Source organism: Pantoea osteomyelitidis (assembly GCF_044342975.1).
Lineage (GTDB): Bacteria > Pseudomonadota > Gammaproteobacteria > Enterobacterales > Enterobacteriaceae > Pantoea > Pantoea osteomyelitidis.
The window spans coordinates 1-111,865 of record NZ_JBGFSN010000004.1; the positions used below are offsets into that span (position 1 = coordinate 1).

114 protein-coding genes, 3 tRNA genes, 1 rRNA gene and 2 pseudogenes (1 of these 120 cut by a window edge) are annotated in these 111,865 nt (G+C 55.9%); 72 read left to right on the forward strand and 48 right to left on the reverse strand.

Annotated elements, in window-relative coordinates:
- Nucleotides 1-50: 50 nt before the first annotated feature.
- The 3 genes from rrf (at nt 51) to ABU178_RS04855 (ending at nt 1,422) form a co-directional block, all read left to right on the forward strand.
- Nucleotides 51-166, forward strand: a 5S ribosomal RNA gene (rrf, locus tag ABU178_RS04845).
- Between the two features lie 73 nt (nt 167-239).
- Nucleotides 240-316, forward strand: a tRNA-Asp gene (locus ABU178_RS04850).
- A 314-nt stretch (nt 317-630) separates the two neighbouring features.
- Nucleotides 631-1,422, forward strand: coding sequence for an endonuclease/exonuclease/phosphatase family protein (locus ABU178_RS04855; RefSeq protein WP_397212541.1), 792 nt, complete (start codon nt 631-633; stop codon nt 1,420-1,422).
- A 3-nt stretch (nt 1,423-1,425) separates the two neighbouring features.
- Here ABU178_RS04855 and ABU178_RS04860 read toward each other — a convergent pair whose 3' ends face one another.
- The 4 genes from ABU178_RS04860 to gloB form a co-directional block, all read right to left on the reverse strand.
- The gene (locus tag ABU178_RS04860; protein ID WP_397212543.1) at nt 1,426-2,124 is read right to left on the reverse strand and encodes a cyclase family protein; all 699 of its coding nucleotides are present in this window, start codon (nt 2,122-2,124) and stop codon (nt 1,426-1,428) included.
- A 1-nt stretch (nt 2,125) separates the two neighbouring features.
- Nucleotides 2,126-3,460 (reverse strand): MFS transporter, encoded by a 1,335-nt coding sequence (locus ABU178_RS04865; RefSeq protein WP_397212545.1) that lies wholly within the window; start codon nt 3,458-3,460, stop codon nt 2,126-2,128.
- 291 nt (nt 3,461-3,751) lie between these two features.
- Nucleotides 3,752-5,128, reverse strand: a complete 1,377-nt coding sequence (gene mltD, locus ABU178_RS04870) for a murein transglycosylase D (protein ID WP_397215686.1) — start codon at nt 5,126-5,128, stop codon at nt 3,752-3,754.
- Between the two features lie 70 nt (nt 5,129-5,198).
- Complete coding sequence (gene gloB, locus ABU178_RS04875; RefSeq protein ID WP_397212547.1) at nt 5,199-5,954, reverse strand: hydroxyacylglutathione hydrolase; 756 nt, start codon at nt 5,952-5,954, stop codon at nt 5,199-5,201.
- A gap of 42 nt (nt 5,955-5,996) precedes the next feature.
- Here gloB and ABU178_RS04880 point away from each other — a divergent pair, with 42 nt between their 5' ends.
- The gene (locus ABU178_RS04880) at nt 5,997-6,731 is read left to right on the forward strand and encodes a class I SAM-dependent methyltransferase (protein WP_397212549.1); all 735 of its coding nucleotides are present in this window, start codon (nt 5,997-5,999) and stop codon (nt 6,729-6,731) included.
- Here ABU178_RS04880 and rnhA read toward each other — a convergent pair.
- Nucleotides 6,716-7,183: a ribonuclease HI gene (rnhA, locus tag ABU178_RS04885; protein ID WP_397212551.1), complete on the reverse strand. Its 468-nt coding sequence runs from the start codon at nt 7,181-7,183 to the stop codon at nt 6,716-6,718. The genes ABU178_RS04880 and rnhA overlap by 16 nt on opposite strands.
- Nucleotides 7,184-7,236: 53 nt before the next feature.
- Between rnhA and dnaQ the strand changes: the two genes are divergently transcribed.
- Both dnaQ and ABU178_RS04895 read left to right on the forward strand, forming a co-directional pair.
- Nucleotides 7,237-7,968, forward strand: coding sequence for a DNA polymerase III subunit epsilon (gene dnaQ / locus ABU178_RS04890; RefSeq protein ID WP_397212553.1), 732 nt, complete (start codon nt 7,237-7,239; stop codon nt 7,966-7,968).
- A gap of 134 nt (nt 7,969-8,102) precedes the next feature.
- Nucleotides 8,103-8,179 (forward strand) — tRNA-Asp (locus ABU178_RS04895).
- 56 nt (nt 8,180-8,235) lie between these two features.
- Here the strand turns inward: ABU178_RS04895 and ABU178_RS04900 are convergent.
- Nucleotides 8,236-8,856: pseudogene (locus ABU178_RS04900) on the reverse strand (class I fructose-bisphosphate aldolase); the annotation flags it as partial.
- Nucleotides 8,857-9,012: 156 nt separating this feature from the next.
- Nucleotides 9,013-10,509: an NCS1 family nucleobase:cation symporter-1 gene (locus ABU178_RS04905; protein WP_397212555.1), complete on the reverse strand. Its 1,497-nt coding sequence runs from the start codon at nt 10,507-10,509 to the stop codon at nt 9,013-9,015.
- Between the two features lie 144 nt (nt 10,510-10,653).
- Here ABU178_RS04905 and ABU178_RS04910 point away from each other — a divergent pair, with 144 nt between their 5' ends.
- From ABU178_RS04910 to puuE, 3 genes are read left to right on the forward strand one after another with little or no spacing between them, the layout of a single operon-like run.
- The gene (locus ABU178_RS04910) at nt 10,654-11,373 is read left to right on the forward strand and encodes a GntR family transcriptional regulator (protein ID WP_397212557.1); all 720 of its coding nucleotides are present in this window, start codon (nt 10,654-10,656) and stop codon (nt 11,371-11,373) included.
- Nucleotides 11,370-12,101 (forward strand): allantoin racemase, encoded by a 732-nt coding sequence (hpxA, locus tag ABU178_RS04915; protein ID WP_397212559.1) that lies wholly within the window; start codon nt 11,370-11,372, stop codon nt 12,099-12,101. Before ABU178_RS04910 ends, hpxA begins: the two co-directional genes overlap by 4 nt.
- 34 nt (nt 12,102-12,135) lie before the next feature.
- Complete coding sequence (gene puuE / locus ABU178_RS04920; RefSeq protein WP_397212561.1) at nt 12,136-13,092, forward strand: allantoinase PuuE; 957 nt, start codon at nt 12,136-12,138, stop codon at nt 13,090-13,092.
- Nucleotides 13,093-13,132: 40 nt separating this feature from the next.
- Here the strand turns inward: puuE and hpxZ are convergent, their stop codons facing one another.
- The 4 genes from hpxZ to ABU178_RS04940 are packed head-to-tail and all read right to left on the reverse strand — an operon-like array spanning nt 13,133 to nt 16,694.
- Complete coding sequence (gene hpxZ / locus ABU178_RS04925) at nt 13,133-13,516, reverse strand: oxalurate catabolism protein HpxZ (protein ID WP_397212563.1); 384 nt, start codon at nt 13,514-13,516, stop codon at nt 13,133-13,135.
- Complete coding sequence (locus ABU178_RS04930) at nt 13,517-14,914, reverse strand: AtzE family amidohydrolase (protein ID WP_397212565.1); 1,398 nt, start codon at nt 14,912-14,914, stop codon at nt 13,517-13,519.
- On the reverse strand, nt 14,911-15,096 hold the full coding sequence (hpxX, locus tag ABU178_RS04935) for an oxalurate catabolism protein HpxX (protein ID WP_397212567.1): 186 nt from the start codon (nt 15,094-15,096) through the stop codon (nt 14,911-14,913). Before hpxX ends, ABU178_RS04930 begins: the two co-directional genes overlap by 4 nt.
- Before the next feature lie 11 nt (nt 15,097-15,107).
- Complete coding sequence (locus ABU178_RS04940; RefSeq protein ID WP_397212569.1) at nt 15,108-16,694, reverse strand: gamma-glutamyltransferase family protein; 1,587 nt, start codon at nt 16,692-16,694, stop codon at nt 15,108-15,110.
- Between the two features lie 139 nt (nt 16,695-16,833).
- On the opposite strand from ABU178_RS04940, the gene hpxU reads away from it, so the two are divergent.
- From hpxU to uraH, 9 genes are all read left to right on the forward strand, one after another.
- Nucleotides 16,834-17,673, forward strand: a complete 840-nt coding sequence (gene hpxU / locus ABU178_RS04945; protein ID WP_397212571.1) for a MurR/RpiR family transcriptional regulator HpxU — start codon at nt 16,834-16,836, stop codon at nt 17,671-17,673.
- Between the two features lie 192 nt (nt 17,674-17,865).
- A complete protein-coding gene (locus ABU178_RS04950) occupies nt 17,866-18,651 on the forward strand; it encodes a transporter substrate-binding domain-containing protein (protein WP_397212572.1) in 786 nt (261 codons plus the stop codon).
- A 9-nt stretch (nt 18,652-18,660) separates the two neighbouring features.
- Nucleotides 18,661-19,326: an amino acid ABC transporter permease gene (locus ABU178_RS04955; protein ID WP_397212574.1), complete on the forward strand. Its 666-nt coding sequence runs from the start codon at nt 18,661-18,663 to the stop codon at nt 19,324-19,326.
- Entirely contained in the window at nt 19,326-19,982 is a 657-nt protein-coding gene (locus ABU178_RS04960; RefSeq protein ID WP_397215688.1) for an amino acid ABC transporter permease, read from the forward strand. The genes ABU178_RS04955 and ABU178_RS04960 overlap by 1 nt, the downstream gene beginning before the upstream one ends.
- Nucleotides 19,963-20,694, forward strand: a complete 732-nt coding sequence (locus tag ABU178_RS04965) for an amino acid ABC transporter ATP-binding protein (protein ID WP_397212576.1) — start codon at nt 19,963-19,965, stop codon at nt 20,692-20,694. Before ABU178_RS04960 ends, ABU178_RS04965 begins: the two co-directional genes overlap by 20 nt.
- A gap of 23 nt (nt 20,695-20,717) precedes the next feature.
- Entirely contained in the window at nt 20,718-21,959 is a 1,242-nt protein-coding gene (locus ABU178_RS04970) for a pyridoxal-phosphate-dependent aminotransferase family protein (RefSeq protein WP_397212578.1), read from the forward strand.
- Nucleotides 21,956-23,215: an allantoate amidohydrolase gene (hpxK, locus tag ABU178_RS04975; RefSeq protein WP_397212580.1), complete on the forward strand. Its 1,260-nt coding sequence runs from the start codon at nt 21,956-21,958 to the stop codon at nt 23,213-23,215. The genes ABU178_RS04970 and hpxK overlap by 4 nt, the downstream gene beginning before the upstream one ends.
- A 17-nt stretch (nt 23,216-23,232) precedes the next feature.
- Entirely contained in the window at nt 23,233-23,727 is a 495-nt protein-coding gene (uraD, locus tag ABU178_RS04980; RefSeq protein WP_397212582.1) for a 2-oxo-4-hydroxy-4-carboxy-5-ureidoimidazoline decarboxylase, read from the forward strand.
- Nucleotides 23,724-24,059 (forward strand): hydroxyisourate hydrolase, encoded by a 336-nt coding sequence (gene uraH / locus ABU178_RS04985; RefSeq protein ID WP_397212584.1) that lies wholly within the window; start codon nt 23,724-23,726, stop codon nt 24,057-24,059. The genes uraD and uraH overlap by 4 nt, the downstream gene beginning before the upstream one ends.
- A gap of 35 nt (nt 24,060-24,094) precedes the next feature.
- Here uraH and ABU178_RS04990 read toward each other — a convergent pair whose 3' ends face one another.
- Together ABU178_RS04990 and ABU178_RS04995 are read right to left on the reverse strand one after the other, a co-directional pair.
- Nucleotides 24,095-24,862 carry an amidohydrolase gene (locus ABU178_RS04990; protein ID WP_397212586.1) on the reverse strand — a complete coding sequence of 256 codons (768 nt, stop codon included), beginning with the start codon at nt 24,860-24,862 and terminating at the stop codon, nt 24,095-24,097.
- Complete coding sequence (locus ABU178_RS04995) at nt 24,850-26,010, reverse strand: pyridoxal phosphate-dependent aminotransferase (protein ID WP_397212588.1); 1,161 nt, start codon at nt 26,008-26,010, stop codon at nt 24,850-24,852. Before ABU178_RS04995 ends, ABU178_RS04990 begins: the two co-directional genes overlap by 13 nt.
- 133 nt (nt 26,011-26,143) lie before the next feature.
- Between ABU178_RS04995 and ABU178_RS05000 the strand changes: the two genes are divergently transcribed.
- The 4 genes from ABU178_RS05000 (at nt 26,144) to ABU178_RS05015 (ending at nt 28,731) form a co-directional block, all read left to right on the forward strand.
- A complete protein-coding gene (locus ABU178_RS05000) occupies nt 26,144-26,758 on the forward strand; it encodes a methylthioribulose 1-phosphate dehydratase (RefSeq protein ID WP_397212590.1) in 615 nt (204 codons plus the stop codon).
- Nucleotides 26,755-27,438, forward strand: coding sequence for an acireductone synthase (gene mtnC / locus ABU178_RS05005; RefSeq protein ID WP_397212592.1), 684 nt, complete (start codon nt 26,755-26,757; stop codon nt 27,436-27,438). The genes ABU178_RS05000 and mtnC overlap by 4 nt, the downstream gene beginning before the upstream one ends.
- Before the next feature lies 1 nt (nt 27,439).
- Nucleotides 27,440-27,982, forward strand: coding sequence for a 1,2-dihydroxy-3-keto-5-methylthiopentene dioxygenase (locus ABU178_RS05010; RefSeq protein WP_397212594.1), 543 nt, complete (start codon nt 27,440-27,442; stop codon nt 27,980-27,982).
- Between the two features lie 323 nt (nt 27,983-28,305).
- Nucleotides 28,306-28,731: a putative T6SS immunity periplasmic lipoprotein gene (locus ABU178_RS05015; protein ID WP_397212596.1), complete on the forward strand. Its 426-nt coding sequence runs from the start codon at nt 28,306-28,308 to the stop codon at nt 28,729-28,731.
- A gap of 70 nt (nt 28,732-28,801) precedes the next feature.
- Here ABU178_RS05015 and mtnA read toward each other — a convergent pair whose 3' ends face one another.
- Nucleotides 28,802-29,824, reverse strand: coding sequence for an S-methyl-5-thioribose-1-phosphate isomerase (mtnA, locus tag ABU178_RS05020; RefSeq protein ID WP_397212598.1), 1,023 nt, complete (start codon nt 29,822-29,824; stop codon nt 28,802-28,804).
- Nucleotides 29,825-29,930: 106 nt separating this feature from the next.
- Here mtnA and mtnK point away from each other — a divergent pair, with 106 nt between their 5' ends.
- From mtnK to ABU178_RS05060, 8 genes are all read left to right on the forward strand, one after another.
- Nucleotides 29,931-31,130 (forward strand): S-methyl-5-thioribose kinase, encoded by a 1,200-nt coding sequence (mtnK, locus tag ABU178_RS05025; RefSeq protein ID WP_397212600.1) that lies wholly within the window; start codon nt 29,931-29,933, stop codon nt 31,128-31,130.
- 233 nt (nt 31,131-31,363) lie between these two features.
- Nucleotides 31,364-32,500, forward strand: coding sequence for a transporter substrate-binding protein (locus ABU178_RS05030; protein ID WP_397212602.1), 1,137 nt, complete (start codon nt 31,364-31,366; stop codon nt 32,498-32,500).
- Entirely contained in the window at nt 32,497-33,093 is a 597-nt protein-coding gene (locus ABU178_RS05035) for an ANTAR domain-containing response regulator (RefSeq protein WP_397212604.1), read from the forward strand. Before ABU178_RS05030 ends, ABU178_RS05035 begins: the two co-directional genes overlap by 4 nt.
- Nucleotides 33,090-33,938: an ABC transporter permease gene (locus ABU178_RS05040; RefSeq protein ID WP_397212606.1), complete on the forward strand. Its 849-nt coding sequence runs from the start codon at nt 33,090-33,092 to the stop codon at nt 33,936-33,938. The genes ABU178_RS05035 and ABU178_RS05040 overlap by 4 nt, the downstream gene beginning before the upstream one ends.
- A complete protein-coding gene (locus ABU178_RS05045; protein ID WP_397212608.1) occupies nt 33,938-34,858 on the forward strand; it encodes an ABC transporter permease in 921 nt (306 codons plus the stop codon). Before ABU178_RS05040 ends, ABU178_RS05045 begins: the two co-directional genes overlap by 1 nt.
- Before the next feature lie 12 nt (nt 34,859-34,870).
- Entirely contained in the window at nt 34,871-36,478 is a 1,608-nt protein-coding gene (locus ABU178_RS05050; RefSeq protein WP_397212610.1) for an ABC transporter substrate-binding protein, read from the forward strand.
- Between the two features lie 58 nt (nt 36,479-36,536).
- On the forward strand, nt 36,537-37,484 hold the full coding sequence (locus ABU178_RS05055) for an acetamidase/formamidase family protein (protein WP_397212612.1): 948 nt from the start codon (nt 36,537-36,539) through the stop codon (nt 37,482-37,484).
- 8 nt (nt 37,485-37,492) lie between these two features.
- Nucleotides 37,493-39,226: an ABC transporter ATP-binding protein gene (locus ABU178_RS05060; RefSeq protein ID WP_397212614.1), complete on the forward strand. Its 1,734-nt coding sequence runs from the start codon at nt 37,493-37,495 to the stop codon at nt 39,224-39,226.
- A gap of 52 nt (nt 39,227-39,278) precedes the next feature.
- Here ABU178_RS05060 and fadE read toward each other — a convergent pair whose 3' ends face one another.
- From fadE to ABU178_RS05075, 3 genes are all read right to left on the reverse strand, one after another.
- Nucleotides 39,279-41,726, reverse strand: a complete 2,448-nt coding sequence (fadE, locus tag ABU178_RS05065) for an acyl-CoA dehydrogenase FadE (RefSeq protein ID WP_397212616.1) — start codon at nt 41,724-41,726, stop codon at nt 39,279-39,281.
- 289 nt (nt 41,727-42,015) lie between these two features.
- Nucleotides 42,016-43,044 (reverse strand): acyltransferase family protein, encoded by a 1,029-nt coding sequence (locus tag ABU178_RS05070; protein WP_397212618.1) that lies wholly within the window; start codon nt 43,042-43,044, stop codon nt 42,016-42,018.
- 276 nt (nt 43,045-43,320) lie between these two features.
- Nucleotides 43,321-44,454 (reverse strand): EpsG family protein, encoded by a 1,134-nt coding sequence (locus ABU178_RS05075; RefSeq protein WP_397212620.1) that lies wholly within the window; start codon nt 44,452-44,454, stop codon nt 43,321-43,323.
- Between the two features lie 229 nt (nt 44,455-44,683).
- Here ABU178_RS05075 and ABU178_RS05080 point away from each other — a divergent pair, with 229 nt between their 5' ends.
- From ABU178_RS05080 to ABU178_RS05090, 3 genes are all read left to right on the forward strand, one after another.
- Nucleotides 44,684-45,673, forward strand: a complete 990-nt coding sequence (locus ABU178_RS05080; protein WP_397212622.1) for an alpha/beta hydrolase — start codon at nt 44,684-44,686, stop codon at nt 45,671-45,673.
- A 206-nt stretch (nt 45,674-45,879) separates the two neighbouring features.
- Nucleotides 45,880-46,458 carry a D-sedoheptulose 7-phosphate isomerase gene (gene lpcA, locus ABU178_RS05085; protein ID WP_397212624.1) on the forward strand — a complete coding sequence of 193 codons (579 nt, stop codon included), beginning with the start codon at nt 45,880-45,882 and terminating at the stop codon, nt 46,456-46,458.
- 52 nt (nt 46,459-46,510) lie between these two features.
- Nucleotides 46,511-47,278: a class II glutamine amidotransferase gene (locus ABU178_RS05090; protein ID WP_397212626.1), complete on the forward strand. Its 768-nt coding sequence runs from the start codon at nt 46,511-46,513 to the stop codon at nt 47,276-47,278.
- Here the strand turns inward: ABU178_RS05090 and dpaA are convergent.
- Nucleotides 47,249-47,989 carry a peptidoglycan meso-diaminopimelic acid protein amidase gene (gene dpaA, locus ABU178_RS05095; RefSeq protein WP_397212628.1) on the reverse strand — a complete coding sequence of 247 codons (741 nt, stop codon included), beginning with the start codon at nt 47,987-47,989 and terminating at the stop codon, nt 47,249-47,251. The genes ABU178_RS05090 and dpaA overlap by 30 nt on opposite strands.
- Before the next feature lie 247 nt (nt 47,990-48,236).
- Here dpaA and dinB point away from each other — a divergent pair, with 247 nt between their 5' ends.
- Nucleotides 48,237-49,292 (forward strand): DNA polymerase IV, encoded by a 1,056-nt coding sequence (gene dinB / locus ABU178_RS05100; RefSeq protein ID WP_397212630.1) that lies wholly within the window; start codon nt 48,237-48,239, stop codon nt 49,290-49,292.
- 34 nt (nt 49,293-49,326) lie between these two features.
- Here dinB and ABU178_RS05105 read toward each other — a convergent pair whose 3' ends face one another.
- From ABU178_RS05105 to ABU178_RS05115, 3 genes are read right to left on the reverse strand one after another with little or no spacing between them, the layout of a single operon-like run.
- Complete coding sequence (locus ABU178_RS05105; RefSeq protein WP_397212632.1) at nt 49,327-50,397, reverse strand: sugar ABC transporter substrate-binding protein; 1,071 nt, start codon at nt 50,395-50,397, stop codon at nt 49,327-49,329.
- Nucleotides 50,398-50,428: 31 nt separating this feature from the next.
- Nucleotides 50,429-51,427: an ABC transporter permease gene (locus ABU178_RS05110; protein WP_397212634.1), complete on the reverse strand. Its 999-nt coding sequence runs from the start codon at nt 51,425-51,427 to the stop codon at nt 50,429-50,431.
- On the reverse strand, nt 51,424-52,929 hold the full coding sequence (locus tag ABU178_RS05115; protein WP_397212636.1) for a sugar ABC transporter ATP-binding protein: 1,506 nt from the start codon (nt 52,927-52,929) through the stop codon (nt 51,424-51,426). Before ABU178_RS05115 ends, ABU178_RS05110 begins: the two co-directional genes overlap by 4 nt.
- Before the next feature lie 352 nt (nt 52,930-53,281).
- Between ABU178_RS05115 and ABU178_RS05120 the strand changes: the two genes are divergently transcribed.
- Entirely contained in the window at nt 53,282-54,208 is a 927-nt protein-coding gene (locus ABU178_RS05120) for an Rpn family recombination-promoting nuclease/putative transposase (RefSeq protein ID WP_397212638.1), read from the forward strand.
- A gap of 154 nt (nt 54,209-54,362) precedes the next feature.
- Here ABU178_RS05120 and pepD read toward each other — a convergent pair whose 3' ends face one another.
- A complete protein-coding gene (gene pepD, locus ABU178_RS05125) occupies nt 54,363-55,820 on the reverse strand; it encodes a beta-Ala-His dipeptidase (RefSeq protein ID WP_397212640.1) in 1,458 nt (485 codons plus the stop codon).
- A gap of 253 nt (nt 55,821-56,073) precedes the next feature.
- Here pepD and gpt point away from each other — a divergent pair, with 253 nt between their 5' ends.
- From gpt to crl, 3 genes are all read left to right on the forward strand, one after another.
- Nucleotides 56,074-56,532: a xanthine phosphoribosyltransferase gene (gene gpt / locus ABU178_RS05130; protein WP_397212642.1), complete on the forward strand. Its 459-nt coding sequence runs from the start codon at nt 56,074-56,076 to the stop codon at nt 56,530-56,532.
- 117 nt (nt 56,533-56,649) lie between these two features.
- Nucleotides 56,650-57,897 (forward strand): esterase FrsA, encoded by a 1,248-nt coding sequence (gene frsA / locus ABU178_RS05135; RefSeq protein ID WP_397212644.1) that lies wholly within the window; start codon nt 56,650-56,652, stop codon nt 57,895-57,897.
- A gap of 57 nt (nt 57,898-57,954) precedes the next feature.
- Nucleotides 57,955-58,356: a sigma factor-binding protein Crl gene (crl, locus tag ABU178_RS05140; RefSeq protein ID WP_397212646.1), complete on the forward strand. Its 402-nt coding sequence runs from the start codon at nt 57,955-57,957 to the stop codon at nt 58,354-58,356.
- A 145-nt stretch (nt 58,357-58,501) separates the two neighbouring features.
- Here crl and ompC read toward each other — a convergent pair whose 3' ends face one another.
- Nucleotides 58,502-59,614, reverse strand: coding sequence for a porin OmpC (gene ompC, locus ABU178_RS05145; protein WP_397212648.1), 1,113 nt, complete (start codon nt 59,612-59,614; stop codon nt 58,502-58,504).
- Between the two features lie 243 nt (nt 59,615-59,857).
- Between ompC and proB the strand changes: the two genes are divergently transcribed.
- The 10 genes from proB (at nt 59,858) to ABU178_RS05195 (ending at nt 67,557) form a co-directional block, all read left to right on the forward strand.
- Nucleotides 59,858-60,961 (forward strand): glutamate 5-kinase, encoded by a 1,104-nt coding sequence (gene proB / locus ABU178_RS05150; protein WP_397212650.1) that lies wholly within the window; start codon nt 59,858-59,860, stop codon nt 60,959-60,961.
- Nucleotides 60,962-60,971: 10 nt separating this feature from the next.
- Nucleotides 60,972-62,225: a glutamate-5-semialdehyde dehydrogenase gene (gene proA, locus ABU178_RS05155; protein ID WP_397212652.1), complete on the forward strand. Its 1,254-nt coding sequence runs from the start codon at nt 60,972-60,974 to the stop codon at nt 62,223-62,225.
- Nucleotides 62,226-62,586: 361 nt separating this feature from the next.
- Nucleotides 62,587-63,318, forward strand: a complete 732-nt coding sequence (locus ABU178_RS05160; protein ID WP_397212654.1) for a S24 family peptidase — start codon at nt 62,587-62,589, stop codon at nt 63,316-63,318.
- A 426-nt stretch (nt 63,319-63,744) separates the two neighbouring features.
- Nucleotides 63,745-64,023, forward strand: coding sequence for a transcriptional antitermination N peptide (locus ABU178_RS05165; RefSeq protein ID WP_397212656.1), 279 nt, complete (start codon nt 63,745-63,747; stop codon nt 64,021-64,023).
- A gap of 219 nt (nt 64,024-64,242) precedes the next feature.
- Nucleotides 64,243-64,710: a lysozyme gene (locus ABU178_RS05170; protein WP_397212658.1), complete on the forward strand. Its 468-nt coding sequence runs from the start codon at nt 64,243-64,245 to the stop codon at nt 64,708-64,710.
- The gene (locus tag ABU178_RS05175) at nt 64,707-65,051 is read left to right on the forward strand and encodes a DUF7940 domain-containing protein (RefSeq protein WP_397212660.1); all 345 of its coding nucleotides are present in this window, start codon (nt 64,707-64,709) and stop codon (nt 65,049-65,051) included. The genes ABU178_RS05170 and ABU178_RS05175 overlap by 4 nt, the downstream gene beginning before the upstream one ends.
- Nucleotides 65,051-65,344, forward strand: coding sequence for a hypothetical protein (locus tag ABU178_RS05180; RefSeq protein WP_397215690.1), 294 nt, complete (start codon nt 65,051-65,053; stop codon nt 65,342-65,344). The genes ABU178_RS05175 and ABU178_RS05180 overlap by 1 nt, the downstream gene beginning before the upstream one ends.
- A gap of 4 nt (nt 65,345-65,348) precedes the next feature.
- On the forward strand, nt 65,349-65,498 hold the full coding sequence (locus tag ABU178_RS05185) for a hypothetical protein (RefSeq protein ID WP_397212662.1): 150 nt from the start codon (nt 65,349-65,351) through the stop codon (nt 65,496-65,498).
- A gap of 66 nt (nt 65,499-65,564) precedes the next feature.
- Entirely contained in the window at nt 65,565-67,313 is a 1,749-nt protein-coding gene (locus tag ABU178_RS05190) for a glycosyl hydrolase family 28-related protein (RefSeq protein WP_397212664.1), read from the forward strand.
- A gap of 168 nt (nt 67,314-67,481) precedes the next feature.
- Nucleotides 67,482-67,557: transfer RNA gene (locus ABU178_RS05195), tRNA-Thr, on the forward strand.
- A 14-nt stretch (nt 67,558-67,571) separates the two neighbouring features.
- Here ABU178_RS05195 and ABU178_RS05200 read toward each other — a convergent pair.
- Nucleotides 67,572-67,949, reverse strand: a pseudogene (locus ABU178_RS05200) (site-specific integrase); the annotation flags it as partial.
- A gap of 321 nt (nt 67,950-68,270) precedes the next feature.
- Here ABU178_RS05200 and ABU178_RS05205 point away from each other — a divergent pair.
- Nucleotides 68,271-68,735 (forward strand): hypothetical protein, encoded by a 465-nt coding sequence (locus ABU178_RS05205; RefSeq protein WP_397212666.1) that lies wholly within the window; start codon nt 68,271-68,273, stop codon nt 68,733-68,735.
- Nucleotides 68,736-69,280: 545 nt separating this feature from the next.
- Entirely contained in the window at nt 69,281-70,948 is a 1,668-nt protein-coding gene (locus tag ABU178_RS05210; protein ID WP_397212668.1) for a methyl-accepting chemotaxis protein, read from the forward strand.
- 130 nt (nt 70,949-71,078) lie between these two features.
- On the opposite strand, the gene ABU178_RS05215 is transcribed toward ABU178_RS05210, so the two are convergent.
- The 7 genes from ABU178_RS05215 to ABU178_RS05245 form a co-directional block, all read right to left on the reverse strand.
- Entirely contained in the window at nt 71,079-71,228 is a 150-nt protein-coding gene (locus ABU178_RS05215) for a hypothetical protein (protein ID WP_397212671.1), read from the reverse strand.
- 175 nt (nt 71,229-71,403) lie between these two features.
- Nucleotides 71,404-71,712, reverse strand: coding sequence for a hypothetical protein (locus ABU178_RS05220; RefSeq protein ID WP_397212672.1), 309 nt, complete (start codon nt 71,710-71,712; stop codon nt 71,404-71,406).
- Nucleotides 71,713-71,942: 230 nt separating this feature from the next.
- On the reverse strand, nt 71,943-72,191 hold the full coding sequence (ycgZ, locus tag ABU178_RS05225; RefSeq protein WP_397215692.1) for a regulatory protein YcgZ: 249 nt from the start codon (nt 72,189-72,191) through the stop codon (nt 71,943-71,945).
- 272 nt (nt 72,192-72,463) lie between these two features.
- Entirely contained in the window at nt 72,464-73,573 is a 1,110-nt protein-coding gene (locus ABU178_RS05230; RefSeq protein WP_397212674.1) for an AI-2E family transporter, read from the reverse strand.
- Nucleotides 73,574-73,838: 265 nt separating this feature from the next.
- Nucleotides 73,839-74,096, reverse strand: a complete 258-nt coding sequence (locus ABU178_RS05235) for a biofilm/acid-resistance regulator YmgB/AriR (RefSeq protein ID WP_397212676.1) — start codon at nt 74,094-74,096, stop codon at nt 73,839-73,841.
- A gap of 599 nt (nt 74,097-74,695) precedes the next feature.
- A complete protein-coding gene (locus ABU178_RS05240) occupies nt 74,696-76,279 on the reverse strand; it encodes a methyl-accepting chemotaxis protein (protein WP_397212677.1) in 1,584 nt (527 codons plus the stop codon).
- Nucleotides 76,280-76,635: 356 nt separating this feature from the next.
- Nucleotides 76,636-77,853: a diguanylate phosphodiesterase gene (locus ABU178_RS05245; RefSeq protein WP_397212679.1), complete on the reverse strand. Its 1,218-nt coding sequence runs from the start codon at nt 77,851-77,853 to the stop codon at nt 76,636-76,638.
- A 214-nt stretch (nt 77,854-78,067) separates the two neighbouring features.
- Here ABU178_RS05245 and ABU178_RS05250 point away from each other — a divergent pair, with 214 nt between their 5' ends.
- Together ABU178_RS05250 and ABU178_RS05255 are read left to right on the forward strand one after the other, a co-directional pair.
- Nucleotides 78,068-78,994: a FitA-like ribbon-helix-helix domain-containing protein gene (locus ABU178_RS05250; protein ID WP_397212681.1), complete on the forward strand. Its 927-nt coding sequence runs from the start codon at nt 78,068-78,070 to the stop codon at nt 78,992-78,994.
- A 3-nt stretch (nt 78,995-78,997) separates the two neighbouring features.
- On the forward strand, nt 78,998-80,569 hold the full coding sequence (locus ABU178_RS05255) for a diguanylate cyclase (protein ID WP_397212683.1): 1,572 nt from the start codon (nt 78,998-79,000) through the stop codon (nt 80,567-80,569).
- 1 nt (nt 80,570) lies between these two features.
- Here the strand turns inward: ABU178_RS05255 and ABU178_RS05260 are convergent, their stop codons facing one another.
- Nucleotides 80,571-80,828 carry a hypothetical protein gene (locus tag ABU178_RS05260; RefSeq protein WP_397212685.1) on the reverse strand — a complete coding sequence of 86 codons (258 nt, stop codon included), beginning with the start codon at nt 80,826-80,828 and terminating at the stop codon, nt 80,571-80,573.
- Nucleotides 80,829-81,022: 194 nt separating this feature from the next.
- On the opposite strand from ABU178_RS05260, the gene ABU178_RS05265 reads away from it, so the two are divergent.
- A complete protein-coding gene (locus ABU178_RS05265) occupies nt 81,023-81,277 on the forward strand; it encodes an acyl carrier protein (protein ID WP_397212687.1) in 255 nt (84 codons plus the stop codon).
- A 194-nt stretch (nt 81,278-81,471) separates the two neighbouring features.
- Here the strand turns inward: ABU178_RS05265 and ABU178_RS05270 are convergent, their stop codons facing one another.
- Complete coding sequence (locus tag ABU178_RS05270; protein ID WP_397212689.1) at nt 81,472-81,714, reverse strand: hypothetical protein; 243 nt, start codon at nt 81,712-81,714, stop codon at nt 81,472-81,474.
- Between the two features lie 975 nt (nt 81,715-82,689).
- On the opposite strand from ABU178_RS05270, the gene ABU178_RS05275 reads away from it, so the two are divergent.
- A complete protein-coding gene (locus ABU178_RS05275; protein WP_397212691.1) occupies nt 82,690-82,845 on the forward strand; it encodes a hypothetical protein in 156 nt (51 codons plus the stop codon).
- 81 nt (nt 82,846-82,926) lie between these two features.
- Here ABU178_RS05275 and ABU178_RS05280 read toward each other — a convergent pair whose 3' ends face one another.
- From ABU178_RS05280 to ABU178_RS05290, 3 genes are all read right to left on the reverse strand, one after another.
- A complete protein-coding gene (locus tag ABU178_RS05280; protein ID WP_397215694.1) occupies nt 82,927-84,471 on the reverse strand; it encodes a sugar porter family MFS transporter in 1,545 nt (514 codons plus the stop codon).
- 169 nt (nt 84,472-84,640) lie between these two features.
- Entirely contained in the window at nt 84,641-85,606 is a 966-nt protein-coding gene (locus ABU178_RS05285) for a chemotaxis protein (RefSeq protein WP_397212693.1), read from the reverse strand.
- A gap of 279 nt (nt 85,607-85,885) precedes the next feature.
- Entirely contained in the window at nt 85,886-86,086 is a 201-nt protein-coding gene (locus ABU178_RS05290) for a hypothetical protein (protein WP_397212695.1), read from the reverse strand.
- A 192-nt stretch (nt 86,087-86,278) separates the two neighbouring features.
- Here ABU178_RS05290 and ABU178_RS05295 point away from each other — a divergent pair, with 192 nt between their 5' ends.
- Entirely contained in the window at nt 86,279-86,674 is a 396-nt protein-coding gene (locus ABU178_RS05295; RefSeq protein ID WP_397212697.1) for a YgiW/YdeI family stress tolerance OB fold protein, read from the forward strand.
- Nucleotides 86,675-86,730: 56 nt separating this feature from the next.
- On the opposite strand, the gene dbpA is transcribed toward ABU178_RS05295, so the two are convergent.
- From dbpA to ABU178_RS05310, 3 genes are all read right to left on the reverse strand, one after another.
- Nucleotides 86,731-88,110 carry an ATP-dependent RNA helicase DbpA gene (gene dbpA, locus ABU178_RS05300; RefSeq protein ID WP_397212698.1) on the reverse strand — a complete coding sequence of 460 codons (1,380 nt, stop codon included), beginning with the start codon at nt 88,108-88,110 and terminating at the stop codon, nt 86,731-86,733.
- A gap of 101 nt (nt 88,111-88,211) precedes the next feature.
- Nucleotides 88,212-89,474, reverse strand: coding sequence for a Gfo/Idh/MocA family protein (locus ABU178_RS05305; RefSeq protein WP_397212700.1), 1,263 nt, complete (start codon nt 89,472-89,474; stop codon nt 88,212-88,214).
- A gap of 16 nt (nt 89,475-89,490) precedes the next feature.
- Nucleotides 89,491-90,153 carry a DUF1275 family protein gene (locus tag ABU178_RS05310; RefSeq protein WP_397212702.1) on the reverse strand — a complete coding sequence of 221 codons (663 nt, stop codon included), beginning with the start codon at nt 90,151-90,153 and terminating at the stop codon, nt 89,491-89,493.
- A gap of 281 nt (nt 90,154-90,434) precedes the next feature.
- On the opposite strand from ABU178_RS05310, the gene ABU178_RS05315 reads away from it, so the two are divergent.
- Both ABU178_RS05315 and ABU178_RS05320 read left to right on the forward strand, forming a co-directional pair.
- Complete coding sequence (locus ABU178_RS05315; protein ID WP_397212704.1) at nt 90,435-90,611, forward strand: hypothetical protein; 177 nt, start codon at nt 90,435-90,437, stop codon at nt 90,609-90,611.
- A gap of 79 nt (nt 90,612-90,690) precedes the next feature.
- A complete protein-coding gene (locus tag ABU178_RS05320; RefSeq protein ID WP_397212706.1) occupies nt 90,691-91,038 on the forward strand; it encodes a hypothetical protein in 348 nt (115 codons plus the stop codon).
- Between the two features lie 35 nt (nt 91,039-91,073).
- Here the strand turns inward: ABU178_RS05320 and ABU178_RS05325 are convergent, their stop codons facing one another.
- Entirely contained in the window at nt 91,074-91,931 is an 858-nt protein-coding gene (locus tag ABU178_RS05325; protein WP_397212708.1) for a glucose 1-dehydrogenase, read from the reverse strand.
- Nucleotides 91,932-92,333: 402 nt separating this feature from the next.
- On the opposite strand from ABU178_RS05325, the gene ABU178_RS05330 reads away from it, so the two are divergent.
- The 5 genes from ABU178_RS05330 to yniD all read left to right on the forward strand — a co-directional run bounded on the left by ABU178_RS05330 (nt 92,334) and on the right by yniD (nt 95,493).
- On the forward strand, nt 92,334-92,540 hold the full coding sequence (locus tag ABU178_RS05330) for a hypothetical protein (RefSeq protein WP_397212710.1): 207 nt from the start codon (nt 92,334-92,336) through the stop codon (nt 92,538-92,540).
- Between the two features lie 267 nt (nt 92,541-92,807).
- Entirely contained in the window at nt 92,808-93,593 is a 786-nt protein-coding gene (lldR, locus tag ABU178_RS05335) for a transcriptional regulator LldR (protein WP_397212711.1), read from the forward strand.
- Nucleotides 93,593-94,780 (forward strand): FMN-dependent L-lactate dehydrogenase LldD, encoded by a 1,188-nt coding sequence (lldD, locus tag ABU178_RS05340; RefSeq protein WP_397212713.1) that lies wholly within the window; start codon nt 93,593-93,595, stop codon nt 94,778-94,780. Before lldR ends, lldD begins: the two co-directional genes overlap by 1 nt.
- 63 nt (nt 94,781-94,843) lie before the next feature.
- The gene (locus ABU178_RS05345) at nt 94,844-95,272 is read left to right on the forward strand and encodes an OsmC family protein (protein WP_397212715.1); all 429 of its coding nucleotides are present in this window, start codon (nt 94,844-94,846) and stop codon (nt 95,270-95,272) included.
- Nucleotides 95,273-95,385: 113 nt separating this feature from the next.
- Nucleotides 95,386-95,493 (forward strand): small membrane protein YniD, encoded by a 108-nt coding sequence (gene yniD, locus ABU178_RS05350; protein WP_397215696.1) that lies wholly within the window; start codon nt 95,386-95,388, stop codon nt 95,491-95,493.
- Nucleotides 95,494-95,529: 36 nt separating this feature from the next.
- Here the strand turns inward: yniD and ABU178_RS05355 are convergent, their stop codons facing one another.
- Both ABU178_RS05355 and ABU178_RS05360 read right to left on the reverse strand, forming a co-directional pair.
- Nucleotides 95,530-95,760, reverse strand: a complete 231-nt coding sequence (locus tag ABU178_RS05355; protein WP_397212717.1) for a hypothetical protein — start codon at nt 95,758-95,760, stop codon at nt 95,530-95,532.
- Nucleotides 95,761-95,859: 99 nt separating this feature from the next.
- A complete protein-coding gene (locus ABU178_RS05360) occupies nt 95,860-96,030 on the reverse strand; it encodes a hypothetical protein (protein ID WP_397212719.1) in 171 nt (56 codons plus the stop codon).
- A gap of 238 nt (nt 96,031-96,268) precedes the next feature.
- On the opposite strand from ABU178_RS05360, the gene ABU178_RS05365 reads away from it, so the two are divergent.
- Complete coding sequence (locus ABU178_RS05365; protein WP_397212721.1) at nt 96,269-96,463, forward strand: hypothetical protein; 195 nt, start codon at nt 96,269-96,271, stop codon at nt 96,461-96,463.
- A gap of 47 nt (nt 96,464-96,510) precedes the next feature.
- On the opposite strand, the gene ABU178_RS05370 is transcribed toward ABU178_RS05365, so the two are convergent.
- Nucleotides 96,511-97,158 (reverse strand): lysostaphin resistance A-like protein, encoded by a 648-nt coding sequence (locus tag ABU178_RS05370; protein WP_397212722.1) that lies wholly within the window; start codon nt 97,156-97,158, stop codon nt 96,511-96,513.
- Nucleotides 97,159-97,377: 219 nt separating this feature from the next.
- Here ABU178_RS05370 and ABU178_RS05375 point away from each other — a divergent pair, with 219 nt between their 5' ends.
- Nucleotides 97,378-99,966, forward strand: a complete 2,589-nt coding sequence (locus ABU178_RS05375) for a bifunctional diguanylate cyclase/phosphodiesterase (RefSeq protein WP_397212724.1) — start codon at nt 97,378-97,380, stop codon at nt 99,964-99,966.
- Nucleotides 99,967-100,228: 262 nt separating this feature from the next.
- Complete coding sequence (locus ABU178_RS05380) at nt 100,229-100,525, forward strand: I78 family peptidase inhibitor (RefSeq protein ID WP_397212726.1); 297 nt, start codon at nt 100,229-100,231, stop codon at nt 100,523-100,525.
- Between the two features lie 167 nt (nt 100,526-100,692).
- Here ABU178_RS05380 and ABU178_RS05385 read toward each other — a convergent pair whose 3' ends face one another.
- Nucleotides 100,693-100,950 carry a biofilm development regulator YmgB/AriR family protein gene (locus tag ABU178_RS05385; RefSeq protein WP_397212728.1) on the reverse strand — a complete coding sequence of 86 codons (258 nt, stop codon included), beginning with the start codon at nt 100,948-100,950 and terminating at the stop codon, nt 100,693-100,695.
- Between the two features lie 390 nt (nt 100,951-101,340).
- On the opposite strand from ABU178_RS05385, the gene ABU178_RS05390 reads away from it, so the two are divergent.
- On the forward strand, nt 101,341-102,585 hold the full coding sequence (locus ABU178_RS05390; protein WP_397212730.1) for a multidrug efflux MFS transporter: 1,245 nt from the start codon (nt 101,341-101,343) through the stop codon (nt 102,583-102,585).
- Nucleotides 102,586-102,609: 24 nt separating this feature from the next.
- Here ABU178_RS05390 and ABU178_RS05395 read toward each other — a convergent pair whose 3' ends face one another.
- Both ABU178_RS05395 and ABU178_RS05400 read right to left on the reverse strand, forming a co-directional pair.
- Nucleotides 102,610-102,969, reverse strand: a complete 360-nt coding sequence (locus tag ABU178_RS05395) for a hypothetical protein (RefSeq protein WP_397212732.1) — start codon at nt 102,967-102,969, stop codon at nt 102,610-102,612.
- 173 nt (nt 102,970-103,142) lie between these two features.
- Nucleotides 103,143-106,223, reverse strand: coding sequence for a beta-galactosidase (locus ABU178_RS05400; RefSeq protein WP_397212734.1), 3,081 nt, complete (start codon nt 106,221-106,223; stop codon nt 103,143-103,145).
- Nucleotides 106,224-106,484: 261 nt separating this feature from the next.
- Here ABU178_RS05400 and ABU178_RS05405 point away from each other — a divergent pair, with 261 nt between their 5' ends.
- The 3 genes from ABU178_RS05405 (at nt 106,485) to ABU178_RS05415 (ending at nt 108,805) form a co-directional block, all read left to right on the forward strand.
- Nucleotides 106,485-106,631: a hypothetical protein gene (locus ABU178_RS05405; RefSeq protein ID WP_397212736.1), complete on the forward strand. Its 147-nt coding sequence runs from the start codon at nt 106,485-106,487 to the stop codon at nt 106,629-106,631.
- A gap of 205 nt (nt 106,632-106,836) precedes the next feature.
- Nucleotides 106,837-107,091: an anti-adapter protein IraP gene (iraP, locus tag ABU178_RS05410; RefSeq protein WP_397212737.1), complete on the forward strand. Its 255-nt coding sequence runs from the start codon at nt 106,837-106,839 to the stop codon at nt 107,089-107,091.
- A 184-nt stretch (nt 107,092-107,275) separates the two neighbouring features.
- Nucleotides 107,276-108,805 carry an FAD-dependent oxidoreductase gene (locus tag ABU178_RS05415; protein ID WP_397212739.1) on the forward strand — a complete coding sequence of 510 codons (1,530 nt, stop codon included), beginning with the start codon at nt 107,276-107,278 and terminating at the stop codon, nt 108,803-108,805.
- A 32-nt stretch (nt 108,806-108,837) separates the two neighbouring features.
- On the opposite strand, the gene proC is transcribed toward ABU178_RS05415, so the two are convergent.
- On the reverse strand, nt 108,838-109,656 hold the full coding sequence (gene proC / locus ABU178_RS05420) for a pyrroline-5-carboxylate reductase (RefSeq protein ID WP_397212741.1): 819 nt from the start codon (nt 109,654-109,656) through the stop codon (nt 108,838-108,840).
- A gap of 90 nt (nt 109,657-109,746) precedes the next feature.
- On the opposite strand from proC, the gene ABU178_RS05425 reads away from it, so the two are divergent.
- From ABU178_RS05425 to ABU178_RS05435, 3 genes are read left to right on the forward strand one after another with little or no spacing between them, the layout of a single operon-like run.
- Entirely contained in the window at nt 109,747-110,256 is a 510-nt protein-coding gene (locus tag ABU178_RS05425) for a hypothetical protein (protein ID WP_397212743.1), read from the forward strand.
- Nucleotides 110,257-110,265: 9 nt separating this feature from the next.
- Nucleotides 110,266-110,709 (forward strand): DUF421 domain-containing protein, encoded by a 444-nt coding sequence (locus ABU178_RS05430; protein WP_397212745.1) that lies wholly within the window; start codon nt 110,266-110,268, stop codon nt 110,707-110,709.
- Nucleotides 110,710-110,718: 9 nt separating this feature from the next.
- Nucleotides 110,719-111,162, forward strand: coding sequence for a YaiI/YqxD family protein (locus ABU178_RS05435; RefSeq protein WP_397212747.1), 444 nt, complete (start codon nt 110,719-110,721; stop codon nt 111,160-111,162).
- A 43-nt stretch (nt 111,163-111,205) separates the two neighbouring features.
- On the opposite strand, the gene ABU178_RS05440 is transcribed toward ABU178_RS05435, so the two are convergent.
- Nucleotides 111,206-111,865, reverse strand: the 3' portion of a protein-coding gene (locus ABU178_RS05440) for a DUF2076 domain-containing protein (RefSeq protein WP_397212749.1). Its footprint extends 30 nt past the window's final position; 660 of the gene's 690 nt are visible here — the last part of the coding sequence; its start codon lies beyond the right edge, outside the window; its stop codon occupies nt 111,206-111,208.

Genomic DNA, 111,865 nt, shown 5'->3' on the forward strand with positions numbered 1-111,865 from the left:
CGGATAAGTCCGGCGTGGCCTGAAGGGGCGGCGCGGGAAAACAGAATTTGCCTGGCGGCTGTAGCGCGGTGGTCCCACCTGACCCCATGCCGAACTCAGAAGTGAAACGCCGTAGCGCCGATGGTAGTGTGGGGTCTCCCCATGCGAGAGTAGGGAACTGCCAGGCATCAAATTGGGTACTTACCTGAAAAGGTAACACCGGTTATCAGCGAGACCCCGCTGGTAATGCAGTATTCGGTGGTGCGGTAGTTCAGTCGGTTAGAATACCGGCCTGTCACGCCGGGGGTCGCGGGTTCGAGTCCCGTCCGCACCGCCACTCTATTGATAAGCCCTGACAGGAATGTCAGGGCTTTTTCATTTTTCCTCTCCCAATCGCCAGTTTAACAGGACGCTTTTCTTCAAATAAAAGCACTTCCTGCCTGGCGTCTCATTTCCAGCACGCATAGCCTTATCAAAGCTTACCTGAGCGGTCATCGGGAAAGTACGAAACAGACACTGGCCAGCAGGATAACCTTGTGAGTCATAATGTGAATGATGGCAATCAGGAACATCCATTGAAACGGCGTACTACAATCCCTATAACTGAAAGAAGACATGAGCATTTAACAGCAACCAGGATCAGGCGGGAAAGTGCGGAAAAAAACTTTTGCAATGCGGTACGTGGCCGGACAGCCCGTGGAGCGGATTTTCCCTCCCGGAGCGATGCTACATCTTGGACAAGCGCTACCACCCGGCGCGCCATTACCTGCACAGCCTAATCTTAAAGTTTTGGTATGGAACATCTTTAAGCAACAGCGGGCGGACTGGATGTCGGTGCTGCAGGGATTTGGTAAAGATGCTCATCTGGTGCTGCTTCAGGAAGCGCAGACCACACCAGAGCTGATTCAGTTCGCCACCAGTAACTACCTTGCGGCCGATCAGGTGCCGGCTTTTGTGCTGCCACAGCATCCTTCAGGGGTCATGACGCTGGCTTCGGCGCATCCTGTATACTGTTGCCCGCTGCGCGAGCGTGAACCCTTGTTGCGCCTGGCGAAGTCAGCTCTTGTCACAGCTTACCCGCTGCCTACCGGCGATATGCTTATGGTGGTCAACATCCACGCAGTTAACTTCAGCCTTGGGATTGATGTCTACAGTAAACAGCTGGGGCCGATTGGAGAGCAGATCCTTCATCATCGCGGTCCGGTGATCATGGCCGGTGATTTTAACGCCTGGAGTCGACAGCGAATCAATGCACTCTATCGTTTTGCCGAAGAGATGGCGCTGGAAGAGGTAATGTTTACCGACGACCATCGACGTAAAGCCTTTGGCCGTCCGCTCGACTTCGTCTTTTATCGTGATATGAACGTTAGTGAAGCATCGGTGCTGGTCACGCGTGCTTCGGATCATAATCCTCTGTTAGTAGAGTTTGATCCGAAGCGCTGAGTATCAGTGTTTATCTACCAGAGCAATGGCGCGCACCGGTGATGCGGAACCCTGCTCAATGCGTAACGGCAGCGCAATAAAGGTAAACACGGCCGGTAGCTGATGCAGGTTAGCCAGATTTTCAATAATTAAATTATCATTTCCCAGAACAGCCTGATGTGCCGGGTTGCCTTCACTGCGCCATGCATCCAGCGACAGCGCGTCGGTACCAAACACATGCACGCCTTTAGCGATAAGATAGTCAGCAGTCTGTGCTGAAATTCCGGGCCACTCACTGAGAAAATCAGCCTGATTTGGCCGCCGTGCCCATTTTTCATGCCAGCCGGTACGAAATATCACGATGTCGTCAGCTTTAACCGGACCGTTTTGCTTTTCCCAAAGATCGATAGCTTCCCGGCCAACGGCTTCTCCTGGCGGAAAATGTGAAATATCAATCAGGATACCGCGTCCCATCAGCTGCCTGACATCAACCTGATCGATAGTCTTACCCTGCTGAATAAAATGCGAAGGCGAATCCACATGCGTACCGCAATGATCGCCCATAATCAGCTGGCAATTATAGTTACCGTCCCCTCCTTCGTAGCTTTCATTGGCAGCCAGAACAAATTTGGGATGCGTGGGCCAGACCGGCATGTATTCCTGATAAAGATGGTTGAGTTCAACGATCTCGCTGTCGCGCAGCAGGTTCCAGAGTGATTGCATATCAGGCTCGCTTCAGGTTAACAGTTTCTTTGATCAGCCAGAGCGGCAGGCAGGAGAGTAGCAGAACCCCCACAATCACGGCGTAATGTACGCCGAAGCCCCAGCTATGAATAATCCAGCCGCTGATCGGCGCCACCAGGATGCCCGCAATACCCACGGCCAACCCAATCATTAATCCCATACTGGATGCTGCGGAATGGGGTGCTGAGTCAATCAGCAGCGCATAGGCGACCGGGTAAGGGGAGTTGCGAAACAGTCCCCAGAAAATTAGAATCGCCCAGCCGAGCGTGGCGGAATGGATAAATGCACAAAGCGCACTGGCGATAATCCAGCCGATAATAATAAAACCCAGTGAGGATTTACGGCCACGCACGTCGGAAAAGCTGCCCCAGAGGATTTGCCCAATCCAGCCGGTAAGGCCGGATGCGCCAGAAATTATCGCAGCGGTGGAAAGATCAAGACCCGCCTCGCGCGTCAGCTGTAGCGTTAAGAAATTCGCGATACCCATTTCCGCCCAGGTAAAGCCAAACACCAGCGCAATGGCCAGCAGACAATTTCGGTTTTTCAGGCAGCTGAAAGAGGCGGCAAAGCTGGTTTTCTGCGGTTTGGCCTCAATAGGCTGCGTCAAATTATTGGACTTGATCCAGCTAAATACCCGCTGATGATTCTTTTTGGTCCCGATCAGCAGTTGCAGACCCACAATCACCAGACCAATCAGCGGAATAAAAAGAAACGCCTGTCGCCAGTCGCCTACGGCCAGAATGGCGGCGATCAATACCGGGCCGATAAACTGCCCCAGCGGGAAACCCGTATGGTGCACGCCAATGGCAAATCCGCGGTTTTCTTTCTGCCACCATTCGCCCAGTAAGGCCACGTTGATAGGCTCAGAGCCGCCGGTGCCCATACCCATAAATACGCGTAGCGCCTGAAAAGCGCCCAGCGTTTTGCAAAATGCCGTCGCCACGCCGGAAATAATCTCAACCAGCACCGCCAGACACCAGCTGTAACAGCGCCGATAGCCGGTGCCAATATAGTCAGAGAGCAGGCCAAACAGCACCGCGCCTGACAGCGTGCCGAAAAAACTCAGCGAATTGATCCAGCCCGCCTGTACCTCGCTGATATTGAAATCTTTCATAATGGCGGGTAGCAGCGTGGGCAAAATGATGCGATCGATAGAGTTCATCAGGATCGCCAGGGTAGTAATCACCAACATCCACCACGAAATGGGATGGGCGCGGGGCAGAAAAGATCTTTTTTGCGTCACTGTTGCCTGCTCAGACTTTACCTTATCGGCCTCCTCTGAAGGCCTGGAAGGTTGATTCAGCGTATCACTCATGGTTAGTAACCTTGTCGCGGGATCGCTCTGAAGGCGATCTGTTTTGCGCCATGAATTCTCATCGCGCCCCTGTCATCGCTCAGTAAAGCGGCGGAAGTTACATAATATGTACAACCCCATATCCGTTTATTAACCTGGCTGAAGGGTTTCTACCATACAAGTATTAATTGTTTAATAAATGATCGCCGTCACGTTGTTGCTGGGTATCGAAGCAGAAAGGAATAGTGGACATCGGGGAGAGAGGAAAGCAAAAAAAGAAAAAGGCTGATAAATATCAGCCTTTTCGAACGATTAGGTATCTGGCGTTGCGCTATTATTTACAAACAGCGTCAGCTTATCGCCTGGCTGTATGTCTTTAGCGTCGCTCAGCACCGTATTCCAGCGCATAACGTCCTTGATGTTGACGCCATGGCGTCGCGCGATACTGCCAAGAGAATCACCCTTGCGAACACGATAGGTGATGCTGTTGCCGTTATCGGCCAGCTGGCTGCCTTTATCGCCAACGGTCAGCGTTTGACCGGGTTTAATGCTGGCGCCACGCAGGTTGTTAAGCTGTTTCAGGGTACTGATGCTAACGCCCATTTTACTGGCGATACCGGACAGGGTGTCTCCCTGACGCACTTTATAGCTGCCGGAGGCGCTGTTTTTCGCCAGCTGCGTCGGCTGTACCGCCGCGATATCACCGGAAGCCAGCGAGTTGCGCAGCTTTTCGACATGCGACTTCGGCACTAAAATATAGTGCGGTCCGTTCGGCGCTGTCGTCTCACCTTTATACCCGGTATTGAAGCTTTTCAACTTGCTCAAAGACATACCGGCCATTTCGGCAGCCTGCGTCAGTTCCATCTGCTGACCCACTTCTACACGCGCCAGAGCACGGCTTTCGTTTGGCGTCGGCAGCTTGATACCGTAACGCTTGTTGTTCTTGAGGATTTCACTCAAGGCCAACATTTTCGGCACGTAAACCGTGGTTTCGCGTGGCAGCGACAGGTTCCAGAAGTCGGTCGGCTTGCCGCGCGCCTTGTTCTGCTTAATCGCTTTTAATACACGTCCTTCACCGCTGTTATAGGCGGCAACCGTCAACAGCCAGTCACCGTCAAACATCTTGTTCAGACGCTGCATCATATCCAGCGCGACCTTGGTTGAGGCGACGACATCGCGTCGGCCATCGTACCATTGGTTCTGTTTCAAACCATAATTGCGCCCCGTTGTTGACACAATCTGCCAGATGCCTGCGGCATTGGCGGAAGAGGTGGCATGGGGGTCAAAAGCGCTCTCCACTATGGGTAGCAGTACCAGTTCCATCGGCATTTTACGTTTATGTATCTGCTCGACAATCCAGTACATGTACGGCTCTGCCCGTAATGTTACATCGTGGAGATAGCTCTTATTTCTTAAATATTTAGTTTTTTGTTCGCGGATCCGGCTGTTTTCCGGAATCCCCATCTTCAACTCGTCACTGATGAAGTTCCAGAGATCGTTATCTTTTGCGAGGCTTGTTCCATCATCCTGCCAACGCGGCGATAACAATCGCTCTCCGTACTTTTCATTATCACTTTGACCAGCTGAAGACAGGCTCTGTGCATGCTGTTCGGGGATATTGGCGTCATTCCGTGATGCCTGGCATCCCACCAGCAAGACCGAGGCGAGTAGAATCGCTTTAGCCTTCATGTGTGTGTCAATAGTTCGCTTAAAAGACGAGCAATGATACGTGACGCTCTGACACAACACAACCCGTAAATCAAAAACGGTCTTTCTTGTCGCGTAAAACGGCAAAAGTTTCCCATGCATGGGCTGGCGGGATATTGACGCCTACAGCCCTTTGTAAATCAGGCTCTTGCGTTCGCAGAAATAAATTTATTTGCCGTTCACGGGCCAGTTTTGTCGGCAAAGTAATGCCGTTTTTAGCGCGTAAGTCCTTAATTTGCTGATAACAAGCTGTAATCTGCGGGTCATGAGGCAGCACGGCGGCGGCAAACTTCAGATTAGATAACGTATACTCATGCGCGCAGCAAATCAGCGTTTCATCAGGCAGTTGATTAAGCTTTTGAAAAGATTCATACATCTGCTCAGCGGTTCCTTCAAATAGCCGCCCGCATCCGCCAGAAAACATCGTATCTCCGCAAAAAAGGTAAGGCGAACTGTAATATGAGATATGTCCTAAAGTGTGACCTGGCGTAAAAATGACACTAAATTCGCAGTCCAAAATATCAATGCGATCGCCTTCCACGACAATATGCGTCGCCCCCTTATCTTGTGTCTCCTGTGGACCGTAAACCACAAGACCAGGGAAAGTTTCACAGAGTTTTTTTACGCCGCCGACATGATCCGAGTGGTGATGTGTGAGCAGGATCGCCACGGGATGCCAGCCGTTGGCGTACACCTTTTCAATCACCGCTTGCGCTTCGCCCGGATCAACAATCACGCAGTTTCCCTGTTCATCATTCAGGGTCCAGATGTAATTATCCTGAAGGGCAGGAATGCTGGTAAGATTCATAGACACCTCTCGCAGGCCGTAGGAAAAGGACGATGGTAAAGCATGAAGCCAGCTAAGACACGCCAAATTCTGACCGCGCCGCTCTCCTGGCGCGATATGCCGTGGGGAGAATACTTTCGTGACGCCTTAACGCAGCAGCTACAGCCCTGGCTTGGAAAGCTGTATGGCTTTCATATGCTTAAGATTGGCAACCTGAGCGCAGAAATCAATACGCAAAACTGTTCTATTTCGCATCAGGTGAACGTCGGCGCCGAAGGAGATCTGTTGCAGGTGGTGGCGAATCCGGATCAATTGCCCTTTGAATCCAAGTCGGTCGACGCCTGCCTGCTGGCTCACGCGCTGGCCTGGAGCCAGGATCCGCACCGCATCTTGCGCGAAGTGGATCGCGTGCTGATTGACGATGGCTGGATGATCATCAGCGGCTTCAATCCTTTCAGCCTGCTGGGCGTGAGTAAAGGGATTCCGGGACTGCACCGCAAAGCACCGTGGAGCAGCCGTATGTTTAGCCAGGTGCGCCTGCTGGACTGGCTGCACCTGCTTAATTACGAGGTGGTTTTCCGCACGCGCTTTCAGGTAGTGCCCTGGCACCGGCAGGGCGGAAAAGTCATCAGCGCCCATTTGCCCGCGCTGGGCTGTCTTAATATTGTGGTGGCGCGCAAACGCACCTTTCCGCTGACCATGACGCGGGCGAGAAAGGCGCTGGGCAAAACACAGCTGCGTCCGGCAGTAAACGCCACGCGTCAGTTTCGTGATATGAAAGATCAGGATCCCGGCTGATAGCCGATATCTTCAAAAGCCGGATTGGCTGCGGCGCTGCGCGCCAGCTCATCACAGCGCTCATTTTCGGCATGACCGGCATGGCCTTTGACCCATTCCCACTGGATCTGATGGCTGCTGAGCGCAAGATCGAGCCGCTGCCAGAGATCGACATTTTTTACCGGCTTTTTATCAGCGGTTTTCCAGCCGCGTTTTTTCCAGTTATGGATCCAGCTGGTAATGCCCTGACGAACATACTGGCTGTCGGTGCTGAGCGTCACGTCGCAGGGTTGCGTCAACGCTTCCAGCGCCACGATGGCGGCCATCAGTTCCATACGATTATTGGTAGTGAGGTGATAGCCCGCGCTGAACGGCTTTTCATGTCCGCGGTAGCGTAGAATTGCGCCGTAGCCGCCGGGACCCGGGTTGCCGAGGCAGGATCCATCGGTGAATATTTCTACCTGTTTACGCATCTCTGGTAGACTTCCTTCTGAAAAAACGCCAAGTCTGACATAAAACGAGTCCTATGAGCACTGCAAATAACCGCCAGATCGTTCTCGATACTGAAACCACCGGCATGAACATGATCGGTGTCCATTATGAAGGTCACCGCATCATTGAAATCGGTGCGGTGGAAGTGATCAATCGTCGCCTGACCGGCAATAATTTCCATCTCTACCTGAAGCCGGATCGGCTGGTGGATCCGGAAGCTTTCGGCGTTCACGGCATTGCCGATGAGTTTCTGGCAGACAAACCTGTCTTCAGCGATATCGCCGATGAATTCCTTGATTACATTCGCGGCGCAGAGCTGGTGATCCATAACGCCTCGTTCGACATTGGCTTTATGGATTATGAATTTGGCATGTTGAATCGCGGTATCGGCAAAACCGACACCTTCTGCCAAATCACTGACAGCTTGTTAATGGCGCGTAAGATGTTCCCCGGCAAGCGTAACAGCCTGGATGCGCTCTGCTCGCGCTATGAGATCGACAACAGCAAGCGTACGTTGCACGGCGCGCTGCTTGATGCCGAAATCCTGGCTGAAGTTTATCTGGCGATGACCGGCGGCCAGACCTCGCTGTCGTTCTCGCTGGAAAGCGATCGTTCCGCGCAGTCGGAAGGCGAGGGCATTCAGCGCATCGCCCGGCCAGTTTCGGCGCTGCGCGTGGTGCAGGCGAGCGATGAGGAGCTGATGGCGCATGAGTCCCGTCTGGATCTGGTGATGAAGAAAGGCGGCAACTGCCTCTGGCGCGCCTGAATCGGGCCGTTTCGCGCGTAAAATCAACGTTGAGCCGAAAAAAGCAGCAAACGGAATGTTCAGGCAGGAAAAGCATTGACGCCCGCTGCGGCGCCCATTAATATTCGCTCCGTTCCCGACGGGGAACACAGCGCGGTGCGGTAGTTCAGTCGGTTAGAATACCGGCCTGTCACGCCGGGGGTCGCGGGTTCGAGTCCCGTCCGCACCGCCAACTATTCAGAAAAGCCGATTCAGCAATGAATCGGCTTTTTGGTTTTTGGCTTTTATCCGTGCGGCTTCAACAACGCGATGAAACTCTGCCGGATTATCGGTGGGATCGGCTTTGATAATGTCGGCGCCAAGCTCGCGCGCCAGGCGAACCAACGGCACCATTTTCTCCACGTCACCGAGTGAAGCGTAGGCGGCGTCCTGTCCGGCAGGGGCCATCACCAGCGGTTCTATCATCAACGGCATCGCGTAACGCTCGCAGGCATGGCGCAGACGACCAATATTCTCGATGCACATACGAAAAATCGCCGGTTCATCCGGAATGAGGTAGAGATTCACCACCACGGCGGCGGCATCCATCTGCAGAGCGGCCAGCACAGGCTCATCCGGGTTATGCAGCACCGCCCACATTTCGCGATGACGCGCCTGGTTATAAGCGTTGCCCACGTCGGTACGCATCACCAACGCCGGTTTATCTCCCTGATGCTGCTGTAGCAGATCGGCCTGACCATAATTCACCTGAATCGCGTCTGGCCGGGCGACAATCAGGTTTTTCATCACCTCAGCGATATCTTCCAGACCGATTAAAAAATCAGGCTCGTTGGCGATGCCGTGATCGATCGCCACATCCAGACACTTTCCCTGATTAAGCAGGCGATTAAGGCGGACTTTACCAACCATAGAGCGGTTCCTTATGAGGAGTTTATTTCACACAGGAAAGGTATATGAGGCGACAGCCTGATGATCAACAGGGAAAAAAGAGAGAGTTGGTTTTTTGTGATCGGGGTGGGGCGGGGAAGGGGAGAAGCCGCACGCCGGAAAGCGTGCGGCCAGAGCTTACTCTTTCTGTACCGCCACACGGGCGTTATAGCTCGCTGCCGGAACCACCGCGCGCTCATCGCGTGCCAGCCAGCGGTAGCAGCCTGCGCCCAGCGCCGCGCCGATAAACCAGCTGAAGTTAGCCACGGCGTGCAGAGAAGGAATAAAGCTGATGATCAGGCCAATCGCCACAGCGGGAACCAGAGCGGCAATCGCTTTCGGGTTAAAGCCGCCGCGATACCAGTAACGTCCCTGCGGCGTGGCATCGAACAGGTCATCAACAACTATCTGGCTGCGCTTGATCAGATAAAAGTCAGCCAGCAGGATACCAAATAGCGGGCCGATAAAGGCGCCCAGCACATCCAGAGTGTAATGAATCAGCTCCGGCGACTGAAACAGGTTCCACGGCGTTAGCAGCACCGATCCCACTGCCGCGATCATACCGCCGGTGCGGAAACTGATCTTCTGCGGCGAACAGTTAGAGAAGTCAAAGGCGGGAGAAACAAAGTTCGCCACGATATTGATGCCGATGGTGGCGGTAATCATGGTCAACAGGCCGATCGCCACGGCAAAATCGCTGCCCACCATGCTCACGGTTTCAATCGGATCGGTAATCATGCGGCCAAACAGCGACTGGGTGCCGGAGACGATCACTACGGTGACAATGGAGAAGAGCAGAAAGTTAAACGGCAGACCCCAGCGATTGCCGCGACGGATATCGCCCATGCTCTTGCCGTAGCGGGAGAAGTCGCCGAAATTCAGCAGCGGGCCGGAAAAATAGGAAACCACCAGCGCGGTAGCGGTAATCATCTGCCAGGTTTGCTCGCCTGCGCTGAGAGATTTACTCGCCAGGGTAAAGGAAATGCCGTCGAAACCGGTTTTGTATACAATCCAGCCAGCCAGCGCCACCATCACCATATAAACTGCCGGTCCGGCCACATCGATAAAGCGTTTGATGGCGCTCATGCCGTGCCAGAATACCATCGCCTGCAAGAACCACATCACGCCGAAACAGATCCAGCCGAGCTGCGACAGACCGAGCAAGCTGCTTTGCGTCAGTGAAGTGAGAGAGGGGAAGAATTTCAGCAGCACCAGCATCAGCGCATTGGCGGCCAGATAGGTCTGGATGCCGTACCAGGCAAAGGCGATCAGTCCGCGAATCACCGCCGGAATATTGGCGCCGAAAACGCCAAACGCCTGACGGCAGATCACCGCATAAGGCACGCCCGCCATCTGACTCGGTTTCGCCACCAGGTTAGCGCAAATTTGTACGATACAGATACCGACCAGCAGGCAAAGCAGCACCTGCCAGCTCGCCAGGCCCAGAGTAAAAAAGCTGGCGGCCACCACGTAGCCTCCCATGCTGTGCACATCAGACATCCAGAAAGAAAAGATGTTGTACCACGTCCAGTTCTGATCGCGTGTTGGCGCCAGATCGTCATTACAGAGACGCGGACTGTAGTGTGCGTGGGCTTCAGAGGCCGACGCGCTGGTCACGTTTGAATGTTTTGGCATGAAACCTGCTCCTCTTCATAAAAGATGATTAATCACTGCGTGAAACTGCATTGCAGGATTCAGGCCAGAAATGAATTTTTGTATACATAAATAATTAGCCATGTATACGATGTGTTGCGCACAGTAGATTACCGGAGCGGGTAAATGAAGAGTGAAGCAGGCCAGCGAACGGCCTCAGACCTGAATGACAAAGACGAACCTATCTATCAGGCGTTGATGAACGCCATTGTTGAACATCAGCTGCCGCCGGGCAGCAAACTACCCGAAGAGGCGCTTTGCCAGGTGTTTGGCGTCAGCCGCACCGGCATTCGTAAGGTGCTTCAGCGCCTTGCCGCAGTGCAAATGATCACCCTGACGCCCAAACGTGGTGCACAGGTCGCCACGCCGGGAGTAGATGAAGCGAAAGAGATCTTCCGGACACGTGCGCTGCTGGAGGGCGCCAACCTGCCGGCGGTGCTGGCGCATTTACAGACGCCGCATCTGGCGGCGCTGGAGATGCTGATTCAGCAGGAGCAGCAGGCGCATCAACAGCATGATGGTCCGGCGGCGATTCGCCTTTCCGCCGCGTTTCATATCCAGTTGCAGGCGATTTCCGGCAATCAGGTATTAACGGAGATGGTAACGCGCCTGACCCAGCGTTCGTCGTTGGTCATCGCCGCCTGGGGCGCCCCCTGGCAGCGCGGCTGCCGCTGCGACGATCACGATCGGCTGGTGGCGCTGTTGCGCAAAAAAGCGCTGCAGCCGCTCACTGACGCATTACAGCAACATTTCGATCATATTCTGGCCAGTCTGCACTTTGAACGCAGCGGCGAGGTTCTGCCCGATTTTGCCCGGCTGTTTGCCGGTACAGGAGTGGCCCCATGAGCCTGATCCAGGTTATCAACCCCAACACCAGCCAGGCGATGACGGAAACCATTGGCCGCGCTGCACGCGCCGTTGCCGCGCCGGGTACCGAAATCCTCGCGGTATCCCCCTCACAGGGCGTGCCCTCCATCGAAGGCCATTTTGACGAGGCGATTGCCGCCGTCGGCGTGCTTGAGCAGGTCAGGCGGGGACGGGAGCAGGGGGCGAGCGGGCATGTCATCGCCTGCTTCGGCGATCCGGGGCTGCTGGCGGCGCGCGAGATCGCATCGGGGCCGGTGATCGGCATTGCCGAGGCGGCGATGCATACCGCCACCCTGGTCGCCACGCGCTTTTCCATTGTCACCACGCTGCCGCGCACCCTGATCATTGCCCGCCATCTGTTGCAGCAGTATGGCTTTACTCATCACTGCGCGGCTCTGCACGCCATCGATCTGCCGGTGCTGGCGCTGGAGGATGGCAGCGGGCTGGCGCAGGAAAAAGTGCGTGAGCGTTGTATACAGGCGAAGCGTGAAGATGGCAGCGGCGCCATTGTGCTTGGCTGCGGCGGCATGGCGACGCTGGCGCAGGAACTGACGCAAGAGCTGGGGCTACCGGTCATCGATGGCGTCAGCGCGGCGGTAAAAATGGTGGAGTCGCTGATAGCGTTGGGATTTGGCACCAGCAAGCATGGCGATTTGGCTTATCCGCTGCAAAAAACGCTCACGGGCGCCTTTCAGCACCTAAACTAACGGGATATTGAAGCTCGACGACAGGAAATGAAGCATGAATAATGATCAGAAAAAAGAGTACAGCTTCAACAAAAACTATCCGCGCGACATGATTGGCTACGGCGCAAATCCGCCGCATGCCGCCTGGCCCGGCAATGCGCGCATCGCGGTCCAGTTTGTGCTTAATTACGAAGAAGGCGCGGAAAATAACGTGTTGCATGGCGACGCCGGCTCCGAGCAGTTCCTTTCCGATATCATTGGCGCAGCCAGCTATGCCGATCGTCATATGTCGATGGATTCGCTGTATGAATATGGCTCCCGCGCGGGTTTCTGGCGTATTCATAATGAATTTCAGAAACGCGGCCTGCCGCTGACGGTTTTTGGCGTGGCGATGGCGCTGGCGCGTCATCCGGAGATTGTCGAGGCGATCAAAGCAGCCGACTACGACGTGGTCAGCCACGGCTGGCGCTGGATCCACTATCAGGGCCTGGATGCGAAAACCGAGCGACAGCATATGCAGCAGGCGGTAGACGTGCTGATGGATCTGTTCGGCAAAGCGCCGACCGGCTGGTACACCGGGCGCGACAGTCCCAATACGCGCCGTCTGGTGGTTGAGCATGGCGGCTTCGCTTACGACAGCGACTATTACGGCGACGATCTGCCGTTCTGGATGCAGGTCACCTGTCAGGACGGCACGGTTAAGCCGCACCTGATCATTCCCTATACGCTGGAGTGCAATGATATGCGCTTCGCCACGCCGCAGGGCTTCAACACCGCCGAGCAGTTTTTTACCTATCTGCGCGACAGCTTTGATGTGCTGTACGAAGAGGGCGAAACTGCGCCGAAGATGATGTCGATTGGCATGCACTGTCGCCTGTTGGGGCGTCCGGGTCGTTTCCGCGCCCTGCAACGCTTTCTGGATCATATCCAGCAGCATGAGAATGTCTGGATCTGCACGCGGCAGCAGATAGCGGAGCACTGGATAAAAACGCATCCCGCGCCGGATGCGTAAGGGCATTTGTCCTGCCTGAGCAGGACAAAGCCACAGTACGTCAGCTCATTAAACTCACCTGGGCCGCCACGATGCGCCAGCCATCGGGCATCCGTACCCAGGTCTGCTGCTGGCGGCCAATCTTCTCGTTACCCTCACGGGTAAATTCCGTGCTGCACACCGCATAATCCGTGCCGTAAGTGGTGATCACCGTATTGCGCAGGCTGCGCGCCAGCCCCACAGAGGGACGGGCGGCGCGGAAGGCGCGGATCTCATCAATGCCATACAGGTTCTCACCGGCGCCGAGACGCACGGTTCGCGCGTCGTGCCAGAACAGCTCATCCAGCACGGCGATATCGTTACTCACCAGCGCCTGTTCGTAACGGTTAAAGGCGGCGGTTACCTCGGTAACCACCGACGGCAGGTCAATCTCTTCAGGCTTCATTTATGGCTCCATCATGCTGATTTGCGGCATCGTTAGACTCTGCTGCTCCAGCGCCCAGGCGGCACGCAGCGCCAGATCTTCTTTAAACGGCGCGGCAATCAGTTGCAGGCCGATGGGCAGTCCGCCCGCGCTCTTCAGCGGTACGGTACAGACCGGCAGTCCGAGGAAAGAAATCGGCTGCGTCAACATTCCCATGCTGGCGCGGGTCGGCAGATCCTGACCGTTGATGCGGATGGTCTCCTGCCCGATGGGGGTCGCGCTGCACGGCGTCGCCGGGGCGATCAACAGATCGAAGTGGTCGAATAGCGGCAGCACCTGCTGTTGGAAATAACGACGGAAACGCTGCGCCTGTAGATACCAGGGGGAGGGGATCATTGCGCCCGCCAGCAGACGCTCGCGTGACAGCGGCTCGAAGCGCTCCGGCGACTGACGTAGCGCGGGCAGATACTGGTTGCCGCCTTCAGAGGCAGTAAGAATAAAGGCCGCCGAGCGCGCCAGCGCCGCTTCCGGCAGGACCACTTCGTCATCTGCACCAAGCGCACGGGCAACCTGAGCCAGCGCCGCACGGACATCATCATCGCACCAGGTGCTGAAATAGCCGCCCAGCACGCCGCAGCGCAGGCTATCGGCACCCTGTTGCAAAGCGGGCAGCGTTGCGGCAACCGGGCGATCGGCCTGGAATGCATCGCTGGCATCGCGCCCCTGTAAACAGTCATACACCAGCGCCAGATCTTCACTGCGGCGGGCAAAGGGACCGATATGATCGAGGCTGGCGACAAAGGGATGGCTGCCGCTGCGTGACAATCGGCCAAAGGTCGGTTTCAGGCCGAACACGCCGCACAGCGAGGCGGGCACCCGAATCGAGCCGTTGGTATCGGTGCCGAGGGAAAAATGCACCAGACCCGCCGCCACCGCCGCGGCTGAACCACCGGAAGAGCCCCCGGCGATGCGGCTAAGATCGTGCGGATTATGACTTGCGCCGTAGTGGCTGTTTTCCGTGGTAAAACCGTAGGCGTAAGCGTCCATATTCAGCATGCCGGAGAGCAGCGCGCCGGAGCGGCTCAGCTTCTCTACCGCCCAGGCATCCTGACGCGCGGCGGGGTTATCGCTGAACAGGCTGGCGCCAGCCAGCGTGGTGTGGCCCGCCACGTCAAACAGGTTTTTCACCGCATAAGGGATACCCGCCAGCTCCGGCAGGGTTTCGCCACGCTGACGCTGCGCATCCAGCCGATCGGCCTCTTTTAACATGCGCTGGGCCGTCACGTCGGTCCAGGCGTTCAGCGCCGGATTATGTTGTTCAATCGCCTCTAGCGTCTGCTGCGCCACCTCGTGCGCGCTCAGCTCGCCTGCATCCAGCGCCTGTTTCAGCTGGCTGATGCTTAATGCTGACAGGTTCATGGATGATAAACTCCGGCAACTTCCAGACGTTCGTCCAGAGGAAACGCCATCAGCGGCGCGGCCATACCCGCGATGCGGGTAAACTGCGTCAGTAGCTCGGCGCGGCGTGCATCGTCCAGCGTCACGCCCAGCACCAGCTCCATTTGCGCCACGTAAGCGGCCCAGTCACTCTCTTGTTGCATCTTTATCCTCCTTAAAAACCGGCGGCGCTGCCGTTGCTGCGTGGATCGAACGCGCCTTCCAGCATGCCGTTATTGTGTCGGACGATGGCGCCCGCATGACCGACCGCCTCGCTGTAATCCTCCAGGCTCTCCACCTCATGACCGAGCTGGCGCAAACGCTCAAACGTTTCGGGCGCAAAGCGGCTCTCCAGCTTCAGCGTATCGGATGCCTGACCCCAGGTGCGGCCCAGCAGCCAGCGCGGCGCGCTGACCGCCTGCTGCAACGGCAGGCCCTGGGTGACGTGGCGGGTAAAAATCGCCGCCTGGGTCTGCGGCTGACCGTCGCCGCCCATCGAGCCATAAACCATGGTACGGCCATCTTTCAGGCGCGCGGCGGCAGGGTTAAGGGTATGAAAAGGCTGCTTGCCGGGCGCCAGCGCCAGCAGATGATCGGGTTGCAGGCTGAAAGCGGCGCCGCGGTTCTGCCAGGTAATGCCGGTATCGGGCAGCACCACGCCGCTGCCGAATTCATGGTAGATACTCTGGATAAAGGAAACCGCCAGCCCGCTGCTGTCCATCACGCCCATCCAGACGGTATCGCCCGGCCCGCGCCCGGTGCCCCAGGGGGCGGCTTGATCTTCGTTAATCTCACTGGCGAGCATGGCGAGATGTTGCGGCGTCAACAGCTCTTGTAAATCGGTCTCAATATGGCGCGGATCGGTGATGTGGCGATCGCGCAGCGCGAACGCCTTTTTCGTCGCCTCGACAATGCGATGCACGGTCTGCGCCTCATCGGCATTCGCCATATCCAGCTGGTCGGTAATGCCGAGGATCGCCAGCGAGACCAGCCCCTGCGTTGGCGGCGTCATGTTGTAAATGTCACCTTCGCTGTGGGCGACATGCAGCGGCGTACAGCGTCGCGCGCGCTGCTGCTGTAAATCTTCCAGCGTGATCGGCATACCGAGCGCCGACATCTCACGCGCCAGCTTGTGCGCCAGATCGCCACGGTAAAAACTCTCCAGTCCCTGTTCCGTCAGCTGGCTCAGGGTATTGGCCAGCGCCGGTTGAGTGAATCGGCTGCCGGGCTGCGGCACCTCGCCGTCGGGCATAAAGGTGGCGGCAAAACCGGGCCGATCGCGCAGCTCATGCTTTTTGGCGGCGGTGGCGGCGGATTGCGAGGCGGTAACCGGAATGCCGTCGGCCGCATAGCGGATAGCATCGCGCAGCAGACGCGCCAGTGGCAACGCTGTGCCACCCAGTTCCTGCGACAGCCGCAACGCTTCTGCCCAGCCGCTCACGGTGCCCGCGACGGTCAGCGCCGCTTTGGGTCCGCGATGAGGAATATGCGTTTCACCATGATAGAAATCGAAGTGGGCCAGCGAGCCTGCTGCGCCGCTGGCGTCGATGGCGATGGGATCGCCCTGCGGCGGCACCACCAGCCAGAAACCGTCGCCGCCCAGGCCATTCATATGGGGATAGACCACGGCGATAGTGGCAGCGGCGGCGACCATCGCTTCCAGCGCATTGCCGCCTTCACGCAGTACCGCCAGTGCGCTCTCACTGGCCAGATGGTGGGGAGTGACCGCCATGCCCAGCGGCGCCATATTGCTTTGTATCATTCTTCGCTCATTCTTTTCAGGGTATCTGGAGGAAATTAAGCAAGAGCTGTTCCAGTTTTGTCTGTTTAACCCTGGCTGCTGCGCGAACCTGGATCAATTTATGCTAGCTTGTGCTGAAACAAAAGTTACAGGAACCGTGATGAAACAGCTTGATGAAAGGCTCAGAAGCCATTATCCCCAACTCTCGCCTCAGGAGCAGCGCATCGCCGACTTTGTGTTTGATCACTTTGACGACCTTATCAGCTACAACAGCGCCGAGCTGGCACGCCTGAGCGGCGTCTCCAAGGCGACGGTGAGCCGGCTGTTTAAGCGGCTCGGCTATGAAAAATATAAAGATATGCGTGAGGAGCTGCGCACCCTGCGTCAGAGCGGTATGCCGCTCACCGATAACCGCGATGCGGTGCAGGGCAACACGCTGCTTTCAAGGCATTACAAGCAGGAGATGGCGAACCTGACGCAGTGGGTCAACAGCATCGATCCGCAACAGTTCGGCGAGGTGATCCAGGTGCTGTCGCAGGCTAAACGTATCTTTATCATCGGCATGCGTAATTCCTGGCCGGTGGCGCTGCACCTGCGTCAGCAGCTGTTGCAGGTGCGTCAGCAAGTGCACATTCTGCCGCAACCCGGCCAGACGCTGGCAGAAGAGTTGGTGGATATCACCCCGGAAGATATGGTGGTCGTGATCGCTTTTCGCCGCCGTCCGCGCATTATCCGCCCGCTGATGCAGCAGCTACAAAGCGACAATATCCCGCTGTTGACGCTGTGCGAGCCACAGGCGCAGAGCATCATCGCGCTGGCGCGCTGGCAGTTCTGCGCGCCGCTCGACAGCGTTTCAGCCTTCGACAGCTACGCCGGCGCGATGAGCCTGATCAATCTGTTGGCCAATGCGCTGCTGCACGAGATGTTGTCGCAGGGGCGTCAGCGTATCCACCAGATTGCCGATCTTTATCAGCAGTTGGACGAGCTGGAACACCGCTAAGGGGCACCATTTTGGTGCCTTGCCTCGTTTTGGTTCACTCGCGCCTCGCCACATACCGCCGCCGTTTCCCGCTTTTTTCAGATTAACCTGTGCGGCGAAAGGATATTTTTTCTGACGCTGCGATTGGCACATTAGTTGCAGAAAGGGTTGTTAAGAATCTTTCGTTTCACATTAACTTCTCCGGGGTGCAGAATGAAAAAGGTCGTGATGGCAGTGGTGAGTGCAGCACTGATGATGGCGCAGGCGGGCAGTGCGCTGGCGGATCAGCTGCAAGATATTCAGAAGCGTGGCGTGATCCGCGTGGCTGTGCCGCAGGACTTCCCGCCGTTTGGCTCGGTGGGCACTGACCTGCAGCCGCAGGGTTATGATATCGATATGGCGAAATACCTCGCCAAACAGATGAAACTTAAGTTGCAGCTGGTGCCGGTAACCAGTGCCAACCGCGTGCCTTATCTACAAACCGACAAAGTGGATCTGGTGATCTCCAGCATGGGGAAAAACGCCGAGCGTGAAAAAGTGATCGATTTCAGCCGCGCTTACGCGCCTTTCTTTCTTGGCGTGTTCGGTCCAAAAGGCGAGACGCTGAAAGACGCGGCGGCGCTGAGCGGCAAATCGGTCGGCGTGACGCGCGGCGCGGTAGAAGATATGGTGCTGAGCCAGATCGCGCCGAAAGATGCGCAGGTAAAACGTTATGAAGATAACAACACCACGCTCTCCGCTTATCTTTCCGGCCAGGTGGAATATGTCGCCACCGGCAATCTGGTGGTAGCGGCTATCGCGCGCCAGAACCCGCAAAAAGCGCCGGTCGCTCAGTTTATGCTGAAAGATTCTCCCTGCTTTATCGGCCTTAAGAAAAACGAACCGGCGCTGAAAGAGAAAGTGGATGCGCTGATTGAGCAGGGCATCAAAGACGGCACGCTGAACAAACTTTCTGAAGAGTGGCTGAAAGCGCCGTTGCCCGCCAGCCTGGGGGCATAAGGAAGCACGATGATCGGGCAACTTAACTTCCCCGCATTGTGGCCATACTGGCCGGAGCTATTGGCCGGCCTGTGGATCACCGTTCAGCTGACGGTACTGGCTACCGTCGGCGGCGTGAGCCTCGGCATTCTTGGCGCGGCGCTACGCAGCGGCAAACCCGGCTGGGCCAGCCGCCTGTGGGGCTGCTACGTGGAGCTGATCCGCAACACCCCTTTTGTGGTTCAGCTCTTTTTTATCGTCTTCGGCCTGCCGAATCTCGGGCTAAAGCTGACGGCGGGCGAAGCAGCGCTGCTGGCGATGCTGATCAACCTCGGCGCCTACAGCACGGAAATTATCCGCGCCGGTATTCAGGTGACGCCGCGCGGGCAGTGGGAAGCGGGGCGCGTGCTGGGCTTAACCCGCGCGCAGACCTTTCTGCGCGTGGTGCTGCCGCCGTCGCTGCAACGTATTTATCCGGCGCTGGTCAGCCAGTGCATTATCGTGATGCTCGGCTCCTCGGTGGTGTCGCAGGTTTCCTATGAAGAGCTGACCTTCGCCGCCAACCTGATCCAGTCGCGTACCTTTTTGAGTTTTGAAGTCTATCTGGTGACCACGCTGATCTATCTGGCGTTGTCGATCGCCATGCGCCAGCTGCTGCTGGCGATTGGACGTAAATGGTTTGGAGCGCGGGCATGATGACAACCTTTACCGACTGGGACATCCTGCGCAACCTGCTGCTGGCGGCGCGCTGGACCCTTCTGCTGTCGCTGGTGGCCTTTTTTGGCGGCACCCTGGTGACGCTGCCACTGCTGTTTTTGCGCCTGCTGCGTCGTCCGTGGCTGCTGCGCCTGATTCGCGGCTATACCGAGCTGTTTCAGGGGACGCCGCTGCTGATGCAGCTGTTTCTGGCCTTTTTCGGCGTGGCGCTGTTCGGCATCGACGTCGCGCCCTGGACCGCCGCCTCGCTGGCGCTGACGCTCTATACCAGCGCCTTTCTGCTCGATATCTGGTACGGCAGCATTCAGGCGCTGCCGAAAGGGCAATGGGAAGCGGCGCGCTGCGTCGGCCTCAGCTTCGGTCAGACCCTGTACCGCGTGATTGCGCCGCAGGCGATTCGCATCGCCATTGCGCCCACCGTTGGCTTTGCCGTGCAGGTGGTGAAGGGCACCGCGCTGGCGTCCATTATCGGCTTCGTTGAGCTGACCAAGGCCGGTACCATTCTCAATAACGTGACCTATCAGCCCTTTAAAGTGTTCGGGCTGGTAGCGCTCGGTTACTTCCTGATCTGTTTTCCGCTGTCTCGCTACAGCCAGTACCTGGAGAAAAAATTCAATGCCGCTCATCACCATTAATCAGGTGCAGAAATACTACGGCGACAACCACGTGCTGAAGGGCGTGGATCTCGATATCGAAATGGGCGAAGTGATCTCCATTATCGGCCGGAGCGGATCGGGCAAAAGCACCCTGTTGCGTTGCATGAACGGACTGGAAGGCTATCAGGACGGCAGCATCAAGCTCGGCGGCATGACGATTACCGATCGTGAATCGCAGGCGCGGGAGATCAGCCGTTCCGTCGGAATGGTGTTTCAGAGCTTCAACCTGTTCCCCCATATGACCGCGCTGGAAAATGTGATGCTGGCGCCGCGCCGCGTGCTGAAAAAAAGCGAGGCGGAATGCCGCGAACTGGCGGCGCAGATGCTGGAAAAGGTCGGGCTTGGCGAGCGCCTTAACTACTATCCTGCCAATCTCTCCGGTGGACAGCAGCAGCGCGTGGCGATTGCGCGTGCGCTGGCGATGACGCCGAAAGTCTTACTCTGTGACGAGATCACTTCGGCGCTCGACCCGGAGCTGGTGGGCGAGGTGCTGAAAGTGCTGGAGCAGCTGGCGGCGGAAGGCATGACGCTGATCCTCGTGACGCATGAAATGAACTTCGCTCGCGACGTGGGCGATCGGGTGGTGTTTATGCATCAGGGGCGCGTCTGGGAGCAGGGCGACAGCAAAACGCTGTTTGCCAATCCGCAGACCCCCGAGCTGAAGCAGTTCATCTCCACTGTTCGCCTGTAAGCCTGTTAAACAAGGAATTCATCATGGACATTACCCAATACCCGCAAATCAATCCGCCACAGCGTCTGCTGATGGGGCCGGGCCCGATCAACGCCGATCCGCGCGTGCTGCGCGCCATGTCGAGCCAGCTGATTGGCCAGTACGATCCGGCGATGACCCATTACATGAATGAGGTGATGGCGCTTTATCGCGGCGTGTTTCGTACCGCGAACCGCTGGACGATGCTGGTTGACGGCACCTCGCGCGCCGGGATTGAGGCGATCCTGCTGTCGGCGATCCGGCCAGGCGACAGGGTGCTGGTGCCGGTATTCGGACGCTTTGGTCATCTGCTGTGTGAAATCGCCCGTCGCTGCCGCGCGGAAGTGCATACCATCGAGGTGCCCTGGGGCGAGGTGTTTACGCCGGATCAGGTGGAAGATGCGATCAAAAAAGTGAAGCCGCGTCTGCTGCTCACGGTGCAGGGCGATACCTCGACCACCATGTTGCAGCCGCTGGCGGAGCTGGGCGCCATCTGTAAACAGCATGGCGTGCTGTTTTACACCGACGCAACCGCGTCGCTGGGCGGCAACGCGCTGGAAACCGACGCCTGGGGGCTGGATGCGGTCTCCGCCGGGATGCAGAAATGCCTGGGTGGCCCGTCCGGTACCTCGCCGATTACCCTGAGTCCGCAAATGGAAGCGGTGATCCGCAAACGCAAATGCGTGGAGGAGGGGATTCGCACCGCCGAGCATCAGGATGGCGACGATGAGATGATCTACTCCAACTATTTCGACCTCGGCATGGTAATGGATTACTGGGGGCCGGAGCGCCTCAATCACCATACCGAAGCGACCACGGCGCTGTTCGGCGCCCGCGAGTGCGCGCGCCTGATCCTGCAGGAAGGGCTGGATAACGGCATCGCCCGCCATCAGCTGCACGGCGAGGCGCTGCTGAAAGGCATTCAGGGCATGGGACTGGAGACCTTCGGCGACCTGAAACACAAAATGAACAACGTGCTGGGTGTGATAATCCCGCAGGGCGTGAACGGCGACCAGGTGCGCAAACTGATGCTGGAAGATTTTGGCATCGAGATCGGTACCTCCTTTGGCCCGCTGCACGGCAAGGTATGGCGCATCGGCACCATGGGCTACAACGCGCGTAAAGATTGCGTGCTGCAAACCCTGGCGGCGCTGGAGGCGGTGCTCAATCACGTCGGCTTCCGCTCCACGCAGGGCGCGGCGATGCAGGCGGCCTGGGACCATTACGCCAATGGGAGTCGCGCATGAATGAAAGCCTGATGACCCTCAGCGAGGCTCAGGCGGCTGCCGCACGCGTGATGACGCGTTGCGATGCGCTGGCGGAGATCAGCGAAACCCCTGACGGGCTGATGCGCGTCTATCTGTCGCCGGAACAGATGCGCGCCAACGCGCTGGTGGGCGAGTGGATGGCCGCCGCCGGCATGCGCGTCTGGCAGGATGCAGTCGGCAACATCTGTGGACGCTATGAAGGGCGTGAAGCCAACGCCCCGGCGCTGCTGCTCGGCTCCCATCTCGACACCGTACGCAACGCCGGACGCTATGACGGCATGCTGGGCGTGCTGAGCGCCATCGAAACCGTACAGTGGCTGCATCAGCACGATCTGCGCCTGCCGCTGGCGGTGGAGATTGTCGGCTTTGGCGATGAGGAGGGTACGCGCTTCGGCATCACGCTGCTTGGCAGCCGCGGCATTACCGGCAGCTGGCCGCAGAGCTGGATCACCCATCCCGACGGCAACGGCATTACCGTGGCGCAGGCGATGGCGGACGTCGGCCTCGACGCAACCAAAATCGCCACGGCGGCGCGTCAGGTAAGCGATATCGTCGCCTATCTGGAACTGCATATCGAACAGGGACCCTGCCTGGAACAGGAAGATCTGGCGCTGGGCGTGGTGACGGCGATCAACGGCGCGCGTCGGCTTGACTGCTGCTTCAGCGGCGAAGCGGGCCACGCCGGTACGGTGCCGATGACGCATCGAAAAGATGCGCTGGCCGCCGCCGCCGAGTGGATGGTGTTTGTTGAGCAGACCACACGTGAGCATGGTCCGCAGCTGGTGGCTACCGTCGGCACGCTGCACTGCGCGCCGGGCGCGGTGAATGTGATCCCCGGCGAGGTAAAATTCAGCCTGGACGTGCGTAGCCCTGAAGATGCGCCGCTGGAGGCGTTGCTCTCAACCCTGCTTACCCAGGCGGAGGCGATCGCGCTGCGTCGTGGTCTGCGCTTTCAGGCTGAAGAGTATTACCGCATCAATGCGACCGCCTGCGACGCCAGTTTGCAGCAGGCGCTGTCGGCGGCGGTGGAAAATGTGCAGGGGCGCAGCCTGGCATTGCCGAGCGGCGCCGGTCACGACGCCATCGCCATCGCCGAACGCTGGCCGGTCGGCATGCTGTTTGTGCGCTGCGATCGCGGCATCAGCCATCATCCGGCGGAGTCTGTGATGGAAGCGGACGTGGCGAAAGGGGTACAGGCGTATCTGCAGGCGGTTTGCGATATCGCACAACGGTAACAGCAGGGAGTTTGCGTATGGATATCGATGGTTTTAATCAGCTCTCCGTTGACGAGGCGGAAGCCGTGATTGCTCACTGCGTAGCGATAGCGGACTGGCGGCGTGGGCTGATACAGGCGCGCCCGTTTGCTTCCACCGCCGCGCTGCTGGCGGAGGCGGATCGGCTGGCGCAGGGGTGGCAGGCGGCAGAGCTTAATCAGGCGCTGGCGGCGCATCCGCGCATTGGCGAGAGGGCCAGCGGCGCGGATAAAGAGGCCAGGCTGTCGCGCAATGAGCAGTCCGCCATGCAGCAGGCGGACAGCGCGCTGAAACAGGCGATGTTGCAGGGCAACCATGAGTATGAGCAGCGTTTTGGCCGCGTGTTCCTGATTCGCGCTAAAGGGCGCAGCGGCGAAGAGATGCTGGCGGAATTGCGGCGTCGGCTTAACAATGATGAACAGAGTGAGCAGCAGGAGGCGCTGAGCCAGCTGCGGGAAATTACTTTGCTACGCCTGAAGGAGACGATGGAATGAGCACGATTACGACGCATATTCTCGATACCGCGCTGGGCAAGCCCGCCACTGGCGTGGCGGTGTCGCTGGAGCAGAACAGCACCGAGGGCTGGCTGCCGGTGGCGGTGGGCAAGACGGACCTGGAGGGACGAGTGAAAGAGCTGACGCCGGAGCCGTTAACCCCGGGCCATTACCGGCTGGTGGCGGAGATTGGCGATTACTTTGCCGCCGCCGGGCGCGATGCGCTTTACGTCAGCGCCCAGATCGATTTTGTCATTGCCGAAGCGGGCAGCCATTATCATCTGCCGTTTCTGATCTCTCCCTGGTCGTGGTCAACCTATCGCGGAAGCTGAAAAAAACAGGCCACCCGTGTGGCCTTTTTCATGGTTCAGAATGAAAACTCATCCGCATCGCGCCAGGCCGGGAATCTTTCCCGGTACGCGTTCAGTTCATCCAGCGAAAGCTCCGCATCCAGCCGTGCTGGCTGAAACGGCTCGGCTTGGCTCAGGATCTCGCCCTGCGGGCTGATAATCCGGCTGTCGCCGCTGTAGCGGTGCTGATTGCCATCTTCACCGACGCGGTTGCAGCCCGCCACGTAGACCTGATTTTCGATGGCGCGCGCCATCAGCAACGCCTGCCAGTGATGCGCGCGCGGCGCGGGCCAGTTAGCCACATAGAGCGCCAGATCGTAATCGTTGCGGTTGCGGGCGAACACCGGAAAACGCAGGTCATAACAGATCTGCGGCAGAATGCGCCAGCCGCGCCAGCTGAACACCGCGCGCTGCTCGCCCGGCAGATAGTGATGATGCTCATCGGCCATGCGGAACAGGTGACGTTTATCGTACTGATGCAGCGTGCCGTCCGGCTCTACCAGCAGGAAACGGTTTACCGCGCCTTTTTCCGTCTGGATCGCCGCGCTGCCGCCTACCAGCGCATCAAGGGCACGGGCATGGCCGTGCAGCCACTCCACTACCTGCGCCTGCGGCAGCGAACTTTTGGCCGCCTCCATGGCGAAGCCGGTGGTAAACATCTCCGGCAACAGAATCAGATCGCGTCCGTGCAGATCGGCCAGCACCTGATCAAAGTGGCGCAGGTTCGCTTCGCCATCCATCCAGCTCAGGGTTTCCTGCAAAACGGTAATTTTCAAAGTTGACATAAGCGCTCCGCAGCGGCGTCCAGCGTCGCTTCCTGTTTGGCAAAGCAGAGGCGAATCAGCTTATGCGGGAAAGGATCGGCGCAGAACACCGACAGCGGAATCGCCGCCACGCCCACCTCTTTGGTCAGCCACTGGCAGAAGCTGACATCATCCAGATCGGAGATGGCGCTGTAGTCCGCCAGCAGAAAATAGGTGCCTTCACAGGGCAGCACCCTGAAACGGCTTTTCGCCAGCGCCTGCACTAAACGGTCACGGCGTGCGCGATAGAAATCGGGCAGCTCGCGGTAATGCTCCGGCTCGGCGCGCAGCATATCGGCAATCGCCAGCTGGGCCGGGGTGTTGACTGAAAAGGTCAGATACTGATGCACCTTGCGGATTTCCGCGCTGATGGCGGCGGGCGCCACGCAATAACCCACTTTCCAGCCGGTCATATGGAAAGTTTTACCGAAGGAAGAGACGGCGATAGCGCGCTCGCGCAGCAGTGGGTGAGCCAATACGCTGGCATGGCCTTCTTCAGCAAAACAGATGTGCTCGTACACCTCATCGCTCAGCACATAGATTTCCTGTTCAGCGATCGCCTGCCAGAGTTCGGCATAGTCGCTTTTGCGCCAGACGGTGGCGGAGGGATTATGTGGCGTATTGAGGATCACCAGACGGGTTTTATCCGACAGCAGGCGGCGAAACGCCGTCCAGTCAACGCGAAAGCCCGGCGGCTGCAGGGCGATGCGTTTCAGCACGCCGCCCGCCAGTTCTACCGCCGGGGCGTAGCTGTCATAGCTGGGATCGAAACAGATCACCTCATCGCCGCTGCGCACCAGGGCGGTGATCGCGGCATAGAGTGCTTCTGTTGCCCCGGCGGTGACGGTGATGTCGCTGTTGACGTCCGGCGTATGGTGATAAAGCTCGGCGGTTTTGGCGGCGATCGCTTCACGCAGCGCCAGCGCGCCGGTCATCGGCGCATACTGATTAGCGCCCTGGCTGACGTGATACGCCAGGCGCTCCTGCAAATAGCGCGGACCGTCAAAGTCGGGAAAGCCCTGGGAAAGGTTAATGGCGTTATGCTGCTGCGCCAGAGCGCTCATCTGAGTAAAAATGGTGGTGCCGAGCGCAGGCAATTTGCTCTCGGGAATCAGGTTGTGCTGCGTCATGGACCTCTGACCTTAAGCGCGAATGTTGGCGCATGTTTAACCCTTTGTTGCTGCCACTATAAACAGGATGTTAATATTTGGCAATCGAGACGCTTAGACGTCTAAACCCTACAGTGCGGGATATCAACACGCTATGATTGATTTTCTTCCTCTTGACCAGCTGGTGGCGGCCTGCCACTGGATTGGTGCCAAAGGCTGGGCGCCTGCCACCGGCGGGAATATGTCGGTGCGCCAGGATGCGCGCTACTGCCTGCTCAGCGAATCGGGCAAGGATAAAGGCAGCCTGACGCGCGATGACTTTATTCAGGTGGAAATCGCCACCAGTCATGTGCCTTCCGGAAGAAAACCTTCTGCGGAAACCGGCCTGCATACCCTGATTTATCGCCTGTTTCCGGAAGCGGGCGCGGTGTTGCACACCCATACGGTAAACTCAACCGTGCTGTCGCGCGTGGAGAAAGGGAACGCGCTGCTGCTTAGCGGTTATGAGATGCAGAAAACGCTCGCCGGTCAGCAGACGCACATCAATACTGTGCCGATCGCGCTGTTTGAAAACCATCAGGATATCGCCGCGCTGGTGAGTCGTATCGAAAGCTATGCGCGTGAACAGCCGCTGAACTACGGCTTTCTGCTGCGCGGCCACGGGCTGACCTGCTGGGGCCGCGATGTTAGCGAAGCGCGCCGCCATCTGGAAGGGCTGGAATTTCTTTTTGAGTGTGAACTGCAACGTCGCCTGCTGGAGGCAAAATGATCCGCGCCATTGTTACCGATATTGAAGGCACGACCAGCGACATTCGCTTTGTGCATAACGTGCTGTTTCCCTATGCGCGCGAACATCTGACCCATTTTATTGAACGCGAACAGGCCGATCCCATGGTCGCATCGGCGCTGGCGGCGGTGCGCGCTGAGGCCGAACGACCCGACGCCGATCTCAACGATCTGGTTGAGATCCTCTATAGCTATATGGATCAGGACCGCAAATCCACCGGCCTGAAGGCATTGCAGGGGATGATCTGGCGCGACGGCTATCTGAACGGCAGCTTTAAAGGGCACCTCTATCCCGATGTGTTGCCGACATTGCAGCAGTGGCAACAGCAGGGTATCGGGCTGTTTGTTTATTCATCTGGCTCTGTTGCCGCGCAAAAACTATTATTTGGTTACAGCGAAGCAGGAGATATCACCGGACTGTTCAGCGGGTATTTCGATACCCATGTGGGCGCGAAGCGTGAAGTGAGTTCCTATCGCAACATTGCCGACCAGATTGGCCTGCCTGCGGATGCGTTACTGTTCCTCTCCGATATTCATCAGGAGCTGGATGCGGCGGCGGAAGCGGGTTGGCATACCGTGCAGTTGATTCGAGGCGAAGCGGATACGGAAAGCCGACATCGTCAGGTTACCCATTTTGCCCAGATTAACCCGGAGACCATTTAGGATGAGTGAGCTGACTATTTTTACCGACACCGAAGCGAGTCAGCCGGTGTGGCACAGTACCGATGCAGAGGCGATCCAGAAGCGGTTGAACGCCAAGAACGTACGCTTTGAACGCTGGGAAGCGGATCGCGATTTGGGCGAGAGTCCTGATGCTGAAACGGTGATTCATGCGTACCAGCACGCGATCGATCGTCTGGTGGCGGAGAAGGGCTATCAGAGCTGGGATGTGATCAGCATGCGTGGCGATAATCCGCAGAAAGAGGTGCTGCGCGAGAAGTTTCTTTCCGAGCATACCCACGGCGAAGATGAAGTGCGTTTCTTTGTGGAAGGCGCGGGGCTTTTTTGCCTGCATCTCGACGGACAGGTTTATCAAATTTTGTGTGAGAAGAACGATCTGATTTCCGTGCCTGCCGGTACGCCGCACTGGTTTGATATGGGATCGTCACCGCACTTTACCGCTATCCGTATTTTCGATAATCAGGAAGGGTGGGTGGCGAAATTTACCGGCGATAAGATCGCCGATGCCTATCCGCGTTTGCCCTGAGAAAATAGATTATTTCCGGGCGGCTGCGCGCCGCCCATTTTCTCTTTTCCGGCCAGCCTTCGCGGCCACTTCGCACCAGCGATAAAATCACCGCTTTATATTATGTAAATAACTATTCAGTATAATAGCTTTCCGCCTGTGGCGGCGTTTTTTATGTGCGCTCCGGTAAAAAACAGATTGCCTCTTGTTACGTTCTCTTTGATATATTATATCGCTGAGCCAGAAATAAGAATATTTATTACGGAACATTGTAATAATGAGATGGTTTATGGCGAAGGCATTATCAGACCATCTTATGAATATACCTTAAAGGATTTCCCTTAATGAAACCTTTAAAATTCAATACTGTTTTTTCCCTTTTATCTGTTCTGCTAGTGGCGGGCTGTCCTTATGGAGATCGCCTGACACCACCAGAAAACGCCAGCGTCAGTGCAACACCAAACGGCGTTTGCTTCCAGGTTAAGGATGCCAAAGATTATCAGCTGGTTATTATCAGTATCGCCCCCAAAGGCGCAGCGGAAGAACAGCGGTGGTACAAAGACAAACCCGATCTGGATAGTAAAAATGGGGAGCTATGTATTCCCTCTGCGTTTTATCCTTTTACTGAGCACAAAGAATTTGTGGTGGATTACGTATTAGCGCCAAAACAGAGAAAACCAAATCAATTGAATACGCGGCGGATAATTATTGGTTTTCAAATTATTAGTGGAAATGCTTATCGTATTCCGCTGAAGCCGTTTGAACAGTAATTTTTGTCGGTTATTCAATGTTATTATGGCTCTATTGCGGGAAGCCCGTATCCGACTTCCCGCCACCCCTTTACCTTGGTTGAAATACCCCGGCCTTTACCCGTTCAGGCGTCACCACCCCGGTATCCAGCACCCAGGCGCTGATCAGCGCGGTGGGCGTGACGTCGAACGCCGGGTTATAAACCTGCGCATCTGTCGGCGCCCACTGCACGCTGCCGAAGCTGCCCGCTACGCCGGTGACTTCGCTGGCGGCGCGCTGCTCAATTGGAATCGCATCGCCGTTGGGGCAGTGCGCATCCAGCGTAGTGTGCGGGGCAGCAACATAAAAAGGAATGTCGTGATAGTGCGCCAGCACCGCCAGGCTGTAGGTGCCGATCTTATTCGCCACGTCGCCGTTGGCGGCAATGCGGTCCGCGCCGGCCCAAATGGCATCCACCTGTTTACGCGCCATTAAACTGGCGGCCATGGAGTCGGTGATCAGCTGATAAGGAACGCCCAGCTCGCCCAGCTCCCAGGCGGTAAGACGACCGCCCTGCAACAGCGGACGCGTCTCATCCACCCAGACATTTTTCACCTTGCCCTGCCGATAAGCATGCGCAATCACGCCGAGCGCGGTGCCGACGCCTGCGGTCGCCAGCCCGCCGGTGTTGCAGTGCGTCAGAATCTGGCTGCCCGGCGTCACCAGCGCGCTGCCCGCCGTGGCGATGCTGTCGCACAGCTTTTTATCTTCTTCCACCAGACGCAGCGCTTCACAACTCAGCGCAGTAACAAACTGCGCCTGCGCCAGCGCCTGCTTCATCCTGTCAAGATTATTCATCAGGTTCACCGCCGTGGGACGCGCGGCGCGCAGGGTTTCCAGCGCTTCTGCCAGTTCATGCTGCGGCATGCCGCTCTCCGCCAGCAGCGCCAGCAGCAGGCTGGCGGAAAGGCCAATCAGCGGCGCGCCACGCACGCGTAACGCATGAATATGATCCACCAGCGCCGCCACGCTGTGCGCAGGCAGCCAATTTTTCTGCTGGGGCAGCGCCTGCTGATCAAGGATCCAGAGCTGATTGTCACGAACCTGTAAGCTGGTAGTGCGGAGTGTTTGCATGTGGCTGAAATCCATGTTGCGTTAATAGCGGTTATTGTGCCAACATGCGAAGCGGAAGTATAGACGTCTGAACGGCTTATTACTGAAGATTCACGAGGAACAGGCAATGTCGCAATACCGTACGTTCACCGCTGCCGATGCTGTGGAATATGCAAAACGTTTTGGCGGCGTGGGCGATCCGTCTGCGCTGGTCAGCGCCGAAGAGATTGGTGATGGCAACCTTAACCTGGTGTTTAAAATTTTCGATAACCGGGGCCAGAGCCGCGTTATCGTCAAGCAGGCGCTGCCTTATGTGCGCTGCGTGGGCGAATCCTGGCCGCTGACGCTGGATCGCGCCCGCCTTGAGGCAGAGGTGCTGGTCGAGCATTACAAATATTGTCCGCAGCATACGGTGAAGATTACGCATTACGACGCGGAGCTGGCGGTGATGGTGATGGAAGATCTCTCCAGCCACCGCATCTGGCGCGGCGAACTGGTGAAAGGCGCATATTATCCGCAGGCGGCGCGTCAGCTGGGCGAATATCTGGCGCAGACGCTGTTTCACACCTCCGATTTTTGTCTGCATCCGCACCGCAAAAAAGCGGAAGTCGCGCGCTTTATCAATCCTGAATTGTGTGAAATCACTGAAGATCTCTTCTTTAACGATCCCTACATCGAGCATGAACGCAACAGCTATCCGGCGGCGCTGGAGGATCTGGTGGTGGGCCTGCGCCACGATCACCCGCTGAAAATTGCCGTGGCGGGTTTAAAACATCGCTTCTTCGCCGATGCGGAAGCGCTGCTGCATGGCGATATCCATAGCGGCTCGATTTTCGTCGCGGATGGCAGCCTGAAAGCGATTGATGCCGAATTCGGCTACTTCGGCCCGATCGGTTTTGACGTCGGTACCGCGCTGGGCAATCTGCTGATCAACTACTGCGCGCTGCCTGGTTTGCTGGCCCCGCGCGAAGCGGCAGAGGGACGTGAACTGCGTCTGAACGATGTGCGAGAAGTCTGGAACACTTTTGCCGCGCGCTTTCTTGCCCTTGCCGCAGAGAAAACCACTGACGTGGCGCTGGCTTATCCGGGGTATGCACAGACATTTCTGCGCAAGGTATGGATCGACAGCGTGGGCTACTGCGGCACCGAGCTGATTCGCCGTACCGTTGGCATGTCGCACGTCGCGGATATGAAGAATATTTCTGATGAAGCGATGCGCACCGAATGCATTCGCAGCGCGATTACGCTCGGCAAAACTCTGATCATTGCCGCACCGTATATTGATGATATCGACGCGCTCATCGCGCGTATTCGTCAGAACGGTTAAAAATCCTGCACCTTATCGGGGCGCGCTGCATCAAGTTAGTGCAGCGCCTCTGTACGCCACAGCCTAACCTGCTGATTTAACAAATCTGTAAAGATGGCATGAATTTTTCATGTCTGTTACCTACAAGCCGGGGTAACCCTTAAGACTTGATCCAATTTGATATCGACAGGTAACGAAGCCTGATTGTCCTGCTAAGGACGATCGGGCTTTTTTTATGCGGAGAGAAAACGCACGTGCAAGTTATTGATATTGGTATTCTGCTTTCAACGGAAGGGACCTATAGCCATATGGCGAAAAGCGCGCTGGCAGGCGCGTGCCATGCGCTGGCGGAAATCAATGCCGATCCCGCTTATCCGTTTCAGCTCCAGGCCCGTCATATCAATCCGGCGGGCGACCTGGCGGCCTACAGCGAGGCAGTGAGTACCTTTATCGATCAGGGCATCCGCCATATTTTCGGCACCATTACTTCCGCCAGCCGTAAAGAAATTATCCCGGACCTGGAGCAGCATAACCTGCTGCTCTGGTACGGCTGCCCCTACGAGGGATTCGAGAGCAGCGAGCAGGTGGTTTATCTCGGCGGCTGCCCCAATCAGACCCTGCTGCCCTTACTGCGGCTGGCGCTCGATACGTTTGGACAGCGTGCCTGGCTGACCGGCTCTAACTATGTCTGGGGCTGGGAGAGCAACCGCATCGCCCGCGAGGTGGTGGAGGCTTCCGGCGGCAGGGTGGTGGGGGAGAAATATCTGCACCTGCGCAACAGCGCCGTGACGGAGTTGGTAGAAGCGATTCTCAGCGCAGAGCCAGACTTCGTGCTTAACAACCTGGTGGGTGAAACTTCGTATGCCTTTCTGCGCGCGCTGGATGGCGCCTGTATGCGCCTGGGGCGGACGCTGGCGGTGCTCAGCTGTAACTTTACCGAGGCGGAAGTAGCCGAGGTCGCGCCGTTACGGGCGGTGCGTCTGCTCTCCTGCGGCCCGTTTTTTGAAAGCGTCGATCCCGATTTCTGCGCGCAGCAGCGCCGTCTGCATGGCGCGCAGCGCATCTCGCATTACTACATTGGCGCCTGGCGGGCGGTCAGGCTGTTCGCCGACAGTCTGCGCCAGGCGAGCAACAGCCAGCCGGAAGCGGTGCTGACGGCATTGCATCGTCAGTATGACGCGCACTCGCCGGGCGCGCGCTCAGTTCTGGCGCAAAACAACCACGCCTGTTTGCCCTGCTATATCGCCGAGCTGGAGCAAGAGTGCTTTCAGCTGCTGCATAGCGAGCCGCAGCCGGTCATGCCCGATCCTTATCTTTCTGCAACCGATCTGCGTCAAAGCCAGACGGTTGTGATGAATTCTGCCAGAGCTGTCCTGAGGGTTGTGAAATGAAAACGCTACTGTCCCCGGATTTTGATGCTCAGCCGCTCCTGCTGGTGGATTGCGAAGCGAGGAGCCGTGAAGCGCTGGAAAAAAACCTGACGCGCATGGGTATTCGCTGGCATCACCTGACGGCGGATGAGGCCATACCCTTGCTTACGCCCTGCGCGGTACTGGTGGAGCTGGAGGCGTTCGCCAGCCCGCTGACGCTGCAACGGGTCAATATGGCGGGGATACCGGTGATCGCACTCACCTCTCATGAAGGGCTTTCACAGGTGCAGCGCGCGCTGACATTGGGGGCCACGGCCATCCTCTCCAAACCCATTACGCAGCGGGCGATCTATACCACGCTGATGATGGCGGTGGGACTGCGTCAGCAGCTGCATGAGAGCCAGCAGCAGCAGGAACTGCTGCGCCAGCGTCTGGCGGCGACGCCGCAGATTACCCGAGCGCTGGCTGCGCTGATGCTGGCGGAAAACATTGACGAGCAACAGGCCTGGGTGCGGCTGCGCACTGAGTCGATGCGCACTAACCAGCCTGTGGCGCAGGTCGCAGAGCAGTGGTTGCGACAGAGTGCGCCCGACGCACAAGGACGATCGTTATGAGCTGGATATTTTATTTACTCCGGCGGCCTGCGCTGCTGGTCTCGCTGCTGTTTATCCTGCTGGTGGTGCTGGCCGCGCTGCTCGCGCCCTGGGTCACGCCTTTTGATCCCAACGAACAGTTTGTCGAGGGGCTGAGCCTGGAGGGTGCGCCGCTCGCGCCCAACGCCACTTACTGGCTGGGAACCGATCTGCTGGGGCGCGATCTCTTCTCCCGGCTGGTTTACGGCGCGCGCACCTCGCTGCTGATTGGCGTGGTCGCCAACGGCATTGCGGTGCTGACGGGCGTGGTGGTGGGGCTAAGCGCCGGTTATCTGCAGGGACGTATCGGTGGTCTGCTGATGCGTTTTACCGATTTGATGATGGCGTTTCCGGCGCTGCTGCTGGCGATTACGCTGGCGGCGATTTTCCAGCCCAGCGTCTGGATCGTGGCGATGGTGATCGCCATGGTGAACTGGGTGCAGATTGCCAGAGTGATCTACGCCGAAACCAGCGCGCTCAGCGCGCGCGACTTTATCGCCGTAGAGCGCACTCTGGGAGCCGGAACCTTGCGCATCCTCGGCGTGCATCTCATTCCGCATCTGATGCCCACGGTGCTGGTCTGGGCCACGCTGGGGATCTCCACCACGGTTTTGCTGGAGGCAACTCTCTCGTTTCTTGGAGTAGGGGTTCAGCCGCCAACGCCAAGCTGGGGCAACATTATCTTTGAAAGCCAGACCTATTTTACCTCGGCGCCCTGGCTGGTGTTCTTTCCCGGCGCGGCCATCGTGCTGCTGTCGCTCTCGTTCAATATCGCTGGCGATGCCCTGCGCGACGCCCTCGACCCTGGCTTAAAGCGGAGAAGCTGATGCTGTTTCTGGGAAAACGTCTGTTACATGCAGTGCTGATCCTGCTCGGCGTCACGCTGATCTGTTATCTGCTGCTGTTTATGCTGCCCGCCGATCCGGCGCGACAAATCGCCGGACGCAGCGCCACGCCGGAAGTGGTGGAAAGCATCCGCCATCAGCTGGGGCTGGATCTGCCGTTTTATCAGCAATATTACCGCTACCTGGTGGGGCTGCTGCATGGCGATCTCGGGCGCTCTTTTATTCAGCGCAGCGAAGTGAGCGAGCTGGTTTCCGCCCGTATCGGGCCGTCGCTGCAGCTGATGGCGGCGGGCATTCTCTGCGAGCTGGTGCTGGGCATTACCCTCGGTACCCTGGCGGCGCTGAAACGTGGCGGGCTGGCGGATCGGCTGCTGATGGCGCTCTCTTTTATCGGCGTCTCGGCACCGCAGTTTATCGCCGCAATGCTGTTTCTCTATCTGTTCGCCGTGGTGCTCAACTGGTTTCCGATGGGCGGTTACGGCGGCTTCAGCCATCTGGCGCTACCGGCGTTAACCCTTGGCCTGCTCGGCAGCGGCTGGTATTCGCGGATGTTGCGCTCGTCGATGATTGAGGTGCTGCACCAGGATTTTATCCGCACCGCGCGGGCGAAAGGATTGGGACGGACGCGTGTGCTGCTGCGTCATGTGCTGCCAAATGCCGTGCTGCCGCTGATCCCCATGATAGGCATTGATATCGGTATTTTTATGGGCGGGCTGGTGGTGGTCGAGTCGGTGTTTGGCTGGCCGGGCATCGGACAGCTGGCCTGGCAGGCGATTCAACAGGTGGATATCCCGGTGATTGTCGGGGTAACCACGGTGTCAGCGGTTGCCATTGTTGGCGGCAATCTTATTGCGGATCTGGTGCTGCCGTGGGTCGATCCGCGCATTGATGTCAAAAAGTAGCAGGGGAAAATGATGAAAAAAGCGTTACTGACGCTGGCGGTGGCCACGGCCTGTTTCTCTTATGGCGCGCAGGCTGACGAGACGAAAACCGGCGGCGATATTGTTGTGACCTATCAGAACGACGTGGCGACGCTGGATCCGGCGATTGGTTATGACTGGCAAAACTGGTCGATGATCAAAAGTCTGTTTGATGGCCTGATGGATTACCGTCCCGGCACTACCGAACTGGTGAACGATCTGGCGGAAAGCTACACCATTTCCGCTGACGGCAAGGTCTACACCTTTGTGTTGCGCAAAGGGGTAAAATTTCACAATGGCCGTGAGGTTACGGCGGCAGACGTGAAATATTCCCTGGAGCGCACGGTAAATCCAAAAACCCAAAGTCCGGGCGCCGGATTCTTCAGCGCCATCGCCGGTTATGACGATGAGGCGAGCGGCAAAGCCACCACGCTGAGCGGCATCGAGGTGGTGGACGATCATACCGTGAAGATCACCCTGAACGCCCCGAACGCCACTTTCCTGCACGTGCTGGCGCTGAACTTCGCCTCCGTGGTTCCCCGCGAGGCGGTAGAGAAGTGGGGCGCTGACTTTGGCAAACATCCGGTTGGCAGCGGCGCCTTTGAGTTGCAGGAGTGGAAGCTGGGACAGACGATCGTCTTTCGCAAGAACCCGAATTACTTCAGGGCAGGCGTGCCGCGGCTGGATCACGTTACCTTTGAAATTGGTCAGGATCCTTCGGTCGCGCTGCTGCGGCTGGAGAAAGGCGAGGTGGATATCGCCGGTGACGGCGTGCCGCCCGCGCAGTTCCTGCCGTTTAAAAACAATCCGACCTATAAAGGCCTGCTGGTCACCGGGGAGCAGTTGCAGACCGGCTATGTCACGATGAAAACCACGCTGCCTCCCTTTGATAATCTCAAGGTGCGCCAGGCGGTAAACATGGCGGTGAACAAAGATCGCATCGTGCGCATTATCAACGGACGCGCGGCCCCCGCCAACCAGCCGCTGCCGCCCGCGATGCCCGGCTATGACAAGGCTTATCAGGGCTTCAGCTACGATCCGGCAAAAGCCAAACAGCTACTCAGCGAGGCGGGTTTTCCCAACGGCTTCCAGACCGAACTCTACGTGATGAATACCGATCCGCAGCCGCGTATCGCTCAGTCTATCCAGCAGGATCTGGCCAAAGTGGGCATTCGCGCCAGCATTAAATCGCTGGCGCAGGCGAGCGTGATTGCCGCAGGCGGCTCCGCCAGCCAGGCGCCGATGGTCTGGTCCGGCGGCATGGCGTGGATCGCCGATTTCCCGGATCCTTCCAACTTCTATGGTCCGATTCTGGGCTGCGCGGGGGCGACAGAGGGCGGCTGGAACTGGGCGCGCTACTGCAACAAGACGCTGGACGCCCAGGCGGCGGAAGCGGACAGCATGGTGAAGCCTGAGCAGCAGACCGCGCGTATCGAGGCCTGGCGCAAAATCTTTACCACCGCGATGAATGACGCACCTTGGGTGCCGGTTTTCAACGAGAAGCGTTACACCGTGCACTCCGCGCGCATGGGCGGCGCGGACGCGCTTTATGTGGATCCGGTGCATGTGCCGGTCAACTACGACTATATCGGGCTGAAATAATCTGACGGCATCGCGTCGCGTTCGCCGGGGCGATGCCGCTGCTTAAGGGGTAAAAAAGATGTGTCAAAATTGTCTGGTTAAAACCATTCATCATGCGCAGCACCATTTCGGCTGGGATAACAGCATTACCCCGGCGGCGCGCGTTGCCTCTGGCAGTCAGCTGGAGTTTCACTGTCTGGATGCGTCCAACGGCTGGTTTAGCGCCAGCTCCACGGCGGCGGATGTCCATACGCTGCCTTTTGATAAGCTGAACCCGGTAAGCGGCCCGGTTTATGTGGAAGGCGCGCAGCCGGGCGATACGCTGAAAGTGACCCTGGAGTCCTTCCGTCCCAGCGGCTTTGGCTGGACCGCCAGCATTCCCGGCTTCGGCCTGCTGGCCGATCAGTTTCCCGATCCGGCGCTGACGCTCTGGCAGTATGACAGCCAGACCCTGGCTCCCTGCGCCTTTGGACGCTATGGTCGCGTGCCGCTGAAGCCCTTTGCCGGCACCATTGGCGTCGCGCCCGCCGCCGCAGGCCATCATTCGGTGGTGCCGCCGCGTCGGGTGGGCGGCAATCTGGATATTCGCGATCTGGCCGCTGGCTGTACTCTCTGGCTGCCGGTAGAAGTGGAGGGGGCGCTGTTTTCAATCGGCGATACCCACGCCGCGCAGGGCGATGGCGAAGTCTGCGGTACGGCGATTGAAAGCGCGATGGATGTGGTGGTGAAGCTGGAAGTGGTGAAGGATATGCCGCTGAAAACCCCCCGTTTCGCCACCCCCGGCCCGGTCACCCGTCATCTGGATCAGCAGGGCTACAACGCCTTTACCGGCATTGGCCCCAATCTGATGACTGCCGCCCGCGATGCGGTGAGCTATACCATCGATGCGCTGTGCCGCGAGCAGGGCATGTCGGCAGAAGAGGCCTATATGCTCTGCTCGGTGTGCGGCGATCTGCGCATCAGTGAAATTGTCGATCAGCCCAACTGGGTGGTCTCCTTCTACTTCCCCAACAGCGTGTTTAACTAGGGAGCCTTATGTCAGCAGCAACGCTTCCAGCGCCGCTCCTCTCGGTTGAGCGCCTGTCGGTTGAGTTTGGCGCGCAGCGGGTAGTGGACGACGTCAGCTTTGCGCTCTGGCCGGGAAAAACCCTCTGTATCGCCGGCGAGTCGGGCAGCGGCAAGTCACTGACCTCGCTGGCGATCATGGGGCTGCTTCCTGCGGAGGCGCATATCCCAAACGGCGCCATCGTTTTTGATAACCAGGATCTGCTCAGCCTGCCGGAGCGGCAGATGCAGCTGCTGCGCGGAAAGTCGGTCGCGATGATTTTTCAGGAGCCGATGACCTCGCTCAACCCGCTGATGACGGTGGGACAGCAGCTGGAAGAGACCCTGCAACGTCACGAGGCGCTGGATCGCCGTGAGCGGCGCAGCCGGGTCCGGACGATGCTGGACGCGGTAAAAATCAGCCAGGTGGAGAAGCGGCTGCAACAGTATCCTCACGAGCTTTCCGGCGGCATGCGCCAGCGGGTGATGATTGCCATGGCGATGCTGTGTCAGCCGCAGGTGTTGATCGCCGATGAGCCGACCACTGCGCTGGATGTCACTATCCAGGCGCAGATCCTTGATTTGATGCGTGAGCTGCAACAGACGTTCTCCACCAGCCTGCTGCTGATCACCCATGATATGGGGGTAGTGGCGGAAATGGCAGATGACGTGATGGTGATGAACCACGGCAAAATTATGGAACATGCTCCGGTAAAAACATTGTTTACCGCGCCGCAGGCTTCTTATACCCGTAAGCTGTTGCAGGCGGTGCCGGTGCTGGGACAGGCGCCCGCGCTGATGCCGGTTACGGCGACGCAGCCGCTGCTCTGCGTCCGCGATCTCAGCGTGCGTTTTCCGGTGCGCGGCGATGGTCTGCGCGTGCGCCGTGAGATCCATGCGGTGGAGCGCGTCAGCTTTGATCTTTTTCCCGGCGAAACGCTGGGTATCGTTGGCGAAAGCGGCTGCGGCAAATCCACTACGGCGAAGGCGCTGATGAATATGGTCTCTTTTAGCGGCAGCGCGCAGCTTAGCGGGCAGGAGCTGCGTGGGCTACAGGGCGAGGCGCTGCGGGCGGTACGGCGCGATTTACAGATGGTGTTCCAGGATCCCTGGGCGGCGTTGAATCCGCGCAAAACCATTTTCGATCTGGTAGGCGAGCCGCTGCTGATTCATGAGAAGATGCCGGGCGCACAGCGCGCGGAGCGGGTCGCGCAGCTGTTGCTGCAGGTGGGCTTGCCGGCAGAAGCGATGCGGCGTTATCCACACCAGTTTTCCGGCGGCCAGCGTCAGCGTATCTGTATTGCGCGCGCGCTGGCGCTGAATCCCAAAGTGATTATCGCTGATGAATCGGTTTCGGCGCTGGATGTTTCAGTGCAGGCGCAGGTGCTGACGCTGCTGGAGGATTTGCGCCAGCAGTACCAGCTTAGCTACCTGTTTATTTCTCATGATATGGCGGTAGTGGAGCGCATTTGCCATCGGGTGGCAGTGATGTTTGGCGGACAGATCGTGGAGATCGGCCCGCGCGACCGGGTACTGCACCATCCGCAGCATCCCTATACGCGGCATCTGCTCAGCGCCGTGCCCATGCCGGACGTTGAGCGTAAGCGGGAACCCCGCAACGTTAGCGCGCTGCCGGAGCGTCCTGATCCGATTAAACCCCTTGGCTGGCAGAGCGTGCAGCAGCACTTTACCGATTTTGGCGGCGGTCATCTGGCCGCCTGCTGATTGAAGCGAGAAGCAATAAAACCGGCGGATTTTTCCGCCGGTTCTCTTTCTGTCAGGCCGCCTCGGTGCGCTGCGGCATCAGCGACGTGGTATCCGGCGGGCTGACCGCCAGCGCTTCCGGCTCAAATTCATCCACGTTAATCGCGCGCAGACGGCTCACCTCGGCGCGCGTCAGGATTTTCGCCTCTTCCTGATTAATCAGGTTCTCTTTCAGCGCGCGCTCCGCCAGGGCATCCAGCCGGGTGAACAGCAAAGGCTTGTTCAGCTGTTTGCAGAGACGATGATGAATGGTTTCTGCCGCCATCACATCCTGTAGCGCCTGCTCCAGCTGACCGGCAGGATTATTTTCTCCCGGCGTCAGGTATTGACCACGCCCCAGACGCGTGCGGGTTGCTGACGGAAGCTGCAGCAGCTTCGCAAGCTGGTGATCGAGACGATCGGAAGGCGGGGCGCAGCGTTTGCCTCCGGCAAAAATCGTCACGCGCAGCAGCCCGGCCACCAGGCGGTTCGGGAAGTTACGCAGCAGCTCCTCCATCGCCACTTCCGCCTGATGCAGCGCGTCCTGCACGCCCCAATGCAGCAGCGGCAGATCCGCCTCGTTGCGCCCCTCATCGTCATAACGCTTCAGCGCGGCGGAGGCGAGATAAAGCTGGCTCAGCACGTCGCCCAGGCGTGCCGACATGCGTTCGCGACGCTTCAGGCTGCCGCCCAGCACCGTCATCGAAACATCCGCCAGCAGCGCGAGGTTGGCGCTGATGCGGTTGAGCTGCTGATAGTAACGATGCGTGGCGTCGCGCATCGGTGAAGCGCTGGTGCGGCCATTGGTCAGCCCAAGCCAGAAGCTGCGCACCGCATTGCTGCCGACGTGGCCGATATGGCTGAACAGGGCGCGATCAAAAGCAGTGAGATCGTTGCTCTGCGCCGCCGCCATCTCCGTCAGCACATAGGGATGACAACGAATCGCCCCCTGACCAAAGATAATCATGCTGCGCGTCAGGATGTTGGCACCTTCAACCGTGATGGCGATAGGCGCGCCCTGATAGGCACGGGCCAGAAAGTTATTTTTACCCAGCATAATGCCTTTGCCGCCAGCAATATCCATCGCATCGATAATGGCGCGCTGACCGCGGTGGGTGCAGTGATATTTCACGATCGCCGAGAGCACCGCAGGTTTTTCTCCCTGCATAATGCCGGTGGTAATTAAGGTCGCCGCCGCGTCCATCACATAGGTGTTGCCCGCAATGCGCGCCAGCGGCTCTTCGATTCCCTCCATCTTGCCGATGGAAACTTTGAACTGGCGGCGGATATGGGCATAAGCGCCAATCGCCAGCGCCAGCGATTTCAGGCTGCCGGTGGAATTCGAGGGCAGGGTAATGCCGCGACCTACAGAAAGGCACTCCACCAGCATACGCCAGCCCTGACCCGCCATCTGCGGACCGCCGATAATGTAATCGATGGGAACAAAGATATCCTTGCCGCGCGTCGGACCGTTCTGGAAGGGCACGTTAAGCGGGAAGTGGCGTTTGCCAATCTCCACGCCTGGCGTGCTGGTAGGGATCAGGGCGCAGGTAATCCCTAACTCCTCCACTTCGCCCAACAGGTGGTCGGGATCGGAAAGTTTGAACGCCAGGCCAAGCACCGTCGCGACAGGGGCCAGCGTGATGTAGCGTTTATTCCAGCTCAGGCGCATACCGAGCACCTGCTGCCCCTGCCAGTCGCCCATGCAGACCACGCCGGTATCAGGAATCGCACCGGCATCGGAACCCGCTTCCGGGCTGGTCAGGGCGAAGCAGGGGATCTCCTCGCCGCGCGCCAGGCGCGGCAGGTAGCGATCTTTCTGTTCAGTGGTACCGTAATGTTGCAGCAGCTCCCCAGGCCCGAGTGAGTTCGGCACGCCAACGGTGATCGCCAGAATGCCGGATACGCCAGCCAGTTTTTGCAGCACCCGCGCCTGCGCATAAGCGGAGAATTCCAGGCCGCCATACTCTTTTTTGATGATCAAGGCGAAGAAACGCTGCTCTTTTAGATAAGCCCAAAGCTCCGGCGGCAGGTCGGCTAACTCATGAGTGATCTGAAAATCATTCGCCATGCGGCAGGCTTCTTCAACCGGTCCGTCGAGAAAAGCTTGTTCATCGGGGGTCAGATGCGGCTGCGGATAGTTATGCAGTTTTGCCCAGTCCGGCTTGCCGCGAAACAGATCGCCTTCCCACCAGGTCGTGCCGGCATCGATCGCCTCTTTCTCGGTGCGTGACATCGGCGGCATCACTTTTTGAAAAGTATGCAGCATCGACTTCGAGACCAGGCTTTGACGTATAGTCGGCAGGTTGAACGGCAGCAGGATAATCGCCAGCGGCAGCAGCAGCCACGGTGTCCAGAGATGGGCCAGCGACAGCGCTGCGGTCCAGAGCAGCAAAATAATCGTGCTCAGAACGAGCGAGACGCGGTGATAGAAAAGCGCGCCGATCAGCACAATCGTCGCGATGATACTGAGAACCATCATAATGAACTGCTCCGTAGTTGTAAGAGGTCTGACCTGTTGCTACAGAGAGGTTTAGAGCAGAACGTATGAGTTAGCAATCTGTTTACATGGTAATTACAACCTGACTCACAAAATCACTGCGCGATCCTGAACGGAGAGAGATGAACAGCGGTCATCTCATTTTTATCTGACGGCAACGCGTTGTTATTTTGCACTGCGGCAGAAAAGGCGGGTTAAGCAAAAACAACAGCACAACGGGTTTTGTTGTTTAAATGAAAAGCTGCCGGTTAAGGCAGCTTTCAGAATAAACTCAGACGATAGTGGGTTTGATTGTAATGCTGGGTTGGCTTTTTCTTTTCAGGAATCGGCTCTCCAGCAGGTTCCAGGATATTACCGCCAGCAACAAGGTAATCATAATGGTGAGCGCAACGCCGAGCAGCGGGTTGGCCTCATAAACACCAAAATGGATCAGCAGCTGGATAATCGGCCAGTGATATAAATAAAGACCATAGGAGAAATCGCCATATTTCCCGATCGGCACCTCTTTAAACATGCTGGTGCAGAAAAGCAATACCACTGAAGAGAAAGCAATCGGCTCGATAAAGATACTCAGCTGGGTATCTTTTGTTAAAAACCAGGCAGGCAGGGAGACGATAGCGATCTCTTTTAACTTATCGAAGCTTGCCTGATGAACGGCTAGCAGCGTGCCGAAAAAGAAATATCCCGACAGACCAACAAACTGTTTTGCCAGGGTATCGGCTCTGGCACCAGTATAGACGTGGACAAAAAACCAGAACCACAGGCAAGAGATCAGATAAATGAATAAATAGCTGGTCAGCGGTTTTCTTTTCATAAAAAACAGCGCAAAAGGCAGCAGGGCATAAAGCGTGATTTCAGCTTTTATCGTCCACAAAGAACCGTCCATTGGCTGGTTGGGATTGCTGGTAAACACCCCAGGCAATGAAGGCTGAATGAAGTTCATGAAGCTAAAGTTAGCCGCCATGTACTTCAGCGTCTGGCTATCCATGAGAAAATGCGATACGGGGAGTGAAGTGACGCATATACCGATGCACAGGCACATGATAATCGTGAAAATATAAGCCGGCAGAATACGCTTGGCTCTCTTCAGGGCATAATCAGAAAGCGATTTGCTGCGCATGTAGCTTTTCGCTATCAGGAAACCACTAATAGCGAAGAAGCCTTTTACCGCGAAGTCACTGTTAAGAAAGTGCGCCAGAAATTTGATATCAGCACTTCGGGATACTTCAGCCGAGTGAACGAGTAATACTGTAAATGCCAGTATTAATCTCACGATGTCAAAGTTGTTTTTTTCTTTCATAGCCAGCTTTGTCTTTTAAAAGCAATGCGCGCCCTGGTAAAGCCGGACGCAGCAATTGAGTGAATTTCAGGGTAATCTACACCAGGGAATTTAACTAAAGCAACGCTTAGTTACCAGGAAATAACTGATAAAATCGACCTTTCAGCGTTATCAACGACTTTTAGCGCTATATTAGGATTATTCTCAGCTAATGTATGGGGAGTAAATATTACCTGGTAATATTTTCAGATCCATTAATTACAGAAGCAGGGCCGCCTGATATGCGGCCCTGTTTGTTTATTTGAAAAGCTGGAAAGATTGCGAAACGGTATAACCGGTAATCGACTGTTTGCTGGATATGGTGTTGTAATACAAATAGTAAACAACCATTAGCATAGTGACTCCGACGGCAGCTAACTTCAGTACTTTTCTTGTCTGATATATGCAGGCCGCGATAAGCACAGGTTCGATCTGCAACAAATAATTGGCAAGTCGTCCGCCGGAAGCATAATCCTGCAGGGCTAAACGCAAGCCGCTGCCAATAGCAAAGGCCAGGACCATAATATAGAAGAAATTAAACTTCTCGGGAGAGATGTTCCTGATTTTGTCATTTAATAACAGGGCGCTGAATATAAATACAAACATGATATTTTTCAGGTTAGAAAGCGTAAAAATACCCTGTTCCTGCGTTGAATCCTGGTTGGCATAGCCCATCGCCCTTTCGCCCAGCGCGCCAATGTGGCTGGAAAGCAGCGCGATGAGAGCGTGACTGCCGATAAACGCCATGGGGATACTCGCCAAAACGATGATGGCGGGAATATATTTGTTCTTCTTAACAATCAATGCCAGCGGTATCAGTATGGCGACAATTGCTGTAGCGTGGCTGATAAATGAGAGTATGAACAACCTGATCATACCCGCTCTGTTCTTGTGCGTTAAGTGATAAAGAAAACCCAGGAAAAAGGCGGAGCTTAACCCGAACCTGATCTGGTTCATATCTTTGTTGATAAACAGGTGGGCGGAATAAAGAGCAAGAGAAACTAATGGTAATGGCGAAAGTTTTTTGAAATACCAGGCGTTCACGCTGACGGCAATCATGCAAAAAACATACATGAAGATATCGGCGTTTTTGGTAAAAATCCTTACGGCACCAGCGATGATATAAATCATCGGTTCATAACGGAAATCTTCCAGGGTTTTTACGAAACCTTCGATGGGAATTTTCGCCATAAAGAGATTATAAAAATCCCGGTACTGAGAATCATCTAATCCTGTGCCTAACCCGCGAATGCCGCCAAAGGTAAAGAGGATAACGACCGCTACCCAGAACAGGTATAGTCTAATCTCTTTGGTTCTCTCCTGGTCTGAGATAATGATCTCAACAAGCGCCAGAGCAGATATAAAAATGCTGATATACCAGTATATTGCCATTTTTTATTCGTTGTTGGATTCGAAAGGGATACTTATACCATGATGTTTCGGTCCGGTAAATATGAGAAAAATCTAGTTTTTCATGGGTTGTCTGAATCCCGACTATGATTATCATACGGGGTTTTGTCTCTGTGGTTTATATTGTTTTTTCAGGCTGAGGTTGTTACTGTTCTTTTCTCCTGAAAATGGATTTTTAAACATTATTCTCAATTGCGATGTCAGGTGGGATATGTATTTTTTTAATGTGCGACGTGAGCGATTATTAACTGGAAAAACAATTAAGCGTTCCTTGCTGAATAGCCCTGTATTTGTTTTTCTTATCGGTTTTTTCTTATTTTTTCCGGCATTTTTCGTATCGGCTACGCCGTATCAGGAAATACCATTAAGAGCGGATTCAGACGGGAAGCGCTATGACTATATGAATTTCAGCAAGCAGCCCGGCGTGCTGAACAGAGCGGTTAATAAGGTTTATTCACCGGCAATGGTTTATGTGCCGCCAACAGGAAAAAGCAATCATACCGCAGTTTTAATTATTCCGGGCGGCGGATTCAGTTATATTATGCTGGATTACGAAGGCATTAATGTGGCGCAGGCGCTGAGTAAAAAAGGTTATTCTTCTTTTATCCTGGCCTACAGAATGCCGCGCAAAGGCGATGCGACGCTCAGAGATGAAAGCTTTTCCGACGTGCAAAGAGCGTTGAGGCTCATCCGGTCACGCGCGAAAGAGTTTTCACTGAACAGTAACAGTATCGGCGTAATGGGCTTCTCCGCTGGCGGCTATTTAGCGGCAAACCTGAGCAACAGATTTGCCGACAGCTACGGCGAGGCATCTGATGCGGTGGATAAAATCAGCGCAAGGCCAGATTTCTCCGCCTTGATTTATCCGGTTGTTTCTCTTGAGAAAAATTATACCCATTCCGGTACCAAAACAGCTCTGTTAGGAAGTTCAAACGATCAGGCGCTTATCCAGCGTTATTCTCAGGAATATTTAATCACACAAGAGACGCCTCCGACTTTTATCGTGCATGCGCTGGACGATCGCGTCGCCTCGCCACAAAATTCAATACGCTATTTTGAATCTCTTAATAAAAATAAAGTGAAAGCTGAGCTGCATCTGTTTCAGGCGGGCGGGCACGGTTTTTCAGTAAATAAAAAAGATAACATTCCCTCCGACAGCTGGGTTAATCTTTTTACGCTCTGGCAGCACGCGTTGAAATAACGCCTTTTCATGGTGCCGGCGCAGTTTTTGGTGTCCGGCTTCTTTATTAAGTGGGATCAACCGCCGTTTATCTCTTCATACCTTCTGGCCGTCGCGCCGTATCCCTTTTGCTCAACTCACTCCGGGATATCCTGCAGGACGCTTTTCGCTGAACGGGCATTCCGTTAAACTTGGCAAGGTCAATCTTTCCTCTAAAGGACACCCCTATGTACCAGGATATTATTCGTTCAGAACTCAACGAAGCAGCGGATACGCTTAATAAATTCCTGAGCGATGAGGCGAACATCCACGCCATCCAGCGTGCCGCCGTGCTGCTGGCAGATAGCTTCAAGGCGGGCGGCAAGGTGCTCTCCTGCGGCAACGGCGGCTCGCATTGCGACGCGATGCATTTTGCCGAGGAGCTGACCGGTCGCTACCGCGAAAACCGTCCCGGCTATCCGGCGATAGCCATCTCAGACGTCAGCCATCTCTCCTGCGTAAGTAACGATTTCGGCTACGACTATGTGTTTTCACGCTATGTCGAAGCGGTTGGCCGTCCGGGCGATGTGCTGCTGGGCCTTTCCACTTCCGGCAACTCCGCCAATATCATCAAAGCAATCGAGGCGGCGCGCGCGCAGGGCATGAAAGTGATCGCCCTGACCGGCAAAGATGGCGGCAAAATGGCGGGCACGGCAGACATTGAAATCCGTGTGCCGCATTTCGGCTACGCAGACCGCATTCAGGAAGTGCATATCAAAGTGATCCACATTCTGATGCTGCTGATTGAGAAAGAGATGGTTAAGTAACGGGCTGTTTCTCCCGCAGCGCGCGGGAGATATCTCAACTAAGGCGGTAGCTATGTGCGAATTGCTCGGGATGAGCGCCAATGTCCCTACAGATATCTGTTTCAGCTTTACCGGTCTGGTGCAGCGCGGCGGGGGAACCGGGCCGCACAAAGATGGCTGGGGCATTACCTTTTACGAAGATAAGGGGTGCCGCACTTTTAAAGATCCGCTGCCGAGCTATAGCTCGCCCATTGCCCGCCTGGTTCAGGAGTATCCCATCAAATCTCATTCGGTGGTGGCGCATATTCGTCAGGCGAATCGCGGTAAGGTATCGCTGGAAAATACCCACCCCTTTACCCGTGAGCTTTGGGGCCGCAACTGGACCTACGCGCATAACGGGCAGCTTAGCGGTTATCAAAGGCTGGAGACAGGCCATTTCCGACCGGTAGGGGAAACCGACAGTGAAAAAGCGTTCTGCTGGATCCTGCATCAGCTCGCCACGCGCTATCCCCGTACGCCGGGCAACTGGCCTGCGGTGTTTCGCTATATCGCCGAGCTGGCGACGGCGCTGCGGCAGAAGGGTGTATTTAACATGCTGCTGTCGGACGGGCGCTATCTGATGGCGTTCTGCTCCACCAATCTGTTCTGGATCACGCGCCGCGCGCCTTTTGGCAAAGCCACGCTGCTGGATCAGGATGTGGAGATCGATTTTCAGCAGCAGACCACGCCGCAGGATGTGGTGACGGTGATTGCGACGCAGCCGCTGACGGGCAATGAAACCTGGCACAAGATTGCGCCAGGCGAGTGGGCGTTATTCTGCCTTGGTGAGCGCCAGGAATGATTTTGAGGCGGCTTCGGGGTTGGTCACCACCGGGCTGCTGTTCATGACATACTTCCCGGCGTTGACGCTGACGCCAGGCGGCTGATGATACTTAAGGAAATAAGCATAGCCGGGCTGCAGCTCGCGCCAGAAGCTGGCGTAGGCAGAGTAACGGTGACGCTGCAAATTGCTGTCGGTCATGCGGAACGGATAGATAGCGATATCCACCTGCGGCTGGCCGTTGCGCAGCGCGGCGTTCACATAGCTGAAGATCTCATCCATATAGGCGTTGGTCATGGCGTAGCAGCCAATAGAGACACAGTTGCCGTGGATCATCAGATAATTGCCGCTGTAGCCCTGTTCGCGATCGTACTGGTTAGGAAAACCAATATTGATGGCGCGATAAAAGCGGCTGTCGGGCTTCAGCTGGTTTAGCCTGACGCTGTAAAATCCTTCCGGGCTTTTGAAATCGCCTTCACGGCGTTTCGGGCCAAGACCACCGGAAAAATTACAGATGCGATAGCTGTCCAGTAAACGATATTCATTACCGATTTTGCCGTAAAGCTCCAGGGTGCGCTCTTCTTTGAAGATCTGGAGAAACACGGGGGTGCCCAGGAGTTGTTTCTTTAACTCTTTACTGACCGGCGCCAGGGGTTCGACTGGCTCAGGGGTAATAGCCATGCTGATGGCTGGCATAAGAATCATCGCAAACAAAAGTGCGATTCTGCCCATTCTGTGTGTACCTTGGATTGAGAGAGAACAATGACGCGCTGACGGCGTCTCTGCTTGCATTATCGGAAATATCCGCTACCGCTGCGCAACAGTAACATTGTCTGTTTTTTTATCAAGACGCCGCCGGATAAAATGGCGCTTTCCTGAAGAGAATACGACCGGAATTTTGTAAACTTTCCTCCCCTGTGCCGCAACGATTGCAGTTCGTCGACCGGACTGTATACTTGTCCAGTGCCGGAGGAAGGGTATGCGCAAAATCATTCACGTCGATATGGACTGCTTCTACGCCGCGGTGGAGATGCGCGACGATCCCTCATTACGCGATATTCCCATTGCTATTGGCGGCAGCCGCGAACGGCGCGGCGTTATCAGTACCGCCAACTATCCGGCGCGTGAATTTGGCGTGCGCAGCGCTATGCCGACCGCCATGGCGTTAAAGCTCTGCCCGCATCTGCGGCTGCTGCCGGGCCGCTTCGACGCCTATAAAGACGCCTCGCGGCAGATTCGTGAGATTTTTACCCGCTACACCCCGTTAATCGAACCGCTTTCCCTTGATGAAGCCTATCTGGACGTGACCGACAGCGAGCACTGTCAGGGTTCGGCAACGCTGATGGCGCAGGCGATCCGCGCGGATATCCTGCGGGAAACCGGGCTGACCGCGTCGGCGGGCATTGCGCCGATCAAGTTCGTCGCCAAAATCGCCTCCGATATGAACAAGCCCAACGGGCAATATGTGATCACGCCGCAGGCGTTGCCCGACTTTATCGTGTCGCTGCCGCTGGCGAAAATTCCGGGGGTGGGCAAGGTATCGGCAAAGAAGCTGGAGGAAATGGGCCTTTACACCTGCGGCGACGTGCAGAAAACCGATCTGGCAAAGCTGCTTAAACGCTTCGGAAAATTTGGCCGCGTGCTGTGGGAGCGCAGCAACGGCATTGACGAGCGCGGCGTGATAGTGGAGCGCGAACGCAAGTCGCTCGGCGTGGAGCGCACGCTGGCGGAAGATATTCACAGCTGGGAGCAGTGCCTGGAGATTATCGACTTTCTCTACGCTGAGCTGGAGCGGCGGCTAAGTCAGATTCGTCCGGACAAACAGATCGCCCGCCAGGGAGTAAAGCTGAAGTTCAACGATTTCCAGCTCACCACTCAGGAGCATCTCTGGCCGGTGCTGAATAAACAGGACATGATCGCGGTCGCGAAGAAAACCTGGGATGAGCGGCGCGCTGGCCGTGGCGTAAGGCTGGTGGGTCTGCATGTGACGATGGTGGATCCCCAGCTGGAGCGACAGCTGCTGCTGGGGTTGTGATGCTCCTCTCCCGTGGGCGGAAGAGGAGAGGCGCTTACTTCTTGCCGTACTTCGCTTCCAGGGTCGCAAACCAGGGCGCGACAAAATCTTTGTTCTCGCCCCAGCCGGGCACGATTTTGTTCAGCGAGGCGACGTTGATCGCGCCCTGCTGACTGTTCAACTGCTGCTGAGAGATAGCGGCAGCGGCGAACTGATAAGTGGCCGGCGTCGCTTCGCCCGCGATTTTGTTGGCTACCAGGCGCATATTCACCGCGCCGATGGTTTTGGGATCCACCGCAACCGTCTGTACCCACGGGCTGCCGTTCTCGCGCATCAACTGCAAATCCTGGTTAGAGACGTCGATGCTGTAGAGTTTGATCTCGGTACGACCGTTCTCCTGCAACGCTTTATACGCGCCCTGGCTGAAGGCGTCCCAGGCGCCCCAGATCGCATCGATTTTTCCTTTCGGATATTTCGCCAGAATCGCGCCGATCTTGTTCGCCGTGTCGCCCTGCACATCAGATGAAACTGCACCAATCGACTCCAGCTGATGAATGCCCGGATTCGCTTTCAGCACGCTTTCATAGACCACCTGACGACGCTCCATCGGCGGGAATCCGGCCACCCACAGCTTCACGATGTTCGCTTTGCCGTTGAAATCTTTCAGCAGCTGATTCAGCGAGAGCTGCGCCAGCGAGGCGTCATCCTGGGCAGTTACGGTCACGCCGCTCACCGGCGTGTCGACCGGCGTATCAAACACCGACAGCTTGATACCGGCATCGGCAATGCGTTTCACCAGCGCGGTAGCGTAGGGCGCTTTGCCGTGCGAAAGAATGATGCCGTCATATTTCTGGCTGATCGCCTGGTTAACGAAATCCTGGAAGCGCGCGTCGTCGCCATTGCTGAGAAAGGTGCTGACCTTAAAGCCGAGCTGACGGCCCTGTTGAATGGCCCCGGCGACAAACTGCGTGGTGTTGTCATCCGATCCCAGATTGCGGATCACCGCAATGCGCACCGGCCCGCTGTGGTTGGCGATGGCGGCAGGCACCGGCGTCACCGTGTCGGCGAAGGCGACGCTGGCGTTCAGCAGGCTGAGGGCCAGCAGAGAAAGCGTAATTTTTTTCATTATTTATCTCATCCCGAAAAGTGTCAGCGCCTCAGCGGCGCTGGATGTAGGTCATTGCCAGTGCTAATGCCAGCACCAGGCCTTTAATAATGTCCATGGCGTAGTAAGGCACCGAGAGCATCACCAGCCCGTTTTGCAGCACGCCGAGGATCACCGCGCCCACCAGCGTGCCGAGGGCGTTGGGCTTGCCGGAACCGGCCAGCGAGAAACCGATCCAGGCGGCCGCCACCGCATCCATCAGGTAGCCGCTGCCGGCATTCACCTGTGAGGAGCCGATGCGCGACGCAAGCAGAATCCCGCCCAACCCGGCCAGCAGTGAGGCGATCACATAGGCCAGCACACGATAGCGCGTGGTGCGAATGCCGGAAAGACGCGCCGCCTCCGGGTTGCCGCCCAGCGCATACATGCGACGACCCTGTTTGGTCAGCGAGAGACCGAGCTGCGCCAGTACCGTCACCACCAGCATGATAATCACGATGGTCGGCACCTGGCCGAGCAGGGCAAAGCCAGCCGGAATGGCACCTTCCGCCATATCACCGCTCGGCATCACCATATTTTCAGTAATCGATCCGCCGAAGCTGTACGTCATCGCCACGCCCTGAATCACAAACAGCGTGGCGAGGGTCGCCAGCATGTCCGGGATGCGCAGGATCACAATCAGAAAGGCGTTGAACAGACCCACCAGCGTACAGAGCAGCAGGGTAATCACAATCGCCTCGGTAGTGCCGAAGCCGTACCAGACGAACAGCGAAATCACCAGCGCGTTCGCCAGCGAGGCGGTGGAGCCGACCGAAAGATCGAAGCCGCCCACGGTAAGCGAAATTGAGACGCCGATGGCAATCACCGTGACGATGGCGATAGAACGCAGAATATTGATGATGTTGTTGGGATCGAGAAAGCTGTCCGACGCCAGGCCAAACGCGGCGATCAGGATCACCACCGTCAGCAGCATGCCCCATTTATAGAGGAAATCGAACAGCTGGTGGCGCAGCGCAGGCTGCGGATTCAGGGGTAATTCTTTGCTGCTCACGCAGGGGTTCCTCCGGTGGAATAAAGCAGAAGCGTCTCTTCTGTGGCTTCTTTCGCCTCCATTTCTGCTACGATGCGCCCGTCCCAGAGCACACAGATGCGATCGCACAGGCCTACCAGCTCGGAGAATTCCCCCGAGGCATAGATGATGCCTTTGCCGTCGCGCGCCAGGCTGTCGATCAGGCTGAACAGGTCAGTTTTCGCCTTGATATCGACTCCTTTGGTCGGTTCGTCAAAAATCAGCACGTCGGCGTTGTTGCGCAGCCACTTACCGATCGCCACTTTCTGCTGGTTGCCGCCCGAAAGGCGACGCAGCATTTGTGCCGGGCCGGTGGTGCGCACGTTCAGCTTTTGAATCACCTGTTCGGCCCAGCGCCACGCCTGACGATGACCAAACAGGCTCCAGCGCGAAAAGCTGTCATCGGCGCTGACGCTCAGGTTCATCGCCACCGACTCATCGATAAAAATACCTTCCTTGCGCCGCTCTTCCGGCACCAGCGCCATGCGCTGACTCACAGAGTCATGCGGCGAACGGGGACGCCAGGCTTTCCCGTGCAGCTCGCCGCGCGTGACGCGACTACGGCTTGCGCCAAACAGCGCCTTGCACAGCTCGGTTTTACCGGCTCCGGCCAGCCCGGCGATGCCGAGAATCTCCCCTTTATGCAGGCGCAGCGAGATATCCTGCAGCAGCCGATCGTCATGTAATCCTTCCACCGCCAGCAGCAGCGGCTGCGGCTGGCGTTCGCGGCGCGGCGGATAGATGTCGGTGAGTACATGGCCCAGCATCTTCTCCACGATCTGCTCGCCGCTCAGCGCCGCCATCGGTCCGCTCTCAATCAGACGACCATCGCGCAGCACCGTGAGCCGATCGCAGATCGCTTTCAGCTCATGAATGCGGTGCGAGATAAACACCACGCCGATGCCGCTCGCCTGCAGGCGACGCACTACCTTAAACAGACGTTCGCTCTCGTGCCGATCGAGCGGCGCGGTGGGCTCATCAAGAATCAAAAAGCGGCAGTGGTGGGAAAGCGCGCGTGCCAGCAGGATTTGCTGCTTTTCCGCCAGTGTGCAGCGCTCTGCCAGTTGGTTAACGTCGATCTGCACATCCAGCTGCGCCAGCAGTTCCCGCGCCTGGCGACGAATTTCACCCCAGCGGTAGCCACAGCCCGGCTCCGCCAGCCGATCCAACAGAATGTTTTCCGCCACGCTCAGCTGCGGCACCAGCGCCACATCCACCTCCTGCTGCACCAGATGAATGCCGAGGCGTTTGGCGTCGCGCGGCGTACGGATAACCACCGGCTCGCCATCCAGCAGGATGTCGCCGCTGTAATCGCTGTGCGCGCCCGACAGCACCGCCATCAGCGTCGATTTCCCGGCGCCGTTGGCGCCGGTCAGGGCGTGTACCGAGTGGCCTTCAGCCGTGAAATCCACCTGAGTTAATGCGGCAAACCCGCCAAAGGCGATAGAGATGTTGCGCATGTCGAGGCGATTTAACGCGCTCATAGGGCGAGGTCTCCGCGATATAAAATAAGTTGTGGCCGCATTTTTTCCTGAACCCTCAGGGCGGGCAACGAACGAAAGCGCATAAGCTAGCACAGAATCTTATTAGCCATCCAGACATCCAGACATAACGGTGTCTAAAGCTGGCGGCGGCAAAGAAGGCAGTGAAATACATTGAACGGGAAAGGAAAGGCAGTGGGTTATGCTGGAGGGGCGGGCAGAAAAAAAACGGGCGTAGCCAGAGATCGTCAGGTGAAATTGCGCCGTTTTAGCGCAACAGGTAATGGGATTGACTAATTTTTTTGCGATTTTAATGTGTTAAGGTGTGCCGAAATCATATTCATCAGGGAAGACGATGACCATGCATACCACATCCGTTCCCCACGACGGGCTGTTTAAAACGTTTCTTGCCCATCCGGAAACCGCACGGGATTTCCTGACTTTTCATCTTCCGCCAGCGCTGCTGAAAATCTGCAACCTTGATACGCTGACGCTGGAGTCAGGCTCTTTTCTGGAAGAAGATTTGCGTCCTTATTTTGCCGACGTGCTTTATTCCCTGAAAACTGCGCGGGGAGACGGCTATGTCTATACGCTGATTGAGCACCAAAGCAGCCCGGACAAGCATATGGCCTTCCGGCTGATGCGTTACGCTATCGCCGCGATGCAGCGACATCTCGATGCCGGTCATTCGCATCTGCCGTTGGTGATCCCGCTGTTGTTTTGCCATGGACGCGCCTCGCCCTGGTCCTCGCCGATGAACTGGCTGGACCTTTTCAGCGAACCTGAGGTAGCGCGGCAGCTCTACGGTAATGCTTTTCCGCTGATCGACGTTAGTGCGATGGCGGACGATGAAATCATGCAGCATCGGGCAATGGCGGTGCTGGAACTGCTGCTCAAACATATCCGCCGACGTGATCTGACCGAATTGCTGGACCAACTGGTCACATTGATTCAGGCCGGATACACTACTGAACAGCAGTTAACGGTACTGATGTACTGGATGGTGCAGAACGGCGATAGCGCTCAGCCGAAAGCGTTGCTGAAGACGCTGGCGCAGCGTTTGCCGCATGAGGAGGAGAAGTTGATGACTATCGCGCAGAAATTGTTTCAGGAAGGGAAACTAGAAGGAAAACTGGAAGGGAAACTGGAAGGCATCAAAGAAGGTGAAAAGATTGCTTGTCTGAGGATTGTACAGACGATGCTCAGAGAAGGCGCCGATCCGCTTTCCGTTATGAAAACCACCGGGCTGACAGAAAAAGAGCTGGCGATGATTAAGCACTGATGCGGTTTGCTCAGGCCGACGTAGTTGATCATCGTGTCAGTAGAGTAGAGATGCAACGCCTGCATCAGTAAAAAAGGGTTCATGTTAAACATGAACCCTTTTCGCATTCGCCTTTTACCTCAGCCGAGGCTGAAACGCCCGGCATCGGCTGAGCTTACTTCTCCGGCACCACGTTCAGCAGCGCGGTAAGCAGCTTCCAGTAAAGACCCACGCTTTCGATATGCACCTGCTCATCCGGCGAGTGAGGGCCGGTGATAGTGGGTCCGATAGAGACCATATCCATGTTCGGATAGGGCTTCTTGAACAGACCGCACTCCAGGCCCGCATGGATAATCTGAATGTTCGGCGTTTTATCAAACAGCGCGATATAGGTTTTACGCGTCAGCGCCATGATCGGCGAGTCCGCGTCCGGCTGCCAGCCCGGATAGCCGCCTTTCGGCTCGGTCTTCGCGCCAGCCAGCTGTCCCAGCGAGGTCAGCATCTCCACCACGTAATCTTTACCGGTATCGATCAGCGAACGGATCAGACAAATGATCTCCGCCTGCTGCTCATCCATTGTCACTACGCCGACGTTCAGGGAGGTTTCCACCACGCCTTTCGCCACGTCAGAGTTGCGGATCACGCCGTTAGGGGTGCTGTTCAGCAGATTAAGAAAGCGGTCGCGGCTGTCAACGGTCAGCGCCTGGCCCTGATGCGCCAGCGGCTCGGTAACCAGCGCGATGTGCTTCTCTCGCAGGCCCAGCTCGTTTTGCAGCGTGGCAAGGAAATGGGCTGCGGCAGATTTCAGCGCATCTTCTTTATTACGCGCCACGGCGAGGGTAGCGAACGCTTCACGCGGAATGGCGTTACGCAGCGTGCCGCCGTTGAATTCGATCAGACGCAGATCGAGATCCTGCGCATGGGCGGCGAGAAAACGCGCCAGCAGCTTATTGGCGTTGCCGAGGCCGAGGTGAATTTCCGCCCCCGAGTGGCCGCCTTTCAAACCCTTCAGCGTCAGACGCAGGGTTTCATATTCAGCCGGCACCGCTTCGCGCGTCAGCGGCAGCGTGGTGATAAAGTCGATACCGCCCGCGCAGCCCATGTAGATCTCACCTTCCTCTTCGGAATCGGTGTTGATCAGGATTTCAGCCTGCAGCCAGTTGGGTTGCAGACCAAAAGCGCCGTCCATGCCCGACTCTTCAGTCATGGTCAGCAGCACTTCCAGCGGACCGTGCGTCAGGCTGCTGTCGGCCAGCACCGCCAGCGCGGAGGCCATGCCGATGCCATTGTCCGCGCCCAGCGTGGTGCCGCGCGCCTTAACCCATTCGCCGTCGATATAAGGCTGAATCGGATCTTTGGTGAAGTCGTGTACGGTGTCGTTGTTTTTCTGCGGCACCATATCGAGGTGCGCCTGCAGCGCTACCGGCGTACGGTTTTCCATGCCCGGCGTCGCCGGTTTGCGGATCAGAATGTTGCCTGCCTGGTCGCGCTCGCACCAGAAGCCTTTTTCTTTGGCCCAGCCGACAATATGTTCCGCCAGCGCTTCTTCATGATAAGAAGGATGCGGAATGGCGCAGATGTTGGCAAAGATATCCCACAGCGGTTGGGGAGAGAGTTGAGACAATTCAGACACGACAAGTCTCCTGTGTCAGTGAACCGGACCGGCCGGCCGCACGCTAGTTTCCAGTGTAAGATCGCCGTCAGGAAATCTGACGTGATGGGCCTGAGAATATCACTGTTTATCGCCGGGTGCGTACCCGGACGCGCTAAAAACCTGCAACCGGTGCGACTGATGCTGGTTTTTAACGCGACAGATCCTTATAATCTCGCGCAACCTTTTCCCATTGCACATTTTTAAGCCAATTCAGTTGGCCGGGATTCCTTTTATGAGCGAAAAATACGTCGTAACCTGGGACATGCTGCAGATTCATGCCCGTAAACTGGCCCAGCGCCTGCTTCCTGTGGAACAGTGGAAAGGTATCATCGCGGTGAGTCGCGGTGGTCTGGTTCCGGCATCGCTGCTGGCGCGTGAACTGGGTATCCGCTATGTCGATACCGTCTGCATCTCCAGCTACGATCACGATCATCAGCGCGAAATGAAAGTGCTCAAGCGCGCCGAAGGCGATGGCGAAGGTTTTGTGGTGATTGACGATCTGGTGGATACCGGCGGCACCGCGCAGGCGATCCGCGACATGTACCCGAAAGCGCGTTTCGTTACCATTTTTGCCAAACCGGCTGGCCGTTCGCTGGTGGACGACTATGTGGTCGACATTCCGCAAAACACCTGGATTGAACAGCCGTGGGATATGGGCGTGGTTTATATTCCGCCTATTGTGAAAAGCTGATTGATGTATCGCAAACAACGCCCGGTTATCCGGGCGTTGTGCTTTCTGCGTCTCGCGCACTCTTCTGCTGTAGAGTAAACTTAGCCATCGCCAGGTCTGCCGCAGGAGAACCCAAATATGCCGAGCAAAAACCTCAGCGAAGAGTTGTTTAAACCGCGCTTCAAGCATCCTGAAACCTCCACCCTGGTTCGACGTCGCCACTATGCCACGCCGCCGGTACACTCGGCGCTTGACGGCGAAAGCCAGCGCGGCTGGTATCGGATGATCAATAAACTGATGTGGAGCTGGCGCGGCCTGTCGCCGCAGGAGATTAGCGAAGTGCTGGCGCGAATCGCCATCAGTCGTGAAACCCATACCAATGACGCGCTGCTTGATACGGTGGTTGGCTATCGCGGTGGCAACTGGATCTTCGAATGGTCGAAGCAGGCGGCGCACTGGCAGCAGCAGGCCATGGAGGCGGAGGCGGATCAGCAAGCGGGCGAGTACTGGCTGCACGCGGCAAACCTCTTCAGCCTGGCGGCGTATCCGCATATCAAAGGCGACGAGCTGGCTGAGCAGGCGCAAACCCTGGCGAATCGCGCTTATGAAGAGGCGACGCAGCGACTATCAGGCGAGCTGAAAGCATTAACATTCCCCATCCCCGACGGCAGCCCGGTGACAGGATTTCTGCATATGCCGGCGGGCGTCGAAGCGCCTTATCCCACCGTGTTGCTTTGCGGCGGTCTCGACGGCTTGCAAACCGACCATTATCGCCTGTTCCACGACTTTCTTGCGCCGCGCGGCATCGCCATGCTGACGCTGGATATGCCGTCGGTGGGTTTTAGTAGTAAATGGAAGCTGACCCAGGATTCCAGTTTTCTGCATCAGCAGGTGCTGCGCGGCCTGGAAAATGTGCCCTGGATCGATCATCGCCGGGTCGCGGCGCTGGGTTACCGTTTCGGCGCTAACGTGGCGGTGCGACTCGCTTACCTTGAAGTGTCGCGCCTGCGTGCGGTGGCTTGTCTGGGGCCGATTGTGCATGGCCTGCTGATCGATGAACAGTTGCAGCGCAGCGTGCCGGATATGTATATGGATGTGCTGGCCAGCCGCCTCGGCATGGCCACCGCCAGCGACAGCGCCCTGCGCATCGAGCTGAACCGCTATTCGCTGAAGGTGCAGGGGTTGCTCGGTCGCCGCACCCCCACGCCGATGCTTTCCGGTTACTGGCCGAACGATCTTTTCAGCCCGGAAGAGGAGTCCCGTCTGATCGCCAGCTCCTCCTCTGACGGCAAGGCGCTGGCGATACCCGCCTCGCCGGTGATGAAAAGTTTAGACAACGCGTTAAATGAAATTTGCGACTGGTTACTGAAGCGGTTAAAAAGATAGGTTGCGAACTTTCCCCTGTTTGCTACAACTTAACGGTCAAACTTATGGAGATTTAGCATGACGTTACCAAGTGGTCATCCTCGTAGCCGCCTGATCAAGCGCTTCACTGAGCTGGGGCCTTACATCCGTGAAGGAAAATGTGAGGAAACGCGTTTCTTTTTTGACTGTCTGGCCGTCTGCGTCAACGTAAAACCAGCGCCGGAAAGTCGTGAATTTTGGGGCTGGTGGATGGAGCTGGAAGCGCAAAGCGACCACTTCACCTACGAATACTATTTCGGTCTGTTCGATAAAGAGGGCAACTGGAAGCCGTCCGCCATCAAGGGCAAAGAGAATCATGACAAAGTGGAAGATACGCTGCGTAACTTTCATGAGCGCCTGAAAGCGAAGCTGGCGGAGCTGAATCTGGATCTGAAACCGGCGCAGGATTTTATTGAGGAGCCGGTAAAGCTCACCGTCTGATAAACAGATAAAGAAAAAAGGGCGGATGAGGAGTCCGCCCTTGCGTTGTTAGACACATTGTTGAGGGTGCTGCGTCAGACCCGGCAGCAACCGTTGCGCAGCAATCAGGGGGTTGCAGCGGTTGTCGCGGGTGACGCAGCGAGTATCAGAACTGGTAGGTCATACCTACCGCGACAACGTCATCGTTGTTAAGCGACAGCTTGTTGTCGTCATCCAGCTGATTGATTTTGTAATCTACGAAGGCGGACATGTTTTTGTTGAAGTAGTAAGTCGCGCCCACATCGATATATTTCACCAGATCTTCATCGCCGATACCGTTTTCAATATCTTTGCCTTTGGTCTGGACGTAGCCCAGAGACGGACGCAGGCCGAAATCAAACTGATATTGCGCTACCAGTTCAATATTCTGCGCTTTGTTCGCTGCACCGCTCACGGATGTGCCGGTAATGCGGTTGGTGCCGCTAACCGGCGTCATGTTGCGTGTTTCGGTGTAGATCGCCGCCAGGTAGACGCTGTTCGCATCATATTTAACGCCTGCGCCCCAGGAGCTGGCTTTGTCGCCGTTGCCGTAGGCGGCAGCTTGCTGGTTATTGGTACGGTCTGAGGAGGTAATGGCGCTCATTACGCTGATACCGGTGTCGCCCAGCGTGTAGCCCAGCGATGCGCCGTAACCATCGCCGTTCTGTTTGGTGATATCGGTACGGGAGTTGCCGTTGTCGGAGCTGTTTTTACCCTGATACTGCAGGGCGAAACGCAGGCCATCTACCAGACCAAAGAAATTGTTGTTGCGGTAAGTCGCTACGCCGGTGGTGCGCTGCGTCATGAAGTTATCTGAACGCGCGGTGCCGTCGCCGCCGAATTCCGGGAATACGTCGGTCCAGGCTTCCACGTCATACAGCACGCCATAGTTACGGCCATAGTCGATAGAGCCGTAATCGCCGAATTTCAGGCCAGCAAAGCCGAGACGGGTTTTGTTGCCGTTGTTGGCATCGCTGCCTTCAGAGTTTTTCAGGTTGTACTGATATTCCCATTGACCGTAGCCGGTCATCAGATCGTTGATCTGCGTCTGACCTTTGAAGCCGATACGAACATAAGACTGGTCGCCATCAACCCCGTCATTGTCGCTGAGATAGTGCATGGCTTTCAGTTTGCCGTAGAAGTCCAGTTTATTGCCATTCTTGTTATAAACTTCTGCCGCATGTGCTGTGGTAGTCAGTGCCAATGCCGATACCAACAGTGCCAGTGTGTTCTTCTTCATTTGCAATCATTCCCAATGAGTAAAATTTTGTTCGCTTGTGAAAGCTGTTGTAAAAACACGGACTTTTTACCTGTTGGCGATGACAGTTTTATGACATTTTTTCCGGTTTCTTGTTAATCCTGAACTTTTAGTCTACCCGCTTGTCGGCCCATTTTTGCGCTTTTCCCCTGCTGGCAGTTGGCTTCCGCCCTGACTCCTGATAAAACGTCCGTTCGCAGAAATTTTTTAATACGGCAGGAAAGCATGAGTGGCAGTCAGACCCTTGTGGTCAAATTGGGAACCAGCGTCCTCACCGGTGGATCGCGTCGGCTGAACCGCGCGCATATGGTGGAACTGGTGCGCCAGTGTGCTCAGCAGCACGCGGCGGGCCATCGTATCGTTATCGTCACATCGGGGGCGATGGCCGCCGGACGCGAACATCTCGGTTATCCTGAACTGCCGCCTACCATCGCCTCAAAGCAGCTGCTAGCTGCGGTGGGGCAAAGCCGTCTGATTCAACTCTGGGAACAGCTGTTCTCGATCTACGGTATCCATATTGGTCAGATGCTGCTGACCCGCGCCGACATGGAAGATCGCGAGCGCTTTTTAAACGCGCGCGACACGCTGCGCGCGCTGCTGGACAACCATATCGTGCCGGTGATCAATGAGAACGACGCCGTGGCGACCGCTGAAATCAAAGTAGGCGATAACGACAACCTGTCGGCGCTGGCTGCGATGCTGGCGGGGGCCGACAAGCTGCTGCTGCTGACCGATCAGCAGGGGCTGTTTACCGCCGATCCGCGCACAAATCCGCAGGCCTCGCTTATCAGCGACGTGCATGAGATTGACGACGCGCTGCGCACCCTGGCGGGCGACAGCGTTTCCGGCCTGGGCACCGGCGGCATGGCGACCAAACTGCAGGCGGCTGACGTGGCCTGCCGCGCCGGCATTGACGTGATCATCGCGGCGGGCAGCCGCAGCGGCGTGATTGACGATGTGATTAGCGGCAAACCGGTCGGCACGCGCTTTCACGCGCTGCAAACGCCGCTGGAGAATCGCAAGCGCTGGATCTTCGGCGCGCCGCCAGCGGGCGAGCTTACCGTGGATGACGGGGCGCTGGCCGCCATTCTGGAGCGCGGCAGCTCGCTACTGCCAAAAGGCATTCGAGATATCCAGGGCAACTTCTCCCGCGGCGAGGTGATCCGCATTCGCAGCCTGAGCGGGCGCGATATTGCCCACGGCGTTTCACGTTACAACAGCGACGCGATGCGCATGATCGCCGGTCATCATAGCCAGCAGATCAGCGACATTCTCGGTTATGAGTATGGTCCGGTGGCGGTTCACCGCGACGATATGATCGTCAGTTAAGGAGCGAGCAATGCTTGAGCAAATGGGAAAAGCGGCACGCGCCGCGTCATATCAACTGGCTGAACTGACCAGCGCCGAAAAAAATCAGGTGCTGCTGACGATTGCCGATCGGCTGGAGGCGGAGAGCGCTGACATCCTCGCGGCAAACGAACAGGATCTGGCGGATGCCCGGCAGAACGGTTTAAGCGCCGCGCTGCTGGATCGCCTGATGCTTGATGCGCCGCGCCTGAAGGCGATCGCCGACGATGTGCGCCAGGTCTGCCGTCTGGCCGATCCGGTGGGGCAGCTGATCGATGGCGGCCAGCTCGACAGCGGACTACGCATCGAACGTCGTCGTGTGCCGCTGGGCGTGGTGGGAGTGATTTACGAAGCGCGCCCTAACGTGACGGTGGATGTGGCGTCGCTCTGCCTGAAAACCGGCAATGCGGCGATCCTGCGCGGCGGCAAAGAGACCTGGCGCACCAACGGCGCCACGGTGCGGGTGATCCAGAATGCCCTGCAGCAGCATGGCCTGCCGACGGCGGCGGTGCAGGCGATCGAAAATCCCGATCGCGAGCTGGTGAATCAGCTGCTGAAGCTGGATCGCTATGTCGATATGCTGATCCCGCGCGGCGGCGCCGGGCTGCATAAGCTGTGTCGGGAAAATTCCACCATTCCGGTGATCACCGGCGGCATTGGCGTCTGCCATATTTTTGTTGATGAGACGATGGAAACCGACGCGGCGCTGGAGGTGATCGTCAACGCCAAGAAGCAGCGGCCCAGCGCCTGTAATTCTCTGGAAACGCTGCTGGTGCATCAGGCGATCGCCGAACGCTTTCTGCCCGCCTTCAGCGCCCGCATGGCGCAGGAAAATATTCCGCTGCATGCGGCAGAAAGTGCGCTGCCGCTGCTGCAACAGGGACCGGCCAGCGTGGTGGCACTGGAACAGGGCGACTACGACGATGAGTGGCTGTCGCTCGATCTCAACGTGCGACTGGTGGCGGATATGGATGAGGCGATCGCCCATATTCGTCAGCACGGCACGCAGCACTCGGATGCCATTCTGACACGCAGCATTCAGCATGCTAACCGCTTTGTTAATCAGGTGGACTCGGCGGCGGTTTACGTCAATGCCAGCACTCGCTTCACCGACGGCGGCCAGTTTGGCCTTGGCGCCGAAGTGGCGGTCAGCACCCAGAAGCTGCATGCGCGCGGTCCGATGGGGCTGGAAGCGCTGACGACCTATAAATGGATTGCCTGGGGCGACGATACGCTGAGGGCATAATTTCCCTTCTGCTTAATAAACGGGTGTCCAGACGGACGCCCGTTTTTTTATATGCCTGTTTTTCAGATCCAGTTATTTTTAGAATTTTTTACCCCGAGTTTATTTTTTCTTCTTTTGCGGCTGCAGAGTACGAACGCATTGATCATTTTTTGTACGCTGGCTGACAGAACAATCCTGGAAAGCGTTATCTGTTCTCCGTTTCTGACGATCTTGTCTGGTCTGTCCACCTCTGGCGCGGATAATTAACAGCAGTAATGCTTTACTAAAGCTGTTGGGTGGTAAACAGACGGTAATATAAAATGAACTGGTAGCAAAAATGAAAATAACATTCAGTACCTTTCCTATGGCAGATTATTAACTAATGGTTAAAAAAGAGAGTACGAGACAAGCTTTTACTGCCAGGCTGATTGCCGCTTGCGATAGCGCGGGAATTGTCGGACATGGACGAAACAAACAGGTTGCGAAGGCGTTGCAGCAGTTGGGGTGTCAGATCTCAACGCCCGGCGTATGGAAATGGTTTAATGCCCAGTCCATCCCGGATAACGCCAACCTTCTGGCGCTGAGCCAGCTTTTGGGGGTACGGGTCGAGTGGCTACAGTACGGTATGGAGAAGCCCGCTGAACCGGTTGCGCTGCATCCGCTGCCGGGAAAAAACGGCGCTTACCGTGTTGAAAGTCTCGATATCGGCCAAAAAACCGCGCAGGGCATCCACGCTCGCGACGAATTTATCGAGACGATTCAGGCTATTGAATATGGCGTTGACGAAGCGCGCGTGCTGTTCAATGGCCGACCAGCAGAAAATATTCGTCTGATTGCCATCAACAGCGACTCGATGGCCGGCACCTTTGCGCCGCGCGATCAAATCTTTGTCGATATCAGCGTGCGCATGTTTGACGGCGACGGCATCTACATTTTTACCCTTGATAATCAGCTCTATCTGAAGCGGCTCCAGCTACAGCACAGGAAAATCGCTGTGATTTCAGATAACAAACGCTACGAAACCTGGTACCTCTCCACGGAGGAGGCGGCCTGTTTACAGGTACACGCCAAAGTCATCATGAGCCAGACGCGCGACTACCAGATTTTGGGCTAGCTCGCCTCTGATACCCGTTTTCTCACTCCGATCGAAAAAAATAAAACGGCAGAAATTCAAAAATTTAACTAACAGTAAATAAAAAATTAACTGACAGTGTTTGATAAAGCATAAGAACCTGTTAATAATTTGAACATGGATGAGACATCACGACTCTTCATGGATGAACCGCTCTTGAACAATTGAGGCGCTGCACAAGCGCGACACGAACCACTCAAAAGTCAGTAGGCTTTGGGATGGGGTGGATGCGCAAATTGCAGCGTCGTCAGATGACTGCCCGTTCTCCGATCTTTAATCCACACCTGGCTGTTTTTACAGCCGGGCGGATTGAGCGTGATTGCGGGCTGGAAATATCCGGGGCTCTTCGGTTAACCGAAAGCACGTGCATGCCACCCCATCGCCAAAGACTCATTCACAGGAGGAGTTATGGCGATCATTCACTATGGCAAGACAGTGTTTGTTGGTAATGCACGCACCCGTCGCCACCGGCGGCGACAGGCCCTCAGTGGTCTCAAGCTCAGTATCGATCAGGCCTTTGGCGTCGAGCAGGAGAACATTACGTTGCGCACGGCGGAACGAATCTGCCAGCGGCCCATTGTTCCCCGCGTCGATCGCGCCGTGAAGGCAACCCCTCAACGTATCACCGATAAACCCAGTCCCGATAACTGCTGTTTGCCGCATGTGCATCTCTATGCCGTGCGCTAAAAGCTGGCCTTAACCGACGCCGTCCGGCGTTCTTTTTCTGACTGATTCCAGCTACTGCTGGAACGCATCCTTACGGCTTACTGTTCAGCCTGACTGCATCGTCAGGGCGCGCGGTGCATCCAGTTTCCACCGGAACTGAACAGTGAGATTTATGAATTCGGATTTTCGCCACGTTGCGCAGTGTGGCTGATTGACTGTGCCCTGAAAAGAGGAATCGCTATGAGCCAGATTATTGCCATGTTGAATTTTGAGGAAGGTTATGTGGAAGCCCCCTATCTCGATACGCAGGGCTTCCCGACGGTGGCCGGGGGGATCCGCATCGGTCCCAAAGGCGCGTCGTTAAGTAACTACGCGTTTCGAGTCCCGCGCGTGGTGGGGGATACCTGGAAGCAGTGCATCCTGGAAGGAAAAGCGCGGGAGATGCAGACCCGACCCGCCATCAGCCAGGCGCTGGCAAAGTGCAACGGCGCGCGCAGCGACGTGCTCTACAGCATGGCCTACCAGCTTGGCGTGGACGGTCTGGCGCAGTTCAAAGACGCGCTGAGCATGATCGCCCGTGAGGACTTCAACGCTGCGGCAGACAGCATGCTCAACAGCCTCTGGGCGCGCCAGACTCCAGGGCGGGCGCGCCGTCATGCGGAAGTGATGCGCACCGGCACTTATGACGTTTACCGGGGGCTGCTATGAACTGGACACAATTTCTCATCCTGGTGCTGGTGGTCATCATTATCCTGCTGCTGCTGCAACGCTTCACCACCCTGCAATTTGTTTCTCATGCCCGGCTACTGTTTAAGACCTGGTCGGTATGGCTGGCGTCGCTGGGTTCGGCGCTCAGCGCCTGGGTGCAGTCGTTTCCCGGCGAGGCGCTGAATGCCTGGAGCGGGCTGCCGGAAGATGTGAAATCTTACATTCCCCATAATTACCTCGGCATGATCGGCGCCTTTATGGTGGCGATGGGCGTGATTGCGCAGTTTGTCCGCCAGAAAAATCTGCTGAAGGAGAAACAGAATCTGGAGCGCAGCCAATGATAACGCTTCTCAGCACTCTGTTTGCCGGTGGTTGGCACTGGCTGGCGGCGCTCGGCGCGGTGATTGTAGCGCTCGGCGCCAGCTATTTTGGCGGCAAGAAAATCGGCAAGGTTCAGCAGCAGGCGAAGGCCGATAGCGCGAACGCGCAAAAGCAGGCGGCGCAAGTAGCCGCTGTGGCGCAACAACAACAGCAACACCGTGAGGAGGCGAAACGTGTGGAAGCGGACAATAGCAATCTTGATGATGCTGCCGCTCGTGACAAGCTGCAGCAGTCGAAATATAACCAGCCCTGAGCCGGTGGCTATCACCGATTCAGCCTGTGTGCTTTTTTCTCCGATTTATACCCATGCCAATGACGCGCAGGTGATGGATATCCGCACCGTACGCGCCATTAACACCCACAACCAAATGTGGGATCTGCTTTGTGGCCGGTCGGCCAAATCCTGAGCTTTATCCAACCCTTAGCTCTGCTTCACAGAGCGAAATCATTCTGATATTCCTGAGGAGGAATTTATGATCGAAGTGAACTCTTTTGCTGAACTGCGCACCACCACACCAAGCAAGTCGGGCGACATCGCTGTCCTGAAGCGTTACTATGACAAAGACTCCAGCTTCCGCGGGGGCGGTGATTTTGTCGGTTTCCTCAGCACCACGGTGTTGACGGACGACGGTGGTACGGTTGCTATCGGTAACGGCTTCTACTGGAAGCGCACCATTAACGATCCCACCGAGGTAAATATTCTGCACTTCGGTGCCAAAGGCGATGGTACAACGGATGATACTGACGCTTTTAACCGTATGCTCAGCTGGACGCAAAGCTATAACACCAGCGTGACTGATTTGCCGGTGCGCTTTCCCGGCGGGAAATTTCTGATTAAGCCCATCGACCTTAGCGCCTCGGAAATCGCCTTCTTCGGCCTGATGGGCGACGATCAGGAGCTGGGCTCACTGCCGCGTACCACCATCATCTCTGACAAAAGCGCCAGCCCGGTATTCAAGGTCGATGCGCGCCGCACGGCAATCAAAGGTATTTCGTGGAACGGCCAGGCGACAGCGGATACCGCCACCAATACCGGCACCATCACCGCCGCGATGGTCAGCAATACGCAGCCATTCTTTGAGAACACCTGTACCGAAGGCGAGACGGTGAACATCAACTGCTTCCGCGCGCAGAAAACCGGCGGCACCGTCTTTAAACTGCTCGACACCCTCGACAGTAAATTTGACCAGATCTACACCCTGAATACCTACTCGCGCGTCTTTGACGTGGGCTATTCAAGCTCGCCGAACGGCAACTGGGACCACTCCACGGCGATCGAGATCTCTAACTGTAACTTTCAAACCGGTTACGGCGACGCCACGCTCTATATGCCGCGTGTGACGCAGGGTATAATGCGTAACGTCTGGATTGAACATACGCGCAATCCGGGCGATCTTTCCGATGGCGGCTGGACCATTGATACGCTGAACATTGAGGATTGTGGTTCAGCCTTTAATCTGAATAACGCCCGCGTCATTATGCGCCAGATTAACCTGCAATCCGGCGCGAAAATTTCCAACGACCTGGTTTCAGGCAAATGGCTCTCCACCTTTGAGTATGGTTATCGTCGGGAAGAGAGCTACGGCACGGTGATTACCGGCTCTCTGGCGGCGGGTTACTACAGCGGCTTTAAGATCACCAACAATACCGCCACGGATAACTGGTATCGCGTCGGGCAGTTCTTCTTCCCGAATGCGAACCAGCAGTGGGTAATGGAGATGATCGGCAAGGCAGATCTCACCGCGCCGTCCGGCACCGCAGGCAGCCCGGTTACCTCGGCGGCCTCGGGTAAAACCATTGTCAATATGCAGCGTCTCGACACGGTATGGGTGGATGCGCACCACGAGGGCACGCCTGCGGTAGCGGATATGCGTTACAACCGGGTAGGGACGACCTACGTGGTAATTTGGGTGAAACTCAAGGCCAACAGCGGCGACACCATGTTCAACCTGAAAACCACCGGTCCGACGCGTTTCGATACCGGTTCCTGCTCGCTGTTCCAGTCCGACCTTTCTGTGGTAACCGATACCACCACTCTGGGCACGCTGAAGCCGCAGCTGCGTTTTGGCCTGCATAACGGCACGGCGGGGATTGGCGCTAATGAAAAAGGAGTCTTGACGATAGCTACTGCGGCAGGAACGCCGACCAATAAAACCACGCCGACAGGCTTTGTGCTGGTCAATATCAATGGCGTGGATCACAAAATCCCCTATTACGATTGATGATCGGCACGTTTTGGCGAGGCTACGGCCTCGCCTTTTTTGTTTGCAGGGCAGGGGAAAAAGCCGTTCCCTGTGCAAATTGCTGGCAAAATCAGCAATCGCATGGCTTGCCCCTTGACTCACCTCGCGCTTTTTTCTAGTTTAGTGCCCCGTAGTTCCCGCCGATATGCCGGTGTAGCTCAGTTGGTAGAGCAGCGCATTCGTAATGCGAAGGTCGCAGGTTCGACTCCTGTTTCCGGCACCAGTTAAATTAATGGTTTAGCCATCATTCATACCTTCCACTTTTAGCATGTGGGACAGGTTTGGAACAGAAGCCCCCATAATTGCGTCAATTTGCTTCGCATGCTCAGTGAGGTGATTTGGAGCCAGGTGTGCATACCGGCGAACCATCTCGATATTTTCCCATCCACCCATTTCCTGCTGAACGGACAGTGGCACCCCAGCCTGAACTAACCAACTCGCCCAAGTGTGTCGCAGGTCATGAAAACGGAAATCCTCTATGCCTGCCCGTCGAAGTGCAGCTTTCCATGATTTGTTCGCGTCGTAGCGCATTTTTCTTACTACCGGCGTTTTGGTGCCATCCGAAGGTGTGCTGCTCTCACGATATACGAACACCCATTGTTGATGGTTGCCTAAGGACGCAATGGCGGTTACTGACATTCTGTTGATGGCGCAGTTTCTTATTCCGGCCCGTACTCATCCTGACATGAGCCGGGAAGAGGCTGAGCAACGACGGAATTTCAGATGCTGCTGACGGACAGGTATCCGGAGCAAAAGGGTCTCACCAAAGAAGAGCACGACGCTGTTGCTGATGAATATTTGGCGGTTAGTACCCCATCACAGCGTTTTGTCGTCCTATGTCCAGCAAAATTAATGCATTGAGAATTTACTTTTTCTTACGATTCATAGATTATTTTTTTTCCATAAGAATACTCTTTTAAATTTTCAGGGATCACGATGAAAAGAATTTTAGCGATAGTGGCTTTGTCATTAATGCTGGTTGGATGCGCGCGTCAGGCTATGCCTAATTACTATCAAGGCGCTTACTATATGGCAGGGGATGATAATTGCAGATCAATGCGATTGGTTGAACCTGGCACAATCATGTGTATGGATGCAGACGGCAACAACACAGGCTACAGACAGGCAATGACGCAAGGTGACATGCAGATGTACCAAATGCAGCAAATGAATCAGCAAATGCAGATGGCACAACTAAATCAGCAGTTACAACAAACCGGACAATCATTCCAGAACGCAGGACAACAAATGTTGCAGCAAAGCCAGTCTTATTCTGCGCCGCAACCTCAATCTTATTCTTATGGTTCAGGGACAACATCTTACAGCCAGGTTGGCAGCAGTTTAGTTGGCTCAGATGGTAGTTCTTGTCAGTATGTAGGCTCTACGATCATTTGTAGATGAATCTTAATGGCTTGGTCCTGCTCCGCAGTGGGCGGAGCACTTGATTGGGTTTCTTTACGAGAAAACCTCATGCAAGATGACTTACACGAAATTGAGACAGAAGAAAAAAGAAGTCCTTCTTATCTTGACCCATGAAGCATGTGTGATTGCCAAATATGGATCGTATGTTTGGCGCAGGGTTAAAGCATCACCTGCATCCGTAAAAAAATCACGTGGAGTGTGTTCGTTTTTTCCTTGCTTATCAGGTTAATCCCTGTTTTTTACAGAACTCTTTTCTGAATAGCGTAAAATTTAACTTGTTGTTTTGCCTTGTATAGCGCTTGTCTCTGAATATGCAGAGGCATGTTTAACCTGTTTTAGTTACATTTTGTGACTAATTATTTCCATTTGTCATGTAAACCTCACGGGCAACGCACCGATACCTGATTAGACAGAAGATGATCTGTCTCGTCACTGGTTGTGGCCTGCGGCTGAAAGTACCGTATGTTTCCACCAGATGTTTATATCTATCAGCTTCATTTCTATGAAGCGCTGGTGAAGAAAAAATGAAATTTAAGAACTTGAGCGTAGGTAAACGTCTGGGGGCAGGATTCTCGCTTGTGCTTATTCTGGTCATTATCATGTCTGTGGCCGGGGTCAGCTATCTGCGTGGAATAACGCAGGCCATGGATACGGTGACAAGCGATTATCTTGTCCGGGAGCGACTCTCTACCGAATGGTTATCTATTATCGAGACCAATGGCGCGCTTGGACTGGTAGTCATGACTACGCCGGATGCCGGAATAAAACAGTATGCGATCGGCGAAATGAAAAAGAACTCTGAACGCGCCAGCGTAGTTCAGAAAAGTCTTGAGAGCAGGGTTACCACGGAGCGTGGCAAGGCGCTGATGAAAGCCGTCAGCGAGATACGTAAGACATATTCAGACACGCGTAAAGAGGTGCTGAAAGTCAGCGCGCAGGGCGATAATGCCGTAACCAGTGAATTGATTCGCACCCGTCTGCTTCCGGCAATGCAAGAGTATTCAGCCGCGGTCAAAGCCGTGGTCAATCACCAGCAGACGCTGATTGATAAAGTCGGGGTTGAAGTTCAATCTTCAGGTTCTGTGGCGATATGGACGCTGATGACGTTAGGGATTTTCGCATTAATAGTGGGTGCGCTGCTGGCATTATTTATTACCCGCAGCATCACCCGTCCGTTGTTGTCTGCCGTGAAAGTGGCGCGTGAAGTCGCCTCCGGTAACCTTTTGGTGGATGTAAAGGTAGAGTCGCGTGACCAGCTCGGCCAGTTGATGCAGGCGCTGCGGGATATGGCCGACAGTTTGCGCAATACCGTGCGCAAGGTGCGTGAAGGCTCTGACAATATCGCCTCCGCCGCCAGTGAAATCGCTGCCGGCAACCATGATCTTTCCGCCCGTACCGAAGCACAGTCAGCAAGTGTGGAAGAGACCGCTGCAACGCTGGAAGAGCTTACCGCCACCATCAATAATACTGCCGGTAACACCGCTCAGGCCTCTCAGTTTGTGACCGAAACCACCACTATCGTAAAAGAAAACGGCGCGGTCATGAACGATGTCTCCATCCGGATACAGGAGATTTATGACTCCTCCTCGCGCATGGCAGACATTATTCAGGTGATTGACGGCATCGCCTTCCAGACCAACATCCTGGCGCTTAACGCTGCCGTAGAAGCGGCACGTGCCGGGGAGTCTGGACGCGGTTTCGCCGTGGTGGCGGGTGAAGTGCGCACTTTGGCACAACGCACAACTTCCGCCGCACGGGAAATTAAAGCGTTGATTGACGACTCTGTTTCTCGTATCTCCGCAGGCCGCACGCTGGTGGAGAAAGCCGATAAAGGCATGATCTCTGTTGTTAGCAACGTACAGAATATGGCACAACTGATTAATGAAATTGCCCGCGCGAGTCAGGAGCAGAGCGACGGCATTGCGCAGATCAATATCGCGATGGGCCAGATTGATGCCACCACTCAGCAAAACGCTGCGCTGGTGGAAGAGTCTGCCGCTGCCGCCGCTTCGATGCAGGATCAGTCACAAGGTTTGCAGGAAATTGTCAGCGTGTTTCGCTTGAATGAAGGCGCGGGTACCGGGAGCGCGGATCCGACAAAGCATGCCAGCGGCAGCCTGGTGCCAAAACCGCAACCGGCTCGTAAACCGTCGGCGCTGCCCGCATCTGCCGATAACTGGGTGACGTTCTGACTCTCCTGCCAGGAGAGCGATAACAGCCGTTCAAAGCAGAAACATGCTTCCGTCAGCCAATAAAAACAACAACGGCGAGCCTGTTAGCTCGCCGTATTAGCACAGCGATGATTTCTGCTGTCCGGACACTCTAGTCGTCATTAAGCTCCTGGACGGTTTCCAGCTTTTCCAGCAGCAGGTCAATCTGGGTTTTCAGGCTGGCATGTTCTGCCGTAGCGGCTTCTGTATAGCCGTCATTATTGTTATGGCTCAGGGATGATTTTTTCTCTGGGTGCTTCATTATTCACTATCTCGTAAAAAGCTTTAAATCTGTACGTTCAGGCGTTGCCCGGATTGGGCGGAGGGGTATTTTGCAGATATTCTGAGGGTGTGTAAACGCTGGCGGATGAATCGGTGGGCCGGAATAAACCGGCAGGTTGCCACTGTCGGGCATAATCCTGCCGGTCGGTAAGTCATCAGTAACTGTCGTCGTCTCCGATCGGCGTTCTTCTGAAACCGGAACGGTTAGGCGGCATCCTGACGATTTTTGCGTCAGCGCTGCTGGCGTCTGTGGGACGCTGTCCTGGGGCTGACTGCGGAATGTGCCTGAATAAACTTTTTGCCTTCCACCAGGATATCGCTTTAGCGGCATCCGTCTCTGTTTCAGCAAGCTGATCTAATCTTTCCAGAATAGCATGATTATTCAGGACACCCTGACTCTCCAGCAGGGACATGACCGCTTCTCCCAGGGCTGTGTGTATGTTCTTTAATTCTTCGTTATCCAAATCCTCTCCTGTGCTGGTGTTGACGATAGCTGATTATTACCGGGCTATGGCGGCGTACCAGAAGGAGGAAAACGCTGCCATAAAAAGGAGTAACCAGGCGTTTTCAGGTTCGCGCTGTTTTCTGCAAAAACAGGCAAGCCGAAATCAGGAGAGCTTTGCTGAGATTGTGCATAAACAAAATTAAAACAGGCTTAATAAGGCTGGCCGCAGCCAGCACATGATATTAATCGTTATTCGCGTCCCAAAACCAGAGCGAGCAGGTCATGGTAATGCTTTTCCATTTCCGCATCGGAGACCTGTTCAAGCCTTACCAGCAGTTTTGAACAAATTGATTTCCGATCCACTGATTTACCTGAACGAAGAATTTCAGTGACGATCTGTCCCAATGTTTCCTGCTGAGTGGGAATGGCGTTGTTTGTCATGTCAAAATAGTGCGCCATTTCATGCCCGGCTTCAGGTGTCCTTCGTTGCTGGTGCATCATCGGCGCCCTCATGGTCAGGTTAAAAAACAGGCGGTGCGTTATTGGCGGTTAAGTTATACAAAATAGAAAAAAGTGTACAGTTATTTTTTCAATTAAATTAATAATATGTTACCGGGATTATTAAGTAACTTGTTGATATAAATGTAATTAAAGGGGAAAGTGCAAGGTGAAATATTTGATATTTTTTGAACGGACACAACAGGGAGTTGTACAGCTTTTGCAATAAAGTAAAGCGGGTAAAGAGCGGACGCATCCGCTCATGAGTGCCATTATAAATCAGGAAAATTTCTTCCCTCTTCGATAAATTCTTCATCAATTTCATCCGCATTTCCTGGATGATCGCGACCGGATAGCAGGTTCCAGCAGGCGATAAACAGCGCGGCGATAAGCGGACCGATTACAAAGCCATTGATACCGTAAATTTCCATGCCGCCGAGGGTGGAGATAAGGATCAGGTAATCCGGCATTTTGGTGTCTTTACCCACCAGCAGCGGACGAAGAAAATTGTCCACCAGGCCAACAATCACCACGAAAAACCCCACCAGGAAAAGTCCCTTCCACAACATACCTGAAGCAAATAAGTAAACAGCGGCAGGCACCCAGATAATCGCCGACCCCACCGCAGGAATAAGCGAGAGAAAAGCCATTAGCGCGCCCCACAACAGGCTGCCGCCGATGCCCGTCAGCCAAAAGGCGAGGCCGCCAAGCGTGCCCTGCGCCAGAGCGACCACGATGGTGCCTTTCACTGTGGCTCGCGACACGGCGACAAACTTCATAAACAGATGGTGCTTAACATATTTTGATAATGGCAGCGCCTCAAGAATCAGGTTTACCAGATGTGCGCCATCCTTAAGCAGGAAAAACAGCAGATAAAGCATGATGCCGAAGCCCACGGCGAAGCTGAACGTGCTGCGGCCAATCAGAAAAGCGCTGCCAGCAAGATACTGCCCGGTCTGTAACGCAACGCCGGAAAGCTTTTGCTGGATATCAGCCGCATTATCGAAATCGTGCTGCGCCAGAAAATTCCGCGCCCAGTCTGGAAGATGTTGCAGGATATCAGCGAGGATGACCGGCAGCGGCGTGTTGGCGTGTTGCAGGTTGTTGTAAACCACGTTGAACTCAACGGCCAGCGATGAGGCGACGATAGCCAGCGGTGTGAAAACGATCAGGCAGATAACCAGCACGGTTAACAGCGAGGCGAGGCCGTTTCTTTCACCCAGCCACATTCTGAAGCGGTTTTTCATTGGATGGAAAATCACGGCGAGGATGGCGGACCACAACACCGCTGAGTAATAAGGCCCGAGAATATTAAAAAAAGCCCATGTGACAATAAACAGTATCAGGATGAAAAATCCCTTTGTAAGACCTTTGAATCGCATACCACTTCCTCTGAAACCCGGTCGGATATCGAAATATAGAAGGTAGCGCGGCGTTTACAACTGGGTAAGCGGAAGAGCAGGGTTGGACACAGAGTAATGCGCTAAAAAATGCGCAGTTGCGCGCTGAGATAGCTCAGATGGGCGTTAGCAGGATCGGGCGCGGAAGGGTTCAGAAGAAAAGCCCTTGCGCTAAAAAGAGAGAAATCCACCGCGCAACAGGGAGCAGAGAAAATTATCGGGCTGAATAATTCTTTTTGTGAGGCGATCAAAAGACCACATCGTCAGGGGTACGCTGCACAACGATTTCCAGCGCCTTACGGTAAATATCCAGCTTTACCATATCCGACTCAGTTTCCAGCTTTTTCAACAGGCTCAGAATAATGTCTTTATTACTGACCTGGCTTTGCGCGCCGGAAAGTTCGTTAAATAAAGAAAAAATAACATCCTTCTCATCATGAAACTGTGGGCCGGCGTGCTTCAGATAGTCGGAGAGGTGAGACTCTTCAGTAACAAGGAAGTGCATAGGTAAGCCTCATGAAATTCAACGCACAGAATCGGGCACGGCCGGAAAAGGAGCGCTGCGGTGCCGCTACGCAATAATGCTTCGGTAAAAATAACCTCTGAAAGTGGAAATCCACATCACCTTCAGAGGCGATGCAAAGCACCATTCGTTACGATGTGGCTGAACGCCACCGGGCAAATCTATATAATAAATGGGAAGTTGCAAAACTTTTTCTTGAGCAATTAGTGTGGTCGTAGGTGTATTAAAAATACATTTTATATTATTTGTAGGAGGGGACGATATTAAAGCAGGCGAAAATAGCTTATCGCAGCAGTGATATTTTACGAAATTTATTATTAAATGGACCGATAAGCCTGATAATAGTGTTGAATTATTAATAACGTTGTAAAAATATATATGTTGCGGACAAGGAGCGTCACACGTTAAAAATGCGCGCCTCCGTGAGCGTTTTCCTGGTAGGATCCCTGTGTTGGCTGAACCATACTAACGGCCGACTATAGCGCGGTGAATCGTCGCCCTCTTCTCCGGGCAGCCTGACGCGAGGTTAATCAATCATCAGGGTGGGGCAGAAAACTCCGGCCGGTGGGCCGGAGTGAAGATCAGGCTATCGCCTGCTCTGACTGATGAACGGTTTCGTTCACTTTAAACACACGCATGGCCTGCGAGAGCTGTTCCGCCTGCTCCTGCATGGACTGCGCGGCTGCCGCAGACTGGTTAACCAGGGCCGCGTTTTGCTGAGTCACCTGATCCATCTGAGTGATGGCGGTATTGATTTCGTCAATACCGGTGCTCTGCTCAGAACTGGCGATGGAGATCTCGCCCATAATTTCCGTTACGCTTTTCACGCTGGCAAGCACTTCTTCCATGGTGGAGCCGGCGTTGGCAACCTGTTTACCGCCTTCATCGACTTTAGCAACCGAGTCCTCAATCAGCTGCGCGATCTCTTTGGCGGCGGAGGCAGAACGCTGCGCCAGGCTGCGTACTTCAGAAGCCACAACCGCAAAACCGCGTCCCTGTTCGCCGGCACGGGCCGCTTCTACTGCCGCGTTCAGCGCCAGAATATTGGTCTGGAAGGCGATGCCATCAATCACGCTGATGATATCGACAATCTTTTTCGAGGAGGTATTGATCATCTCCATGGTGCTGACCACCTGTTTCACCGCGTCGCCGCTCTGAACCGCCACGTTGGATGCCAGCGCCGCCAGCTGATTGGCCTGACGCGCGTTGTCCGCGTTCTGCTTCACGGTTGAGGTCATCTGCTCCATCGCGGAGGCGGTCTCTTCCAGCGAGCTTGCCTGCTGCTCGGTGCGTGAAGAGAGATCCATATTGCCCGCCGAAATCTCACTGGAAGCGGTGGCGATCAGGTCGGTGCCCGTGCGCACTTCCGTGACGATTTTAAGTAGATTGTCATTCATGTTTTTCAGCGCATGCATCAGTTGCCCGGTTTCGTCAGAGGAGGTAACGCGGATCAGGGTGCGCAGATCGCCCGACGCGACGTTTTCGGCAATGCTGACCGCTTCACGCAGCGGACGAACAATCGAGCGGGTCAGGAAGAGGCCAAGAATAATGGCGGCAATCACGGCCAGACCGGAAAAAATAAAGGTAATGTTGATGGCGGTGGTGCCATCCTTAAGCGCTTGCGCGCCTTCAGCCTGTAACTGCTGCGACTGCGAATCAGCAAACTTCACCACGGAATCCAGAAAGGCGTTTTGCGCCGGGGTGATTTTTCTCAGCGCGTACTCTGCCGCGGCGTCGCTATTACCGGAACGAATCAGAGCGATCAGTTCCTGTTTGGCGTTTTCAAATGCCTGGGCAACATCTTTCACTGCCTGGATTTTTTTCTGCCCGACCGGCGTCACCTGCAGCTGTGATATTTTTTCAATCGCTTCATTGGTTTTTTTGGTTGCGTCATCAAGCTGACCAAAACGTTTTGCATTGAACTGTGGTCTTGGGGTGTCGATGACCATACCACGCAGATATTTGATCTGATCATTGACGCCATCGCGCACGTCAAACGCCAGCCTAACTTTGATGTAACGATCGTTGATGATGCTATCAACAGCCGTGTTAATGCGCCCCGTTTTCATGATTGCCGTTGCGCTCACAATAATCAAAAGCAGGATGACTAAGCTGAACGCTGCGCCGAGACGGACGCCCACTTTCATATTTTTCACAAATGCCATTACATGTATCCCTCAGACAAGAATGCAGCAACGCGGATTGGTAAAATTCCATTTATTCCGCGAAGTTTCGCTGTGTTAAATGTTTACTTTCCAACTGGTTGTCGCGAGCGTTGAGTTATATTCACATTAAGCAGGCGCATTTAAGTGAAACGACCCGGCTCGATGAATACAAAACGCATGGTTTCCGCTCGTCGAGGCTCACTAAATCGGCAGCCGCCGGGAAAACTTGATATAAATCTGTGACGCAGGTTGCATTTTTACGGAGAAAAACCGTGGCGGGTAAGGATATTTAACAGATGATTCAGGCTGTCAGAGAAGACGAACACAAGGGCAGCAGAGGCTGCCTCGCATCAACATCATGACCGGGATTTTCTGGGCCAGGAGACGGGTGAAACGCCATTCAGCTCGGGCCGGGCAAACAGGTATCCCTGAAAATGACGGATGCCTGCCGCTTCTAACCAGCACCACTCTTCGGGTTTTTCTACCCCTTCGGCCACCACCGATATCTCCAGCGAAGAGCAGCATTTTACAATCGCCTGAACGATCGCCTGCCTGACCCCGCTTTTATGCACATCGGTAATAATCTGCCGATCGATTTTGATTTTATCTGGCTGAAAGCGGGAAAGCAGTGAAAGACCGGCAAACCCGGAGCCGAAGTCATCAATCGCCAGGCTGATGCCCGCCGATCGCAACTGGCGGATAGCCGTTTCAAACTCGTCATAACGTGAGATAACTTCGTCTTCCGTGACTTCCACAATCACCTGTTCCGGCACCAGACCGTTACGGGCAATCTGTGCAAGCAGCATCTCTACCGCTCCCGGCACCATCACCAAAGACATCGGCAGTAAATTGATAGAAATCATGTGGTTGCCAAGTCCAATTTTTTGCGCCAGCGAAAGCGCATAGGCTTTTGACTGCAGATCCGCCTCGTAGATTTTATCTTTCGCGATAGTGGAAAAATATTCCGCCGGCGCGCCGCCGCCAGGGCTGCGTATCAGCGCCTCCAGTGAACTGATGCGGTATTGCAAAGGCTCTACGATGGGTTGCAGCGCAAACTCACAGGGCTGACCGCGGGATATGGCATCGGTGACCGGAAGGAAAGGCGAATTTTCTGCGATAAACTGCCAGTCCGGCGCTTCGCTGACGTCCTGAACCTGATCCCGCCAGCGGCCTTCGACAAAGGTACGGATAAATTTAAATGCCCTGTCGTCATAGGTCAGATTATATTTTGACGTCCCCTTCGCCAGCACGGCATCTAATACAAATTCCTGTTTGTAATGTCGTAAGTCAAATAACTCCATGCCCAGATTACCGAAGCGGCGCATGGGAGCATAATCACGCATTAATTCAACAATGTTGTTATGTCTGGGGTCCTGACAAATGGCCTGATATAAAGCATTTACCTCAGTATAAGGACCTTCCAGAATCTGAAAAAAATAGTCGCCGTCAAAGAGCAGGATGCCCGTAACCGCAATTTTTTCGTTATTTCGTTGAGCATTAAAAACAATTTGATCCAGATCGCCTGAATCAATCTCGGGATTCAGGCGGCTCCGGTAAATCAGCGTCGACAGCATGGTATATAAGCCTGGTTCTGCAAAAGGGGACATTCAATACATTATCATACGATCGAAATAATCAGGTTGGCGTTTCAGGAAATAAACTGCAATAAAAGGCGTAACCAGAGTGCGATTGTCGCGGTTTTACAACGCGCCCACGGCGGCTGTGAATGAATCAGATAAAATTTGCCATACTGAAGAATAATCATCCGCTAAGGGAGAGTGATTTTTCATGGCCCGAATTACCATTCGCAACTTGTCCGATCCTGTTCATCAGCTGCTTGCCGACGCTGCCGTGCAACATCACCGTTCAACGGAGGCGGAGATCCGTTTTGCTCTGCAGCAGTATGCTGCTTCGCTGCAGCAACCTTTAACCACTGCCGCGCCGGAATCGACTCGTCAGCGCTGGCAGCGGCAAACGGGACAGCGCATCGCCCAGCTTTTTGTTCGCCTGCGTCAGGACGAGGTGTTCGCGCAGGGCGGACGCCATGACGTTCCCCATCTGGCGCGGGCTATCGGCGAAGATTCGCCTGCTAATCTGCTCGACTGCATCGATGGTCGCGCAGCCGCCTCGTTCGATCTGCTGCGGCGTATCTCCCTGCGCTTTAACTGTTCAGAAAGCTGGCTGCTGAGCGGGGCGGGCACGATGTTTCCCTGGGAAGCCCTGGAAGGGCGCTATCACGCCTTTTTCCTTGGTGAGCGGGATAATGAACACGCTGTGTTTCGCCTGATCCGCATCAGCGGCGGCCGTCTTGATGGCACGCTGCTTTGTATCCGTTACGACAATGAACACCAGCACTTCAGCTGCGGCTATATCCGCCAGCAGTTTCAATTGCGCGCAGCGCTGAATGCAGAAGAAGCCGAACACCTCAGTCGCTTTATCCGGTTTTTGAAAACCGAGTGCGCAAACTGCCAGATTGAAGCCTATGACTTTACGGCCACAGAAAATCTGATCGATGTGGGAGAACATCATCCGCTCTGGTTTATGGCGCAAACGCGCTCGGAGCCAGCGGAGTGGCTGAGGGGATTGCTGCGGGGAGACGATAAATCGGGCTGGCTCAGCGCTTTTCCTGACTGTTTGCAAGCGATCGGTGCGCTACCGTTCGGCAATGATGAGCAAACTGAATCTGAAGATAACACCTGGTCTGCGATAGATTAGCCCATGAAGATTCGTGAAAAACTTTCTGCAAACTTTGCGCTTCACTCATCGCTTGGCAGAAGCATGACGCGTTATCTGCTGTTCCTTCTGATTGCCGTGCTGTTTTTCAGTCTCTGGACCCTGAATCGCTCCTGGCAGCAGGTTATTTATGATGCGCAGAACCTGGCGGTTAACCTCTCGATTTCCCAGACGCGTCAGGCAGAAGATACTTTTCTGCAAACCGAAATCACGCTGCGCATGGTGAAAAACGCCATCCCTGATGGCAATCCAGCCAGCATCAATACGGCTCAGCTCGATCCCATTCTGGCGGAGATGAAAAGCAGGCTGCCTCAGCTGCACGGACTGTTTGTTTATGATGCCCAGGGCAAATGGATTGCGACCTCGGGGTTAAAAATTCATACCAACATCAATAACGCAGATAGAGAATATTTCCACTATCACCGCAACAATCCGCAGGGCAGCATACATATCGGGCACGTTATTCACAGTCGGAATACCGGCGATCTGGTGATTCCGGTATCGCTGCGCCTGAGCGATTCGGCGGGCGGGTTTAGCGGTGTTGTGCTGGCCACCGTACGCGTGGACTATTTCCATCACTTTTACAGCTTCTTTGAGCTGGGAGAGAGGGATCTGCTGGCACTGATCCTGGATGACGGCACGGCGCTCTATGTGCGTCCTTTTTCCGAGTCGTTCGTTAACCGCAACATCTCAGCCAGTCCGCTTTTCACCACTCAGTTAATGCAGGCGAACCGGGGCAAAGGCACCTGGCGTTCCGCACTGGACGGTATCCCGCGTATTTTCGGTTACGCCCGTTCCGAACACTATCCAATAATCGTGGCGGCGGGTTTTGACCGACCGGCGCTCTGGAAGCGCTGGTTAAACAACAGCCTGCCCGACGTGGTGCTTAACGGCGCGCTGTTTATCATCATTCTGATCATGAGCGTGATGGTGCTCAGGCAGGTCAGAACCAATGTGAAAAATCAGATCGAACTTACCGATTTGAAAGATGAACTCACCCTGATCAACCAGACCTTGCAAGCCATGGCGCTGCTGGACGGACTGACCGGTCTGGCGAACCGCAGACAGTTTGATCTTTTCCTGACGCAAAATCTGAAACGGTCAGCTTTTACCGGTAAGCCTGTGTCGCTGGTGATGATCGATATTGATTACTTCAAGCACTATAACGACACTTACGGTCACGTCGCGGGCGATCGCTGCCTGATGCAGGTCGGCGCGGTGCTGAAAGAGATCTCGCATCGCAAAACCGATCTGGTGGCGCGCTACGGCGGAGAAGAGTTTGCTATCGTCCTGCCTGATACGGAACGGCAGGATGCGCTGAATCTCGCCTGGCGCGCCGTCAACACGGTGTATAACGCGGCGATTCCCCATCAAAGCAGCGCGCTGGCGGAGAAAAGGGTAACGATCAGCGCTGGCTGTTATGCGATGCAGGGTCGTGAAAAGGAGTCAGATGCGTTGCAGATCAAAGAGGGCGCTGACGCGGCGCTTTATCAGGCCAAGCGCGGCGGGCGCAACCGGGCGGCAATCAGGGATGAAGCTATTACCGAATCGGGCTGAATTACTCACTGGATCGGCGCCAGAGCCAACCCCATTGCGCTTCAATCCTGCTGGTGGCGTAATCCTGCGGCTTGCGCTGCAAGGCGGTACCGGCATAGGCGCGCAATACGCTTTGCAGCGACACTTCCGTGCGTCCCGTCTCGGTCACGCGGCTTTCAAGTATGCCCGCCTCAATCGCCAGGCGCAGCTGCGCCTGCGTGCGCCAGGTCATTTTTTCTATTTCATCCAGGCCGAACCACATACCCACCTCAAAAAACATCTTTTAACCATCAGTGATTTTCGGCATGGCGGGCGAAAGCTTCAGGCAACCCGATGTAAAAAATGCGTAAAGCGCTGCGTCGGGCAGCGGATCGTCCGGGCATCTGTTGTGCTGGTTCGCCTGCTGAATGCAATGCTTTGCTATACCTGGATCTCTGACAACCTTTATTCACTCTTCCCGAGGAGGCATAGCCTATGACTGATGCAAAAAAAGCGATCTTCGCACAGCTTCACAGCATTGTTGCTGGCGAAACAGCAAGCGAGCCTGACACGATTCGCGCTGAAAGTTACATCAAAAAAGATCTCGGTCTGGATGATTTGGCCCTGACCAGCATCATCGCTGAGATTGAAACGCGTTATAACGTCACGCTTGAGCGGGATGAGTGGCAGGAAGATGTAACCCTGGACTTTTTAGCGGAGGAGGTGAAAGCGCAGCTGGATGCGCTGTAGGTTCGTGACGCGCCGTAACGCCAGGGGAGACCTGCGGATCCTGCTCTGTCCTGTTATCAGCATTACTGATAACAGGACAGGCAACGCTTTGCTAAAGCAGAGATTGCGCTCCCCTGACGTTTTAAGGATCAGGCTAATGGAAAGGCGGCTTAAAAGGCGCAGACAGGCTGAAAGAGAGGGCAGAGCAGGGCAGGCTAACGGCTTTGCGCTGATGTCGAGGCATAGAGCTGGCGGATACGTGAATTCTGCGCTGCGGGATGTAGCCGTCGCCGTGCCTGCCACAGCGCCAGCAAACGCGTATCGTCGCTCTCATGCTCCGCCTGCCAGACCAGGTGCGCCAGAAGGGCATTTTTATCCGGCAAATGCTGCTCATCAATAAGTTGTAAAACGCTCTCACCAATCACAATATTGGCATTAACGGTAATGTTATCTGTCATCAGATGACTCCTCCGTCATGAGTAAAATCAGGTGCGGGATCGTTTTCACCGTACCCACTAAGTATAGTGACAAAACGCATAACCGCTGCGGCGCCTTCCTGTTTCAGGTATCGGCAGGACCGATGGAATGGATCCCGCACCCTCTGAAATACTTTGCGTTTTATTACGTTTTTTTGATTTTCATCAGGATGAAATTCGGTGAAAATAAAATGTTGTGCGCCATTTATTGTAATTACGACAAACAGTAACGTTAAGCCATAATAAAATAGCGGCGGCTGTCAGTAGTGAAAATTGATTATCTTTGCAAATGTTTTGATGATAAAATGCTCATGTTCAGGCAATGGATTCGCTATATCATCAGCAGCGACAGATTTGAGTTCAGATTAAAATTATTTTTTTACGCCAACACCAGGGCACTATTCTCAACAAGTAAACGTGTTTATAGAAATAAACATCTGATAAGTGTGAAACACCTGATTAATATAACACAGGTGTTTCACTCCCCTCTCAGACTGCCAGACCCTGTGTCGCCGCAAAGCACCACAGGGAACGCGGCGGCTTAACCTGATTGCAGGTCGAGTCTGCCGCGTCTGGCCCCTTCTGCAACCTTGCAATCGGGGTTTTCATGATTTTTCTCTTTTACCTTTGCCTGAATCCCGTGACAGGCGTCTCAGTGGTTTATAATCCCTTTGAGACTCTTGGTTTGAGAACATATGAAGCCGTTGGCAGGAAAGACGATGAGATTTATTTTTATATTGGTAGCATGCCTTTATCTTACCGGGTGCGTATCGCAAATTTTTTCTGTGCTGCCGAAAGACACTGATGTTTGTCCTCAGGGGCAAGATGCCGTTACCGGGCAGTGTCACTAACCCGCTTTCAGAGATAACGCAGGGCGTTTTTGTCTCTGACAACAACATTGGCGTCGGAACCTTCAGCTACACTTCATAAGCCCATGTTGGGCTTCGGGAGGATATGATGTCTGAGCGCCCTGATTACGATGAACCCTTACCGGACGACGCGGAAGGCGAAGCGATGCCTGACGAGGACGATGAGGATGACATCGAAGACGATGATGAAGAGTACATCGAAGATGATGATGAGCTGGTTCCCGATCCCAGCGAAGAGCCTTAACAGCGTAACGACAAACCGCCTTCATCAAGGCGGTTTTTTTATACACCGGCAGGCCGTAACGGCGGTCTGCCGGTTGATTGATTAACCTTGCGCCGTTTCAGCTTTCGCTTCTGTTTCAGTCTCGCCATACTTCTCGCGCATCATGATTTCGATCTCTTCTAGCGACTTGCCTTTGGTCTCCGGCAGCATGAAAAACACGAACAGCAGAGAGAGAATGTTAATCGCCACGAAGATGAAAAAGGTATAAGTCCCGATCATGCTCAGAGTAAGCGGGAACAAAAAGGCGACGGTGGCGTTACAGATCCATTGAAAAGCCACCGCTGTGCCGGTCAGCACGCCGCGAATTTGCATCGGGAAAAGTTCCGACATCAGCAGCCAGTAAATCGGTGAAACAAACATCTGCATGAAAAACAGGAACACCAGAATGCAGGCCAGAGCAAGATAGCTTTGCGTCAGGTTCTGCGGCAGCAGGGTCAGCACCGTACCCAGCGACAGCTGGGCCAGAATCACAAAGATCAGCCCGGTTATCAGTAAGTGACGACGGCCGAAGCGGCTGACTGCCCAGATACCGGCAAAGGTCGCCAGCACTGACACAACGCCGTTACCGATGGTCGCTGCGATAGCGGCGTTGGTGCCCATGCCGGTGGTTTTCAGAATGATCGGCGTATAGTACATAAAGGCATTCACGCCGGTAAACTGCGCGACAAAACCGAGTCCCATACCGGTCAGCAGCAATCTTATTACCCACTTTTCACGCAGCAGCTCTTTTACCGGCGGCCCCTGACGCGAGGCTTTCTCCTGTTTTTTCATCTCCGCCAGCTCTTTGCGCACCTCGCGCGGTGTCTCCCTGAGCGTCTTCAAAATCCTTTTTGCTTCGTTAATGCGGCCTTCAGACACCAGCCAGTGAGGAGAAGCCGGGACAAAGAAAGTGCCGATAAACAGCAGCAGGCCGGGCACTGTTGCCAGCGCCAGCATATAACGCCAGATATGTGGATCGTGCAGCAGATAGCTGATCAAGGTGCTGGCGACATAGGCGACAAGCTGGCCCGACACGATCATCAGCTCATTGCGGCTGACCAGCGGCGCGCGACGCTTAGGACCGGCGATCTCAGCGATAAACACCGGTACCGTCGAGGAGCCGCCGCCCACGGCGATGCCGAGTAAAAAACGCATCGCCACCATCACCGGCACGCTCGGCGCCAGAGCGGTGCCCAGCGCGCCAGCGACAAACAGCACAGAGAGACTGCGTAAGGTCAGGCGTCGGCCGAAACGGTCAGAAAAATAACCGCTCAGGAAAGAGCCGAGCGCCGCACCAAAAATCAGGGCGGAAGAGACCAGACCTTCAGTAAAAGAAGTTAGCCCAAGCCCGCCTTCTGCAGGCGAGGCGGACATATAAGGCAGCGCCCCGGAAATCACGCCAGTATCGTAGCCAAAGGCCAGCGCACCCATTGTGGCGACCAGCACGACAAAAAATATGCGCTGTCTTACCATCTCCCGGGTATTGGGTTCTTCTGTAATAACGGTTTCATTTGTATTTTCTGCCATATAAATCCCTGAAAAATGCTCATCATGCGCCGGCGTGATACATGCTCTCTGTTCCCGGAGCTGAAACGAACCGGCAAAAATTTATTAGTAAGTTTAGGTGATGATTGCGGAATATTCCTGAGATGTGATGAAAATCACTCATCAATATCGGGAAAACGTAAAGGATGGCATTGAAATTGCCGCAGGTCAGACGAAGCGGGGAGCGGGAAAAAGCGTCAGGACAACGGGCGTTGTCCTGACGTCAGGCGATTTAAGAGGCGGCGTGCTCCAGCACGCTGTGAATCACAGACGACAGCTCGTTGATTTCAAACTTGGCGACATAGCCATCCGCGCCAACCTTGCGCACATGATCTTCGTTGGCGCTGCCGGAAAGCGATGAGTGGATCACCACCGGAATCTTTTTCAGCTTGTCGTCACGCTTGATGTTACGCGTCAGGGTAAAGCCATCCATCTCTGGCATTTCCAGATCGGTCAACACCAGCGCGATTTTATCGGTAATCGATTTGCCTTCATTCTGCGCCTCCTGCGCCATTTTTTTGATGTGATCCCAGGCTTCCAGGCCGGTAGTAAACATCAAGGCCGGGATCCCCATGCTTTTCAGCCCTTGCTCAAGCAGCGAACGGGCAACGCGGGAATCTTCCGCCACGATCGCCACGGTGCCGGGCTTGAGGTTGAAGCTTTTCTCTTTAACCGCGTCAGGTTCCACGCCGCGCACGGAAGGAATGATGTCATATAAAATCTGCTCGACATCCAGTACCAGCGCCAGTTCGTTGTCCTGCTGATCGCTGTCAAGACGGGCGATACTGGTAATGTTGCGGCTGCTGATGCCCGCTTCTGCGGTATGCACCTGGCTCCAGTCGAGGCGTACGATGTTTTCAACCGATTCCACGGCAAAAGCCTGAGTGCTGCGCGCATATTCCGTTACTAACAGCAGGTTCAGGCCGGTGGTCGGCGTACAGCCTGTTACCGCCGGCAGATCGATCACCGGAATAAACTGCCCGCGAATACTGGCCATACCCAGCAGCGGCGAGCGCATACCGGCTGCGCGCGTAATGGGCGGCATCGGAACGATTTCACGCAGCTTAAAGACGTTAATGCCATACAGCTCCGACTTGCCTTTGTCCTGATCGGATCCCAGCCGGAACAGCAAAAGCTCAAACTTATTTGATAAAGCGAGATTAGCTCTCTCATCAATCTCTTTTTGAAAGTTATCCATGTTTGCCTCTAAGTGTTGAGCCGGGCAGCGGGTGATCGGTTTCAGGACAGGACGTGAGAAACGTTAGCCGTCTCGCGCTTTGCCATGCGTATCTGTTTTCTCGTTGAGTGGTTATCGGCAACAAAAAACAAAAATGGAGATTTTTATAGCAGGGCAGGAGGAAGTTTTTTCATCGCCGCAGAGTGCGGCAGGGCAAGCAGGCATTGTTATCGCAGAACTCAGGCCCGTTTCATGGGCCTGAGCGAAAAAGGATCGCGCCGTATTGCCGCTGTGACAGGATTATTTGGCCTGCCAGGGATCCTTTTCATCATCTTCACTGTCATCCCGTTTTCTGGGAATTTCCCCTTCGCCATTACCCATATCGCCTGCGCCCAAATCATCCTCTTCATAAGGATTTGGCGCGTTGGGCGCATCTTCCGGTAATCCGTGCTTTTCGTTGTCGTCCGGGTAGGGCTTGTTGTGATCTGGACGTTCAGACATCGTTTTCTCCCTCTTTTCCACAATGATTCATTAAGTGTAGAAGAGCCAGCCATATCAGGCGGCAGGAATGTTACCTGGTCCGAATTGAAACAAGCGCTAAGCGAATCCTCTCCTGTTTTTTCCGTCATGTGCCAGGATTACAGGTGTGGATTACAGATTGGATAGCATCTTCAGTTATAAGGAGCCTTATCAATGAAGAAAGTCACGCTACTTGCACTCTCAGCCCTGTTAAGCTTCAGCGCCCTTGCCGCCGATGAAGGCGGATTTAAAGCGGGAGAGGCGCCGCCGCCGCCAGCGAAACAGGACGCCGGTTATAAAGGATCGGAGGATACCGGCCAGTCAACCATTGCTGGTATTCGGGATAGCCGGGAAAATGCCTGGGTGACGCTGGAAGGCAACATCATTAAGAAAGAGAGCGGAGATCGTTACCAGTTCCGCGATAAAACCGGCACCATTATCATCATGGCGCCGAAAGCGGTGTTCGACGGCAAAGAATATGATGCGCAGGATCTGGTGCGCCTGAGCGGCAACGTCAGCGGTAAAGGCGACAACACGATGCTTCACGTAAAACGCATGGAAGAGCCCTAACCGACCCGCGAGGCATCTCCTGATGCCTCGCCATCATTATCCCTCCGCTCATCCTGTTACTTCAGCAATATCGCCCGGCAGCTTTTGCCTTTGATTTTTCCCTGCTTCAGCTTAATCAGCGCGGCCTTCGCCTGGCTGGCGGCAATCGCCACATAGGCGTGCGTCGGCGTCAGATCGATCTTGCCGATCTGTTCAGCGCTGAAGCCCGCCTCGCCGGTCAGGGCGCCGAGAATATCGCCGGGACGTATTTTTGCCTTGCGCCCGCCATCAATACACAACGTCATCATCGCGGCAGGCAATGCCTTCTGCGCCTGCTTTTTCAGCGTGTCGCTGGCTTGCCATGGCAGCGGCTTCTGCAAATAGTCTTCCAGCGCGTGGGCGCGCGCCATCTCATCCGGCGCAACAAAGCTGACGGCGGTGCCCTGTTCACCGGCGCGCGCGGTGCGTCCGATGCGATGCACGTGCACTTCCGGATCGTACGAAAGCTGAAAGTTGACCACCATCGCCAGCGCCTTGATATCCAGCCCGCGCGCGGCAACGTCAGTCGCCACCAGCACGCGGCAGCTGCCGTTGGCAAAGCGGATCAGCACGCGGTCGCGGTCGCGCTGTTCCAGATCGCCATGCAGCGGCAGCGCGCTGATCTGGCTCTCCTCCAGCGCGGCGGCAATATCATCGCACTCGCGTTTGGTATTGCAGAACACCACGCAGGAGGCAGGCTGACGCTGGCTGAGCAGGGCCATCAGCAGCGGCAGCTTTTCGCGGCTGGAGGCTTCAAAGAAATGCTGCTCAATGGACGGCAGTTCCGTGACCTCTTCGGTGGTGATGGCGCAGGCGTCGCGCTGGAAACGCTCGCTGATAGCGATAATGCCCTGCGGCCAGGTGGCGGAGAAGAGCAGCGTCTGGCGGCTCTCCGGCGTATAGCCGACAATGGTTTCTATATCGTCACGGAATCCCATCTCCAGCATGCGGTCCGCCTCATCCAGCACCAGCGTCCGCAGCCCGGAAAGATCCAGCGATTCGCGCTTCAGGTGATCGAGAATACGACCCGGCGTGCCAACCACAATCTGCGGCGCATGCACCAGCGAGTCGCGTTGCGCGGAGATCGGCTGGCCGCCGCACAGCGTAAGAATTTTAATATTGCGCGTAAAACGCGCCAGACGACGCAGTTCGTTGCTGACCTGATCGGCCAGCTCACGCGTGGGACAAAGCACCAGCGCCTGAGTTTGATAAAGCGCATTGTCGATCTGCTGCAGCACACCAAGTCCAAATGCGGCCGTTTTCCCGCTGCCGGTTTTCGCCTGGGCGCGAACGTCGCGGCCTGCAAGAATCGTGGGTAATGCCGCAGCCTGAATCGGCGTCATGGCATCGAAGCCCATTTCGCGCAGGTTATCGAGCTGGCTGGCAGGGAGTTGCGTCAAGGTAGAAAAAGCGGTCACGGGAAAATTCTCTAATCAGGCGGGTTTGCGGCGCATAGTCTAGCAGAATGTCGGCATTACGGCACTGGCCTGCGCCCGCGCCGTAATATCGTTTAGGTTCGCTACGATTGACGCGCCGCTGCCGACACTGGCGGATGAGCAGAAACCAGATCGATCTTCACCGGCATTCCTTCGCGCGCCGAGCGGTAAATCGCCTCCATCAGCAGATGATCCTGTAAACCCTCCTCACCAGGCGTGTGGGGCGTTTCATCTTTCAGCACGCACTGTGCGAAATGGTCAATCTCCAAAGTAAATTGATTTTTCGGCGACAGCCGCACTTCGTTGACCTCTTCGCCCTCGCCGTGACGCTGGGCGATACGCAGACGCTGCCCCTGATAGGCGAAAGCGTTCTCCAGTGCAATCCAGCCTTTCTCCAGACGAATCTGCATATCTTTGCATTCATGCGCGCCGTAGCTGCTGACACAGTTGGCGATGGTGCCGGAAGCAAAGCGCAGGCTGAAAGAGATGGTCTCTTCCACCTCGCGATAGCGCGGATCGTTGTCGGGATTGATAATCTGCGCGTAAACCTCAATCGGTTCTTCGCCGAGCAGGGTACGCACGCCGTTCAGGCAGTAGAGACCGATATCAGGCAGGGCGCCGCCGCCAGAGAGCGCCGCGCGCATGCGCCATTGGTCGCCCGGTCCCTGCACCTGGGTGTTGGTCGCTTCGATGATGCGCGCCTGACCCAGCTCGCCAGACTGGGTCAGGCGTGCAACCTCCAGATTGAACAACTCATACTGGCAGCGGTAGGCGATCATCAGCTTTACCTTTGCCGCTTTGCAGGCCGCGATCATTTCGCGCGCTTCATCGGCGGTGTTAGCCATCGGCTTTTCACACAGCACATGTTTGCCCGCCTTCGCCGCCGCGACGACGTGATCGCGGTGCATGCCGTTTGGCGTCACAATATAGACGGCATCGATGGTCGGATTTTCCGCCATGCGCGCCATCTCGTCATAGCGATAGATCGCCGAGGGATCGATGCCGTACTGCTGCGCCACCGCCTGCGCTTTTTCCGGCCGGTCAGAAACCAGCGCCACCGGGCGCGCCAGCTTGCTCTGGCTAAACGCGGGCAGAATCTGATTCAGTGCCAGACGGCCCAGCCCAACGATGGCAATGCCGAGACGCTTTTCCGGCGCGAGCGGGGCGGGCGGCGACGGCTCAGGTCGATCGGCTGCGCCTTTCCAGTTCTCAAAATCAACCTTGCCCTGCGACACGCTGCCGAGATCGATATCGTGCGGCGCTTCGCGTTTTGCGCCAACCGGCAACAGCGGGCCTGCGGGCGTGCCGGGGCCGCGGCAGGAAAAGGTCGGTTTTTCATCAGACATGATAGCTTCCTTGTGGTTAATGTTGAGAGGGCGCAAAAGCACGGAATTTACGTAGCAGCAAATGCGATCCCGCGAGCAGCAGACACCAGAGCGCAATGAAAAGCAGCAGGTGTTGCGGATAGCGATGATCCAGCAGGGCACCGATAAAAGCAGCGATCAGCCAGACCAGCCAGCGCAGCGCCAGCGGCAGGGCGAGACTGAACTCGCCGCTGGCGAGCTGGCGTCCCAGCTTTACCAGCGTGCCCGTGATAAAGGTGACGCCCGGCTCGCTGGCGCTGATCTGATTCAGCGTGCCCATACCCAACGCAATAGCAACTACCATCCCCAGCGGATATTCAGCGTCGCTGGCAGGCCAGGCGATGCCGAGTAAACCGGCCACCAGCAACAGCAGCACCGGCGCGCGCCAGCGGCCCAGCCGATTGCCGAGCCAGGCGGCAAAAGTGGTGCTGGCGAGAAAAGCGAGGATCAGCGTCAGCAACGGCAGCACTTTTTGCACGTTTCCCTGCTGGATAAACTGCGCCAGCTTGCTGGTATTGCCGGTCATATAGACCGCCAGCAGCTCTTTGCTGTGCAGATAGAGCGCGGCATCCGCGAGCCCCGCAACGGAAACCAGCAGCAAAACAAACGTGGTCGTGAATTCGGGATGGTCGCTCTGCTGCTCTCGGTCAGGTTGTGTCATAGCGCTCCCGAAAAGGTGAGGTGGTCTGTGTTGTTATTAACTGGGTATAGAGAAAACTCATCGATTCTGCCAGTTCGCAGAGAGAAGCAATAAGGCTCTCAGCTACCTAATAATCGCTAAATCAGCCAGTAACCCAGCGGGAAAAAATTTGCCCGATCGCCGAAGCGCAGCGGGAAACAATAGTTTTCCGACGGGATGGTTTTGTTATGAAATAAGGTAGAGGCGAAAAATTCTGTCTATTCTGAACAAGGTAAAAAGACTTTTTTATTCAGGAGGAAGAGATGAAGTTTTTCTATTTCGTTTCACTGATCGCTTCTGCCGGTTATTTACTGGCGTTTCTGCCGAAGCTCAGAACGCAGCGCGAACCGGTGGCCTATTGGGGATGCTGGGCTTATTTAGCGGCCAACGCCATCTTCTGGGTGATTTACGGCATGCGCCACTACCTGCACTGGTTTTAAAGCCTGACTCTTCATCTCCGAAACGCCGCGCGTTATGCGGCATTATTTCACTTTTCATTAATCGCACCCTGGAGGAACCATGTCAGAAAACAACCGGGATCTGATGCCCTATAACCTGTTCTATTGTGATGAACGCCTGCTGGTGCAGAACATTGACGGCCATCTTGTGGATATTGGTGGCGCCACGCAGCAGCAAGGGAAATATCACTGGCAGCTGGACGGCAACGATGAGCAGGGCGACGTGAGCGAATCGGCACAGGCGATGCTGCAGGATGTAGAGAAACATCTCTCTTTTCTGTTCCTCGACGGTCAATTTACCAGCCTGCCGGATCTCAGTAAGCAGTATGGCGATCGGCTCGACAGCGCGCCCGCGCGTGAAATTTTGTTGCATGAGCTGAACGATGACGATGAGCAGGACATTCGCTGAATAAAAACGGCGCCGGAGGTCGACGCCGTCTGTGGTCAGATAAAGGCGACGCCGCCGGTGACTGCCAGGGTAGAGCCGGACATATAGCTGCCTTCATCGCTGGCAAGCAACACATAAGCCGGAGCCAGTTCAGCCGGTTGGCCTACGCGCTGAATCGGCACTTCGCTGCCGAGGTTTTTAACCTGTTCGGCGGGCATGGTGGCCGGGATCAGCGGCGTCCAGATCGGGCCAGGGGCGACCACATTGGAACGGATGCCTTTTTCCGCCAGTAACGCCGCCAGGCTGCCGGAGAAATTAATAATCGCCGCTTTGGTGGCGGAGTAGGCGAGCAGCTTAGGCTTGGGCTGATCGGCGTTGATCGAGGCGGTGCTGATAATCGCCCCGCCGGCCGGCATATGCGGCACCGCCGCTTTGCAGATATGGAACATCGCATAGATATTGGTTTTCATCGTGCGGTCGAACTCTTCGTCGCTGATTTCATCCAGCGACTCGCGCACCATCTGAAAGGCAGCATTGTTCACCACGATATCGATTTGACCAAAGGCATCTACCGCCTGCTGCACAATATCCCGACAGTGCGCGGCATCAGTAATATCGCCCTCAACCAGCAACGCTTTCTGTCCCGCTTTTTCGACCAGGCGCGCAGTATCTTTCGCATCTTCATGCTCGTTCAGGTAGGAAATCAGCACATCTGCGCCTTCACGAGCGTAGGCGATCGCCACCGCACGGCCAATACCGGAATCGCCTCCGGTAATAATCGCCTTTTTACCCTGCAGGCGACCGGAGCCTTTATAGCTGTTTTCGCCATGGTCGGGCACCGGATCCATATCAAAAAACGAGCCGGGCGGCGTCTGCTGCTGTTCTGGCTGCGGCGGAGTGGGGCGTGAAGTCATAGCGGTTCTCCTGATATGAGGCTGGCGTCAACGCCAGCGTAAAAATAACGGTCCGTTGCGTCTGTTTCCCTTAATTCAATGCGATTTGAGTATAGTTGAGGATGTTCGCGCAGGCTGAAAAGGCGTAAAAGACCTTCCTGTCACGGTACGCAGAATAAAAAGCGCGCCGGGTGTCATGCTGAATGAAAATGGACTCAAAACGAAAATGAGGTTACTTTCGTCAGGCAATTTCGGTTAAAATTTGATCGCTTGGGTGATGAGCAAATTCTGAAACCGAAGCGAGATGGCGTACCTGAAACCGCAAACCAAGCTATGCCATGACAAGGTAAAATTTGAGTTAGTTTTGCTTTATATTGTTCGTGCCAGTTATGCACCAGAACTACCCGCCCAGAGGTAAATTATTTGAGTACTATTAACCAGGGATCAAATGAAGACGTACTGAAAATCGTAGGCCGTGCCGTGTTGACCTTGCATGTTCACGGCGAGACGTTAACTGCGGATAAAGTTGTCTCTATGATTAGATGTTATGCAGAAAAAGAACCTTCCAGTGACGAGACCCAGCGGCTTTACGCGCTGGCGATTGAAATGATGTCTTCTGATATCGCGTAATCGATACGGGGTGATAGCACGGCCGATGCCGACCCTGATAACACGCCACGAAAGCCTCCTTCCGGAGGCTTTTTTGATCGCGACGACACCCTAAGGCGCAGATTTTGGTCCTACCAATTGCGCGTAAATTTATCCCTCAATCACATAACACAAATTATCCCGACTGCTCTGTTGCAATGAGTTAACAACAGATTAACTATCTGATGCCATAAGGTCCGGCGCCCGAAATTTGGTAGGACCAATCAGCAAGGGCATCCGGGTGATTTCATGACAGAACCGCATTACCGTCTCGCCGATCGTCTGGCTGTACGGCTGAAAGCTTTTATCAACGAGCAAAAACTGGAAGCGGGCATGCGTCTGCCTGCTGAACGGCAGCTGGCCGCAGAGCTGGGTGTGTCGCGCTCCTCGCTGCGTGAAGCGCTACAGCAGCTGATCAGCGCGGGCGTGCTGGTGAGCCGACGCGGCGGGGGAACCTGGGTGCGTCAGCAGATTGAACCCTGGTCGGAGCAGCGCATCGTGCAGCCGCTCCGCCTGCTGCTGGCGGAGGATCCCGATTATCGCTACGACATACTGGAAGCGCGCCATGCCATTGAAGCCAGCACCGCATGGTATGCCGCGCTGCGCGCCACCGAAGCGGATAAAGAGAAGCTGCAATACGCCTTCGACGCCACGCTAAAGCTTAAAGAGAGCGACGATCCCGATCTTGCCGCGCAGGCGGACGTGCGCTTTCACCTCGCCATTGCTGAAGCCTCGCACAATCTGGTGCTGCTGCAAACCATGCGCGGCTTTTTCGATCTGCTGCAATCGTCCGTGATGCAGAGCCGTCAGCGTATGTATATCAGGCCGGTGATTTTCGCCCGACTGACGGAGCAACATCACATACTGCTACAGGCGATACTGACAGGGGAGGCCGCGCAGGCGCGCGCTGCGGCGATGGACCATTTGGGGTTTGTGCACGCCACGATGAAAACCCTGCATGAAGATGAAGCGCGGCAGGCGCGCATCACACGCCTGCCGGGTAATGATTCCGATAACAGCAAGGATAACCATTGATGATCATTTCAGCCGCAAGCGACTACCGCGCCGCAGCACAGCGCATTCTGCCGCCGTTCCTGTTTCACTATATCGACGGCGGCGCCTACGCCGAATATACGCTAAAGCGTAACGTGGAAGATCTTTCTCAGGTAGCGCTGCGTCAGCGTGTGCTGAAGAACATGTCTGATTTGAGTCTGGAAACCAAACTGTTTAATGAAACCCTCGCTATGCCGGTGGCGCTGGCGCCGGTGGGTCTGTGCGGCATGTATGCCCGTCGCGGGGAAGTGCAGGCGGCGCGGGCGGCGGCATTGAAGGGCATTCCTTTTACGCTCTCCACGGTGTCGGTTTGTCCGATTGAGGAAGTGGCCCCGGCCATCAATCGTCCGATGTGGTTTCAGCTCTATGTATTGCGCGATCGCGGTTTTATGCGTAACGCGCTGGAACGCGCCAAAGCGGCAGGCTGCTCGACGCTGGTTTTTACCGTGGATATGCCCACACCCGGGGCGCGTTATCGCGACGCGCACTCCGGTATGAGCGGTGCCAACGCCGCGATGCGTCGTTACTTACAGGCGATTACCCATCCGCAATGGGCGTGGGATGTCGGGCTGCATGGCCGACCGCACGATCTGGGCAATATTTCCACCTATCTTGGCAAACCCACCGGGCTGGAAGATTACATCGGCTGGCTGGCGAACAACTTCGATCCCTCCATATCCTGGAAAGATCTGGAGTGGATCCGCGAGTTCTGGGATGGCCCGATGGTAATCAAAGGCATTCTTGACGCGGAAGATGCGCGCGACGCGGTGCGTTTTGGTGCTGACGGCATTGTGGTGTCCAACCACGGCGGGCGTCAGCTGGATGGCGTGCTCTCTTCAGCGCGCGTGCTGCCAGCGATTGCCGACGCGGTGAAGGGCGAGATCGCCATTCTGGCGGATAGCGGTATCCGCAACGGCCTTGACGTGGTGCGCATGATTGCGCTGGGTGCCGATACCGTCCTGCTGGGACGCGCCTTTCTCTATGCGTTGGCGACGCACGGGCAGCGCGGCGTGGAAAACCTGCTGAGCCTGATTGAAAAAGAGATGCGGGTGGCGATGACCCTGACCGGCGCCAGAACCATTGCCGATATCACGCCCGATCTGCTGGTGCAGACGGCCACCGCGTTACAGGAGGCGCAACAGCCGTTGCGCCCGCGTGCGGTAAGCTGAGCGCCTTCTTTCGCTGACGTTGTCTATACTTATCCTCTCTCTTTGACATGCAGGAGGTATTAAATGACCATTCATAAGAAAGGCTCGGCACATTGGGAAGGCGATATTAAAGGTAAAGGCACCGTCAGCACCGAAAGCGGCGTGTTGAACCAGCAGCCGTACGGTTTTAATACGCGTTTCGAAGGGGAAAAAGGTACAAATCCCGAGGAGCTGATCGGCGCGGCGCATGCGGCCTGCTTCTCGATGGCGCTGTCGCTGATGCTGGGTCAGGAAGGCTTCAAGGCCAACAGCATAGATACCACGGCGGACGTGTCGCTGGATAAAAAAGGCGAAGGTTTTGCCATTACCAAAGTGGCGCTGACCAGCACCGTCAACGTATCTGATATCGACACCATGACCTTTGATGAGATCATCAACAAGGCGAAAGCGGGCTGTCCGGTTTCTCAGCTGCTCAACGCTGAGATTACCCTGGATTACAAACTGGAAAGCTGATATCGACGCGTGGGGCGATGCGTCCCGACGCGACAAGCCGGTCAGGCTCGCTGCCTGCCTGGTATCCGATGCGCCGCCAGGCGCATCTTTTCGTTGGTGCGGAGAGCAATGCCGTGGCGAGATATCGGGCTGCAAGAAATACCTGGAAGATGATACTGGTATTCCTCGGTATCTGCGGCGCGTTGCTGCTGATTCGCTGGGCCGCCATGATTTGGGCCTGAAAGTCAGTTAGCCCTGTTTAACTTTTTCCGGGTCGCTCAGGCGTATTCATTTTCACGCGCGCGTGCGCGTACATCGCTACGCGCAATGCGATACGCTTTGCCAGGATCGCCCGCGACGAATTCAAACGTCGGCGAATAGTAGAAAGGCAGCCAGCCGCCGTAGCCGCTTTCCCACTCCCAGCGCACCGGGCAGGGCCAGAGGATGCCGTCATACAAAATGTAATAGACCCAGCGTCCGTGAGGGCGACGAGGTTTTGATGTTTTCATGGGATTCACAACGATGAACGTGAAAAACAGCTTATATTTTGAACGTTATGACGCCAGGTTGCAACTTTATGACCGCTTTTTCTGCGCCGGGCAGGCGAATCAACGATGTACTTCACCACAAATCAGCACCACGTTCGGGCGCACCTTGTAAATGCGATCGGCCATGGTTTCGCAGGCCGCTTTTGTCGGATATATCTTCTCTGATACCGGAAGGGCATCGCAGGCATCGTGACCGCACGCGCTCACTAATAACACAAAACCTATCAGCATTTTTTGGCTCCTGTCCACGCTCTCGGGCTGGCGGACTTTCCTGCTTTCGCGTCCTTCTTTAAGACCAATTATAGTCAAACGAAACGGAATGGGGTTATCAGCCTGAGCTTTGTGCGGCGAAGAGGCGCGGGACCGCGTTTTTTATCACGCTGCGCATAACGCGACGGGAAAGATAAACTTCTCGCGCCCGCCAGGCTAAACTTGTTAACCTTTGTTTTATTTGATGAGTGAAATGTCTATGTCGAACGAAATTGCCCATCCTTCAAGCAGCCCGAAACAGGCAGCCCTTCAGCTGGTTATTGAGCTGGTCCGCGCCGGTAAGCTCAGCCCGCTACAGGGTGACGCTGCCAATATGATCTCTATCTACGAGCAGTTCAAAAACCATTTCGAAGCGGAAAAGCAGAAAAAGTCCACCGACTCGGTTATCTCCTGACCGATTCAGCATAACGGGACCATTGCTGTCCCGTTATTGCTTCACCTTCAGGCGTAATACCAGGCGGGCAGCAGCGCGATCAGGTTATTCAGCGTATGCAGGAACACCGGCAGCGCCAGGCCGTTGCTTTTCAGACGGGCATAGCAGAGCAGCAGAGAAAAGAGCGTCAGCGCGATGATGGTTTGCCAGTGCACATATTGCGTATGCATCACGGCAAACAGCAGCGAGGTCAGCAGCATGCAGGCGAAGCGGCTGTTCGGCGCCCAGAGCAGAAAACCCTGTAGCAAAAATCCACGAAACAACACCTCTTCAAACACCGGTGCCAGCAGCACCGCTGTCAACAACAGTATCAGCATTGAGGCGCGTCCCTGCTGCGCCTGTTCAACCAGCCAGCCTTCCGGCTGCGAAAACTGCGTCTGCGCCGCCATCAGAATAAACAGCGCGCCGATAAACAGCAGGGTCTGACCGGGACGCAGTATGTTGAGAGGAATATCGTTACGACGCTGGCAGTAGAAGCGGTAGAGCGGATAGATCACCGCGAATTCAAACAGGCAGAGCACCGGCACCAGCAGACCGTCGTTACGCAGCACGCCGTAGTTGGGAAACAGCGTAATCAGCATGGTCACAAGGTAATAAACCACAAAGCTGCCGACATAAAACAGCGTCAACGTCACTCTGTCGGAATTGGTGTTCATAGTCGGCTCAGCCAGCGAAGGTTAGCGCATAGTAGCAACGGCAATTATCGCTGTCGAGTGAGCTGACAAGACATTTCTTTACGTTCAGAAAGCGATCAGCACTAAATACACGCAGCGGCGCGCCGATAACACTGAAAACGATTTCAGGGTGAAGCTCTGCCGCTTGCGGCATGGATTATCGCCCGACGCGTCAGTGTGATTTGCAGATGAGCTAAGCCGATGAATTCTCCTCCCGAAACCCGCTTTGTTTTCCCCGCCGCCGCGGAGGCCCAGACCGTACGTATTACGCAACGCAGCCTGCGCACCCTTTCGTTGCTGCTGTTCGGGGTACTGCTGCTGATGCTGGTGATCGTGATCGTGGTTGCGCAGCAGCAGAACCATAAATCGGTCAGGCATGACGTCATGCTGATGCGCCACGCCTGGCAGGCGCGCCAGCAGGCGATGCTGACCGATATTCGCGACTACGCCTTTTGGGGGGAGGCCTGGAATAACCTGCATGTCACAGTGAATAAAAACTGGGCTTTTACCGAAGAGAATTTTGGACCGGGTCTCTACAGCGAATATCACTACGAAGGGGTTTTCGTGGTGGATGGCGCAGGCCATACCCGCTATGCGGTGCTTAACGGCACGCTTTCCGATCTGCCGCTGGAATCCTGGCTCGGCAAGCAGAGCCGATCGCTGTTAGCGGCGGCGCGCGCCCATCATCAGGATGCGGTAGCGCGCAACATGCTGGTTAATAATCTGCCGGCGATTGTGGTTGCGGCGCCCATTACCCCCGGCAGCGTGCCCGATCTGCCAAAGGTTGCGGGTCCGCCTTCGGTCATGGTGTTTATTAACCTGTTTACCCCCGCCAAGCTCAGCGCGCTGGGCAAAGAGCTGGATGTGCGCGAGCCGCGTTCGCCGCTGAATGCGCAGGATGCAGAAGCATCGCCGCGCTTAAGGATCGTGAACGGCGCTGGCGAACCGATCGTGATCCGCTGGCTGGCGAAGCAGCCGGGCAGGCACCTGATCTTTTTTCTGCTGCCGCTGCTGATGGTGACGGCGATCATTATCACGCTGGTGACGCGGCGCGTAATCCGTCACGCCATGCACAATGCGGTGCTTTCCGATCGCCGCTTCGACCTGCTGATGTACAGCCAGAGCGAGCTGGTGGACAGTGAAAATCGCTTTCGCGATGTGGCGGAGGCGGCCTCAGACTGGATTTGGGAAACCGACGCGCAGGGCAGGATCAGCTATCTGTCGGTGCGCTTTAACGACGTCACCGGCTATGACGGAAAACAGTGGCTGGGTCGCCATCTCGATCATCTGCTGAGCCACAACGCGCATTCGGTGGTGGAGTGGTTGACGCACCACGGCAAAGAGGAGCACCGCTCGCCGCTGCGCTGTCAGTTCACGTCGGCGCAGGGCGAACGGCGTATCTGTCGTCTGGCGGCGAAGGCGGTATGGCGCAGTGGCCAGCTGGAGGGTTTTCGCGGCACCGTGACGGATATCACTCAGGAAGTTGAAGCCCAGGCGCGCATTCAGTTTCTCTCGCGGCACGATATGCTGACAGGCTTGCCCAACCGCATGCGGCTGCAGGAGTTTCTTGCCGGACGTCTGGAACATCTTTGTCCCGAGGATCCGCTGGTGATGATCAGCCTCGATCTCGATCAGTTTAAACCGATCAACGATACCTGGGGTCATGCGGCGGGCGATGCGGTGCTGAATTTGATCTCGCAGCGTTTGCAGCACTGCGTGCGGGATCATGAGCTGGTAGCGCGCGTCGGCGGCGACGAGTTTATCCTGATCCTTAGCGAGCCGGATTGCGCAGGCGTTGAACGACGCTGCGCGCAGCTGCTGCGCGAAGTGCGGCAGCCAATCGTGGTGGGATCGCAGCAGCTGTTTGTCGGCGCCAGTATGGGCATCGCCTGCGCGCCGCAGGACGGTACGCAGCCGGATGAGCTGCTCTGTCTGGCGGACATCGCGCTCTATAAAGCCAAACAGGCGGGGCGCAATCAGTGGATCTGTTATTCCAATGAGATGTCAAATCAGCTTGAAGATAAGCGCAACATGGCGCAGCGCATTGAGCAGGCGTTAAAAAACGAGGAGTTTCGCCTGCACTATCAGCCGCGCTATCAGTTGCAGAGCGGGCAGCTGGCCGGAGCGGAAGCGCTGATCCGCTGGCAGCCCGCGCCGGAGGCCTGGATCACCCCCGATCGTTTTATCCCGCTGGCGGAGGAGAACGGTTTGATTACGCTCATCAGCGACTGGGTGCTGATGCGCGCCTGCGGCGATGCGCTCGCCTGGGGCGACGATCTCTATGTCTCCGTGAATATCTCGCCGGTGGAGTTTCGCTCGCTGGATCTGGTGCAGCGCGTCTCCGTGGCGCTGGAGAAAACCGGTTTGCCAGCCACGCGGCTTGAGCTGGAGATCACGGAAAACGTCACCTTTGAGAATCCGCAGCGGGCGCTGATGATTATGCAGGGGCTGCGCGCGCTCGGCGTGCGCTTGACGGTGGATGATTTTGGCACCGGCTATGCCGCGCTGGGGTATTTGAAAATTTTCCCGTTTAACGGCCTGAAGATCGATCGCTCATGGATGAAAGATTTTCCTGAATCGCAGCAGGCGCAGTCGGTGGTGGCGGGGATTATCGGGCTGGCGCGCGCCTTCGCGTTAACCGTGACGGCGGAAGGCATCGAAACAGAAGCGCAGCTGGATCAGTTAAAGCGACTCTCCTGCGAAGAAGGACAAGGCTACTTTCTCGGGCGGCCGATACCCTTAACCGAGTTCAGTGCGCTTCTGGATACATGCAACAAGGATCGGGCTTAGCGGATTTTAACGGCCACGAAGGTCATCAGCACGGCAAAGCCGATAAAAATTACCAGTTCCATCATGATTACCTCAGATTAATCTAAAATAATTTTAACTTATCGCTGAATGCTCACTGCACAAATCGTGTGGTTTATCTGACAAAGTGTGATCGGGATCGCTGCTTAACCCTTAGCGATCGTAACCCGACGGAGAGAAAAAATCTTATCCTGCGGGCACACTTTGCTACTCTCAGGCTTTATCTGTACGAGAGGAGAACAATGTGAAACCTTATGGATATCTGCTGCTGATTGCGGGCTTTTTTACCTTAACGGCTTGTCAATCCGCCAGTAAACCGGCCCCGGACACCACGACGCAGGATTCCGCTGCGGATACCTGCGGTGCGTCTCAATATCAGAACTATGTCGGCAAACCGCTCTCTTCCCTGGGCAGCCAGCGCTTTGCCACCCCGGTGCGCGCCATTCCCTGGAACGCGGCGGTCACCATGGATTTCAATTTGCATCGTCTGAATTTCCTTGCCGACAAGAGCGGCAGTATCAGCAAAGTCTATTGCGGATAAATCGCGAAAATCACACGAGATTGTCATAGGGCTGTCATGGCCGGAGGCGAGGATAGCCAGGCATTACGGTGATTTCCTCGTCACTCTCAAATATGCAATGCTCGTCTTGTTTATTCCCGCTGCGGCGGGAATTTTTTTAACGCGGGCGACGGTGAAAAAACAGCGGTTTATTTTTCATCCTGAGGACGGGCTTCGATCAATTGCGCCAGCAGGTTGCGATAACTTTGCAGACGCTTCTCGTCGCCTTCCATTTCCAGCTGCTCTATGACGCGGGCGACAATCGCTTTATTGGTGGTTGGCTGACCGGATGCCATCAGTTCACGCATAATCGCCGCCAGCAGATCGGACTCCTGCGGCGCGCTCCAGGCCGGACTATTGAAATAGTCAGTAATCGCCCGACTGGCACTGTTGGTTTGCGCTCTCATGGTTTTCCTCCGCAAAAACGTCTGCGCTCGCATTTCGAACGGTCCGCAGCAACACGATAAAGAGTGATGGTTAATGGCTCAGGCCAGGACGGCCGGATTGTAATCAGCAGGTGCTGGTTGTTTTTTAAACATAGATCTCCGTTGAAAAAAAGTCAGTAACAGAATGACATCTTTTTTGCAGCTATCACTTATTTAGCAATAGTGACGCGGAAAAGCGGTTGTTTCTCGACATAAAGCCACTACAAAAGCGGCACGCGCTGCTATTTGTTCCATCCTGAAAGAGGATTCGCAGCGGAAAAGTGTGTTTTGATCGCCGTGCCATGTTTTGCCGTCCAGGGATGTTAAGGGATGGTTAGACTGGCCTCTCGATGAACTACCTTCCTGTTATCCATGCCGCGCAACCTCGAATCCTGGAAAATAAACCTGATTTCGGTCTGGTTTGGCTGTTTTTTCACTGGCCTGGCGATCAGCCAGATCATTCCTTTTCTCCCGCTTTACGTGGAGTCGCTTGGCGTAAAAGGCGCCGAGGCACTGAGCCTGTGGTCAGGGCTGATTTTCAGCGTCACCTTTGTGGTTTCAGCTGCGGTAGCGCCGCTTTGGGGCAGTCTGGCGGATCGCAAAGGACGCAAGCTGATGCTGTTGCGTGCCTCTTTTGGCATGGGCGCGGTGATTCTGATGCAAGCTTTTGTCACCGAGGCGTGGCAACTGCTGCTGCTGCGCGCTCTGATGGGGCTGACGTCGGGCTACATTCCCAACGCGATGGCGCTGGTGGCGGCGCAGGTGCCGCGCGAACGCAGCGGCTGGGCGCTGAGCTGCGTCTCTACCGGGCAGATCAGCGGCGTGATCCTCGGCCCGATGCTCGGGGGTCTGCTGGCGGACTGGCTGGGCCTGCGGCTGGTATTTATCGTCACGGCCGCGCTGCTGCTGATCAGCTTTCTGGTGACGCTGTTCCTGATCAAAGAGAGCGGCTACAAAGCGGTAAGCAAACAGCAGAGGCTGAGCGGGCGCGAGGTGTTCCGTTCGCTGGATAATCCCAGGCTGATGCTCTGTCTGTTTATCACCACGCTGGTGATTCAAATGTGCAACGGCTCGGTTAACCCGATTCTGACGCTCTTTGTGCGCGAACTGGCGCCTAACGCGGAAAATCTCGCGTTCCTCAGCGGCTTTATCGCGGCGCTGCCGGGCATTTCCGCGCTGATTGCCGCGCCCCGGCTGGGACGTTTAGGCGATCGTATCGGCACCCAGCGTATTTTGCTGGCGACGATGGTGGTTTCGGTGGTGCTGTTTATCGCCATGTCCTTTGTCACCAGCGCCACGCAGCTGGGCGTTTTACGCTTTCTGCTGGGCTTTGCCGATGGCGCCATGATGCCTGCGGTACAGACCTTGCTGGTGCGCCATTCCGCGGATAATATTACCGGTCGGATTTTCGGCTACAACCAATCCTTTATGTACCTGGGCAACGTCACCGGCCCGCTGCTGGGCGCGGCGGTGGCGACGCTGGCGGGCTATCGCTGGGTCTTTTTCGCCACCGCGCTGGTGGTGCTGTTCAACGTGCTGTTGCTGCGACGGTTTTATCGTCGGCCAAAAATCGCCCTGGCGCAGCCGCTGCATGTGGAGCAGGACAAGCAGGAGTAGCGCGCCATCGCCCCGCTTCACCCGCTAGAGCTTCACCGCATCGCCGACGCAGCGCACCGATGTCCAGCAGCTGTGAACATAGTCCGTCAGGGCATTTTTCTGACAGACATTGTTCACCACACTGTCTGCCCCGGCCAGCGCCGCACGGATTTTCACGCCCTGCAACGCCTCATCGCTGTTTACTTCCGGTTCCTGATACTTATTGCGGTTACAGCTTAATCCCGATACCGTGGCGATGACTTTGGCCTGAGGCCAGGGATTGGTTTCATGCACTGACATGCTGGCGACTTTGGCGCGCTGTTGTGACGAAAGGGTATCAACCGAGGGGTTCAGGCTACAGGCCGCGAGGCTAAGTATGCCGAGAGCGAGGATAAGCGTCTTCATGGTGAGCACCATTTCCAGACAGAGTGTTCATTCATTCTGGAAAGCAACCGCTGGAACGGCAACGTTGTCTGCTTATCAAAGGGATCTGCGTCATGGTTTTCTGACTTTTTTCTCTGCCGCCGCCGCAGAAAGAGCAAAGCGCAGGGCGACGCGGGGCCGCCCTGATGAGAGGTTTACTGACGCAGTTTCAGCGCATAGTGCCAGCGCCGTTGCGTCAGCAGGAATTCCGGACTGACGCTCGGACTCCAGGAATCGTCGCCGCCGATGCCCATATGAAAGGCATCGAGATGCAGCCAGCAGCCTGACTCTGGCTGTAACAGATGACGATGGGACGTCTCACGCAACTGCTCCAGCCCGAAGCGGCTAACGGAAAAGCAGAAATCTCCGGCGATCTGCCAGCTGCCGCACTCAAGCTGGCGCGTGCCGCCGCGCAGGCCGTTTTCCCCCGGAAAAACATAGGGCGTATACAGCGCGTCGAACGGGCGCAGCCAGCGGGAAAACTGCGCGGCAAGCTCACGGTCAGGGTAGTTCTCATGCGGTCCCAGTCCGAGCCAGCCGACGCTTTCCGGCTGTTGCGCCAGCTGGCAGCGCAGACCAATACGCGCTGGCGGCGGCAAACCAGCCGCTTGCTCAATCTCAACCCACAGGCTCAGCTCTCCGTGCCGATCGATCTGATAACGTTTGCGGCTGAGAAACAACGTGTTGCCATCGACTTGCCAGGCATGCAGCGTCTCGATCTGCACCTTCTCTTTCAGCGCGTCGACCTGCACTTCCAACGTGCGCGCCTCCAGCCTGTTGTACCCGGCACGCTTCCAGCGCTCGACCCAGGCATTGGGATCCACGCGATCTGCTTCGCTGGTGCCGATGTCGTTATCAATGGGCGCGCGGATAAAGCAATCCTGCAACGGCGTCAACAGCGTCTCCTGCCCATCGACAAACCACTGCACCAGCTCGCCGCTGCGCCGTGAAAAGTGCCAGCGCTGCTGCTGATGCTCAACGGCGATCAGATCATGATTAAAGCTCACGTCCGGGGCAAAACCGGCGTCGTCGTCAACACACGGCAACGCCAGCGCCGACGGCAGCGGCCATTGATCCCAGGCGACGCGCCAGTCCGCTGCGGACCAGGCGGTTTCACGCACCTGATGCACGGCGACGTTAAGCCAGCAGTGGCCGGTTAACGCTTCCGGCGGCGCGAGCGTTACGCGTTGCGTACCCTGCGGCGCCAGCATCAGTTTAATTTCGCCCTGCGCCACCGGCAAGCCATCCTGCTCTATGCGCCAGCGCAGCACTTCATTATCGCTGTGGCGGAACAGGTATTCACTGCTGACGGTAAAGGCGAAGGGATCATCGGCATCGGCGACAAACTGGAAAAATTGCTGCGCGCGCTGCGCTTCATACAGGGCAGGGTGCGGCGTGCGGTCAGCAAACACCAGACCGTTCATACAGAACTGGCGGTCGTTTGGCTTGTCGCCAAAGTCGCCGCCGTAGGCCTGCCACGGCTGGCCCGCCTCATCATAGCGCGTCAGGCTCTGATCCACCCAGTCCCAGACGAAACCGCCCTGCAGGCGTGGAAACTGGCGAAACGCCTGCCAGTATTTGGCAAAGCCGCCGAAGCTGTTGCCCATGGCATGGGCGTATTCACACAGGATCAGCGGGCGCGCCTCGCCCGGCAGACCGATCCACTTTTTGATTGCCCATTTCGGCACGGCGGGGAAGCATTGATCCTGATCGACGCGCGCATACATCGGACAAATAATATCGGTCGCCGCGCTGTCGCCGCCTCCGCCCTCATACTGCACCGGGCGCGTGGGATCGGCGCTTTTCACCCAGCGATACAGCGCGTCATGGCTGCTGCCATGACCCGATTCATTGCCCAGCGACCAGATGATAATGCAGGGATGGTTGCGATCGCGCTGCACCATACGCGTGACGCGCTCGCTCCAGGCGGCGAACCAGCGTGGATCATCAGAGAGACGATTCATCGGCTGCATGCCGTGCGTTTCAATATTGGCTTCATCCACCACGTAGAGACCGTAGCGATCGCAGAGTCGATACCAGAGCGGATGGTTGGGATAATGGGAGCAGCGCACGGCATTGAAGTTATATTGCTTCATCAGTTCAATATCGCGGCGCATTGTCGCCTCATCCATTACCTGGCCCTGCTCCGGATGATGCTCATGGCGGTTAACGCCCCGGATCAGCAATGGCTGGCCGTTCAGACAGAGCTGCCCCTGTTGGATTTCGACCCGGCGAAAGCCCACATCGTAAGCTTCCACTTCCAGAATTTCGCCTTCGCTGTCAGTCAGCGCGATCGTTGCGCGATAAAGATGCGGGGTTTCCGCGCTCCAGAGCTGTGGCGCATCCACCGCCAGCCGCAGCAGGGCGCGCTCGGGATAGTGGCCGCGCTCGTCAATAATCTCGCTGCCGGGCGACTGCTCACAAACGCCGATCGCCTGCTCGCCTTGCCAGAGCGTCAGGCGCAGCCGGTAGGCCTCCGGTTGCGCCTGACCGGGGGCGACGCGCACCCTGACCTGTAGCTCGGCGCTGCGATACTCCGGGCTGAGTTCGGTGGCGATCTGTACGTCAGCCAGATGCGCCGCAGGCTTATGCAGCAGCGTTACGTCACGGAAAATGCCGCTCATGCGCCACATATCCTGATCTTCCAGATAGCTGCCGTCGCACCAGCGCAGCACCATCACCGCCAGCCGGTTCTGCCCCGGACGCAGCGCGGCGCTGAGATCAAATTCCGCCGGTAAACGGCTGTCCTGCGAATAACCAATCCAGGTTCCGTTACACCAGAGGTGAAACGCGGAATTCACCCCGTCGAAAATGATGCGCGTGTGTCCTTCGTCAAGCCAGCCAGCATCGACAGAAAATGTGAGCGAGTAACATCCGGTGGGATTTTCCTGCGGCACAAAAGGCGGATTAACCGGAATCGGGTATTGCACGTTGGTATAAATCGGCGCGTCAAAACCATGTAGCTGCCAGTTAGCGGGAACCGGCAGGCTATGCACATCAGGAAGATCCTGCAGCAACCAGCTGTGCGGCACGGCTTCCGGCCGGGTAAAATAGCTAAAGCCCCACCGGCCATTCAGGCTGTGCAGCCGCTCTGAAGGGCGATCCGCCCTGGCTGCTTGCTCATTGCGCCAGCTGGCGAAGGGCGGATGCGCATCGAGGCGGTAGAGCGAGGTGATGGCCGGGTTTTCCCAGTCGCGCCGCGCCACTATTTCACACAAGCTACCCGTTTGGTTCATGTTTTTGTCCCGGTTATGTTTTGCGCTCACAATGCGATAAATCGCGCAACGTGTAAAGAGCGAACGAGGCGGCTATTGCCCGATTGTCGCTTGTCGCCAGGGGCAAAACCACGCTGACGCCTGTTTTTTGTCGGTGAAGTGGCAGGGAATTGTTAAGCGTAGTGAGAAAAAGTGAATAGCGCCGGGTTACGGAACATTCTGTCTTGTGGCGCAACAGGGCCGCTCATACACTCAGCCCGTTTTCACCACATTGAGGTTGCTATGGTACGTATTGTGAAGCTGGCTACAGTTGTTGCGTTAGTTACCGCGTTGAGCGGATGTCTTTTTCCGCCGCCGGGCGGTGGTCATGGCGGCGGTGGCGGCTGGGGTGGTCATGGCGGTGGACCAGGTTTTAGCGAACATCGTTAATCACCTGACACTACGCTAATTCTCGGCGAAACGTTTCCGGCGCGTCTGATTTCTCAGGAAAACGTTTCGCCTTTGTCGATCACTCTTTAAAATTTCGTATCGCTCCTCATTTTCGCTGCGATCTGCCGAAACCACCTCAAAAACCGCTGTTTTTTTAAGTAAGCCGGTGATAACTTCTGCTTTTCCTCACCGCTGAGACATCGGCATGAAAAATCTTATTGCTGAATTACTGGTAAAACTCGCTGAAAAAGAAGAAGAGTCCAAGGAGTTGGTTGCTCAGGTTGAAGCGTTGGAAATCGTCGTCACGGCCATGTTGCGTAAACTCGATCCTGAACATCAGCGATCGATAGCGGCGGGCATTGACAACGCCATGCATAATGCTGCCGGAATCGCCAGCGAGAATGACGCTATCCTGCTGCGTAACTACATTGAAAAGCTGCTGAATCATCCGCGCAGTTGATAACAGCGTGGGGGCTGGTATTGGCGGTCCCCCGTCAACATCGTAAAACGTAATATTTTTTTAAACTTTAAAAAAGGCCAATAAACAAACCGTTAGTCGCCTTTCGCCTTTTTCTGCCGCCCCGTTCTGCGCCCTTTGCCACACTTATCCTTTCCTGCATAAAAATAAAGAAAGGAGCCATGTCGTGAACTATCAATCTGTTATAGCCCTGAACGAGCTGCCGCAGCGCCAGCCAATCAAAGTAAAGGTCGGCGACAGCGACATTTTGCTGATTCGCGAAGCGGATGAGGTGCATGCTTATCAGGCCAAATGCCCTCACGCGGGCGCCCCGCTGGAAAAAGGGGCCATCTGCGACGACAAGCTAATCTGCCCCTGGCATAAAGCGGTATTCCGTATTTCCGACGGGCAGATGTGCGAGCCGCTGGCGCTGGCCGATCTCAAGCAGTATCCGGTACGGGTAGAGAACGGCATGGTGCTGGTGAATCCCAAAGCGATGTCGCCTGCCGCTGCTATTGGCAGCGGCGCAGAGGCGCCGGTCTATGTGGTATTGGGCAGCGGCGCGGCCGGTAGTGCCGCCGTCTGGACCCTGCGCCACGATGGGTTCAAGGGCAAGGTAATTCTGGTGGAGCGCGAACCTGACGCGCCTTATGATCGTACCGCACTGACGAAATTCGTTCCTTCCGGCAAGATGGATATCAGCGACGTTCCCCATATGCTCAAAGAGGATGTGCTCAATCATGTCGAGCGCAGGCAGGGCAACGTGGAACGACTCGATACACGTCAGCAGCTTCTGCACTTCGCGCAAGGATCACCGCTTTATTACGACAAGCTGCTGCTGGCCTCCGGCGGCGTGCCGCAGCGCATCGATATTAAGGGAAAAAACCTGGCTGGCGTGCATGTGCTGCGTAGCATTAAGCAGGCGGATGCGCTGTTGCAGGAGGTGGATGAGAAGCAGCGGCTGGTGATTGTCGGCAATAACTTTATCGGCATGGAGATGGCGTCGGCGCTGCGTAACCGTGATATTGACGTCACCGTGGTGGCGCGCCACGCGCTGCCGTTTGCCAAATCGTTTGGCGAAGAGATTGGTCGCTACTTTCGCGATCTTCACACCAGCAACGGGGTGAAGTTTGTGGATGGCGAACCGGCTGCGCTGGAGGGGGAAGGGAAGGTGAACGCGCTGCGGCTAAAAAATGGCGCCACGCTACCGGCTGAAGTGGTTCTGCTGGCAACCGGCATCAAACCCGCCACCGACTTTATTCACGATATTCCCCTGCTGGAAGATGGCAGTCTGCAAACCGACAGCACGCTGCGCGTAGCGGAAAATGTCTGGGCCGCCGGGGATATCGCCAGCTATCCGACGCCTCGAGGAGCGCAGCGCATCGAACACTATCGCGTGGCCCATCAGCAGGGGCGCATTGCCGCCAAAAATATGCTTGATGATAAAACGCTTTACGATCGGGTGCCCTTTTTCTGGACTACCCACTTCGGTACCCGCTACGACTATCTCGGCCATGCCAGCGAATGGGACGAATACAGGCTAATCGGCTCGCTGCAGGAGAAACGCTTTATTGCGCTCTATGGTCAGCATGGCCGGCTGGCGGCGGCATTTTCCTGCGGCATGTATACCCTAATGGCTAAGCTGGTGATGCTGATGCAGCAGCCGATGACGGTATCGCAGGGCGTGGCGCTGGCGGAAGAATATCAGCAGCAGTAAGCAGAAAGAGGGGCGTGGCCCCTCTCCAGTGGTCAGCCTGTTTTCTTGCTCAGGGCTTCCGATTTCGCCATACACTGCTGCATCGCTTCGATCACCGCAGCGCGGAAGCCTTTCTCTTCCAGCACCTTCACCGCCTCGATGGTGGTGCCGCCGGGGGAACAGACCATATCTTTCAGCTCGCCGGGGTGCTTACCGGTTTCCAGCACCATCTGGGCCGAACCTTTTACGGCCTGGGCGGCAAACTGGTAAGCCTGCGCGCGCGGCATGCCGCCGAGCACGGCGGCATCGGCCATCGCCTCAATAAACATAAACACGTAGGCGGGCGCGGAACCGCTGACGCCGACCACCGAATGGATCAGGTATTCGCTGACTACCGCCGCTTTACCGAAGCTCTCAAAGATGGCGACCACCTCGTCCGTTTCCTGCTGTTCAACCAGCACGTTAGGGGTGACCGAGGTCATGCCTTCATTGACCAGAGACGGGGTATTTGGCATCACGCGAACGATTTTACGATCGTGGCCGAGCACCGAGGCCAGCGAGTCGAGCGTGACGCCCGCCGCGATCGATACCACCAGCGCATCTTTCTTCAGCTGGTTGGCGATATCTTTCAGCGCCTTGAGGATCACATTCGGCTTCACCGCGCCAAACAGGATATCGACCTCACGCGCCAGCGATTCGGCGCTGTCGGCGGCAGTAATGCCAAATTGCTGCGCCATCGCCTGGTTGGTTTCTGCTTTGCGATCGAAAACCCAGATATTGGCTGGCGCGATTTCACCCCCCTTTATCAGGCCGCTGATAATCGCTTTGGACATATTGCCGCAGCCAATAAAGCCGATTTTTTTATCCAACATCACCGTTTCCTTTGAAATTTCCGATTTACTTAACGAGTTAGCTTACGTCAGCCAGGATTAATAACAAGTCAGCGCCGGAGATAACTTGATATGACAGAAAACGAGCAGCAGAGTCGTGAGTTTCCCGTCCGGGAAGATATGAAATGGCAGCAAACCGAGTGGCGGCTACAGAAGATTGGCTATGTGCTGCTGTTTCTTTTTGTTATCGCCGGAGCCTGCGGCTTTTTCTCCAAAGGGTTTATCAGCAATCAGCAGGCCAACGCAGCAGACGGCCGCTTAACGGTGGAGTATGAGCACTTTGGCCGCCGCCAGAGCAATATGGATATGACTCTGCGCCTGCGCCAGCTGAGCGGCGATCGCTATACGGTCGTGATCAGCGGCGAGGCGATGGATAATTTTCAGGTGCAGACGTTGCAGCCTCAGCCTGACGAAGCCTGGAGCAGCGAGAATAAGCTCGTTTTGATCTGGCATCGTCGACCGCAGCAGGAGAGCGCCGCGGTCTGGATCGCCTTTCAGCCGCAGGGCTTCGGTAATTTTCCGATCAGTGTGACGCTGGACGATCGATCTCAGGTGCAGTTCAGTCAGTTTATTTACCCTTAGGAGAGGCAAATGGAGACAGTATTACGCGCTGCCAGTATGTACCTGTTGCTGATGGTGGTGATCAAAATTGCCGGACGGCGCACGCTGCTGGAGATGACCTCATTCGATCTGATTTTGCTGCTTATTATCAGCGAGGCGACGCAGCAGGCGCTGCTGGGGGATGATTTTTCCGTCACCGGCGCGTCGCTGACCATCGTCACGCTGATTGTGCTGGATATTTTGTTCGGCGCGCTGAAAAGCTGGTTCCCGAGCGTTGATCGGTTCGTTGATGGCGTCTCGCTAATCCTGGTGGAAGATGGAAAATTGCTGAAGGGCAGGGCGAAAAAAGTCGGTATCGACGAGGAGGATATTTTGATGTCGGCGCGCAGTACTCAGGGACTGGAGCGGATGGATCAAATTAAATTTGCCATTCTTGAGAAGAACGGCAAGATCTCCATCATTCCCCGAGAATAAGGAAACATTATGGCCATCTGGGTCGATGCCGACGCCTGTCCTGTTGTGATAAAAGAAGTGCTGTACCGCGCGGCGGACAGAACCCAAACCACCACCACCTTTGTTGCCAACCAGCCGTTGCGCGTGCCGCCATCGCCTTTCTTACGCACCCTGCAGGTCGCCGCCGGTTTTGATGTGGCGGACAATGAGATTGTAAAGCGGGTAGAAAAAGGGGATCTGGTGATTACCGGCGATATTCCACTGGCGGCGGAAGTGCTGGAGAAAGGCGCTGCGGCGCTGAACCCGCGTGGCGAACGCTATTCGCCCGCCACCATTCGCGAGCGGCTGACGATGCGTGACTTTATGGATACGATGCGCGCCAGCGGCATCCAGAGCGGCGGCCCGGCGGCGTTAAGTCCGCGTGACCGCCAGCAGTTTGCTAATGAACTGGATAAGTGGCTACAGCAGCGCTAATCACGCTGCCATGATGCGCCAGCGGGGCGCATCACGACATGACTCAGACAAAGCTGTCGTCGTCATCAAAATCGTTGCCGCCAAAATCGTTCAGATCGTTGTTATCGGCGAAGCTGTTATTGTCCCAGCCGTTATCCTGACTGAGAAATGACTGATCGCTGTTATCGCCATTGTTGAAGGTATCGAGATTATTATCGACATCCGGCAACGGCGGTTCGTTGATGATATTAACGATCTCTTCCGGCTGCGAATGGTGGAACATGCTGGTGAGCATATCCGCCATCACCACGCCGCCCGCCACGCCTACGGCCGTCTGTAACGCGCCGCCAAGAAAACCGGTGCCGCGCGCAGGGGCTGCCGGCGCCTGGTTATAGTAAGGCTGCTGCGGTGGCTGCTGTTGCGGCTGTGCGGGCGCGCTGTTCCAGTTCTGCTGCGGCGCCTGCTGGCGCGAGCCGCCGCCAAACAGGTTAGAAAGAAATCCGCCGCTGCTCTGCTGCGGTTGCTGCTGCTGTGCCAGACGGTTTTCCAGTTCGGTAACGCGATCGTTCAGCTTTTTCAGCGCGGCTTCCTGAATCAGGATCGCCTGCGCCATATAATAGGGCGCGCCAGGCTGTTCCTGCAGGCGCAGCTTGATCAGCTGTTCTGCGGCGGGGTCGCGTTGGCCGGTCTGGCTTTCAGCCTGTTTCAGACGGCTGAACAGCCC

Excerpts from the sequence above, each read along its gene's own strand:
- ABU178_RS04860 (WP_397212543.1), bottom strand. The coding sequence starts at position 2,124 with ATGCAATCACTCTGGAACCTGCTGCGCGACAGCGAGATCGTTGAACTC.
- ABU178_RS04865 (WP_397212545.1), bottom strand. The coding sequence starts at position 3,460 with ATGAGTGATACGCTGAATCAACCTTCCAGGCCTTCAGAGGAGGCCGAT.
- mltD (WP_397215686.1), bottom strand. The coding sequence starts at position 5,128 with ATGAAGGCTAAAGCGATTCTACTCGCCTCGGTCTTGCTGGTGGGATGC.
- gloB (WP_397212547.1), bottom strand. The coding sequence starts at position 5,954 with ATGAATCTTACCAGCATTCCTGCCCTTCAGGATAATTACATCTGGACC.
- ABU178_RS04880 (WP_397212549.1), top strand. The coding sequence starts at position 5,997 with ATGAAGCCAGCTAAGACACGCCAAATTCTGACCGCGCCGCTCTCCTGG.
- rnhA (WP_397212551.1), bottom strand. The coding sequence starts at position 7,183 with ATGCGTAAACAGGTAGAAATATTCACCGATGGATCCTGCCTCGGCAAC.
- dnaQ (WP_397212553.1), top strand. The coding sequence starts at position 7,237 with ATGAGCACTGCAAATAACCGCCAGATCGTTCTCGATACTGAAACCACC.
- ABU178_RS04905 (WP_397212555.1), bottom strand. The coding sequence starts at position 10,509 with ATGCCAAAACATTCAAACGTGACCAGCGCGTCGGCCTCTGAAGCCCAC.
- ABU178_RS04910 (WP_397212557.1), top strand. The coding sequence starts at position 10,654 with ATGAAGAGTGAAGCAGGCCAGCGAACGGCCTCAGACCTGAATGACAAA.
- hpxA (WP_397212559.1), top strand. The coding sequence starts at position 11,370 with ATGAGCCTGATCCAGGTTATCAACCCCAACACCAGCCAGGCGATGACG.
- puuE (WP_397212561.1), top strand. The coding sequence starts at position 12,136 with ATGAATAATGATCAGAAAAAAGAGTACAGCTTCAACAAAAACTATCCG.
- hpxZ (WP_397212563.1), bottom strand. The coding sequence starts at position 13,516 with ATGAAGCCTGAAGAGATTGACCTGCCGTCGGTGGTTACCGAGGTAACC.
- ABU178_RS04930 (WP_397212565.1), bottom strand. The coding sequence starts at position 14,914 with ATGAACCTGTCAGCATTAAGCATCAGCCAGCTGAAACAGGCGCTGGAT.
- hpxX (WP_397212567.1), bottom strand. The coding sequence starts at position 15,096 with ATGCAACAAGAGAGTGACTGGGCCGCTTACGTGGCGCAAATGGAGCTG.
- ABU178_RS04940 (WP_397212569.1), bottom strand. The coding sequence starts at position 16,694 with ATGATACAAAGCAATATGGCGCCGCTGGGCATGGCGGTCACTCCCCAC.
- hpxU (WP_397212571.1), top strand. The coding sequence starts at position 16,834 with ATGAAACAGCTTGATGAAAGGCTCAGAAGCCATTATCCCCAACTCTCG.
- ABU178_RS04950 (WP_397212572.1), top strand. The coding sequence starts at position 17,866 with ATGAAAAAGGTCGTGATGGCAGTGGTGAGTGCAGCACTGATGATGGCG.
- ABU178_RS04955 (WP_397212574.1), top strand. The coding sequence starts at position 18,661 with ATGATCGGGCAACTTAACTTCCCCGCATTGTGGCCATACTGGCCGGAG.
- ABU178_RS04960 (WP_397215688.1), top strand. The coding sequence starts at position 19,326 with ATGACAACCTTTACCGACTGGGACATCCTGCGCAACCTGCTGCTGGCG.
- ABU178_RS04965 (WP_397212576.1), top strand. The coding sequence starts at position 19,963 with ATGCCGCTCATCACCATTAATCAGGTGCAGAAATACTACGGCGACAAC.
- ABU178_RS04970 (WP_397212578.1), top strand. The coding sequence starts at position 20,718 with ATGGACATTACCCAATACCCGCAAATCAATCCGCCACAGCGTCTGCTG.
- hpxK (WP_397212580.1), top strand. The coding sequence starts at position 21,956 with ATGAATGAAAGCCTGATGACCCTCAGCGAGGCTCAGGCGGCTGCCGCA.
- uraD (WP_397212582.1), top strand. The coding sequence starts at position 23,233 with ATGGATATCGATGGTTTTAATCAGCTCTCCGTTGACGAGGCGGAAGCC.
- uraH (WP_397212584.1), top strand. The coding sequence starts at position 23,724 with ATGAGCACGATTACGACGCATATTCTCGATACCGCGCTGGGCAAGCCC.
- ABU178_RS04990 (WP_397212586.1), bottom strand. The coding sequence starts at position 24,862 with ATGTCAACTTTGAAAATTACCGTTTTGCAGGAAACCCTGAGCTGGATG.
- ABU178_RS04995 (WP_397212588.1), bottom strand. The coding sequence starts at position 26,010 with ATGACGCAGCACAACCTGATTCCCGAGAGCAAATTGCCTGCGCTCGGC.
- ABU178_RS05000 (WP_397212590.1), top strand. The coding sequence starts at position 26,144 with ATGATTGATTTTCTTCCTCTTGACCAGCTGGTGGCGGCCTGCCACTGG.
- mtnC (WP_397212592.1), top strand. The coding sequence starts at position 26,755 with ATGATCCGCGCCATTGTTACCGATATTGAAGGCACGACCAGCGACATT.
- ABU178_RS05010 (WP_397212594.1), top strand. The coding sequence starts at position 27,440 with ATGAGTGAGCTGACTATTTTTACCGACACCGAAGCGAGTCAGCCGGTG.
- ABU178_RS05015 (WP_397212596.1), top strand. The coding sequence starts at position 28,306 with ATGAAACCTTTAAAATTCAATACTGTTTTTTCCCTTTTATCTGTTCTG.
- mtnA (WP_397212598.1), bottom strand. The coding sequence starts at position 29,824 with ATGCAAACACTCCGCACTACCAGCTTACAGGTTCGTGACAATCAGCTC.
- mtnK (WP_397212600.1), top strand. The coding sequence starts at position 29,931 with ATGTCGCAATACCGTACGTTCACCGCTGCCGATGCTGTGGAATATGCA.
- ABU178_RS05035 (WP_397212604.1), top strand. The coding sequence starts at position 32,497 with ATGAAAACGCTACTGTCCCCGGATTTTGATGCTCAGCCGCTCCTGCTG.
- ABU178_RS05040 (WP_397212606.1), top strand. The coding sequence starts at position 33,090 with ATGAGCTGGATATTTTATTTACTCCGGCGGCCTGCGCTGCTGGTCTCG.
- ABU178_RS05045 (WP_397212608.1), top strand. The coding sequence starts at position 33,938 with ATGCTGTTTCTGGGAAAACGTCTGTTACATGCAGTGCTGATCCTGCTC.
- ABU178_RS05050 (WP_397212610.1), top strand. The coding sequence starts at position 34,871 with ATGAAAAAAGCGTTACTGACGCTGGCGGTGGCCACGGCCTGTTTCTCT.
- ABU178_RS05055 (WP_397212612.1), top strand. The coding sequence starts at position 36,537 with ATGTGTCAAAATTGTCTGGTTAAAACCATTCATCATGCGCAGCACCAT.
- ABU178_RS05060 (WP_397212614.1), top strand. The coding sequence starts at position 37,493 with ATGTCAGCAGCAACGCTTCCAGCGCCGCTCCTCTCGGTTGAGCGCCTG.
- fadE (WP_397212616.1), bottom strand. The coding sequence starts at position 41,726 with ATGATGGTTCTCAGTATCATCGCGACGATTGTGCTGATCGGCGCGCTT.
- ABU178_RS05070 (WP_397212618.1), bottom strand. The coding sequence starts at position 43,044 with ATGAAAGAAAAAAACAACTTTGACATCGTGAGATTAATACTGGCATTT.
- ABU178_RS05075 (WP_397212620.1), bottom strand. The coding sequence starts at position 44,454 with ATGGCAATATACTGGTATATCAGCATTTTTATATCTGCTCTGGCGCTT.
- ABU178_RS05080 (WP_397212622.1), top strand. The coding sequence starts at position 44,684 with ATGTATTTTTTTAATGTGCGACGTGAGCGATTATTAACTGGAAAAACA.
- lpcA (WP_397212624.1), top strand. The coding sequence starts at position 45,880 with ATGTACCAGGATATTATTCGTTCAGAACTCAACGAAGCAGCGGATACG.
- ABU178_RS05090 (WP_397212626.1), top strand. The coding sequence starts at position 46,511 with ATGTGCGAATTGCTCGGGATGAGCGCCAATGTCCCTACAGATATCTGT.
- dpaA (WP_397212628.1), bottom strand. The coding sequence starts at position 47,989 with ATGGGCAGAATCGCACTTTTGTTTGCGATGATTCTTATGCCAGCCATC.
- dinB (WP_397212630.1), top strand. The coding sequence starts at position 48,237 with ATGCGCAAAATCATTCACGTCGATATGGACTGCTTCTACGCCGCGGTG.
- ABU178_RS05105 (WP_397212632.1), bottom strand. The coding sequence starts at position 50,397 with ATGAAAAAAATTACGCTTTCTCTGCTGGCCCTCAGCCTGCTGAACGCC.
- ABU178_RS05115 (WP_397212636.1), bottom strand. The coding sequence starts at position 52,929 with ATGAGCGCGTTAAATCGCCTCGACATGCGCAACATCTCTATCGCCTTT.
- ABU178_RS05120 (WP_397212638.1), top strand. The coding sequence starts at position 53,282 with ATGACCATGCATACCACATCCGTTCCCCACGACGGGCTGTTTAAAACG.
- gpt (WP_397212642.1), top strand. The coding sequence starts at position 56,074 with ATGAGCGAAAAATACGTCGTAACCTGGGACATGCTGCAGATTCATGCC.
- frsA (WP_397212644.1), top strand. The coding sequence starts at position 56,650 with ATGCCGAGCAAAAACCTCAGCGAAGAGTTGTTTAAACCGCGCTTCAAG.
- crl (WP_397212646.1), top strand. The coding sequence starts at position 57,955 with ATGACGTTACCAAGTGGTCATCCTCGTAGCCGCCTGATCAAGCGCTTC.
- ompC (WP_397212648.1), bottom strand. The coding sequence starts at position 59,614 with ATGAAGAAGAACACACTGGCACTGTTGGTATCGGCATTGGCACTGACT.
- proB (WP_397212650.1), top strand. The coding sequence starts at position 59,858 with ATGAGTGGCAGTCAGACCCTTGTGGTCAAATTGGGAACCAGCGTCCTC.
- proA (WP_397212652.1), top strand. The coding sequence starts at position 60,972 with ATGCTTGAGCAAATGGGAAAAGCGGCACGCGCCGCGTCATATCAACTG.
- ABU178_RS05160 (WP_397212654.1), top strand. The coding sequence starts at position 62,587 with ATGGTTAAAAAAGAGAGTACGAGACAAGCTTTTACTGCCAGGCTGATT.
- ABU178_RS05165 (WP_397212656.1), top strand. The coding sequence starts at position 63,745 with ATGGCGATCATTCACTATGGCAAGACAGTGTTTGTTGGTAATGCACGC.
- ABU178_RS05170 (WP_397212658.1), top strand. The coding sequence starts at position 64,243 with ATGAGCCAGATTATTGCCATGTTGAATTTTGAGGAAGGTTATGTGGAA.
- ABU178_RS05175 (WP_397212660.1), top strand. The coding sequence starts at position 64,707 with ATGAACTGGACACAATTTCTCATCCTGGTGCTGGTGGTCATCATTATC.
- ABU178_RS05190 (WP_397212664.1), top strand. The coding sequence starts at position 65,565 with ATGATCGAAGTGAACTCTTTTGCTGAACTGCGCACCACCACACCAAGC.
- ABU178_RS05205 (WP_397212666.1), top strand. The coding sequence starts at position 68,271 with ATGAAAAGAATTTTAGCGATAGTGGCTTTGTCATTAATGCTGGTTGGA.
- ABU178_RS05210 (WP_397212668.1), top strand. The coding sequence starts at position 69,281 with ATGAAATTTAAGAACTTGAGCGTAGGTAAACGTCTGGGGGCAGGATTC.
- ABU178_RS05215 (WP_397212671.1), bottom strand. The coding sequence starts at position 71,228 with ATGAAGCACCCAGAGAAAAAATCATCCCTGAGCCATAACAATAATGAC.
- ycgZ (WP_397215692.1), bottom strand. The coding sequence starts at position 72,191 with ATGCACCAGCAACGAAGGACACCTGAAGCCGGGCATGAAATGGCGCAC.
- ABU178_RS05230 (WP_397212674.1), bottom strand. The coding sequence starts at position 73,573 with ATGCGATTCAAAGGTCTTACAAAGGGATTTTTCATCCTGATACTGTTT.
- ABU178_RS05235 (WP_397212676.1), bottom strand. The coding sequence starts at position 74,096 with ATGCACTTCCTTGTTACTGAAGAGTCTCACCTCTCCGACTATCTGAAG.
- ABU178_RS05240 (WP_397212677.1), bottom strand. The coding sequence starts at position 76,279 with ATGGCATTTGTGAAAAATATGAAAGTGGGCGTCCGTCTCGGCGCAGCG.
- ABU178_RS05245 (WP_397212679.1), bottom strand. The coding sequence starts at position 77,853 with ATGCTGTCGACGCTGATTTACCGGAGCCGCCTGAATCCCGAGATTGAT.
- ABU178_RS05250 (WP_397212681.1), top strand. The coding sequence starts at position 78,068 with ATGGCCCGAATTACCATTCGCAACTTGTCCGATCCTGTTCATCAGCTG.
- ABU178_RS05255 (WP_397212683.1), top strand. The coding sequence starts at position 78,998 with ATGAAGATTCGTGAAAAACTTTCTGCAAACTTTGCGCTTCACTCATCG.
- ABU178_RS05260 (WP_397212685.1), bottom strand. The coding sequence starts at position 80,828 with ATGTTTTTTGAGGTGGGTATGTGGTTCGGCCTGGATGAAATAGAAAAA.
- ABU178_RS05265 (WP_397212687.1), top strand. The coding sequence starts at position 81,023 with ATGACTGATGCAAAAAAAGCGATCTTCGCACAGCTTCACAGCATTGTT.
- ABU178_RS05270 (WP_397212689.1), bottom strand. The coding sequence starts at position 81,714 with ATGACAGATAACATTACCGTTAATGCCAATATTGTGATTGGTGAGAGC.
- ABU178_RS05275 (WP_397212691.1), top strand. The coding sequence starts at position 82,690 with ATGTCTGAGCGCCCTGATTACGATGAACCCTTACCGGACGACGCGGAA.
- ABU178_RS05285 (WP_397212693.1), bottom strand. The coding sequence starts at position 85,606 with ATGGATAACTTTCAAAAAGAGATTGATGAGAGAGCTAATCTCGCTTTA.
- ABU178_RS05290 (WP_397212695.1), bottom strand. The coding sequence starts at position 86,086 with ATGTCTGAACGTCCAGATCACAACAAGCCCTACCCGGACGACAACGAA.
- ABU178_RS05295 (WP_397212697.1), top strand. The coding sequence starts at position 86,279 with ATGAAGAAAGTCACGCTACTTGCACTCTCAGCCCTGTTAAGCTTCAGC.
- ABU178_RS05305 (WP_397212700.1), bottom strand. The coding sequence starts at position 89,474 with ATGTCTGATGAAAAACCGACCTTTTCCTGCCGCGGCCCCGGCACGCCC.
- ABU178_RS05310 (WP_397212702.1), bottom strand. The coding sequence starts at position 90,153 with ATGACACAACCTGACCGAGAGCAGCAGAGCGACCATCCCGAATTCACG.
- ABU178_RS05315 (WP_397212704.1), top strand. The coding sequence starts at position 90,435 with ATGAAGTTTTTCTATTTCGTTTCACTGATCGCTTCTGCCGGTTATTTA.
- ABU178_RS05320 (WP_397212706.1), top strand. The coding sequence starts at position 90,691 with ATGTCAGAAAACAACCGGGATCTGATGCCCTATAACCTGTTCTATTGT.
- ABU178_RS05325 (WP_397212708.1), bottom strand. The coding sequence starts at position 91,931 with ATGACTTCACGCCCCACTCCGCCGCAGCCAGAACAGCAGCAGACGCCG.
- lldR (WP_397212711.1), top strand. The coding sequence starts at position 92,808 with ATGACAGAACCGCATTACCGTCTCGCCGATCGTCTGGCTGTACGGCTG.
- lldD (WP_397212713.1), top strand. The coding sequence starts at position 93,593 with ATGATCATTTCAGCCGCAAGCGACTACCGCGCCGCAGCACAGCGCATT.
- ABU178_RS05345 (WP_397212715.1), top strand. The coding sequence starts at position 94,844 with ATGACCATTCATAAGAAAGGCTCGGCACATTGGGAAGGCGATATTAAA.
- ABU178_RS05355 (WP_397212717.1), bottom strand. The coding sequence starts at position 95,760 with ATGAAAACATCAAAACCTCGTCGCCCTCACGGACGCTGGGTCTATTAC.
- ABU178_RS05360 (WP_397212719.1), bottom strand. The coding sequence starts at position 96,030 with ATGCTGATAGGTTTTGTGTTATTAGTGAGCGCGTGCGGTCACGATGCC.
- ABU178_RS05365 (WP_397212721.1), top strand. The coding sequence starts at position 96,269 with ATGTCGAACGAAATTGCCCATCCTTCAAGCAGCCCGAAACAGGCAGCC.
- ABU178_RS05370 (WP_397212722.1), bottom strand. The coding sequence starts at position 97,158 with ATGAACACCAATTCCGACAGAGTGACGTTGACGCTGTTTTATGTCGGC.
- ABU178_RS05375 (WP_397212724.1), top strand. The coding sequence starts at position 97,378 with ATGAATTCTCCTCCCGAAACCCGCTTTGTTTTCCCCGCCGCCGCGGAG.
- ABU178_RS05385 (WP_397212728.1), bottom strand. The coding sequence starts at position 100,950 with ATGAGAGCGCAAACCAACAGTGCCAGTCGGGCGATTACTGACTATTTC.
- ABU178_RS05390 (WP_397212730.1), top strand. The coding sequence starts at position 101,341 with ATGCCGCGCAACCTCGAATCCTGGAAAATAAACCTGATTTCGGTCTGG.
- ABU178_RS05395 (WP_397212732.1), bottom strand. The coding sequence starts at position 102,969 with ATGAAGACGCTTATCCTCGCTCTCGGCATACTTAGCCTCGCGGCCTGT.
- ABU178_RS05400 (WP_397212734.1), bottom strand. The coding sequence starts at position 106,223 with ATGAACCAAACGGGTAGCTTGTGTGAAATAGTGGCGCGGCGCGACTGG.
- ABU178_RS05405 (WP_397212736.1), top strand. The coding sequence starts at position 106,485 with ATGGTACGTATTGTGAAGCTGGCTACAGTTGTTGCGTTAGTTACCGCG.
- iraP (WP_397212737.1), top strand. The coding sequence starts at position 106,837 with ATGAAAAATCTTATTGCTGAATTACTGGTAAAACTCGCTGAAAAAGAA.
- proC (WP_397212741.1), bottom strand. The coding sequence starts at position 109,656 with ATGTTGGATAAAAAAATCGGCTTTATTGGCTGCGGCAATATGTCCAAA.
- ABU178_RS05425 (WP_397212743.1), top strand. The coding sequence starts at position 109,747 with ATGACAGAAAACGAGCAGCAGAGTCGTGAGTTTCCCGTCCGGGAAGAT.
- ABU178_RS05430 (WP_397212745.1), top strand. The coding sequence starts at position 110,266 with ATGGAGACAGTATTACGCGCTGCCAGTATGTACCTGTTGCTGATGGTG.
- ABU178_RS05435 (WP_397212747.1), top strand. The coding sequence starts at position 110,719 with ATGGCCATCTGGGTCGATGCCGACGCCTGTCCTGTTGTGATAAAAGAA.